General features: G+C 63.3%; 107 protein-coding genes and 2 tRNA genes (2 of these 109 running past the window's edge). 33 read left to right on the top strand and 76 right to left on the bottom strand.

Features of this window, described 5'->3' with window-relative positions:
• The 9 genes from FJV77_RS06660 to FJV77_RS06620 all read right to left on the bottom strand — a co-directional run.
• Nucleotides 1–650, bottom strand: the 5' portion of a protein-coding gene (locus tag FJV77_RS06660; RefSeq protein WP_142866047.1) for an ABC transporter ATP-binding protein. Its footprint begins 466 nt before the window's first position; the window shows 650 of its 1,116 coding nt (coding positions 1–650); the start codon lies at nt 648–650; the stop codon falls past the left edge of the window.
• Between the two features lie 18 nt (nt 651–668).
• Nucleotides 669–1,613, bottom strand: coding sequence for a carbohydrate ABC transporter permease (locus FJV77_RS06655; RefSeq protein WP_142866046.1), 945 nt, complete (start codon nt 1,611–1,613; stop codon nt 669–671).
• A complete protein-coding gene (locus tag FJV77_RS06650) occupies nt 1,610–2,560 on the bottom strand; it encodes a sugar ABC transporter permease (protein WP_142866045.1) in 951 nt (316 codons plus the stop codon). Before FJV77_RS06650 ends, FJV77_RS06655 begins: the two co-directional genes overlap by 4 nt.
• Before the next feature lie 147 nt (nt 2,561–2,707).
• Nucleotides 2,708–3,961 carry an ABC transporter substrate-binding protein gene (locus tag FJV77_RS06645; protein WP_142866044.1) on the bottom strand — a complete coding sequence of 418 codons (1,254 nt, stop codon included), beginning with the start codon at nt 3,959–3,961 and terminating at the stop codon, nt 2,708–2,710.
• 57 nt (nt 3,962–4,018) lie between these two features.
• Nucleotides 4,019–5,530: an aldehyde dehydrogenase family protein gene (locus FJV77_RS06640; protein ID WP_142866135.1), complete on the bottom strand. Its 1,512-nt coding sequence runs from the start codon at nt 5,528–5,530 to the stop codon at nt 4,019–4,021.
• A gap of 10 nt (nt 5,531–5,540) precedes the next feature.
• Nucleotides 5,541–6,317, bottom strand: a complete 777-nt coding sequence (locus tag FJV77_RS06635) for an enoyl-CoA hydratase/isomerase family protein (RefSeq protein WP_142866043.1) — start codon at nt 6,315–6,317, stop codon at nt 5,541–5,543.
• Entirely contained in the window at nt 6,310–7,911 is a 1,602-nt protein-coding gene (locus tag FJV77_RS06630) for an acyl CoA:acetate/3-ketoacid CoA transferase (protein ID WP_142866042.1), read from the bottom strand. The genes FJV77_RS06635 and FJV77_RS06630 overlap by 8 nt, the downstream gene beginning before the upstream one ends.
• Nucleotides 7,908–8,909 (bottom strand): Gfo/Idh/MocA family oxidoreductase, encoded by a 1,002-nt coding sequence (locus tag FJV77_RS06625; RefSeq protein WP_142866041.1) that lies wholly within the window; start codon nt 8,907–8,909, stop codon nt 7,908–7,910. Before FJV77_RS06625 ends, FJV77_RS06630 begins: the two co-directional genes overlap by 4 nt.
• Entirely contained in the window at nt 8,906–9,964 is a 1,059-nt protein-coding gene (locus FJV77_RS06620; RefSeq protein ID WP_142866040.1) for a LacI family DNA-binding transcriptional regulator, read from the bottom strand. The genes FJV77_RS06625 and FJV77_RS06620 overlap by 4 nt, the downstream gene beginning before the upstream one ends.
• Nucleotides 9,965–10,192: 228 nt before the next feature.
• Between FJV77_RS06620 and FJV77_RS06615 the strand changes: the two genes are divergently transcribed.
• The 4 genes from FJV77_RS06615 (at nt 10,193) to FJV77_RS06600 (ending at nt 14,927) form a co-directional block, all read left to right on the top strand.
• Complete coding sequence (locus tag FJV77_RS06615; RefSeq protein ID WP_142866039.1) at nt 10,193–11,347, top strand: dihydrodipicolinate synthase family protein; 1,155 nt, start codon at nt 10,193–10,195, stop codon at nt 11,345–11,347.
• 102 nt (nt 11,348–11,449) lie between these two features.
• Nucleotides 11,450–12,520 (top strand): GDP-mannose 4,6-dehydratase, encoded by a 1,071-nt coding sequence (gmd, locus tag FJV77_RS06610; RefSeq protein ID WP_142866038.1) that lies wholly within the window; start codon nt 11,450–11,452, stop codon nt 12,518–12,520.
• Nucleotides 12,521–12,529: 9 nt separating this feature from the next.
• Entirely contained in the window at nt 12,530–13,498 is a 969-nt protein-coding gene (locus FJV77_RS06605; RefSeq protein WP_142866037.1) for a GDP-L-fucose synthase, read from the top strand.
• A complete protein-coding gene (locus tag FJV77_RS06600) occupies nt 13,476–14,927 on the top strand; it encodes a hypothetical protein (RefSeq protein WP_246691159.1) in 1,452 nt (483 codons plus the stop codon). The genes FJV77_RS06605 and FJV77_RS06600 overlap by 23 nt, the downstream gene beginning before the upstream one ends.
• Before the next feature lie 104 nt (nt 14,928–15,031).
• On the opposite strand, the gene FJV77_RS06595 is transcribed toward FJV77_RS06600, so the two are convergent.
• Nucleotides 15,032–17,074 (bottom strand): alginate lyase family protein, encoded by a 2,043-nt coding sequence (locus tag FJV77_RS06595; protein WP_142866036.1) that lies wholly within the window; start codon nt 17,072–17,074, stop codon nt 15,032–15,034.
• Nucleotides 17,075–17,340: 266 nt separating this feature from the next.
• Here FJV77_RS06595 and FJV77_RS06590 point away from each other — a divergent pair, with 266 nt between their 5' ends.
• Nucleotides 17,341–17,547 carry a hypothetical protein gene (locus FJV77_RS06590; RefSeq protein WP_142866035.1) on the top strand — a complete coding sequence of 69 codons (207 nt, stop codon included), beginning with the start codon at nt 17,341–17,343 and terminating at the stop codon, nt 17,545–17,547.
• A 103-nt stretch (nt 17,548–17,650) separates the two neighbouring features.
• Nucleotides 17,651–18,403: a Stf0 family sulfotransferase gene (locus tag FJV77_RS06585; RefSeq protein ID WP_142866034.1), complete on the top strand. Its 753-nt coding sequence runs from the start codon at nt 17,651–17,653 to the stop codon at nt 18,401–18,403.
• 199 nt (nt 18,404–18,602) lie between these two features.
• Here the strand turns inward: FJV77_RS06585 and FJV77_RS06580 are convergent.
• Nucleotides 18,603–18,677, bottom strand: a tRNA-Val gene (locus FJV77_RS06580).
• 116 nt (nt 18,678–18,793) lie between these two features.
• A complete protein-coding gene (locus FJV77_RS06575) occupies nt 18,794–19,156 on the bottom strand; it encodes a response regulator (RefSeq protein ID WP_023671195.1) in 363 nt (120 codons plus the stop codon).
• Nucleotides 19,157–19,318: 162 nt separating this feature from the next.
• Here FJV77_RS06575 and FJV77_RS06570 point away from each other — a divergent pair, with 162 nt between their 5' ends.
• Nucleotides 19,319–20,260 (top strand): N-formylglutamate amidohydrolase, encoded by a 942-nt coding sequence (locus FJV77_RS06570; RefSeq protein WP_142866033.1) that lies wholly within the window; start codon nt 19,319–19,321, stop codon nt 20,258–20,260.
• 335 nt (nt 20,261–20,595) lie between these two features.
• A complete protein-coding gene (gene hisN, locus FJV77_RS06565) occupies nt 20,596–21,369 on the top strand; it encodes a histidinol-phosphatase (protein ID WP_142866032.1) in 774 nt (257 codons plus the stop codon).
• 6 nt (nt 21,370–21,375) lie between these two features.
• Here hisN and FJV77_RS06560 read toward each other — a convergent pair whose 3' ends face one another.
• The 4 genes from FJV77_RS06560 to FJV77_RS06550 form a co-directional block, all read right to left on the bottom strand.
• A complete protein-coding gene (locus tag FJV77_RS06560; RefSeq protein ID WP_142866031.1) occupies nt 21,376–22,206 on the bottom strand; it encodes an AraC family transcriptional regulator in 831 nt (276 codons plus the stop codon).
• Nucleotides 22,207–22,312: 106 nt separating this feature from the next.
• Nucleotides 22,313–22,552 (bottom strand): DUF1127 domain-containing protein, encoded by a 240-nt coding sequence (locus tag FJV77_RS06555; protein WP_142866030.1) that lies wholly within the window; start codon nt 22,550–22,552, stop codon nt 22,313–22,315.
• A 3-nt stretch (nt 22,553–22,555) separates the two neighbouring features.
• The gene (locus FJV77_RS32220; RefSeq protein ID WP_185970212.1) at nt 22,556–22,726 is read right to left on the bottom strand and encodes a hypothetical protein; all 171 of its coding nucleotides are present in this window, start codon (nt 22,724–22,726) and stop codon (nt 22,556–22,558) included.
• Nucleotides 22,727–22,900: 174 nt separating this feature from the next.
• The gene (locus FJV77_RS06550; protein WP_142866029.1) at nt 22,901–23,860 is read right to left on the bottom strand and encodes an alpha/beta hydrolase; all 960 of its coding nucleotides are present in this window, start codon (nt 23,858–23,860) and stop codon (nt 22,901–22,903) included.
• Nucleotides 23,861–24,321: 461 nt separating this feature from the next.
• On the opposite strand from FJV77_RS06550, the gene FJV77_RS06545 reads away from it, so the two are divergent.
• Nucleotides 24,322–24,789 carry an Hsp20 family protein gene (locus FJV77_RS06545; protein ID WP_112559269.1) on the top strand — a complete coding sequence of 156 codons (468 nt, stop codon included), beginning with the start codon at nt 24,322–24,324 and terminating at the stop codon, nt 24,787–24,789.
• Between the two features lie 175 nt (nt 24,790–24,964).
• Nucleotides 24,965–25,729: a sulfite exporter TauE/SafE family protein gene (locus FJV77_RS06540; protein ID WP_142866028.1), complete on the top strand. Its 765-nt coding sequence runs from the start codon at nt 24,965–24,967 to the stop codon at nt 25,727–25,729.
• A gap of 15 nt (nt 25,730–25,744) precedes the next feature.
• Here the strand turns inward: FJV77_RS06540 and FJV77_RS06535 are convergent, their stop codons facing one another.
• The 3 genes from FJV77_RS06535 to FJV77_RS06525 all read right to left on the bottom strand — a co-directional run bounded on the left by FJV77_RS06535 (nt 25,745) and on the right by FJV77_RS06525 (nt 28,051).
• Nucleotides 25,745–26,020 (bottom strand): hypothetical protein, encoded by a 276-nt coding sequence (locus tag FJV77_RS06535; RefSeq protein ID WP_142866027.1) that lies wholly within the window; start codon nt 26,018–26,020, stop codon nt 25,745–25,747.
• A 76-nt stretch (nt 26,021–26,096) separates the two neighbouring features.
• Nucleotides 26,097–26,993, bottom strand: coding sequence for an MBL fold metallo-hydrolase (locus FJV77_RS06530; RefSeq protein ID WP_142866026.1), 897 nt, complete (start codon nt 26,991–26,993; stop codon nt 26,097–26,099).
• A gap of 8 nt (nt 26,994–27,001) precedes the next feature.
• Nucleotides 27,002–28,051 (bottom strand): low specificity L-threonine aldolase, encoded by a 1,050-nt coding sequence (locus tag FJV77_RS06525; RefSeq protein ID WP_142866025.1) that lies wholly within the window; start codon nt 28,049–28,051, stop codon nt 27,002–27,004.
• A 497-nt stretch (nt 28,052–28,548) separates the two neighbouring features.
• Between FJV77_RS06525 and gltB the strand changes: the two genes are divergently transcribed.
• Nucleotides 28,549–33,300 (top strand): glutamate synthase large subunit, encoded by a 4,752-nt coding sequence (gene gltB / locus FJV77_RS06520; RefSeq protein WP_142866024.1) that lies wholly within the window; start codon nt 28,549–28,551, stop codon nt 33,298–33,300.
• A 144-nt stretch (nt 33,301–33,444) separates the two neighbouring features.
• Nucleotides 33,445–34,899 carry a glutamate synthase subunit beta gene (locus FJV77_RS06515; RefSeq protein WP_142866023.1) on the top strand — a complete coding sequence of 485 codons (1,455 nt, stop codon included), beginning with the start codon at nt 33,445–33,447 and terminating at the stop codon, nt 34,897–34,899.
• On the opposite strand, the gene FJV77_RS06510 is transcribed toward FJV77_RS06515, so the two are convergent.
• Nucleotides 34,896–36,113 carry a DUF459 domain-containing protein gene (locus FJV77_RS06510; protein ID WP_142866022.1) on the bottom strand — a complete coding sequence of 406 codons (1,218 nt, stop codon included), beginning with the start codon at nt 36,111–36,113 and terminating at the stop codon, nt 34,896–34,898. The two genes, FJV77_RS06515 and FJV77_RS06510, sit on opposite strands and share 4 nt — an antisense overlap.
• 103 nt (nt 36,114–36,216) lie before the next feature.
• The gene (locus FJV77_RS06505; RefSeq protein WP_142866021.1) at nt 36,217–37,440 is read right to left on the bottom strand and encodes a lytic murein transglycosylase; all 1,224 of its coding nucleotides are present in this window, start codon (nt 37,438–37,440) and stop codon (nt 36,217–36,219) included.
• A 208-nt stretch (nt 37,441–37,648) separates the two neighbouring features.
• On the opposite strand from FJV77_RS06505, the gene galU reads away from it, so the two are divergent.
• A complete protein-coding gene (galU, locus tag FJV77_RS06500; protein ID WP_142866020.1) occupies nt 37,649–38,554 on the top strand; it encodes a UTP--glucose-1-phosphate uridylyltransferase GalU in 906 nt (301 codons plus the stop codon).
• Here the strand turns inward: galU and FJV77_RS06495 are convergent, their stop codons facing one another.
• Nucleotides 38,555–40,336: an outer membrane beta-barrel protein gene (locus FJV77_RS06495; RefSeq protein WP_142866019.1), complete on the bottom strand. Its 1,782-nt coding sequence runs from the start codon at nt 40,334–40,336 to the stop codon at nt 38,555–38,557.
• A 150-nt stretch (nt 40,337–40,486) separates the two neighbouring features.
• Here FJV77_RS06495 and FJV77_RS06490 point away from each other — a divergent pair, with 150 nt between their 5' ends.
• The gene (locus tag FJV77_RS06490) at nt 40,487–41,488 is read left to right on the top strand and encodes a KpsF/GutQ family sugar-phosphate isomerase (RefSeq protein ID WP_142866018.1); all 1,002 of its coding nucleotides are present in this window, start codon (nt 40,487–40,489) and stop codon (nt 41,486–41,488) included.
• A gap of 85 nt (nt 41,489–41,573) precedes the next feature.
• On the opposite strand, the gene FJV77_RS06485 is transcribed toward FJV77_RS06490, so the two are convergent.
• From FJV77_RS06485 to FJV77_RS06435, 11 genes are all read right to left on the bottom strand, one after another.
• On the bottom strand, nt 41,574–42,038 hold the full coding sequence (locus FJV77_RS06485; protein WP_142866017.1) for an NfeD family protein: 465 nt from the start codon (nt 42,036–42,038) through the stop codon (nt 41,574–41,576).
• Between the two features lie 52 nt (nt 42,039–42,090).
• Complete coding sequence (locus FJV77_RS06480; RefSeq protein ID WP_112559280.1) at nt 42,091–43,041, bottom strand: SPFH domain-containing protein; 951 nt, start codon at nt 43,039–43,041, stop codon at nt 42,091–42,093.
• Between the two features lie 158 nt (nt 43,042–43,199).
• Entirely contained in the window at nt 43,200–44,252 is a 1,053-nt protein-coding gene (hemH, locus tag FJV77_RS06475; protein ID WP_142866016.1) for a ferrochelatase, read from the bottom strand.
• A gap of 131 nt (nt 44,253–44,383) precedes the next feature.
• Nucleotides 44,384–46,411, bottom strand: a complete 2,028-nt coding sequence (locus tag FJV77_RS06470) for a bifunctional UDP-sugar hydrolase/5'-nucleotidase (protein WP_142866015.1) — start codon at nt 46,409–46,411, stop codon at nt 44,384–44,386.
• Between the two features lie 203 nt (nt 46,412–46,614).
• Nucleotides 46,615–46,992 carry a hypothetical protein gene (locus FJV77_RS06465; protein ID WP_142866014.1) on the bottom strand — a complete coding sequence of 126 codons (378 nt, stop codon included), beginning with the start codon at nt 46,990–46,992 and terminating at the stop codon, nt 46,615–46,617.
• Nucleotides 46,993–47,171: 179 nt separating this feature from the next.
• Nucleotides 47,172–48,617, bottom strand: a complete 1,446-nt coding sequence (locus tag FJV77_RS06460; protein WP_142866013.1) for a homospermidine synthase — start codon at nt 48,615–48,617, stop codon at nt 47,172–47,174.
• Nucleotides 48,618–48,750: 133 nt separating this feature from the next.
• Complete coding sequence (locus FJV77_RS06455; RefSeq protein ID WP_142866012.1) at nt 48,751–49,677, bottom strand: DUF3445 domain-containing protein; 927 nt, start codon at nt 49,675–49,677, stop codon at nt 48,751–48,753.
• 51 nt (nt 49,678–49,728) lie between these two features.
• Entirely contained in the window at nt 49,729–50,391 is a 663-nt protein-coding gene (locus FJV77_RS06450; protein WP_142866011.1) for an aminotransferase class IV family protein, read from the bottom strand.
• The gene (locus FJV77_RS06445) at nt 50,340–51,482 is read right to left on the bottom strand and encodes an aminodeoxychorismate synthase component I (protein WP_142866010.1); all 1,143 of its coding nucleotides are present in this window, start codon (nt 51,480–51,482) and stop codon (nt 50,340–50,342) included. The genes FJV77_RS06450 and FJV77_RS06445 overlap by 52 nt, the downstream gene beginning before the upstream one ends.
• 165 nt (nt 51,483–51,647) lie before the next feature.
• On the bottom strand, nt 51,648–52,385 hold the full coding sequence (locus FJV77_RS06440) for a proton-conducting membrane transporter (protein ID WP_142866009.1): 738 nt from the start codon (nt 52,383–52,385) through the stop codon (nt 51,648–51,650).
• A gap of 416 nt (nt 52,386–52,801) precedes the next feature.
• Nucleotides 52,802–54,640 carry a M3 family oligoendopeptidase gene (locus FJV77_RS06435; RefSeq protein WP_142866008.1) on the bottom strand — a complete coding sequence of 613 codons (1,839 nt, stop codon included), beginning with the start codon at nt 54,638–54,640 and terminating at the stop codon, nt 52,802–52,804.
• A 146-nt stretch (nt 54,641–54,786) separates the two neighbouring features.
• Between FJV77_RS06435 and FJV77_RS06430 the strand changes: the two genes are divergently transcribed.
• From FJV77_RS06430 to FJV77_RS06415, 4 genes are all read left to right on the top strand, one after another.
• Nucleotides 54,787–56,325, top strand: coding sequence for a sigma-54 dependent transcriptional regulator (locus FJV77_RS06430; RefSeq protein ID WP_142866007.1), 1,539 nt, complete (start codon nt 54,787–54,789; stop codon nt 56,323–56,325).
• A 523-nt stretch (nt 56,326–56,848) separates the two neighbouring features.
• Nucleotides 56,849–58,639, top strand: a complete 1,791-nt coding sequence (locus FJV77_RS06425) for a DUF882 domain-containing protein (protein ID WP_246691158.1) — start codon at nt 56,849–56,851, stop codon at nt 58,637–58,639.
• Between the two features lie 115 nt (nt 58,640–58,754).
• A tRNA-Gln gene (locus tag FJV77_RS06420) sits at nt 58,755–58,828 on the top strand.
• Between the two features lie 133 nt (nt 58,829–58,961).
• Nucleotides 58,962–59,156, top strand: a complete 195-nt coding sequence (locus FJV77_RS06415; RefSeq protein ID WP_142866006.1) for a hypothetical protein — start codon at nt 58,962–58,964, stop codon at nt 59,154–59,156.
• A 64-nt stretch (nt 59,157–59,220) separates the two neighbouring features.
• Here the strand turns inward: FJV77_RS06415 and FJV77_RS06410 are convergent, their stop codons facing one another.
• Entirely contained in the window at nt 59,221–59,859 is a 639-nt protein-coding gene (locus FJV77_RS06410; RefSeq protein ID WP_142866005.1) for a 2-dehydro-3-deoxy-phosphogluconate aldolase, read from the bottom strand.
• Between the two features lie 168 nt (nt 59,860–60,027).
• Between FJV77_RS06410 and FJV77_RS06405 the strand changes: the two genes are divergently transcribed.
• Nucleotides 60,028–60,960, top strand: a complete 933-nt coding sequence (locus FJV77_RS06405; RefSeq protein WP_142866004.1) for a rhodanese-related sulfurtransferase — start codon at nt 60,028–60,030, stop codon at nt 60,958–60,960.
• Nucleotides 60,961–60,994: 34 nt separating this feature from the next.
• Here the strand turns inward: FJV77_RS06405 and FJV77_RS06400 are convergent, their stop codons facing one another.
• The gene (locus FJV77_RS06400; RefSeq protein WP_142866003.1) at nt 60,995–61,357 is read right to left on the bottom strand and encodes a nuclear transport factor 2 family protein; all 363 of its coding nucleotides are present in this window, start codon (nt 61,355–61,357) and stop codon (nt 60,995–60,997) included.
• 203 nt (nt 61,358–61,560) lie between these two features.
• Between FJV77_RS06400 and FJV77_RS06395 the strand changes: the two genes are divergently transcribed.
• Nucleotides 61,561–62,313 carry a tellurite resistance TerB family protein gene (locus tag FJV77_RS06395; RefSeq protein ID WP_142866002.1) on the top strand — a complete coding sequence of 251 codons (753 nt, stop codon included), beginning with the start codon at nt 61,561–61,563 and terminating at the stop codon, nt 62,311–62,313.
• Between the two features lie 256 nt (nt 62,314–62,569).
• Complete coding sequence (locus tag FJV77_RS06390; RefSeq protein ID WP_112559295.1) at nt 62,570–63,331, top strand: SDR family oxidoreductase; 762 nt, start codon at nt 62,570–62,572, stop codon at nt 63,329–63,331.
• A gap of 154 nt (nt 63,332–63,485) precedes the next feature.
• Here FJV77_RS06390 and FJV77_RS06385 read toward each other — a convergent pair whose 3' ends face one another.
• On the bottom strand, nt 63,486–64,670 hold the full coding sequence (locus FJV77_RS06385; RefSeq protein WP_142866001.1) for a pyridoxal phosphate-dependent aminotransferase: 1,185 nt from the start codon (nt 64,668–64,670) through the stop codon (nt 63,486–63,488).
• Nucleotides 64,671–64,753: 83 nt separating this feature from the next.
• Between FJV77_RS06385 and FJV77_RS06380 the strand changes: the two genes are divergently transcribed.
• The 4 genes from FJV77_RS06380 to denD are packed head-to-tail and all read left to right on the top strand — an operon-like array spanning nt 64,754 to nt 67,696.
• On the top strand, nt 64,754–65,440 hold the full coding sequence (locus FJV77_RS06380) for a GNAT family protein (protein ID WP_142866000.1): 687 nt from the start codon (nt 64,754–64,756) through the stop codon (nt 65,438–65,440).
• A gap of 10 nt (nt 65,441–65,450) precedes the next feature.
• Nucleotides 65,451–66,434, top strand: a complete 984-nt coding sequence (locus tag FJV77_RS06375; RefSeq protein ID WP_142865999.1) for a cation diffusion facilitator family transporter — start codon at nt 65,451–65,453, stop codon at nt 66,432–66,434.
• Nucleotides 66,435–66,492: 58 nt separating this feature from the next.
• Nucleotides 66,493–66,699 (top strand): hypothetical protein, encoded by a 207-nt coding sequence (locus tag FJV77_RS06370; protein ID WP_112559299.1) that lies wholly within the window; start codon nt 66,493–66,495, stop codon nt 66,697–66,699.
• 13 nt (nt 66,700–66,712) lie between these two features.
• On the top strand, nt 66,713–67,696 hold the full coding sequence (denD, locus tag FJV77_RS06365; protein ID WP_142865998.1) for a D-erythronate dehydrogenase: 984 nt from the start codon (nt 66,713–66,715) through the stop codon (nt 67,694–67,696).
• 10 nt (nt 67,697–67,706) lie between these two features.
• On the opposite strand, the gene FJV77_RS06360 is transcribed toward denD, so the two are convergent.
• From FJV77_RS06360 to FJV77_RS06345, 4 genes are all read right to left on the bottom strand, one after another.
• Nucleotides 67,707–68,894 carry a nickel/cobalt transporter gene (locus FJV77_RS06360; protein ID WP_142865997.1) on the bottom strand — a complete coding sequence of 396 codons (1,188 nt, stop codon included), beginning with the start codon at nt 68,892–68,894 and terminating at the stop codon, nt 67,707–67,709.
• Complete coding sequence (locus FJV77_RS06355; protein WP_142865996.1) at nt 68,891–69,559, bottom strand: DUF1007 family protein; 669 nt, start codon at nt 69,557–69,559, stop codon at nt 68,891–68,893. The genes FJV77_RS06360 and FJV77_RS06355 overlap by 4 nt, the downstream gene beginning before the upstream one ends.
• 89 nt (nt 69,560–69,648) lie before the next feature.
• Complete coding sequence (locus tag FJV77_RS06350; protein WP_112559302.1) at nt 69,649–70,548, bottom strand: LysR family transcriptional regulator; 900 nt, start codon at nt 70,546–70,548, stop codon at nt 69,649–69,651.
• A 3-nt stretch (nt 70,549–70,551) separates the two neighbouring features.
• Nucleotides 70,552–71,751 carry an amidase gene (locus tag FJV77_RS06345; RefSeq protein WP_142865995.1) on the bottom strand — a complete coding sequence of 400 codons (1,200 nt, stop codon included), beginning with the start codon at nt 71,749–71,751 and terminating at the stop codon, nt 70,552–70,554.
• 539 nt (nt 71,752–72,290) lie between these two features.
• Here FJV77_RS06345 and odc2 point away from each other — a divergent pair.
• Nucleotides 72,291–73,424 (top strand): ornithine/lysine decarboxylase, encoded by a 1,134-nt coding sequence (odc2, locus tag FJV77_RS06340; RefSeq protein ID WP_142865994.1) that lies wholly within the window; start codon nt 72,291–72,293, stop codon nt 73,422–73,424.
• 153 nt (nt 73,425–73,577) lie between these two features.
• Nucleotides 73,578–74,234: an N-acetyltransferase gene (locus FJV77_RS06335; RefSeq protein WP_246691157.1), complete on the top strand. Its 657-nt coding sequence runs from the start codon at nt 73,578–73,580 to the stop codon at nt 74,232–74,234.
• 147 nt (nt 74,235–74,381) lie between these two features.
• On the opposite strand, the gene FJV77_RS06330 is transcribed toward FJV77_RS06335, so the two are convergent.
• The 6 genes from FJV77_RS06330 to FJV77_RS06305 form a co-directional block, all read right to left on the bottom strand.
• Complete coding sequence (locus tag FJV77_RS06330) at nt 74,382–74,666, bottom strand: SCP2 sterol-binding domain-containing protein (RefSeq protein WP_142865993.1); 285 nt, start codon at nt 74,664–74,666, stop codon at nt 74,382–74,384.
• Between the two features lie 188 nt (nt 74,667–74,854).
• Nucleotides 74,855–75,403: a hypothetical protein gene (locus tag FJV77_RS06325; RefSeq protein ID WP_246691156.1), complete on the bottom strand. Its 549-nt coding sequence runs from the start codon at nt 75,401–75,403 to the stop codon at nt 74,855–74,857.
• Between the two features lie 28 nt (nt 75,404–75,431).
• On the bottom strand, nt 75,432–75,848 hold the full coding sequence (locus FJV77_RS06320; protein ID WP_142865992.1) for a hypothetical protein: 417 nt from the start codon (nt 75,846–75,848) through the stop codon (nt 75,432–75,434).
• A 13-nt stretch (nt 75,849–75,861) separates the two neighbouring features.
• Nucleotides 75,862–76,434 carry a rod-binding protein gene (locus tag FJV77_RS06315; RefSeq protein ID WP_185970211.1) on the bottom strand — a complete coding sequence of 191 codons (573 nt, stop codon included), beginning with the start codon at nt 76,432–76,434 and terminating at the stop codon, nt 75,862–75,864.
• A 246-nt stretch (nt 76,435–76,680) separates the two neighbouring features.
• Complete coding sequence (locus FJV77_RS06310; protein WP_142865991.1) at nt 76,681–77,067, bottom strand: hypothetical protein; 387 nt, start codon at nt 77,065–77,067, stop codon at nt 76,681–76,683.
• 33 nt (nt 77,068–77,100) lie between these two features.
• Nucleotides 77,101–77,430 (bottom strand): hypothetical protein, encoded by a 330-nt coding sequence (locus tag FJV77_RS06305; RefSeq protein ID WP_142865990.1) that lies wholly within the window; start codon nt 77,428–77,430, stop codon nt 77,101–77,103.
• A gap of 190 nt (nt 77,431–77,620) precedes the next feature.
• Between FJV77_RS06305 and FJV77_RS06300 the strand changes: the two genes are divergently transcribed.
• The gene (locus tag FJV77_RS06300; protein WP_185970210.1) at nt 77,621–78,661 is read left to right on the top strand and encodes a LacI family DNA-binding transcriptional regulator; all 1,041 of its coding nucleotides are present in this window, start codon (nt 77,621–77,623) and stop codon (nt 78,659–78,661) included.
• Between the two features lie 95 nt (nt 78,662–78,756).
• On the opposite strand, the gene FJV77_RS06295 is transcribed toward FJV77_RS06300, so the two are convergent.
• The gene (locus tag FJV77_RS06295) at nt 78,757–78,999 is read right to left on the bottom strand and encodes a DUF1127 domain-containing protein (protein ID WP_142865988.1); all 243 of its coding nucleotides are present in this window, start codon (nt 78,997–78,999) and stop codon (nt 78,757–78,759) included.
• 173 nt (nt 79,000–79,172) lie between these two features.
• On the opposite strand from FJV77_RS06295, the gene FJV77_RS06290 reads away from it, so the two are divergent.
• A complete protein-coding gene (locus FJV77_RS06290) occupies nt 79,173–81,158 on the top strand; it encodes a BTAD domain-containing putative transcriptional regulator (RefSeq protein ID WP_142865987.1) in 1,986 nt (661 codons plus the stop codon).
• 192 nt (nt 81,159–81,350) lie between these two features.
• On the opposite strand, the gene FJV77_RS06285 is transcribed toward FJV77_RS06290, so the two are convergent.
• From FJV77_RS06285 to flhA, 3 genes are read right to left on the bottom strand one after another with little or no spacing between them, the layout of a single operon-like run.
• The gene (locus tag FJV77_RS06285) at nt 81,351–81,734 is read right to left on the bottom strand and encodes a hypothetical protein (RefSeq protein WP_142865986.1); all 384 of its coding nucleotides are present in this window, start codon (nt 81,732–81,734) and stop codon (nt 81,351–81,353) included.
• 1 nt (nt 81,735) lies between these two features.
• A complete protein-coding gene (fliR, locus tag FJV77_RS06280; RefSeq protein ID WP_142865985.1) occupies nt 81,736–82,488 on the bottom strand; it encodes a flagellar biosynthetic protein FliR in 753 nt (250 codons plus the stop codon).
• Nucleotides 82,485–84,572, bottom strand: a complete 2,088-nt coding sequence (gene flhA / locus FJV77_RS06275; protein ID WP_142865984.1) for a flagellar biosynthesis protein FlhA — start codon at nt 84,570–84,572, stop codon at nt 82,485–82,487. Before flhA ends, fliR begins: the two co-directional genes overlap by 4 nt.
• A 120-nt stretch (nt 84,573–84,692) precedes the next feature.
• Here flhA and FJV77_RS06270 point away from each other — a divergent pair, with 120 nt between their 5' ends.
• Entirely contained in the window at nt 84,693–84,992 is a 300-nt protein-coding gene (locus FJV77_RS06270) for a putative quinol monooxygenase (protein ID WP_142865983.1), read from the top strand.
• 24 nt (nt 84,993–85,016) lie between these two features.
• Here FJV77_RS06270 and FJV77_RS06265 read toward each other — a convergent pair whose 3' ends face one another.
• Nucleotides 85,017–85,328, bottom strand: coding sequence for a hypothetical protein (locus tag FJV77_RS06265; RefSeq protein WP_142865982.1), 312 nt, complete (start codon nt 85,326–85,328; stop codon nt 85,017–85,019).
• A gap of 321 nt (nt 85,329–85,649) precedes the next feature.
• Here FJV77_RS06265 and FJV77_RS06260 point away from each other — a divergent pair, with 321 nt between their 5' ends.
• From FJV77_RS06260 to FJV77_RS06250, 3 genes are all read left to right on the top strand, one after another.
• Nucleotides 85,650–87,425, top strand: coding sequence for a chloride channel protein (locus FJV77_RS06260; RefSeq protein WP_246691155.1), 1,776 nt, complete (start codon nt 85,650–85,652; stop codon nt 87,423–87,425).
• A gap of 145 nt (nt 87,426–87,570) precedes the next feature.
• Nucleotides 87,571–88,956 carry an FAD-binding oxidoreductase gene (locus tag FJV77_RS06255; protein ID WP_142865980.1) on the top strand — a complete coding sequence of 462 codons (1,386 nt, stop codon included), beginning with the start codon at nt 87,571–87,573 and terminating at the stop codon, nt 88,954–88,956.
• Nucleotides 88,957–89,026: 70 nt separating this feature from the next.
• Nucleotides 89,027–89,365, top strand: coding sequence for a cupin domain-containing protein (locus tag FJV77_RS06250; protein WP_246691154.1), 339 nt, complete (start codon nt 89,027–89,029; stop codon nt 89,363–89,365).
• Nucleotides 89,366–89,406: 41 nt separating this feature from the next.
• On the opposite strand, the gene FJV77_RS06245 is transcribed toward FJV77_RS06250, so the two are convergent.
• From FJV77_RS06245 to flgA, 25 genes are all read right to left on the bottom strand, one after another.
• The gene (locus tag FJV77_RS06245; RefSeq protein WP_142865979.1) at nt 89,407–91,050 is read right to left on the bottom strand and encodes an MFS transporter; all 1,644 of its coding nucleotides are present in this window, start codon (nt 91,048–91,050) and stop codon (nt 89,407–89,409) included.
• 235 nt (nt 91,051–91,285) lie between these two features.
• Nucleotides 91,286–92,470 carry an asparagine synthase C-terminal domain-containing protein gene (locus tag FJV77_RS06240; protein WP_246691162.1) on the bottom strand — a complete coding sequence of 395 codons (1,185 nt, stop codon included), beginning with the start codon at nt 92,468–92,470 and terminating at the stop codon, nt 91,286–91,288.
• Nucleotides 92,424–93,155 (bottom strand): hypothetical protein, encoded by a 732-nt coding sequence (locus tag FJV77_RS32795; RefSeq protein ID WP_142865977.1) that lies wholly within the window; start codon nt 93,153–93,155, stop codon nt 92,424–92,426. The genes FJV77_RS06240 and FJV77_RS32795 overlap by 47 nt, the downstream gene beginning before the upstream one ends.
• Before the next feature lie 393 nt (nt 93,156–93,548).
• Nucleotides 93,549–93,815, bottom strand: a complete 267-nt coding sequence (gene fliQ, locus FJV77_RS06230) for a flagellar biosynthesis protein FliQ (protein ID WP_127853917.1) — start codon at nt 93,813–93,815, stop codon at nt 93,549–93,551.
• A gap of 25 nt (nt 93,816–93,840) precedes the next feature.
• A complete protein-coding gene (gene flgD / locus FJV77_RS06225; RefSeq protein ID WP_142865976.1) occupies nt 93,841–94,248 on the bottom strand; it encodes a flagellar hook assembly protein FlgD in 408 nt (135 codons plus the stop codon).
• The gene (gene flbT, locus FJV77_RS06220) at nt 94,248–94,691 is read right to left on the bottom strand and encodes a flagellar biosynthesis repressor FlbT (RefSeq protein ID WP_142865975.1); all 444 of its coding nucleotides are present in this window, start codon (nt 94,689–94,691) and stop codon (nt 94,248–94,250) included. Before flbT ends, flgD begins: the two co-directional genes overlap by 1 nt.
• The gene (gene flaF, locus FJV77_RS06215) at nt 94,688–95,035 is read right to left on the bottom strand and encodes a flagellar biosynthesis regulator FlaF (protein WP_142865974.1); all 348 of its coding nucleotides are present in this window, start codon (nt 95,033–95,035) and stop codon (nt 94,688–94,690) included. Before flaF ends, flbT begins: the two co-directional genes overlap by 4 nt.
• Nucleotides 95,036–95,065: 30 nt before the next feature.
• A complete protein-coding gene (locus FJV77_RS06210) occupies nt 95,066–96,109 on the bottom strand; it encodes a flagellar hook-associated family protein (protein WP_142865973.1) in 1,044 nt (347 codons plus the stop codon).
• Between the two features lie 3 nt (nt 96,110–96,112).
• Nucleotides 96,113–97,567: a flagellar hook-associated protein FlgK gene (gene flgK / locus FJV77_RS06205; RefSeq protein WP_142865972.1), complete on the bottom strand. Its 1,455-nt coding sequence runs from the start codon at nt 97,565–97,567 to the stop codon at nt 96,113–96,115.
• Nucleotides 97,568–97,743: 176 nt separating this feature from the next.
• Nucleotides 97,744–98,997: a flagellar hook protein FlgE gene (locus tag FJV77_RS06200; RefSeq protein ID WP_142865971.1), complete on the bottom strand. Its 1,254-nt coding sequence runs from the start codon at nt 98,995–98,997 to the stop codon at nt 97,744–97,746.
• A gap of 79 nt (nt 98,998–99,076) precedes the next feature.
• Nucleotides 99,077–99,745 carry a response regulator transcription factor gene (locus FJV77_RS06195; protein ID WP_112559323.1) on the bottom strand — a complete coding sequence of 223 codons (669 nt, stop codon included), beginning with the start codon at nt 99,743–99,745 and terminating at the stop codon, nt 99,077–99,079.
• A gap of 221 nt (nt 99,746–99,966) precedes the next feature.
• A complete protein-coding gene (locus FJV77_RS06190) occupies nt 99,967–100,482 on the bottom strand; it encodes a transglycosylase SLT domain-containing protein (RefSeq protein ID WP_185970209.1) in 516 nt (171 codons plus the stop codon).
• 4 nt (nt 100,483–100,486) lie between these two features.
• Complete coding sequence (locus FJV77_RS06185; protein WP_142865970.1) at nt 100,487–101,875, bottom strand: flagellar hook-length control protein FliK; 1,389 nt, start codon at nt 101,873–101,875, stop codon at nt 100,487–100,489.
• Entirely contained in the window at nt 101,872–103,299 is a 1,428-nt protein-coding gene (locus tag FJV77_RS06180; protein WP_142865969.1) for a chemotaxis protein MotC, read from the bottom strand. The genes FJV77_RS06185 and FJV77_RS06180 overlap by 4 nt, the downstream gene beginning before the upstream one ends.
• Nucleotides 103,296–104,657 (bottom strand): MotB family protein, encoded by a 1,362-nt coding sequence (locus FJV77_RS06175; protein WP_142865968.1) that lies wholly within the window; start codon nt 104,655–104,657, stop codon nt 103,296–103,298. The genes FJV77_RS06180 and FJV77_RS06175 overlap by 4 nt, the downstream gene beginning before the upstream one ends.
• Nucleotides 104,654–105,280 (bottom strand): hypothetical protein, encoded by a 627-nt coding sequence (locus FJV77_RS06170; protein ID WP_142865967.1) that lies wholly within the window; start codon nt 105,278–105,280, stop codon nt 104,654–104,656. Before FJV77_RS06170 ends, FJV77_RS06175 begins: the two co-directional genes overlap by 4 nt.
• Before the next feature lie 3 nt (nt 105,281–105,283).
• Complete coding sequence (fliF, locus tag FJV77_RS06165; protein ID WP_142865966.1) at nt 105,284–106,927, bottom strand: flagellar basal-body MS-ring/collar protein FliF; 1,644 nt, start codon at nt 106,925–106,927, stop codon at nt 105,284–105,286.
• A 188-nt stretch (nt 106,928–107,115) separates the two neighbouring features.
• The gene (locus FJV77_RS06160; RefSeq protein WP_142865965.1) at nt 107,116–108,000 is read right to left on the bottom strand and encodes a flagellin; all 885 of its coding nucleotides are present in this window, start codon (nt 107,998–108,000) and stop codon (nt 107,116–107,118) included.
• Nucleotides 108,001–108,280: 280 nt separating this feature from the next.
• Nucleotides 108,281–109,165: a flagellin gene (locus FJV77_RS06155; protein WP_142865964.1), complete on the bottom strand. Its 885-nt coding sequence runs from the start codon at nt 109,163–109,165 to the stop codon at nt 108,281–108,283.
• A 212-nt stretch (nt 109,166–109,377) separates the two neighbouring features.
• Entirely contained in the window at nt 109,378–110,109 is a 732-nt protein-coding gene (gene fliP, locus FJV77_RS06150; protein ID WP_142865963.1) for a flagellar type III secretion system pore protein FliP, read from the bottom strand.
• Complete coding sequence (locus FJV77_RS06145; protein WP_142865962.1) at nt 110,106–110,606, bottom strand: flagellar basal body-associated FliL family protein; 501 nt, start codon at nt 110,604–110,606, stop codon at nt 110,106–110,108. Before FJV77_RS06145 ends, fliP begins: the two co-directional genes overlap by 4 nt.
• 17 nt (nt 110,607–110,623) lie before the next feature.
• Nucleotides 110,624–111,328: a flagellar basal body L-ring protein FlgH gene (gene flgH, locus FJV77_RS06140; RefSeq protein ID WP_112559332.1), complete on the bottom strand. Its 705-nt coding sequence runs from the start codon at nt 111,326–111,328 to the stop codon at nt 110,624–110,626.
• A complete protein-coding gene (locus FJV77_RS06135) occupies nt 111,325–111,900 on the bottom strand; it encodes a MotE family protein (RefSeq protein ID WP_142865961.1) in 576 nt (191 codons plus the stop codon). Before FJV77_RS06135 ends, flgH begins: the two co-directional genes overlap by 4 nt.
• 3 nt (nt 111,901–111,903) lie before the next feature.
• Nucleotides 111,904–113,145 (bottom strand): flagellar basal body P-ring protein FlgI, encoded by a 1,242-nt coding sequence (locus FJV77_RS06130; RefSeq protein WP_142865960.1) that lies wholly within the window; start codon nt 113,143–113,145, stop codon nt 111,904–111,906.
• On the bottom strand, nt 113,142–113,458 hold the 3' portion of the coding sequence (flgA, locus tag FJV77_RS06125) for a flagellar basal body P-ring formation chaperone FlgA (protein ID WP_185970208.1). Its footprint extends 199 nt past the window's final position; only the last 317 of its 516 coding nucleotides appear in the window; its start codon lies beyond the right edge, outside the window; it ends in the stop codon at nt 113,142–113,144. Before flgA ends, FJV77_RS06130 begins: the two co-directional genes overlap by 4 nt.

The following is a 113,458-nucleotide window of genomic DNA, read 5'->3' as shown; positions in this document are numbered from 1 at the left end:
GTGCCGAACTGTTGCACCTCGCCGTCGCGCATGACGGCGATCTTGGTCGCCAGCGTCATGGCCTCGATCTGGTCGTGGGTGACGTAGACGATCGTGGTGCCGGTGGTGGCATGCAGTCGCTTGATCTCGATGCGCATGTCGACGCGCAGCTTGGCGTCGAGGTTGGACAAAGGCTCGTCGAACAGGAACAGTTTGGGGTCGCGCACCAGCGCCCGGCCCATGGCGACGCGCTGGCGCTGGCCGCCGGAAAGCTGGCTCGGCTTGCGCTGCAGGAGGTGGCCGATCTGCAGGACCTTGGCCACCTTGTCGATCGCCTTCTGGCGCTCGTCGGCCGGCACGCCGCGCATCTCCATGCCGAAGGAGATGTTCCCGGCCACCGTCATGTTCGGGTAGAGCGCATAGCTCTGGAACACCATGGCGATGTCACGCTTGGACGGGTGCAGATCGTTGATGGCGCGACCGTCGACACGGATCTCGCCCTCGGTGATCTGCTCCAGGCCGGCGATGGTGTTGAGCAAGGTGGACTTGCCGCAGCCGGACGGGCCGACCAGCACCAGGAAGCCACCCTTTTCGAGCTCGACATCGATGCCCTTCAGGATTTCAACATTTCCGAAGCGCTTCTTCAGCCCATCAATTTCCAGAAAAGCCATGGGTTATTCCTTCCTAGCTCAGCCTTTGACCGCGCCGGCCATCAGCCCGCGCACGAAATAGCGGCCGGCGACGATGTAGACGATTAGGGTGGGGAGCGCGGCGATCATCGCGGCCGCCATGTTGACGTTGTATTCGACGACGCCGGTCGAAGTGTTGACGACGTTGTTCAGCGCCACCGTCATCGGCATCACGTCGCCGGACCCGGCATAGGCGGAGGCGAACAGGAAGTCGTTCCAGATGTTGGTGAACTGGTAGATCACCGTCACGACGATGATCGGCAGCGAATTGGGCAGCATGATGCGCCGAAATATCTGGAAGAAGGAGGCGCCGTCGACCTGTGCCGCCTTGATCAACTCGGTGGGGAAGGCTTCGTAATAATTGCGGAAGAAGAGCGTGGTGAAGCCAAGGCCGTAGACCACGTGGACGAAGACCAGATTGACGGTCGAATTGCCGAGGCCGAAATTAAAGCCGGTGGCGTTCTGCAGGGTGACGCCGAAGCGGCCGAGGCTGCCGAGGATCGTCGCCATCGGCAACAGCACCGACTGGAACGGAATGAAGCAGGCAAACAGCATCATGGCGAAGACCAGCGTGTGGCCGCGGAAGCGCCATTTGGTCAGCACGTAACCGTTGAGCGCGCCGAGCAGCGTCGAGATCAGCACAGCCGGCACGACCATCTTGATGGAGTTCCAGAAGTAGCCCTTCATGCCGACGCAGGTCAGGCCCGAGCAGACTTCGCTCCACGCCTTTATCCATGGCGCGAAAGTCGGCGCATGGGGCAGCGACAGCATGTTGCCGTTCTGGATCTCGTCCATGGTCTTGAACGACGTGACCAGCATGACGAACAGCGGCATCAGGTAGAACAGCGCAAACAGCGCCAGCAGCCCGTAGATGACGACGCGGTTGAGGGTCTTGCTGCTGATGCCGCTAGAGGCCTGGCGGGCAGGGGTGGCGACAGCGCTCATCGCGGCTTCTCCCGCAGTTCCGAATAGAGATAGGGCACGATGATGGCGACGATGGTCATCAGCATGATCACGGCACTGGCCGAACCGACGGCCATTTCGTTGCGCTTGAAAGTGTACTCATACATGAAGTTGGACGGCAGCCAGGCCGAGCCGCCGGGGCCGCCGCTGGTCAGCGCAACGACAAGGTCGTACGACTTGATGGCGAGGTGGGCGAGCACGATGAAGGCCGACAGGAAGATCGGCCGCAGCAGCGGGATGACGATGCGGCGGTAGAGCTGAAAGGTGGTGGCGCCATCGATCTGCGCTGCCTTCATGATCTCGCCGTCTATGCCGCGAAGCCCGGCAAGGAACATCGCCATGATGAAGCCGGAGGCTTGCCAGACGCCGGCAATGACCACCGTGTAGATGACGAAATCCTTGTTCTTGATCCAGTCGAAATGGAAGCTCGTCCAGCCCCACTGATGCAGCGTCTGTTCGAGGCCAAGGCCCGGATCGAGGAACCATTTCCAGGCGACGCCGGTGACGATGAAGGACAGCGCCATCGGGTAGAGATAGATCGGCCGCAACACGCCTTCGCCGCGGATCTTCTGGTCGAGCAGGATGGCCAGGAACAGGCCGAGCGCCAGGCAGATGGCGATGTAGAGAAAGCCGAAAATGCCCATATTGGTGATCGACGTGTACCAGCTCGATGGCGGGTCGGTGTCGAAGGTCCAGCCCCACAGGCGCTGATAGGCGCGCGAGCCGGTGATGACATAGGACGGGAAGGTCTTGGAATTGGTGAAGGACAGATAGATCGTCCACAGGATGAAGCCGTAGACGAAGACGATGGTGATGGCGAAGCTCGGCGCCAGCACGAGCTTGGGCAGGGCGTCCTGCAGGCGGGAGCGCACCGAGGGGCGTGACCGCTCCGGCGTCAGCTTGATCTGGGTTGTCGCTACGCTGCTCATGAGGCTCCTCCCGTTTCGGGTCGTCCCAGCTCTGCCGTCAGGCGGCAAGGCGGCCCGTTCATACGGGTCCTTGGTCGGCACGAGCCGGCCAATCCTGAGGTGGAACCTTCCCCGCCTAGGCGGGGAAGGTGTTTTTAAGGCTAGTGCTTACTTGGCGTCGTCAATCGCCTTGACCAGTTCGGTCACGGCTTCGTCCGAGGTCTTGATCTGACCATGGACGAACTTCGACACGACGTCCTTGTAGGCATTGGCGACCGCCGGAGGCGCGCCATAACCCTGGGCGAGCGAGCCGAACAGCGTGCCGCGCTCGTTCGCAGCCTTCAGATCGGCGATGCCTTTCTTGCCGCAAGCGTCGAAGTCGGTGTCCGGAACGTCGGTACGCGCCGGAACCGAACCCTTGACGACGTTGAAGGCCGACTGAAAGCTCTTCGACAGGGTTGCGGTGGCCAACGCGACCTGGGCGGCCTTGCGGTCGTCCGGGACGTTGAACATGCCGAACATGTCGGAGTTGTAGACCACTGAGCCTTCCGTGCCCGGGAAGCGATAGCACAGGAAGTCCGTGCCCGGCGTTTTCTTGGCGGCGTTGAACTCGCCCTTGGCCCAGTCACCCATCACCTGGACAAGGGCATCGCCCTTGATGACCATGGCGGTGGCAAGGTTCCAGTCGCGGCCCGAGAAGTTCGGGTCGACATAGGTGACGAGCTTGGCGAGGTTGTCGAACGACTTCTTCATCGTGTCCGACTTGAGGGACGCGTCGTCGAGATCGTTGAAGGCCTTCTTGTAGAACTCTGGTCCACCGGTCGACAGCACGACCGAGTCGAACATGGTGGCTTCCTGCCAGTTCTGGCCGCCGAGAGCGAGCGGGATGACGCCAGCCGCCTTGGCCTTGTCGAGCAGGGCGATGAAGTCGTCGAAGGTCTTCGGCTCGGTGCCGCCGATCTTGTCCATCACCGCCTTGTTGATCCACAGCCAGTTGACGGAGTGGACGTTGACCGGAGCCGCGACCCACTTGCCGTCATAGACGGAGAACTTCTGCAGGGCTGCCGGAACCGACTTGTCCCAGCCTTCCTTCTTCGCCGTTTCGGTCAGGTCGCCCATGACGCCGGCCGCCGCATAATCGAGCACGGTGTAGCCGAGCATCTGCGAAGCGGTCGGGTAATTGCCGGCTGCGACCATCGCCTTCAGCGCGGTCATGGCGGCGTCGCCGCCACCGCCGGCCACGGGCACGTCTTTCCAGGCATAGCCTTCCTTGGCCAGATCGCCCTTGAGGACGTTGAGAGCAGCCGCTTCGCCGCCCGACGTCCACCAATGCAGCATCTGCACTTCCTTGACGTCCTCGGCATGCGCCGAGAAAGCAAAGGTCGTCGCCAGAGCCGTTCCGATAAGCAGTTTGCGCAACATGTACTACCTCCCTTGTTGCATTACACCACCGGTGGAAGCCCACCGGTTCTTCCAAACTCAGCCGACCCACCAACCGGTGCGCTGGCCGCGATGAAACTGGATTGTCTTTTCCTCGGTATAATCCTCGACAGCGCGTTTGCCGAGTTCGCGTCCGATGCCGGACTGCTTGTAGCCCCCGAATGGCAGCTCGGGGTAGCCTTCCATGAATGTGTTCACCCAAACCGTTCCCGAACGCACACCACGCGCCACCGACATACAGGTGTCGATGCTGGCGCTCCACACCCCTGCCGACAGACCATAAGGCGTGTTGTTGGCGATGTGCAACGCCTTTTCAATCGTTTCAAAAGTCAGCACCGAGAGCACCGGCCCGAACACTTCCTCACGCGCAATGGCCATGTCCTCGGTAACATCGCGGACAATGGTGGGATCAAGGTATTGGCCGGCATTGGAGGTCAACTGCTTGCCGCCGCTGTAGACGATGCTGCCCCCGCTCGCAGCTGCCGTGACGTAGCTCGCGACTTTATTCAGATGATCGGCGGAAATCATCGCGCCGACCTTGGTTTGGTCGTCGAGCGGGTCACCGACCCTCACCTTGGCGGTCAGGGCCTTGACAGTGGCGAGGAAATCATCGGCAATCGCCTCGTGCACGATGAGCCGGCTGCCGGCATTGCAGCATTCGCCGGCGTTGAAGAAGCCGCCGAAGACAGCGGCGTCGGCGGCCGCCTTGAGGTCGGCATCGGGGAAAACGATCTGGCCGTTCTTGCCGCCGAGTTCCATCGAGACTTTCTTCAGCGATTGCGCGGCTGAAGCCATGGTCATCTTGCCGACGCGGGTCGAACCGGTGAACGACACCATCTCGACCAAGGGATGGCTGACCATCGGCGCACCGACATCGGCGCCGAGACCGGCCAGAATGTTGACGACACCGGCGGGCAGGCCGGCCTGCATCAGGATATCGCCGAGCAGGAAGGTCGAGGCCGAGGTCATTTCTGAGGGCTTCACCACGGCCGTGCAGCCGGCGGCGAGCGCGAAAGGCAGTTTCTGGCTGACGATGAGGAAAGGGAAATTCCACGGCGTGATGATGGAGACGACGCCGATCGGTTCGCGCAGCACGACGCCCAGCATGGCGTCGCCGAGATTGGCGTAGCTCTCGCCATGCAGCGTGCGGGCAAGCGAGGCAGCATAGCGCCAGATGTCGACGGCGCCGCCGATTTCGCCGCGCGCCTGAGCGATCGGCTTGCCGGATTCCAGCGCATCGAGCCGGGCGATGTCTTCCAACCGGGTCTCGATCAGGTCGGCCGTCCTGAGCAGGATGGCGGCGCGCTCCGATGCCTTTATGCGCGGCCAGGGGCCGGTCTCGAAAGCTTTGTGCGCTGCCTGCATCGCCGCTTCCACCTCGGCCGCGCCGGCCTGTGCATAGCGCGAAACGGTGAAGCCGTGGCCGGGGCTGTTGCGCTCCAGCGTACGGCCGTCGCGGGCATCGACATGCTTGCCGTCGATCAGGAGCTTGTAAGCCTTTGGCGCCTTGGACGCCTCAGTCGGCATGGAAATGTTGAGCGGTGCGTTCATCATGCTTTCTCTAGGATCTCGAAAAGGCCGGCTTTTGCTTCGTCTTGAAGGCGCCGACGCCGGCTTTGAGGTCGCAGGTCAGCGCAATGAAGCCGCTGGCCAGCGCCTCGGTCGCGGCGGCGCTTTCCTCGCCTTCGGCGACGGCAGTCATCAACTTGGCGGCTTCGGTTGCTAGCGGCCCGCGCTCGGCGATTTTTTGCGCCCACGCCTTGGCTTCGGCGAAGGCCTGGCCGGTCTCGACCACACGGTCGACGATGCCGAGGGTGAGCGCGTCGGGCGCAGCAAAGACTTCGCCGCCGAGCGCCATGCGGCGCACGATCTGAGCACCGAAGCGGCGTACGGCGCGTTGCGTGCCGGACCAGCCGGGCACGACGCCGATCGATGTCTCGGGGAAGCCGAGCTTGATGTGGGTTTCGGCGACACGGAAGTCGCAGGCGACCGCCAGTTCCAACCCGCCGCCCAGCGCGTGGCCGGAAAGAACGGCGATGGTCGGCTGCCGGAGCCGCGCCAGCCGGTCGAAGACGCGGTGGCCGTAGCGCACCCATTGCACCTGGAAATCGGCTGCGCTCATCTGCGCCCAGGCCTCGACATCGCCGCCGGCGCAAAAGCCCTTGCCTTCGCCACGGATCAGAACGACGCGCACGCCTTCGGCGAGTTCCGCCTCGTCGAGCGCGGCTTCCAGCGCGCGCAGCATCGGGATGTCCAGCGCGTTGAATTTTTCCGGCCGGTGCAGCGTGACGATGCCGATGGCGCCGTCCTGCTCGAAGCTGACGAGGCGCTCAGCCATGTGCGCCTCCGAGCGAAGCGCTGCCATTGAGCGACAGGCCGATCGGCCGATCGTGGTAGAGGGCCGCCGGCGTCACCTTGAGATCGTTGGCGACGCCGAGCGGTGTCTCGGACTGCGCCAGCACATCGCGCTCGAGGTCGATGCCCGGCGCCAGTTCCGTCACCATCAGACCGTCCGGCGTCAGCTTCATCACGCAACGCTCGGTGACGTAAGTGATGTCCTGCCCCTGCGCGACGGCGCGTTTTCCCGAGAAGGAGATATGCTCGACCTCGTTGACCACCTTCTTGACCTTGCCTTCCGCGTCGATGCGGATGCCGCCGTCGGCCAGCGACAGTTTGGCGCCGGCATTGAAGAAGCCGGAGAAGACGATCTTCTTTGCCCGCGCGGTGATGTCGACGAAGCCACCTGCGCCGGCGGTGACATGCGGCCGTGCCGACAGCTTGGAGACATTGACCGAGCCGTGGCGGTCGATCTGCAGGAAGGACAGCAGCGAGGCGTCGAAGCCGCCGGCCTGGAAGTAGATAAACTGGTGGGGCGAGGGCATGATCGCCTCGGCGTTGGAGGCACAGCCGAACTTGAAGTCGAGCAGCGGCACGCCGCCGACAGCGCCCTGTTCGATCACCCAGGTGACCTTGCCGTGCTGGCCTTCCTCGAGGAGGATGCGCGGCACGTTGGCCGAGATGCCGAAGCCGATGTTGACGGCCATGCCGTCGCTGAGTTCCATCGCAACGCGGCGCGCGATCACCTTCTGGACGTTCATCTCGGCGTTGCGGAAGCTCGACAGCGGCCGGAAGATCTCGCCTGAAATCGCCGGATCATAAGGCGTCAGCGTCGTCTGCAACTGATCCGGCGCGACCACGATATGGTCGACCAGAACGCCGGGCACGCGCACATCATGCGGCTTCAGCGTGCCGTTCTCGACCACGCGCTTGACCTGCGCGATGACGATGCCGCCATTGTTGCGGGCAGCGAGCGCCTGTTCGAGACCGCCGAGATAGGCGCCTTCATGCTCATAGGTGAGGTTGCCGCGCTCGTCGGCGGTGGTGGCGCGGATGATCGAGATGTTGGGTACGATCGAGCGGAAATAGAGCCATTCCTCGCCGTCGAACTGCTGCACCGAGACGATCGGCTCGCTGGCGGCCGCGTTCATGGCGCAGCCCTGGTGGCGCGGATCGGCGAAAGTGTCGAGGCCGACCTTGGTCAGCACGCCCGGCCGCTTGGCGGCGGCCTCCCGATGCATGTCGAACAGGATGCCTGAGGGGACGTTGTAGGCGGCAACCGAATTGTCGCCGATCATCTTCCAGATCTGCGGCGGCTCGGACGAGGAGGGGCCTGAGGGATAGGAGCCGCACAGCGTGCGCTTCAACAGGCCGGGTTTGGCCAGATGGTCGATGCCCTTGATGCCGTACATGTCGCCGGCGGCGATCGGATGCAGCGTGGTGATATTTTTTGGATGACCTTCCGCATCGAAGCGCTCGCCGATGGCGGCCAGCACGGCATCCGGGCAACCGAGGCCGCTCGACGAGGACACGGATACGGTCATGCCGTCCTTGATCAGGCCGGCAGCTTGCGCCGCGGAGACAAGCTTGTTCACGCGGCACCCCCAAGCTTGGGATCGATGGCGACAGCCTTGCCGGATTTCTCCGACAGCAAGGCCGCTTCGGCTGACGCAACCGACCAGACGCCGTCCTCGCCGGTGGCGGAGGGTTGGCCTTTGCCGCTGATGGCGGCGTGGAATTGACGCAGCGACCGGACGTAGAGGTCTTCGTGGTCGAAACTCAGTTCCTCCTGGCCCTTGGCTGTGCGCAGCAGCACCGTGCCGACCGGCTTTTGCGTCATCACATTTTTGCCGATCAACGAGCCTTCCGAACCATGCACCTCGAAGCCGGTGTCGGCGAACTTTGTGGTGAAGCCTTCATGCGATTGGGCAATCACGCCGGACTTGAAGCGCCAGATGCACATGGCGCCGTCTTCCAGCCCGCTGCCGGCCATGCCGGCCGACTGGGTAAAGGCCGCTATCTCGATCGGATCGTCGCCAAGCACGAAACGCAGCGTGTCGGCATCGTGCACGGTGATGTCGAGGACCACCCCGCCGCCGGCCTCAGGTTTGGTGATGCGCCAACCCTGCAGGTTCTCCGGCAGGTAGACGGAATGGAAGACGCGCGCGGCGATCGGCTTGCCGATGCGGCCGGCTGATATGGCATCGCGCATGGCGCGGTGGGCGCCGGCATTGCGCAGATGATGGTTGGTGCCGAGGACGACCCCTGCTGCCTCCGCCGTTGCGACCATTGTGCGCGCATCGGCGCTGGTCAGCGCCAGCGGCTTCTCGCACAGAACATGCTTTCCCGCCTTCATGGCAGCCAGCGCCTGTTCAAGATGCAGTTCATTGGTGGCGTCGATGCCGGCGCCGAGCAGGTCGTCGAGCGTCGAGACGGCGAGCGGAATGTCGTTTTCCGCGGCATAGGCCTTGGCCCGCTCCGGGCTGGAGCTCATCACCGCTGATATCTCGCCATCTGCTTGCGCTCGGATGGCGTTGATCATGAATTGTTTGGCGATCGTGCTGGCGCCAATCAGTCCCCATCTGACGCTCATGCGGCGTCTCCCATTCCTGCAGGCCTGTTTTGGGTGCGGCGATCGGGACCGCAGCTTTCCCTGACGACCAGATTGACGGCGCCGATATGGTCCTCGGCACGTGTGGTGCGCGACTGGATCATCTTCAGCATGACGTGCGCGGCACGCTCGCCAAGGCCTGCCGTATCCACCGAAACACTGGTCAGCGCCGGCATGTAGTGCTCGGCCTCGACCACGTCGTCGAAACCGACAACGGCGAAATCCGCGCCGGGCTCCAGCCCGCGCTTACGCAGCGCCAGCATGACGCCGAAGGCAACGGCGTCGTTGAAACACAGCGCCGCCGTCGGCGGCTCGGGCATGGCAAGGGCGGTTTCCAGGCAGGCGATGCCGCCCCTGCGGCTGGTCTCGCCTTCGACGACGAGCACGTCGCGCCTGGCAATGCCAAGCGTTTCGCATGCCTCGCGAAAGCCGCCCAGGCGCTCCTGATAGACGACCAGATCGGAGGTGCCGCCGAAGAAGGCAAGCCGGCGATGGCCCTTGCCGATCAGATGGGCGGCGGCGAGGTACGCGCCGCGATGATTGTCGGGCGCGATCACCGGGATCCGGCTGTCCGGCAGCCGGCGCATGGCGAAGACGACCGGCACGCCCGCCGTCTCAAGACGGCGGAAGGCGCCCGGCGTGGTGCCGCGCGCCGGCGACACGATCAGCCCGGCGACGCCCTGTTCCATCAGCGATTTCAAGACTTCTTCCTGGCGCACCGGATTCTCCGCCGTGTTGGCGATGAACGGCACGATGCCGGCCGACTGGAAGACACGCTCCATGCCGACCGCCAGCTCGGCGAAAAAAGGGTTGGTGAGATCGTTAATGACCATGCCGATGACGTTGGAATGGGCCTTGCGCAGGTTGGCGGCGCCACGGTTGTAGACATAGCCGACATCCTCGATCGCCTTGCGAACTTTGAGCGCGGTTTCAGGCCGGATCAGCCCTGAGCCTTGCAGCACGAGCGACACGGTCGATTTGGACACACCGGCCTCGCGGGCGATGTCCAGGATCGTTGCCTTGGGCCGGCTGGCCATACGGTTGGCTTCCTCCGCCTGAATTGGAAAATCTATTGGAACGTTCTAATCACTGTGTCAAACGAGAGTCAATCGGGATTCTGGAGAGGATCGAAAAATTGATGAATGTGATGTTCAGCAAGGCTCTTGGCCTCTTTCGGCATTTGGACCGGTTCAATCTCAGGAATCATAAAGGTTCTTGATTTATTGGAACGTTCCATTTATAGGATGCCGGAAACGGAGGTTGCCATGGACATCACCCTGCCTGCGGAGAGTGGCGGCCGCGTCAGCTACAAGCTCGTGGGCGACCCGGTGGAGCCCAGAATAGGTGCTGCTTTCCCGCGCATTGCCTATGCCGCGGCGCATGTCGTCGCCGACCCGCTTGCGATGACCAATCCCTGGTCGCGACCGGTCGTCGACTGGGACAAGACCATGGCGTTTCGCCACCATCTGTGGCGGCTCGGCTTCCGCATCGCCGAAGCGATGGACACCTCGCAGCGCGGCATGGGCTTCGACTGGATAAATGCCAAGGAATTGATCCGGCGCTCGATCGCCGAGGCGCGCAGCGTCGAAGGCGCCGATCTGGCATCGGGCGCCGGCACCGATCATCTGATGCCGGCGGCTGCCAGGACGCTCGATGACGTGATCGCCGCCTATGAGCAGCAGTTCACCTTCATCGAAGGGCAGGGTGGCAAGGCAATCATGATGGCCAGCCGGGCGTTGGCGGCGGTCGCCAAAGGCCCGGATGATTATATCAGGGTCTACGACCGCATCCTCAATCAGGCCTCCGGCAAGGTCATCCTGCACTGGCTGGGCGACATGTTCGATCCGGCACTGAAGGGCTATTGGGGCAGTGAGAGTTTCGAGACTGCGCTCGACACCGTCGTCGCCATCATCGAGCGCCATGCCGGCAAGGTCGAGGGGATAAAGATTTCACTGCTCGATGCCGGCAAGGAAGTCGCCCTGCGCGACCGGTTGCCGGACGGCGTCGTCATGTTCACCGGCGACGACTTCAACTATCCCGAACTGATTGCCGGCGACGGGAAACGTCACTCGCATGCCTTGCTCGGCATCTTCGACGCCATCGCGCCGGTCGCCAATGCGGCCCTGGCGAAGTTGGCCGCCGGCGACCGCGCCGGCTATGACGCGCTGATGGCGCCGACAGTGCCGCTGTCGCGCAAGATCTTCGAGGCGCCGACCGAGTACTACAAGGCGGGCATTGTCTTCATGGCCTGGCTCAACGGCCATCAGGATCATTTCACAATGGTCGGCGGCATGCAGTCGGCGCGCGGCATCCTGCACTATGCCGACATCTTTCGCCTTGGCGACCAGGCAGGGCTGCTCGCCGATCCCGCGCTTGCGCTGGCCAGGATGAAGCATTTCTGCGCGGTCGTGGGTGCCTGAGAACAGCATAGCTGGCTGAAAAGCATCCGCCGTATGGGGGATTTGCGTTCTTGCGCCAAATCTGTATTCGGTTGCCGGGATTTAATGCGGACAAACGCGGCAATGACGGAAAAAGTGGCGCTCATCACCGGGGTAACCGGGCAGGACGGGGCCTATCTTGCAGAGCTGCTTCTGCGGAAGGGCTATATTGTCCATGGCGTCAAACGGCGCTCATCTTCGTTCAACACCGAGCGCGTCGACGACATCTATGTCGATCCGCATGAGCGCGGTGCGCGCTTTTTCCTGCATTATGGCGACCTGACCGACGCAACCAATCTTATTCGTCTCGTGCAGGAGACGCGGCCGAGCGAGATCTACAATCTCGGCGCCCAGAGCCATGTCCAGGTGAGTTTCGAGACGCCCGAATACACCGGCAATGCCGATGCGCTGGGCACGCTCAGGCTGCTGGAGGCGATCCGCATCCTCGGCATGGAAAAATCGGTGCGTTTTTACCAGGCCTCGACCTCGGAGCTTTACGGCAAGGCGCGCGAGGTCCCGCAAAGCGAGACGACGCCGTTCCATCCGCGCTCGCCCTATGCCGCGGCCAAGCTCTACGCCTACTGGATCACGGTCAATTACCGGGAAGCCTACGGCATGTTCGCCGCCAACGGCATCCTGTTCAACCACGAAAGCCCGACACGCGGCGAAACCTTCGTCACCCGCAAGATCACGCGAGCCGTCGCCTCGATTCAACACGGCCTGCAGGACACGCTCTATCTCGGCAATCTCGACGCCAGGCGTGACTGGGGCCATGCGCGCGACTACGTAGAAGGCATGTGGCGCATTCTGCAGCACAGCGAAGCCGACGATTTCGTGCTGGCGACCGGCGAGGCGCATTCGGTGCGCGAATTTGTCGAACTGGCATTTGCCGAGACCGGTCGCAGCATCCGCTGGCAGGGCGAGGGTGTCGACGAGGTTGGTGTCGATGCCGGCTCGGGCACGGTCCTGGTGCGTATCGATCCGCGCTATTTTCGGCCGACCGAGGTCGACTTTTTGCTCGGCGACCCCGCCAAGGCCAAGGCGAGACTTGGCTGGTCGCACACGACCGGGTTCAGGGATCTTGTGGCGGAAATGGTGCAGGCCGATCTGGCGCGTGCTGCCGGCGGCATGCGGCAGAACAGCCGCTCCGCGTGAGGCAGGCCGATGGACGTGACATTTGAGCTGAAAGGCAAGCGTGTCTTCGTCGCCGGGCATCGCGGCATGGTCGGTTCGGCCGTCGTGCGACGGCTGGCGAGCGAGGATTGCGAGGTGCTCACCGTATCCCGCGACAGGCTCGACCTGCTCGACCAGGCCGGCGTGCGGCGCTGGATGGCCGAGCACCGGCCGGACGCGGTGGTGATGGCGGCCGCCAAGGTCGGCGGCATCCTGGCCAATGACAGGTTCCCGGTCGATTTCCTGCATGAAAATCTTGTCGTGCAGAGCAATGTCATCGACAGCGCTTTTCGCAGCGAGGTCGGCAAACTGCTCTTTCTCGGCTCGTCCTGTATTTATCCGAGGCTGGCGCCGCAGCCGATACCCGAAGACGCCTTGCTGACCGGCCCGCTCGAGCCCACCAACGAATGGTATGCGATCGCCAAGATCGCCGGGCTGAAACTCTGCCAAGCCTATCAGCGCCAATACGGGGTCGACTACATCTCGGCGATGCCGACCAACCTTTACGGTCCTGGCGACAATTTCGATCTGCAGAGTAGCCATGTGGTGCCGGCGCTGATGCGAAAAGCGCATGCGCTCGCACTGAGCGGGGGCACCGGCCTCGAGGTGTGGGGGTCGGGCACGCCGCGGCGCGAATTCCTGCATGTCGACGACGCGGCCGATGCTCTGGTCTGGCTGTTGAAGAATTATGCCGGCGACAGCCACGTCAATGTCGGTTCGGGGGAGGATGTCACCATTGCCGAGCTCGCCCAAACCGTCGCCTCCGTCGCCGGCGTCGAGGCTACGATCGCCTTCGATACGACCAAGCCGGATGGCACGCCGCGCAAGCTGATGGATGTGTCGCGGCTGTTTGCAACGGGATGGCGCCCGCGCTACGCGCTTCGCAGTGGATTGGAACAGACATATGCGTGGTTTCTCAGCCATGTTGAGAAGGGCGATGTCCGCCTCGGCGCGGCCTGATCCCAATCCTCAGCACGCAAAGTTGATTGCCGCGACCAGGGATGACGGGCTGGGCGGCCGGCTTCTGGCCATGGTCAATGCAAAGGCGCTTGCCGATGCGACAGGCCACCGCTTCGGATTCACCTGGAAGAGAGCCGTCTCGGACAAGACGTTTCACATTGTCGATACGGTCGACAAAATATTCAATCCCGAATTCATCGAGAAACACTGGCTGGGCGAAAAGATCAGAGAGACGGATCTCGAGGTTCTCAAGAAAGGGAAATTCACCCGCGCAAGCCTGAATGCGTCAGCCCGCCGAAGCTTTTTTCGCGGCTGGCTCTGTAACGATTTCAACGTTCTGGAGTCTTTTCGCGACAAGGGAAAGCTGATCGCGACATCCGAAACGATCAGGACTCTCGGCTTTGCCGAGCCGGTGAACCATGCGCTGCGCACCGCCGAATCCCGCCGATTTCCAGGGCAGATGGCGGGCCTGCATCTTCGCAGCGGCGACATCGTTCGCGGCAAATACCGTTCGATGCTGAACTTTAACGGCAAGGTTATCCCCTCGACGCTGGCCAGGGCCATCGTGTCGGACCTGGCATCAAAGGGCATTGCGACGCTGCTGGTCGGACAGGACCGTGCGACGCTCGACTATCTGAGGTCGCAAACCGGCGCGTTGCTGACCGACGATTTCGGCGCCAACGAATTCGAGGATGAGACGCTGAGGGCATTTTTCGAGATGGGCCTTTTGGCGCGTTGTCAGCGGATTTACGCCGGCAGCAGCGTGTTCGCATCCGTGTCGTCGGTGATGAGCGGCGTTCCACGCACCAGGACCACGGCGCTGTTCAGCCCGCCCCTGGCGGCGCAACTCATGCTCGAAGAGCTGGAGCAGCATCAGTCCGACTATCATCCATTCGAAGCGGCGTTCGGCTATCTCTCGGCGTTCCTGAACATTGAGGACGACATCAGCCCGGCCAGGGCAAGGGACATTCTCGGCAAGGCCTACGCGCTCGACCCTGAAAGCGACGCCTATCCCCTCAAGATCGCGGCGGCTTATTTTCGCGAGAAGGACTACGCAGCCGGGGAAGCCATTTTGAAGTCGCGCATGACGGCGCAGTTCGAGGCGCGTCCCAAGGTGCCGCTGCCAATGCTTTTGGCTCTGTCGCGCAAGACAGTGCACGGCCACGCCATGGGCAAGGATTTCGCGTTCTATTTTGCCGCGGCGAAGGCCGGTCATCCCTATGCCATGGCATGTTCGGCCCATATTCTACATGACGGGTTTGGCGAACTGAAATCGGCGCTTGAGATGATCGCCAGATCGCAGGCTGCCGAACCGGCCAATGCATTGTTCAGGGCGATCAGGCGTTACATCCGGCCGATCGCGACGCGTGAATCCAGCCCGCTGTTGAAAGCGCGGCTGCGGCTCTGGAAAGCCGGGATCAGGATCTAAAGCGCGTCGCGCTGAAACGGATTCAAGCGACGCGCTTTAAGTCTTTGTTTTGATGCATGTCGTTGTCCCAGAACCGCAGCACACTTCTGGGCGACATGCATTAGTCACTGCCTTCGCCAGACCCAGAACGGCGCGATGCCCCGGTCGGGATGGAAAAGCGATCTCCCGGGGCTGACATCAAGCGCTGGCGTCGCGGGGTCGTGGCATGCGAGATCCAACAGCAGTGGCCGAGCCAGATCCCGATCGATGGTCTCAATATCTTGCCTGCCGATATCGGCTGCAAACCGGCGCAGCGCCGTGACCAGACCCTGTCCCTCGGCGGCCTGGTGCCGCCACAAATCGTCGCCGACCGCGGACAAGACCCGCGCCAGGGCTGTCCAGCCCTGCAAGGCGAGCATGGCGTCGCGTAGGTTGGACGTTTCGTTCAAAAGCGAGCCGTCGGGTGCGATCTCGTCTCCCAGCCTTTCGCGGGCGTAGAGGCGGACCCTGGCCAGCGTTGCGTCGTCGTTCAGAAACATTGCGATCGACGTACGCTGAAGATCGCTGAGGACACCGTGCTTTCCAAACTCTGTCGCCGGTGTCGTGGCCAGCCATTTGCCGTAGGTGCCAAGCCAGGTCCGGAAGTCCTCCCGTTCCCGCCCGGTCAGCATCCCAGCCCGTTCGACGAGGCGGACGGCGTCGAGGAAGAAGTGGAGATCACCGAGCTCGAAGACACCTTGCTTTGCGCGAGACGGGTTCATCCTTGTGTCAGGGTCGATGAAGCATGTGCGGATCCATTGCGCGGCATGGGCGGCAAAGCGCTGCTCACCGAGCACGGCCGCCGCCAGCGCCAGCACGGTGGCGTCGTGCAGGACATGGCGCAGGCGGGCAGGATCGCCTGCTCGATGGAGATCGGCGGCAGGAGCGCGGGCGAGCGCCTGCTCGGCGGCAGTTTCGAGATGGCGGCGAACCTCGACGTCATTGTCTTGGGATACTGCTGCAAGAACAGCGTCGTCGTAAAAAACCAGGCGCGACGGGTCGAGCCTGGCGGCGGTCGCCAGGGCATCGCAGCGGTCGATCATGTCGACGATCGCTTCGTCGCGGCTGCTCCAGCGGGCTACGAAACCGACCCTGCCGATTTCCAGATGCGCGCGCCCGGAATCCAGGCGCGCCACCCAGCCGGCATTCTGGAAAAGCCCGGCGTCGGGGGCCAGCGACGGACGTGGGAAATCCCACGGGTCGTCGCGGAAACGGTCCCATGGTCCGGGAACGCCGAGCCGCCACAGCATTTCGACCTTGGGCCGGCGGCCATAGGCATAGTTTTCGTCGAACAGCTCGGTCGTGTCGGTGCGAAAGATGATTTGGGGCTCTTCCCTGGCCGGCGGCTCGAAATTCTCGTCGAGCAGGCCCGAGTTTTCGACAATGCGCGCCATCGGCACGATGACATAGGGTAAATACGGCCTCGCCTCGATTGCCCCGCGTATCTGCCGGAATGCCTGCTCGGTCAGATAGCAGTTTCCATCCCACGGCATCAGCCACTTCGCCCGTGTGCGCGCGATCTCGAGCGCCTTGTTGCGGGCGCCGTTGTTGTTCATCAGATAACGGTTTTTGCTGCGCCTGATGAGCGTTTCGTAGCGCGCTGTGAGCTCAGCCGATTGGCTGCTTTTGCCGGAAAGCCGGAGCTCTTTTGCCGCCAGCCCGTCAATGTCCCACGCAATCTTGCCGTAGGCCTCGAGATCGAAAGGGATGCGCACAAAGCTCTGGCCGCGCCCCTCCAGCAGCCCGATGATGCGGGCCTCCTCATCCGGATCGGCTATCCGATTGACGATCCAGAACTTGTCGCAGTCGGGAAAGGCAGGCTCATTGTCCAGGATGAAGCTGGCATTGTCGAAGGACTGGCCTTTGCGGTGCCGCGGCTCGAGATCGTTGCCGATGATGCGGACGAGCATGAAGCTGTCCTTCGCCGCCGCAATCGGCAAGGCAGGGTATGCGTCACGCGCCGCCCTGATGCGAAGCCTGACATCGCGCCTGTGTTCGAGCGTTCGCTTTGCCGCAAGCAGCACGCCGCCAAGGCTCGCGTCTGGCGATTGGAGATATTTCCTCGCCCGCTTGAGTTCGAGGTAGATGCGTCGCCAGGTGGCCTTCCGCTCCGCCGGAGTTGACGTCATGGCCACCCGCCGGAGCGAGTGCGCCAATGGTCGGAGATCATCGACCATCCTGATGTCGTCATTCGCATTGTTCCCCCCGAACATCGCGTCTCTCCCCAGCCTTAAAGCCATCGCGCCCGATCGTCACGACTGAAAATTTTGCGCGCCTGGCCCGCCAAGTGCCTGGAAGGCTTTGCCGGCAATTTCAGTTTTTGCTCGTGAACCATTTCGTTGCCGCATGCGACCAAGCGCTGTGTAGCAAACGCGGTCCATCAAGGAGAACGTCCATGTTTATCACTTCAAGAAACGTCTTTCTCGCCGCCATCGCCGTTTCGGTGCTGGCCGGGTGTCAGACGGCACCGCCGAGGGAATGCGAGAAGACCAAGCCTGGTGTCACCTATAACGGCAAATGCTGCGGCATCGGCACCCCATGCCGTGAAGGCAGCAACACCCCTCATGACAAGCCCGACAGGCCCGATCCGCGGCCGCAATGATCCGGCCGAGAGACCGCGCCGTCCCGGCTCGCGCCGGGGCGGTTTTGCATTCCTTGAATTGGCAAGGTGGACTCGGCTGTGGTCCCCTTGGTATTTGACAGACATGCCGATCAGCCCGCCCACAAGTTGGAAACCTCCTGGCAAGACGCTCATTATCGCGACCTTGCAGCGATCCGGCAGCACGCTTCTTTGCGAAAAGATGCGCAGCACGGGCGTGCTGGGAAATCCGGAAGAGTACTTCAACCGGGAAGAGAAGACCCCGACCGTCGAGCGTTGCGCCCGTATTGCCGCCAGCGCTACGCCGAACGGAGTGGCCGCAACCAAACTGTTTCCGTCCCATTTCTATGAGCTAAGCAGGGATATCAGGCTTACCGAGTGGTTTCCTGAGCCGGTGTGGATATACCTTGAAAGACGCGATCGGCTGGGCCAGGCAATTTCCTGGGCGAAAGCATGGCAGGACGGCGCCTGGACCAGCAAGACTGCTGCCGTGAAGAAAGCCGAGTACTCGGCATATGGCATCGACTTCGCCCTCGCCCAGATTGCCACCGGCACCGGTCGCTGGAATTCGTTTTTTGCCAGGACCGGGATCGAACCGCTCCGCCTTTTCTACGAAGACACGCTTGACGATTTCGATAGCATCAGCCAGCGCATCGGCCTGCTGGCGGGGTTGGATGCTCTCGTGCCTCGCGAGGGCAAGGTGAATCTCGGGCCGCAGCGAAACGAGGAAAGCGACGAATGGCGGCGGCGGTTTCTTGCCGAGTCCGGCAACCCGGATGATTTCGACAGGCCGATCGTGCGGCTTCGCAAACGCAGAAGGTCCAAATGGATATTCTGGAGGAAATGGTTCCGCGACTAGAGCGTTTCACCGTTTAAACGGCGAAACACTCTATCTCCTTGTTTTGACGCAATTCCGGACGGAAACCGCTCACACTTTCCTGGAATTGCTCTAGCGACGCCATCCGTCTTGCGCCGTGGCTGCGCCAGGAACAGTGTCATCGAGTTCCGATCAACGCATGATGGCGTGCGGAACAAATCAAAAGCCGGATTGGTCTGGATGGTGGGCGTGACAGGGATTGAACCTGTGACCCCTGCAATGTCAATGCAGTGCTCTCCCGCTGAGCTACACGCCCATCCGAAGCCGCGCATACACCATTTTTGATCCAGCGCGTCAATAGCCGGAAAAGGGAAAGAACGGCTCGTTTTGTCGCGCCGCCAAGGCGAGCGGCGGCATCTCGCCCGAAGTGCTTCAGGCGGCCTGCAGCATTTTTTCGACCTCGTTGACGAGATCGCGCAGATGGAAGGGCTTCGACAGCACCTTGGCGTCTTTCGGCGCCTTGGAATCGGGGTTGAGCGCGACAGCCGCGAAACCGGTGATGAACATCACCTTGAGGTCGGGATCGATCTCGGTGGCGCGGCGGGCAAGCTCGATGCCGTCCATCTCCGGCATGACGATGTCGGTCAGCAGCAGGGAGAACGGTTCTTCTCGCAGCCGCTCATAGGCGCTGGCGCCGTTGTCGAAATCGCTGACATGGTAGCCGGCCCGCTCCAGTGCCTTGACCAGGAACCGGCGCATGTCGTCGTCGTCTTCCGCCAGCAGAATGCGTGCCATCTTATCCCGTCCGAATCGCCCACCCAAGCCTGCCGTCCGGCAAACCCGTTAACCATCCTGTATATGAGGAGGTGACGGTAAACATCAAGTGAACGCTGGCGGCATTAATCCTGATTTGACGGGGTCCTGACATGCCGAAATGCTGGACATGCGACCGATGAGGTGGCAGTTTCCCATCATGATGCATTGCTGTTTCCGGGTTCGTTCAAATTGACGACGGCAGCCGAGGATTTTTCGGTCGTTCCACCCTTCGAAATCCGATCGGGCGCCGAGCAGCGCGTTCCCTTCGTCTTCAACTCACCGCATAGCGGCCGCTATTATCCCGACCGCTTCCTGGCCATGGCCAGGCTCGACCGCAACGCCATCCGCCGTTCCGAGGATTGCTATGTCGACGAGTTGTTCGGCGGCGCGGTGGCGCTCGGCGCGCCGATGCTGGCGGCGAATTTTCCGCGCGCCTATCTCGACGTCAATCGCGAACCCTGGGAACTCGACCCGCGCATGTTCGCCGAGCCGGTGCCGTCCTTCTGCAACATCCGTTCTGCCCGCGTCGCCGGCGGGCTCGGCACCGTGCCCAAGCTGGTGGGCGAGGGGCTCGACATCTATTCCGGCCGGCTGCCGCTGGCGGAGGCCGTGCAGCGCATCGAGGCCGTCTACAAACCCTATCACGAGACGCTGAAGCGGCTCTTGACCAGAACCCATGCCAGGTTCGGCCATGCCGTGCTGATCGACTGCCATTCGATGCCCGCGAGCATCAGGGTGGGCGACAGCGGCCTGCGGCCGGACTTCATCGTCGGCGATCGTTTCGGCATCTCCGCCACCGCGGCGCTGACCGAGACGGCGATCGGGCTGCTGATCGGCATGGGCTACACCGTCGCCCACAACAAACCCTATGCGGGCGGCTTCATCACCGAGCATTACGGCCGACCGGCGCGCCATCTGCATGCGCTGCAGATCGAGGTCAATCGCGGGCTCTACATGAACGAGCGGACGTTCCAGAAGTCGGCTGGTTTCGATACGCTGGCCGACGATATTGCGCGCTTTTCGGCCGACCTGATGGCGATGCCCGACCACCATTTCATCGACCTGCCGCTGGCTGCCGAATGACGCCGGAGCGGCGGCTATCCATGAGATCCCGCGCCAGCCATGCGGCGGCGTAAAAAAAGACCGCATCGTTTGCACGACACGGTCGAAGTCTAGGGAGGAAACGCCCAAGGAGGGCATGGACAGGAAAACCTGTCCGAGAACAAATTTATTGTGCGATGCACAAATGTCAATCGAATTCAGGCTTATTTAATTCACTCTGATGTGGAAATTGCGTTTGAACAGCGCCGATGTGACATTTTGGCAACGGTTATCTCTACGATAAATCGATAAACCGGGTTGTTTTAGCGCGAAAGTGCCGGCAGACCGGTCAGGCACTCTGCATGCGGGAGAATCAGGTGGACATCAGCATCGATTTCATGCGCCGGATCGCGCAAGCGGCGGCGGCTGAAACCTTGCCGCGATTCCGCGCCCAGGGCGCGGTGGCCAACAAGGAAAAAGGCAGTTTCGATCCAGTCACGGAAGCCGACCGCGAGACCGAACGCGCCATCCGGGCGCTGATATCGGCGGAGTATCCCGATCACGGCATTTTGGGTGAAGAGCACGGCAGCGAAAACGTCTCCAGCCGGCATGTCTGGGTGATCGATCCCATCGACGGCACCCGCGCCTTCATTTCCGGCCTGCCTGTATGGGGGACGCTGGTCGGTCTCACGGTCGACGGTGACGCTGTCGCCGGCATGATGGCGCAGCCCTTCACCGGCGAGCTGTTCTACGCCAACGCTTCCGGCTCCCATTATGAGGGCCCGGGCGGCCCGCGGAAACTGTCGGCCCGCAAGACGACGAAGCTAGACGAGGCGACCTTGTTCACCACCACGCCGGCGCTGTTCAAGGGCGAGGCGCGCACGCGCTTCGACAAATTCGAAAAAGAGGTCCAGCTCGTCCGCTATGGCGCCGATTGCTATGCCTTCGCCATGATCGCGTCAGGCAGTGTCGACATCGTCGCCGATCCCGGATTGAAGCCCTATGACATCGTGGCGCTGATCCCGATTATCGAAAAGGCCGGCGGCGTCGTCACCACCTTCGACGGCGGCCCGGCGGAGAAGGGCGGCGACATACTGGCCGCGGCGACGCCGGAACTTCACGCGGCGGCGATGGCGGCCCTGCGCGGCTGATATCTGTCAGCGCGGCTTGATCGAGCGCTGGAATTCCGCCGGCGTTCGTCCATAGACCTGCCTGAACGCCGCGCTGAAATGGCTGTGGCTGGAGAAGCCGAGGTCCATGCCGAGCGTCGTCAGATTGTCGCAGCGACCCAAAAGGTCGAGCGCACGCGCCAGACGCAGGCGCAGATGATAGCGGTAGAGCGGCATCGCCTCGACCTGCTGGAAAACCTGCGTCAGATAAACCGGTGATACGCCGACTTCGGCGGCAATCTCGGCCAGCGTCCAGCGCCGCGACAGATCCGAGGACAGAACGAGCTTGGCGCGGTCGACCAGCTTCTGCCGGCCGGCGCTGGCGCCGGCGGCATGCGAGGTGCGCTCGCCGAGAGAGCGCCGCACCAGCGTCAGCGCCAAGGTTTCGGCCTCCAGCGTTTCGGCAATGTTGCGGCTCAGGCTGTGGCGCAGCACTGCCCCCAGCGCCTGGGTCCGCGGGTCGATGCGGCGGCGCTGGCGGCGAAACGACAGCGCACTGCCCGAGCGCAACTGCTCCTTCGGCGTCAGTTCCTCCAGTTGCGCCTCCTCGATGGCGAGATCGAGGCAGGAATCGCCACCCTCGACGGGATGGCTGATCCGGTAGGGCTCGGCCTCATTGAAGAACAGCAACTGGTTGGCTTCGGCGACCGCATCGTTGCGGCCGACATGGCGCACGAAGACACCGCGATAGGGAAACACCAGATGCGTGGCGGCGGTGCATTCCTCTTCGCTCTTGTGCCGGCATTCGCCGCTGCAGACGACGTCCCTTACCCTGACGGTGGCGGTGTCCAGGAGCGTCTGTACCGTGAATTGCGACATGGCCGCGTTTCCCTTTGCGCCGAAAGCGTTCCGGCACTTTAGGCGAGCGGCCTGCCCAGACCTGTCAGGACACTTCGCCTGTCAGAGTTTTCGCAAACAGCCTGGCTCAGTCCCATGAGCGGCGCATATATTCCGTGTGGGCCTCACCGCGCGACAGGCCGATGTCCTTGAGCTGTTCGTCGGTCATTTCGAGCAAGGCAAGGCGGCTTCGGCGCCTTTCCAGCTGACGGCCGATCCAGTTGGCCGCCGCGATGCATTGTGCTCGTAAGGAGCGCCCGAAGGTCGCGGTGTGAGTTGTCGGCTGATGTTGCAGGCATGGTGCCGTCGCTGCATGATCGGGGCGCATCGCTCAGGCCTCCCCGTGGCCGACCACTGAAGCGCCGGCCGCTGAGGCGCCGGCTTCGTTCAGCGCTATCGCGCATTCCTCGCAGCAGACCTCGACGGTCTTGCCGCCGACCTTGACTCGGATCGGATTGGCGTCCAGCTGGCAGTCGCAGGCAGCGCAGGTTTTCTCGGTCATGATGTCATCTCCTTGGCGTTCAGTTCGACGCGGAGAGATGATCATTCCTGCACGGCACCGGCTGTCAGAATCTTTAGCTGTTTGCTTGCGGCCGGCGCTACCAGGCGGTCCTGCTGACAGAAGGCTGTCAGCAGGCGTGAACTCAAGGCGCCGCACCCTGCGGCGCTAGCGGCATCAGGCAGTGGGGTCGTCCTGGCCTGGAATGAAGGCGTCGAAGGCGGCGAGCAACTGCTCGCGATAGACATCGGCCTCCTGCAGGATCTCATGCTTGGCGCCATCGATCATCAGCAGCGAGCCGACGCGCAGACGCCTGGTGTAGGCTTCCACGGCCTTGGTCGACACAACCTGATCGGCGCCGGCGGCGATCACCAGCAACGGCACCTGGATCCTGGCCATGAAGTCCGGCTCGCTGATGGCTTCGCTTGCCTTGATGGCGGCCCGCAGCCAGCGGATGGTCGGACCACCGAGTGCCAGTTGCGGATAGTCCTCGTAGATTTTCGTGTTGCGCTGATAGCGCTCAGGGTCCGATGTCACCTTGTTGACGGCAAAGGGCAGGGACTGCCTGGGTCTAGGCCCCCAGGCGGCATAGAGCCGGCCAAGGCCGAGAAAGCAGAAGAGCGAGCAGACGCGGCGCACCGTTTTTACAGACAGCGGAAAATCGGGCACCGTCAGGAATGGCGCGATCAGCACCATGCGGCGCACCCGGTTGACCATCGACGGCGCGGCGAGCAGCGCAATCACAGCTCCGGCCGAATGGGCGAGGATGTAGTAGGGGCCGCGGCAGTCGGGCAGCACGATATCCTCGAAAAACTGCTCGAGGTCGCCGGTGTAGTCGTAGAAGGAGCGGACATAGCCGCGTTGCGGGTCACGGATCAGCCGGTCCGAACCGCCCTGGCCGCGCCAGTCGAGCGTGGCGACGCCAAGGCCGCGATCGGCGAGGTTGCGGATGGTCTCGAAATATTTCTCGATGCACTCGTTGCGGCCGGGCAGCAGGACGACCGTGCCCTTCAGCGGTCGGGTGACCGCGGCAAACAGGCCGTAGCGGATCTGCTTACGATCGCGCGTGGTGAAGAAGCCGCCGGCGACATTTTGCGGCGGCGGGTTGCCTGGCGTGGGGTGGAAGAGGTCCGTCATTCGGCGCTTGCGTTTGGTGGTGTCTCGCCCGGCAGGGCGTCGGCATGGTGATAGACGCCAATGGATGAAAAGCAAAGGGAGGGGCGCCAAGGGGTGGACGAACAGCGGGTAAGGCCGGAAGCAGCCTGCGGCGGCGTGCTTCCGGCCTCTGTCGATCCGGGAGGAAGGGACGTTACACCCGGTTCGGCCTCGTCGCGGCACCTTCATCCGGCGCCGCCTGGTTCTTGATCCTGGCTGCACTCTAGCGCCGGCCGGCTGAACGGGCGCCGAAGCGACGGTTCATCTGCCGTTCATCGACGCCTCAATTCACAGCTCTTCAAAAATCCTTGAAATGCGCTTTTGCGCTCCCCAAATGTTGGATGCAGCCGCCGATGTCGGGGTTGCTGGTCCACCCGAAACGCCTTTTTCAGGGTTTCGTAGCGGCCATACGCAAACCATGTTGCTCAACAGGAGAACACCTCATGCGTCACGTTGATTTTTCCCCGCTCTATCGCTCGACCGTCGGCTTCGACCGCCTGTTCACCATGCTTGACTCGCTGGCCCAGCCCGATGGCGCGCAAACCTACCCGCCGTACAATATCGAGCGCACCGGCGAGAACGCCTACCGCATCTCGATGGCTGTTGCCGGCTTCTCCGATGAAGAGATCTCGATCGAAGCCCACCGCAACGTGCTGACCGTCAAGGGTGAGCGCAAGGAAGAGGGCAACGGCGAAGGCTCCGAGCTGCTCTATCGCGGCATTGCCTCGCGTTCGTTCGAGCGCCGCTTCCAGCTCGCCGATCATGTCGAGGTCGTGGGCGCCACGCTGAAGAACGGCCTGCTCTTCGTCGATCTCACGCGCAACATCCCCGAGGAGCTGAAGCCGCGCAAGATCGCGATTACCGCGAGCTCCGAGAAGGCCAAGCAGATCGAGGCCAAGAACGCCGCGTAATCAAGACGGCGGCGTCACGCCCAAGGGACCTAGTAACGCCCAGAAATAGAAGCGTCTCCTCCCGAGACGAAAGCGGCGCCGCGAGGCGCCGCTTTTTTGTTGCGAGGAATCTGTGTCACCCAGAACCGGGAGTTCTGGCTCTTTTGGAATAGGCGCCGCCTTCCCATGAAGGGCGATGTCTGATTTCTCGGTTGATTTCTCCTTGGCACTGACGGCCACCATTGCCATCACCTTCCTGCTCGCCGGCCTCGTCAAGGGCGTTACCGGCATGGGCCTGCCGACGCTGGCGATGGGGCTGCTCGGCACCATCATGCCGCCGGTCGCGGCGGCCTCGCTGCTGATCGTGCCGTCCTTCGTTACCAACTTCTGGCAGCTGTTCGCGGGACCGAGCTTCGCGTCGATCCTGAGACGGCTGTGGCTGATGATGGTCGGCATCGTCGCCGGCACGCTGGCCGGCTCGTGGCTCTTGGCCAGCGACAACGTCAAATGGACGACTGCCGGCCTCGGCGCGGCGCTGGTCGTCTATGCCGCCTATACGCTGCTGGCGCGGCAATTGACGGTTCCAGCGTCGGCCGAACGCTGGTCGTCACCTGTTATCGGTTTGCTCACCGGCCTCGTTACCGGCGGCACCGGCGTCTTCGTCGTCCCTGCCGTGCCCTACATCCAGGCATTGGGGTTGAGCCGCGACGACCTGATCCAGGCCCTCGGTCTTTCCTTCACCGTCTCGACCATCGCGCTTGCCGCCGGCCTTGCCTCGCATGGCGCATTCCAGGTCGAGCACATCGCCATGTCGTCGCTGGCGGTCCTGCCGGCGCTGCTCGGCATGTGGCTGGGACAGTTGCTGCGGCAGCGGATCAGCCCGGAGACTTTCCGGCGCTGGTTCCTCATCTTCCTGATCCTGCTTGGCCTGGAGCTGCTGGTGCGGCCGTTCCTGGCTTAGAATTCGAGTAATGGGTCAATTTGAAATCTCAGCAGCTGTCGAGCGAAACAGCACTGCTCCCTCTTCGGTTGCGATCTCGCGTACCTCAGACGCATGGAAAAAGTCACTTTCATGGTCTTCATGCGGGATCGCGATGTTCGTCGATATGTGGTCGAACTGCTCACCGGCGTCACGACTGGGAACAATGTTCAACACTCGAAGTACGGCACCATTGCTTAGCGTAACAATCGACTTGGTTCCATTTCGAGAGAGCAGCAGTTTGACGGCGTATTCCCCTTCAAGAGGCGTCATGTCGTTTCTCTTTTCTTGTGAGGTCCGTGCGCCGTCGGCTTTCCGCTTCCTGACGTACACTGAATTCGGCCATCTTTTATTGGCCGAAGCCGGTGCCGAGAACAGCCTCGACATTTTGCCGGTGAACGGCTTCGTATGGCTCGTAGTATTCTACCGCACCCGCGGCAAACATGTCGGCGCCGAACGTCTTCAAATCCTGCTTTGCCAGATCAGCGTCTTGCCGGCAGCGAAGCAGTTCGCGAACATAGTCCTGCGTCGCCGCGATGAAGCCTTTGCCATAGCCGCCTGCTTCTATTGCGGCCAGCGAGCCGTGGTTGGGCAGGATGCGGTTTATCGGCCAGCCGGCCATGCGTTCGAGATCGACCAGATGCTCGGCCAGCCGATCGGCCTCGCTGACATAAGTGATCGGGTCTTCCAGCGTGTCGCCCGCCAGCAGCAGGCCGGTGCCGGGCATGAACAGCACTGTGCCGTCATGACTATGGATTTCGACCTGACGCAGCTCGACCGCAATCGTTCCGACGGTGAGGTCGAGACTGCCTTCGAAGGTTTTGTTCGGCAATACGAGCGGTTTGATCGGCGGAATGCCGCCTTCTATCGCGGCTCGGTTCTGGGCCAGCGCTGCGGCCGTAAGTTTGTTGGCGATGATCTCGCAATCCTGAAACACCTCGTTGCCGGCAATATGATCGTCATGCCAGTGGCTGAGCACGACGCGGATCGAGCTTACCCCCATGTCTTCGAGCGTCTGCCTGATGAAGCGCGCGTGAGGCAGCGAAATATGCGTGTCGTAGACAAGCGCCTGCGGCCCGTCGACAACGGCATAGGTGCAGATGCCCAGCGCATAGGCGCCGTCGTCCAGCCAGTTCGGCTCGTCCGACCAGGCGCGGACGCCGTCGATGCGGCCATCGTAGAAGCCCAGCACGTTTGGCGCCGGGCGAACCAGCCGCATGGTCGAGCCGAGGGGAGGTCTGGTCATCGGAAAGCTCAGTCGATCATGTGGCCAAGGTGATCGACTTCTTCGGTGGTCGTCGCGAAACTGGCGACGAAGCGGTAGATCGCTTCATTGTCGCCGAGGTGGCCGTCGAAGCTTTGCGGCACGCCCCATTCAGCGAATTTAGCGCCGTCGCCTTGCATTTTTTCCGCCTTGCTGCGGTCGAGAATGGCGAACACTTCATTGGCCTGCGGCAGCCAGGCCAGCCGGCCCGACGGCGCATCCTCGATCGTCGCGGCCAGCCTTGCGGCCATCGTATTGGCGTGGCGCGCCATCCTCAGCCACAGATCGTCGGCAAAATAGGCCTCGAACTGAGCCGAGATGAAGCGCGCCTTGGAGAAGGTTTGCCCGGCGCGCTGGCGAAGCAGGCGCAGGTCGCCCGCCACGTCGGGATTGAGAACCACGACCGCGTCGGCCATCCAGCAGCCATTCTTGGTGCCGCCGAAGGAGATGATGTCGACACCGCTCTTCCAGGTCATTTCCGCTGGGCTGACTTCTGTCGCCGCAACGGCGTTGGCGAAGCGCGCGCCGTCCATGTGCAGCGGCAGCTTGTGACGGCGAGCCACCTCGGCGATCGCCTTGATATCGTCGACGGTGTAAACGGTGCCGACCTCGGTCGCCTGGGTGATCGTCACTGCCATCGGCTGGCCGGCGGGGACGAGGTCCCGCGAATAGCGCTTGATGGCCCGGTCGAGCGCCTGCGGATTGATGCGCCCCAGAGGTCCCGGGACGGGCGACATGCGCGCGCCGCCGGTGTAAAAACCCGCGGCGCCGAATTCATCAACGTTCATATGCGCCTCTGCATGGCAGAAGGCGACGCCGCCGATCCTGTTCAACGACGCCATCGACAGCGCGTTGGCCGCCGTGCCGGTGGCGACGAAGAAGACCGCGACCTCGCGCTCGAAAATCTCGTTGAAACGCTTGTAGAGAGCGCGGTCGAGGTCGCTATCGCCATAGGCGGTGGCGATGCCGGCGGCATGGCGGGTCAGGTTGGCAGAGATATCGGGATGGACGCCCGCCCAGTTGTCGGATGCAAAGAACATTCGGAAAGTCCATGGCTGTTTGCGAAAGGAGCGCGACCATGGCTGCTTCGGGGTTTGACGCGCAAGGGCCAAGGGCTGAAAAAGCGGTAAAGCCAGATGCTGATCACGAAGGCGGGCTGCGGACTGAAGTTTTCGTTTCGACTGCACGCGGCGTAATTTTCTGTCGCCAAACGCCTAAGATTTTTGTGAATCGGTCTTGTGTGTGCCGGGGAATTCTGCCATAAAAATTTAGGACAGTAGTACTGTCTTATTTTGTCGCACAAGTCAGGCTGGATTGGCGTATCATTTGGGCCACTCCGGCCGTTGCCGCGAGCGACGGGTAGACGGCTCGGCTGTGGCCTGTACGATACCGGATACGAGCCGGCGGCGCATCGCTCGGTTCGCCAAGGATTTCGCAAGACGTGCCGCAAGAATGAGAGCGGAAGCCAGTCGCTTCCCAAGGTAGACCAGCGCCCCAAACGCAAGAAGTGCCAGGGGCCGGAACGGAGGACAGGACGATGACGGAACTGACGCCATCTGCGATTATCGGCCAGGCCGCGCAGACGAAAGCGGCAGCCGTTAAAAATACCGTTCTGACCAATGGCGGCCGAACCACCAACGGCCTAACCACCAATGGTATGGCCGCGCAAGGTCTCTATGATGCGCGCAATGAGCATGACGCCTGTGGCGTCGGCTTCATCGTCAACATGAAGAATGTCAAGTCGCACCAGATCGTCAAGGACGGGCTGTTCGTGCTCGAAAACCTGACGCATCGCGGCGCCGTCGGCGCCGATCCGCTGATGGGCGACGGCGCCGGCGTGCTAGTGCAGATTCCGGACCGTTTCTTCCGCGAGGAGATGGCGGCCCAGGGCGTCGAACTGCCGGCGGTGGGCCAATACGGCGTCGGCCACTGGTTCATGCCGCAGGACGCGGCACTGCGCGCTCATGTCGAAGACATCATCGCCGAATCGGCGCAGTCCGAGGGGCTGCCGCTGCTCGGCTTCCGCGACGTTCCCGTCGACAATTCGTCGCTGTCGAGGGCGCCGGAGATCGTCGCATCCGAGCCGTTCCACCGGCAGGTCTTCATCGGCCGCACGTCCGACATTACCGACGACGAAGAGTATGAGGCCAGGCTCTATCTGCTGCGCAAGGTGATTTCGGGCCGCATCTATGCCGAGAACGACAACAAGGACATCGGCGCCTATTGCGTATCACTGTCGGCGCGTACCATCGTCTACAAGGGCATGTTCCTGGCCTATCAGGTCGGTGCCTATTACAAGGATCTCACTGATCCGCGCTTCGAAACCGCGCTGATCCTCGTCCATCAGCGTTTCTCTACCAACACCTTCCCGTCCTGGAAGCTGGCGCATCCCTACCGCATGGTCGCGCATAATGGCGAGATCAACACGGTGCGCGGCAACAACAACTGGATGGCGGCGCGCCAGGCCTCGGTCGATTCCGAACTGTTCGGCAACAACATCTCGAAGCTCTGGCCGATCTCCTATGACGGCCAGTCCGACACCGCGTGCTTCGACAATGCGCTCGAATTCCTGTTCCAGGGTGGCTACAGCCTCAGCCACGCCATGATGATGCTTATCCCGGAAGCCTGGGCAGGCAACAAGCTGATGGATGCCGACCGCAAGGCTTTCTACGAATACCATGCAGCGCTGATGGAGCCGTGGGACGGGCCGGCTGCGGTCGCCTTCACCGACGGCCGCCAGATCGGCGCCACGCTCGACCGCAACGGGCTTCGCCCGGCGCGTTACATCGTCACCGATGATGACCGCGTCATCATGGCCTCGGAAGCCGGCGTGCTGCCGGTGCCGGAGGAAAGGATCGTCAAGAAGTGGCGGCTGCAGCCCGGCCGCATGCTTCTGATCGACCTCGCCAAGGGCCGCATCATTTCCGACGAAGAGATCAAGTCGGAGATCGCAACCCGGCATCCCTACAAGACCTGGCTCAACAACACGCAGCTGATCCTCGAAGATCTGAAGCCTGTCGAGCCGCGCGCGCTGCGCAAGGATGTCAGCCTGCTCGATCGCCAGCAGGCATTCGGCTACAGCCAGGAAGACACCAAGCTGTTGATGTCGCCGATGGCGACCACCGGCCAGGAGGCCGTGGGCTCGATGGGCACCGATACGCCGATCTCGGCGATGTCGGACAAGTCGAAGCTGCTTTACACCTACTTCAAGCAGAACTTCGCCCAGGTCACCAACCCGCCGATCGACCCGATCCGCGAGGAGCTGGTGATGAGCCTGGTGTCCTTCATCGGGCCGCGGCCGAACATCTTCGATCTGGTCGGCAATTCCCGCCGCAAGCGGCTCGAAGTGCGCCAGCCGATCTTGACCAATGGCGATCTGGAAAAGATCCGCTCGATTGGTCATACGGAAGACCGTTTCGACACCAAGACGATCGACATCACCTATGGGTCGAGCGAGGGCGCTGCCGGCATGCAGGGCGCCGTCGAACGTCTGTGCGAGCGGGCGGAAGCAGCTGTCGCCGGCGGCTACAACATCATCATCCTGTCCGACCGCCAGGTCGGTCCTGACCGGATCGCCATTCCGGCGCTGCTGGCGACAGCCGCCGTGCACCACCACCTGATCCGCAAGGGACTGCGCACCGCGGTCGGCCTGGTCGTGGAATCCGGCGAGCCGCGCGAAGTGCATCATTTCTGCTGCCTCGCCGGCTATGGCGCCGAGGCGATCAACCCTTACCTCGCCTTCGACACGCTGCTCGACATGCACAAGCGCGGTGAGCTGCCGGCCGAGGTCGACGCCTACGAGGTCGTCTCGCGCTACATCAAGTCGATCGGCAAGGGCATCCTCAAGGTAATGTCCAAGATGGGCATCTCGACCTACCAGTCCTATTGCGGCGCGCAGATCTTCGACGCCATCGGGCTGAAGTCGGATTTCGTCGAGAAGTACTTTACCGGCACCGCGACGCTGATCGAAGGCGTGGGCCTGGACGAGGTCGCGGCCGAGACGCTCAGCCGCCACACCGACGGCTTCGGTAACGACCCGGTGCTGCGCAACAGTCTCGAGGTCGGTGGCGAATACATGTACCGCATGCGCGGCGAAGCCCATATGTGGTCGCCCGACGCCGTCGCCACCTTGCAGCACGCCGTGCGCCAGGGCTCGTGGGAGACGTTCAAGGAGTATTCCGCGCAGATCGACAGCGAGACCGCCCGCGCGCAGACCATTCGCGGCCTGTTCAGGATCAAGCTGGCGGAAGAGACCGGCCGCAAGAAGGTCGCGATAGAGGACGTGATGTCGGCGGCCGACATCGTCAAGCGCTTCTCGACCGGGGCGATGTCGTTCGGCTCGATCTCGCGGGAGGCGCACACCACGCTGGCGCGCGCCATGAACCAGATCGGCGGCAAGTCCAACACCGGCGAGGGCGGCGAAGAGGCCGACCGTTATCTGCCGCTGCCCGGCGGCGGCAAGAACCCGGAACGCTCGGCGATCAAGCAGGTCGCTTCGGGGCGGTTCGGCGTGACGGCCGAATATCTCGTCAATTCCGACGTCATGCAGATCAAGGTCGCGCAGGGCGCCAAGCCAGGCGAGGGCGGCCAGCTGCCCGGCCACAAGGTCGACGCGACCATCGCCAAGGTCAGGCACTCGACGCCTGGCGTCGGCCTGATCTCGCCGCCGCCGCACCACGACATCTATTCGATCGAGGATCTGGCGCAGCTGATCTACGATCTGAAGAACGTCAATCCGGCGGCCGACGTGTCGGTCAAGCTGGTGTCGGAAGTCGGTGTCGGCACGGTTGCGGCAGGCGTCGCCAAGGCGCGCGCCGACCACATCACCATCTCGGGCTATGATGGCGGCACCGGCGCGTCACCGCTGACCTCGCTCAAGCATGCCGGCAGCCCGTGGGAAATGGGTCTTGCCGAAACGCATCAGACGCTGGTGCTGAACGGCTTGCGTTCACGTGTTGCGCTACAGGTCGATGGCGGCCTGCGCACCGGGCGCGACGTCATCATCGGCGCGCTGCTCGGCGCCGACGAGTTCGGCTTCTCGACCGCACCTCTGATCGCGGCCGGATGCATCATGATGCGCAAGTGCCACCTCAACACTTGCCCGGTCGGCGTTGCGACGCAGGACCCGGTGCTGCGCAAGCGCTTCAAGGGCACGCCCGAGCATGTCATCAACTTCTTCTTCTATGTGGCGGAAGAGGTGAGGGGGCTGCTCGCCGAAATGGGCTACACCCATATCGACCAGATCGTCGGCGACAGCGACCTTCTCGAAAAGCGCGAGATGATCCAGCACTGGAAGGCGCGCGGGCTCGATTTCGGCAAGATGTTCTTCAAGCCGGACGCGCCGCATGACGCGATACACTGGACCGAGCGGCAGAAGCACCCGATCGACGACGTGCTCGACCGCAAGCTGATCGAACTGGCGAAGCCCGCACTCGAAACCAAGCAGCCGGTCAAGATCGAGGTCGACATCCGCAATGTCGATCGTTCGACCGGCGCCATGCTGTCGGGCGAAGTCGCCAAGCGCTTCAGGCACAAGGGCCTGCGCGAGGACACGATCCAGGTGAAGCTGACCGGCACCGCCGGCCAATCCTTCGGCGCCTTCCTGGCGCGCGGCATCTCGTTCGATCTCGTCGGCGCCGCCAACGACTATGTCGGCAAGGGTCTGTCGGGCGGACGCATCGTCATCCGGCCGCCTGAAGAATCCAAGATCGTCGCGGCTGAATCGATCATCGTCGGCAATACGGTGCTCTACGGCGCTACCGAGGGTGAGGCCTATTTCGGCGGTGTCGCCGGCGAACGCTTCGCGGTGCGCAATTCGGGCGTGGCCGCCGTCGTCGAAGGCGTTGGCGATCATGGCTGCGAGTACATGACCGGCGGCATCGTCGTCGTCATCGGCCAGACCGGCCGCAACTTCGCCGCCGGCATGTCGGGCGGGGTCGCCTATGTGCTGGACGAGGCCGGCGATTTCGCCGCGCGCTGCAACATGGCGATGGTCGAGCTGGAGCCAGTGCCGGAAGAAGACGATCTGATGGAAAGGCTGCTGCATCATGGCGGCGACCTCGACCACAAGGGTCGCGTCGACGTCTCCGGCGACATGACCAGCCATGACGAGGAGCGGCTCTACCAGCTGATCTCGAACCACGTCCATTTCACGGGTTCGGTGCGCGGCCGCGAGATCCTCGACGATTGGACGACATTCCGGCCGAAATTCCGCAAGATCATGCCGGTCGAATACCGCCGCGCCCTGATCGAGATGGAGCGCATGCGCATGGGCGTGGCGGCGGAATAGGTTTTTGAGACTTGCCGGGGAGCGCAGGCTTCCCGGCGGAACTTTCAGCGACAGTTTGACCTCTGACGCAAGGTTGCCATGGCTGCCTCAAGGGGTTAACGGGTGCGGCGAACCCCGCACCATCTGGACAGCAGGAACTGGACTATGGGCAAGGTAACAGGCTTTCTCGAAATCGACCGGCAGGTGCACAAGTACCAGCCGGCCTCCGACCGCATCCGGCATTTCCGCGAGTTCACGCTGCCGATGTCGGACAAGGAGGTCGAGAAACAGGCCGCGCGCTGCATGGACTGCGGCATTCCGTTCTGCCATGGGCCAACGGGTTGCCCGATCCACAACCAGATCCCCGACTGGAACGACCTCGTCTATAATGGCGACTGGGACAATGCGATCCGCAACCTGCATTCGACCAACAATTTCCCCGAATTCACCGGCCGCATCTGCCCCGCGCCTTGCGAGGAAGCCTGCACGCTGAACCTCGAGGACATTCCGGTCGCCATCAAGACGGTCGAACAGGCGATCGCCGACAAGGCTTATGAGACCGGCCATATCCGGCCCTATCCGCCAGAGAAGAAGACCGGCAAGCGGGTCGCCGTCATCGGCTCCGGCCCGGCAGGAATGGCGGCTGCCCAACAGCTTGGCCGCGCCGGGCATGAGGTCAGTGTCTACGAGCGCGAAAGCCGGCCTGGCGGGCTGATGCGCTACGGCATTCCCGACTTCAAGATCGAGAAGCACTATATCGACCGTCGCATCGAGCAGATGCAGGGCGAGGGCGTGACCTTCCATTGCGGCATCAACGTCGGTGTCGACAAACCCGTGGCAGAGCTGCTCGCCGAATACGATGCGGTGCTCTATTGCGGCGGTTCGGAATCGCCGCGTCCAGCCAACATTCCGGGCGACGATCTCGGCGGCGTCTATGATGCCATGCCGTATCTGGTGCAGCAGAACCGTCGCGTCGGCGGCGAGCCCATCCAGTCGGTGGCGTGGCCGTCGCATCCGATCATCGCCGGCGGCCAGCATGTCGTCGTCGTCGGCGGCGGCGATACTGCTTCCGACTGCGTTGGCACGGCCTTTCGCCAGGGCGCGGTGCGCGTCACCCAGCTCGACATCCGCCCACAGCCGCCGGAGAAGGAAGACAAGCTTGCGGTCTGGCCCTACTGGGCGACCAAGATGCGGACATCGTCGTCGCAGGCCGAAGGTGCCGAGCGCGAATTCCAGGTGGCGACGCTCGAATTCATCGGCGAAGACGGCCAGCTGACCGGGGTGAAGTGCTGCGAGGTCGACGAGAAGCGCAAGCCGATCGCCGGCACCGAATTCGTTATCCGCGCCGATCTCGCCTTTATCGCCATCGGCTTTGCTGGACCGGCCGCCGCTGGCGTGGCGAAGGAGCTGGACGGTCAGATGAAAATCACGACCGACAGCCGGCGTTCCAGGAATGTCGAAGCCAATGACCGCGACTACAGGACCAGCGTCGACAAGCTTTTTGCCGCCGGCGACGTGCGCCGCGGCCAGTCATTGGTGGTGTGGGCGATCCGGGAGGGCCGCCAGGCGGCGCGCTCGATCGACGAAGCGCTGATGGGGACGACCGTGCTGCCGCGTTAACGGTTGATCGCCGTCGTCGTATCCGTCGTGGCAGCGGCCGTGGCGGGTGCCTTGGGCGGCCAGGAGAAATCGTCGGCGCGGCCGGGCGACGCCTCGGGGGCCTTGCCTTCGCGGATGAGTTTTTCGCCCGGCAGATCCGGATTGGCCTTTGGCGCAGCCGCCGCACCGAGAAGCTCGGTACCGCCGTCGAGCGCCGGATCGTTGAGCAGCATCGGAACGGTGCGGTCGACCACGATGGGGGCGGCGGGCAGCGACGGCGCCTCAACCGGGGCACCGGCGGGTGCGGCAGCCGTCACCACGCTTCCCGGCGCTGCCAGGCCGAGTATCTTGGCCAGCGGTTTTTCGGTGTAGAAGGCGAGCTTGCGCTTGCCGGCCTTCGACACGTTGATACCGTCGTCGGAGCGCAGCCGCACGGCTTGGCCGTTAATATCGGGGCCGGTCGAGACAAAGGCGCCGTTCTCGTCGACGAACCCGTCCCAGACATCGACGAATTCGCCGCCATTCTTCTCGGCGGCCGAGTGGTAGATGTCGTTGAAGGCCAGCATGTCGGAGGTCATCTTCGACGTCTTGAAGGCCGGCATGCCGACCCACAGATACGGCACTTTGGTCGACGCCAGCGCCTTGCCAAACGCCTCGGTCCGGCGTTCGTATTCCTTGGTCCAGTTCTCGGAGCGCGGCTGCTCGCGCACGTCGTTGACGCGCATCTGCTGGCGGTCGTTGGAGCCGAGCATGACGACGACCGCTGCCGGTTTCTCCGTCTCGATCAGCGATTTGACCTGTTCGGGCCAGTTGTAGACGTCATCGCGCACGAAGCCTGACGAGCCGTTGGCGCGCTCGACGATCCTGATAGCGGGGTTGGCGGCAAAGGCGGTTTCGAGGCCCTCGGCAAGGCCGCTCGCCATGAAATCGCCGATCACCAGGATGATGCGGGAATCCGGCGCCTTCTCGACAATCGGAACGGCAGGTTCAACGGGCGCACGGGGCTTTTTCTTGACCTTCGGCTTTGCCTTGCGGATGTCGAGCGGCGGCTCGATGCGCTCGCTGCGGCGCGGAAACAGAAGGTCGCGCAGCGACCAGCCGCGGTTCTGCGGCTGTTCCTGCGCCAAAGCCGGTGTGTGGAAAGTGCCGGCTATTCCCATCGCCAGGACAACGATGGCCAGAATGAGGATCGGCAAGCGGAATACGGTCACACGGATACGCGCTGCCGAAACCAAGCACCCTCTCCATCCCTTGGTGCATGACCCTCGCAGGGATCATGCACAGATCGATGCTACAGCGTCCCTTGCGCGTCGCAAATGCGCTGCACTGCTGCTGGCCCTATTTCTTTCTGAGCCATTTGAGCACTTCCATGCTCGGATACCCGTCCTGGGTCAAGCCGACCTTTGCCTGATAGGTCATGATGGCGGTTTTCGTGCCGTCACCGATCTTGCCGTCGAACTTGCCGTCGTAAAGCCCGTGCTGCGAGAGCCGCTTCTGCAACTCCTGCCTTTCCTCGAAGGACAGTTTTGTGAAAGGCCGCTGCCAGTCCTGCACCAGACCACTAGAGCCGGCGATTTCGTCGGCAAGAAGGCCGACGGCAAGGGCATATTTGTCGGCGTTGTTGTAGGCCTTGATAACGGAGAAGTTCTTGATCATCAGGAAGGCCGGTCCGCCGCGGCCGTCCGGCACTTTCAGCGTCGCCTTGTCGGTTGCGTTCCTGAACGGCTTGCCATTGGCCCTGGCGACGCCGAGCGTCTGCCACTGCGCCAGCGTCTTCGAGCCAGCGGGTAGTTTGCCGGCCGGAATGGTGACCTCATAGCCCCAGGTCTTGCCACCTTGCCAGCCATTCTTCTTCAGCAGATTGGCTGATGTCGCCAGCGCATCGGGGATCGAATTCCAGATGTCGCGCTTGCCGTTGCCATCCATGTCGACGGCATAATGCTGGTAGCTGGTCGGGATGAACTGGGTCTGGCCCATGGCGCCGGCCCAGGAGCCCATCAAGTGGCTTTCGTCGATGTCGCCGGTCTGCAGGATCTTCAGCGCCGCAACCAATTGGGTGCGGGCGAATTTCGACCGCTTCGGGTCGCCATAGGCGAGCGTCGCCAGCGAGCGGATGACATTGCGCATAATGTCGTCGCGCTTGAGGATCTCGCCATAGTTCGATTCCATCGACCAGATGGCGAGCAGGATGTAGCGGTCGACGCCGAACCGCGCTTCGATCCGGTCCAGCCACGGCTTCCATTTCTTCGCCATCTGCTGGCCGACGGCAACGGACTGGTCATGGACGCGGTTGTCGAAATAGTCCCAGGCGGGCGCGCTGAACTCAGGCTGCGTGCGGGCCTTTTCCAGCACCACCGGGTCGGGTTCGTTGATGCCGCGGAACGCCTGGTCGTAGACCGCGACGGAAACACCGCCCGCCACGGCGGTGGCGCGGAAGCCGGCGACCCATTGCCGGAAACCGGCATCGGCAAAGGCAGGGCCGGTCGGCATCAGCAAGGCGAGCGAGAGGCTGGCCGCCGTCAGGACGCTGGTAAAGAGTTTTGCGGCACTGCGAACGGTCATCTTTTCCTCCTTCACTATCTCAGGAAAGACCATTCATCGCCGAACCGGGTTAGGAATTAGTTTACCATAGGTGGCGCCTGGAACGAAAAGACAGCAGGATGCTTTACCGGTTGATGTTTCCCTCAATCGCCCGATAATCCTCAATTCCGGCGTGAAAATGTCGCGGGCCGGGGATTGCGGAGCAGGCTCTCAAACGGATAATTGACGCATGAAGCGAGTTCGCAAGGCAGTTTTCCCGGTCGCCGGTCTCGGCACGCGGTTCCTCCCGGCCACCAAGGCCATCCCGAAGGAAATGCTGACCGTCGTCGACCGGCCGGTCATCCAGTATGTCGTCGATGAGGCGCGCGAGGCCGGCATCGAACATTTCATCTTCGTCACCGGCCGCAACAAGGCGGTCATCGAGGACCATTTCGATATCCAGTTCGAGCTCTACGACACGCTCGCCCAGCGTGGCAAGGACGAGCAGCTGGCCCGCCTGCAACGGCTGCAGCCGGCACCGGGGCAGACCTCGTTCACCCGCCAACAGGTGCCGATGGGGCTCGGCCACGCCGTCTGGTGCGCGCGCGAACTGGTCGGGGATGAGCCCTTCGCGCTCTTGCTGCCCGACATGATCATGCAGTCGGAAAAGAGCTGCATGAAGGCCATGGTCGAACTCTATGAGGAGACCGGCAACAACATCATCGCCGTGCAGGAATGCGATCCGGCCGAAACCCACAAATATGGCATTGTCGGGCGCGGCGAGGACACCCATCACGGCTTCCGGATCACCGAGATGGTGGAGAAGCCGAATGCCGGCACCGCGCCGTCCAATCTCTACATCAACGGCCGTTACATCCTGCAGCCCGAGATCTTCACGATCCTCGAAAGCCAGGAAAAGGGCGCCGGCAACGAGATCCAGCTCACCGACGCGATGCTGAAGCTGGAAAAGCAGCAGCGTTTCTTCGGCTACCACTATCAGGGCCGTACCTTCGACTGCGGGTCGCCGGAAGGATTCGTCGAGGCCAATGTCGCCTTCGCGCTGTGGCGCAGCGACATGAACGAGAACATGGCCGGCGTCATCCGCACGCTGCTCGACGAGATGAAGCCCTCCGAGCGCCGCGGCGCTGCCTTCTAGCTACCGCTGCAATTTCAGCCCGAGGTAGACGCTGTTGGCGGTGTAGTTGCGCCCGGGCAGATTGCTGGTCAGCTTCTCGGTGCGGGCGCGGCTGGTGAGACCGACATAGCGGTTCAGCCACCATGTCAGCCCGGCCTCGGCGCTCAATGTCAGGTCGTGCCCGTCGGAACCGGTGTAGTCGCGCCAGTCGAGGCCAAGGGCGGCGTTGCCGGTCAGGTCGGCGCGGATCTGCCGCTCGCCGGTCAGGCGGCCTGAATAGAGGAGGTCGCCGCTCTCATTGGCGGTCGTCGTGCCTTCGATCATGGTCTGCGCGGTCAGGCCGATGATGGTGCCGCGTTCGGGCGACCATTTGAGGTCGGCATTCACCGACGCCCCCGAATTCGCCTCCAGCCGGTTGTCGTCGATCGCTTCCCGGAGCCAGCCGGCCGAGAATTCGCCAGCCAATTTCTCGCCCATGTCCACTTCGACACCGGCGCGCGCGCCAAGCCGTGTCGACGACCGTTCAAAGCCGCTTGAATCGACGCGCAGATCATAGGCGCGTCGGCCGACTTCGACTTCGGCGAAAGGCGTGATGGCGGGCGAGATCTCGTAGCCGGTGCGCAAGGTCGCGGTGTAAAGCGTGGAATCGCGATCCTTCTGCGACAACACGGTGCCGTTGGTCAGCTTGGCGTCGCCATAGATATCGTGGGAGACCGCGCCGGTCAGCGCGAAGCGCAGCTTGCCGACGTCCTTCTTGACGGCGAGGCTGCCGTCGACGGTCTGGCGGATCGGCTGTGAGGTGACGCCGGCAATGGCGTCGGGCGAGGAGGCCGATTCCGGCGCAATCTCGTAGCCGAGTTTGGCGATGGCGCGCAGCTCATTGTCGAGGTCGACATTGAGCGTGCCTTCGATACGGCCACGCCCCTCATTGATCTTCTGGCCCGAAATGCTGTTGCGGAAGTTGCCGTAACCGTCGATGACGGCCGAATTCTCGCGCCAGTCGGAGGCGGCGGAGAAACGCAGCGCCGTTTCGGACAGCACCGCCGACTTGCCGCCGGAGCTGGAATCGGCGTTCGACGTGACGGTAACGCCCTGCTCCAGCGTCGGCCGCAGCAGGAAGGAGCCGACCTTGATGCCGGTTGCCGCGTACGGGTCGTCCTCGGGCTTCTTCTTCTGACCCTCGATGGCATCGGTGCGCTCGGCGCCAGGGTCGAGCTTCTGCCGGTCGACGCTGTCAATGGTGAGGGCACGGCGGTTGGCCGTATCCTGCTCGGTTTCGTCTGCTGCCGTACCGTCCGAAGTCGTTCCGGTGGTGGTCGGGTCCGTGGTTCGACCGGGCTTCTTCTTGTCGACAGCCTTGGTTTTGTCCTTGGTCTTGTCCGCATCGGCGGCGCGTTGTTTTGCCGTCGATGGCCGGCGTGGCTGGACGGTTGGCGGCTGATCGGCGAACGAGTCGTCGGTGGCTGCCGGCGGATCGAAAATGCTGTTTGCACCGGCCTGTGACGGGTCGGTTTCATCAGGCAAGGCGCCATCGCTGGCCGGCACATAGGCGGTTGGCGTGTTTTCCGCGGGGGTGGTGTCGGCAGGCGCCGGCTTGACCTGCGTGTTGGCCTTGCTCAATTGCCTGGCCCGGCGCTGCTGGTCGGACAGAATCGCCGATTCCGAGACTTCACCGCGCAGCTCGGTTTCCTGGGCATGAAGCGCGGTTGGCCGCAGCAGAGCGAGCACGCTTATTGCCAGAATCAGAGCGCAAAAGGCTCCGCCCGTTCGACCTTTTTTCTTTTGAGGCTGGGCCCGCGACATCGTCACCACTGCTTGCGCGGCGCAAGCGCGCCATACTTACCGAACCGTAAACGGGGATGGTTAACGGAGGGTTGAAGGGGTGCCTGTCAGACCTGGCCGGACGGCAATTCTGTTGGACAGGCGAACGGCAACGCGCTAAGCGCATCAGCCATGCATGCGGGATCTCCAGAAAAGAAGCCTTTGGACAGCCAGGCTTCGATCGCCTCGGCGCTGAGAACGGTAGCCACGGAACAGGCCGGCGTGGCGGCGTTGGCTGCCGCGCTGGAAAACGGACTGGCCGAACCCTTCGCCCACGCCGTCGACATTATCTCGCGCATCGATGGCCGGGTCATCGTCACCGGCGTCGGCAAGAGCGGCCATATCGGCTCCAAGATCGCGGCTACGCTGGCCTCGACCGGCACGCCCGCCTTCTTTGTCCATCCGGCGGAAGCCAATCATGGCGACCTCGGCATGATTGCCAGGGATGATGCCATCATCGCCATGTCATGGTCAGGCGAGAGCAAGGAATTGATGGGCATCGTCGCCTATTCCAGGCGCTTCTCGATCCCCCTGATTGCCATTACCTCCGGCGCGACTTCGGCGCTGGCACGCGCGGCTGACGTGGTGCTGCTTCTGCCGCAGGTGCCGGAAGCCTGCCCGCACGGCCTGGCGCCGACGACATCGACGCTGCTGCAACTGGTGGCCGGCGATGCGCTGGCCATCGCGCTGCTGGAAGCGCGCGGCTTCACCCCCGACCATTTCCGCACTTTCCACCCCGGCGGCCAGCTCGGCGCCAATCTGACTCTCGTCTCCGAGATCATGCGGGTCGGCGACCAGATTCCGCTAGCCGTGCTTGGCACCAAGATGCCTGAAGCGGTCATGACGCTGTCGAACAAGAAAGTCGGCTGTGTCTGCGTCGTCGACGCGAAGGGCGAACTGGTCGGGATCATCACCGACGGCGATGTCGCGCGCAATTTGCATCGCAACTTGGCCGATATCGCCGTGGACGACATCATGACCCGCACACCGAAGACGGTCGATCCTCAGACTCTGGCCGGCACGGCGATCGCGCTTCTCAACGAATACAATATCGGTGCGCTGGTGGTGACCGAAAACAGGATGCCCGTGGGGGTGATTCACTTCCACGATTTGCTGCGCATCGGCGCGGCCTGAGGAAGCTCAAAGCGCGTCGCATTGGGGTGACCTACGCGACGCGCTTCGATTTTTTGCCAAAAATGCGCAGCGCGCTTTTGGGTGTTCAGACAGCCTCGACCGTCAGTTCCAGATCGGTGTCGGCCGAACTGACGACGCGCACCTGCGTGCCGGCCGGCAGGTCAGGGCCGGAGACGCGCCACAGCGTGTCACCGAGCTTTATGCGGCCTCGGCCATCCTTGATCGGTTCGGCAAGGGTAGCCATCTTGCCGACCATCTGCGCGCCGCGGCGGTTGAGCAGCGGCTGGTCGGTCGCGTCATGACGCCCGCCAACCAGCTTCTTGCCGGCGAAGGCCGAGACCAGCGACAGCGCCAGGAAGGCGAGGACCTGGACTTCCCAAGTCCAGAAGCTTGCGTCCCAGATGAGCAGGCAAATCAAGCCGATCACCAATGCGGCGATGCCGATCCACAGCATGAAGATGCCTGGCGCTATGACCTCCATCACCAGGAGGACGAACCCCAGAACCATCCAGTTCCAAGGGCCAAGTTCGGAAATAATGCGGTCGAACATGGGAGTGTGCTCCTATGATCTCAGTTCGCTCGATCTCAATTCTCGCCAGGTCTCAGTTCTCGCTTGGGCGAACCACCGGAGGGCGGGCAGCCTGCCGCGCGGCGCCGGCGGTGCCTTCGCTGCGGAACACCTCTTTGGCGATCTCGCTAATGCCGCCGAGCGTGCCGATCAGCGCCGAGGCTTCCATCGGCATCAGCACGACCTTGCTGTTGTTGGCGGTGCCGATCTTGCCCATCGCTTCGGTGTATTTCAGCGCCACGAAGTAGTTGAGCGCCTGCACGTCACCCTTGGAGATGGCCTCCGACACAACCTGGGTAGCGCGGGCTTCGGCCTCGGCTGAGCGTTCGCGCGCCTCGGCGTCGCGGAAGGCGGCTTCCTTGCGGCCTTCGGCCTCGAGGATCTGCGACTGCTTGAGACCTTCGGCGGCAAGGATCTGCGCACGCTTGTTACGTTCGGCCGTCATCTGCCGGCCCATCGATTCGATGAGGTTGGCCGGCGGATTGATGTCCTTGATCTCGACGCGGGTGATCTTGATGCCCCACGGATGCGCCGCCTCGTCAACGACGCGCAGCAGCCGCTCGTTGATGGCGTCGCGGTTGGACAAGAGTTCGTCGAGGTCCATAGAGCCCATCACGGTACGGATGTTGGTCATCGTCAGGTTGAGGATGGCGTTCTCCAGGCCGGCGACCTGATAGGCGGCCTGCGCGGCATTGAGGATCTGGTAGAAGGCGATGCCGTCGACACCGACTATGGCGTTGTCGCGGGTGATGATTTCCTGGCTCGGAACGTCGAGCACCTGTTCCATCATGTTCATCTTGGCGCCGATACGGTCGACGAACGGCACGATGAGGTTGAGGCCGGGGCTTAGTGTTTTGGTGTAACGACCAAAGCGCTCCACCGTATAATTGTAACCTTGCGGGATTGTCCGGATGCCTTTGATAAGAAGCACCAACACCAGAAAGGCAAGCGCACCAATCGCAATACCGAAACCACTGAAGTCCATTTAAATCTCCCTCAGATGCCGGCCATGGCGTTGATTCCATGCAACCGACTTCACCAAACACTTAGTTGTGTTTCAATAATGTTACAATTAGGTGATCGCTGATTATTAGTGCGTAGAATACCGCAACAGTGGCGATCGATCGCTACAACGCAGCGGGCTCAGGCCCAGCCCGACAGTTCGCGCCGCACCATCGCCTCGATCACCGCCATGCCTTCTGCGCTGTCGTTGAGGCATGGGATGTGGGCGAATTTCTCGCCGCCGGCGTGATGGAAGGTCTCGGCCGCCTCGCGGCCGATTTCGTCCAGCGTCTCGATGCAGTCGACGGAAAAGCCGGGATTGACGATGGCAATCGATTTCACGCCGTCCCTGGCCAGTTTCTCGACCGTCTTGTCGGTATAGGGCTGCAGCCATTCCTGTGCGCCAAAGCGCGACTGGAAGGTGATGATCAGCTTCTGTTCGCTCCAGCCGAGCTTTTCGCGCAGCAGTCGCGTCGTCTCCAGGCAATGCGCCTGATAGGGATCGCCCTTGTCGGAATAGGGTTTGGGGATGCCGTGATAGGAGGTGATGACCACCTCCGGCTGAAAGTCGAGCGTCGCCAGATGCCGCTCGATCGAACGGGCAAGCGCCTCGATATAGACCGGCTCAGCATAGTAGGGCGGCACGCTGCGGACCGCCGGTGCCGCCCGCATCTTCATCAGAGCGCGAAACAGCTGGTCGTTGGCGGTCGCGGTGGTGGTCGCCGAATATTGCGGATAGAGCGGGAAGGACAGGATGCGGTCACAGCCTTGCGCGACCAGCCTTTGCGCGACGCTCTCGGTCGACGGGTTGCCGTAGCGCATCGCCCAGTCGACGACGACATCGGGCAGGTCGCGAAGCGCCGCCGCCAGCTTCTCGCTCTGGGCTCGCGTGTAGGTGCGCAGCGGCGACTCGTTCTTCTCGCGGTTCCAGATCCTGGCATAATTGGCGCCGGACTTCTTCGGTCGCGTGGTCAGCACCAGGCCATAGAGGATCGGGTACCAGATCGCCTTGTTGAGCTCGATGACGCGCGGATCGGACAGGAATTCCCGGAGATAGCGCCACATCGGCTTGAAATCGGTGCCGCCGGGCGTGCCGAGATTGACCAGCATGACGCCGATCTTGCCTGCCTTTACCGGCGGATGTCCGGCCGGCAGCGGGCCGAGCGCTTTCGCTGCTTTGGGATCAATCGTCATGGCAATTCTCCGGACACGGCGCGAAACTAACGGCGCCGCGCCGGTTTTCAATGCCACGTCTGGCCGCACCTTGTCCGAAAAAGCAACACCCGCCCGGCGGACCGGGCGGGTGTTGCGGATTTCTACCGGCTCTAATTAGCAGCCGGCGGTATGGTCAGGGTTGCGCCGACCGGCAGCCGGCGTGGCTCGTAGCCCTTGTTGGCCTCGGAGATCACCTTCCATTTGGCGCCGTCGCCATAGGCCTTCTTGGCCAGGTCCCAATAGGTATCGCCGGCGACGATGACGTGGCTGGCCTCGGCCGGCTTTGCCGGCGCGGCGGGGGCAGGCGTTGCGGGAGCAGAGGCTGCTTCAGCCGGTTTGGCCGGTTCGGTAGGCGCTGCCGGGGCCGTTTCCGCCGGCACACTCGGCGGGGTGGCGGATATGTCGCCGGAGCCTGCCGGCAACGCTGGCATCGCCGGCTCCGCCTCGGCCGGTTTTGCCGGCTCGGCCGGAGCAGGTGCCGGTTCGGCAGGCTTAGCCGCCTCTGCGGCGGGCGCCGCTGCTACGGTCGCGGCGATTTCGGTGATGCGGCCGTCGAGCTTCGGCGTATAGGGCCGGTGCGCGGCGAGATAGTCAGCGACCACCTGTTCGAGGCCAGGGCCGTAGTCATAGGCGTTCTTGGCCTTCTCGGCGAAGACCTTGTAGCCGTCGCCGCCCTGGCGGACATAATTGTTGGTGGCGACCAGATAGTCCTTGTCCGGATTGATCGGCGCCCAGGCGCCGCCTTCCATCACCTCGACCGACTTGACGCGGCCGGCATTGGGCGCGACCGACTTGTCGAAGGCGTATTTGAGACCTGCCACCTGCGGGAAGCGGCCGGCGCCGTCCTCGACCTGGCTGACGCCGTTTTCCAGCCCGGCAACCAGATCCTTGCCGGAAATCTGGAAGGTCGCCAGCGTGTTCTGGAACGGCAGCACGGTCAGCACCTCGCCCATGGTCACGGTGCCCTTGTCGATCGAGGCACGCAGGCCGCCGCCATTGGAGACAACGATCTCGACGCCCTGTCCCTTGACGCGGTCGAGGATGGCGTCGGAAACGAGGTTGCCCATCGCGCATTCCTTGGTGCGGCAATTCTCACGGCTGCCGTCGACGGCCTCGGTGGTCTCGGCGACTTCCTTGTTCTTCAGCGCCTCGATCGGCGCGCCGAGTTCCTTGATACGGGCAAGCACGGCGGGATCAGGCGTGATCGACTTGTCGAGGAAGATCGGGTCGCCGCTGGCTTCCTTGACGTTGCCATTGGCGTCGAACACGACCTTGAACTCGCCGAGATATTTCGAATAGGAGGCCGCCTGCACCACCGGCACCTTTGAGCCGTCGGGGTTGTCGACCATGGTCGGGTAGGGGCCTTCCGCCTTCGGATCGCTGTTGGACAGAAGCGAGTGGCTGTGGCCGCCGACCACCACGTCGATGCCGGGGATTTTTGCGATAACATCGCGCTCGCGCCTGTAGCCGATATGGGTGACGGCGATGATCTTGTTGACGCCTTGCGCCTTCAGCTTCTCGACCTCCGCCGTGATCGACTTGACGTCGTCGGCGATGGTGATGTTGGGGCCTGGCGAGGCGAGTTCCGGCGTGTCATTGGTCACCGCGCCGATGATGCCGATCTTCTGGCCGCCGACCTCAAGCACGATCGACGGCTTGATCTTGCCAGCGGCGCCGGACTTGTCGTTGGGCAGGACATTGGCGCTGACGACCGGGAATTTCGCCTTGTCGAGGTAAGGCACCAGCGCACTCTCGCCATCGTCAAACTCATGATTGCCGAGCGTCACCGCGTCGGGCTTGATCTGATTAAGAAATTCCTCCTCCGCGGCGCCCTTGTAGGTGATGTAGAACAGCGATCCCTGGAAGCTGTCGCCGGCATTGAGCAGCAGCACGTTCTGGCCTTCGAGCTTCTTGCGCTCCTGCGCGATGGCGGTGACCAGCCGGCCAGCGCCGCCAATGCACTCACCCTTGGTCTCCTCATCAGCCGAGCACGTCGACTCATATTTGTTGTTGCCTTCGATGCGGCTGTGCCAATCGTTGAAATGCAGGATGTTCAACGTGTAGTCGGCAAAGGATGGCACGGCCGACAGGCCGAGCGTCGAGGCAGAAAGGGCGGCAATCGCGGCGAGCTTCTTCATCTTCGTCTCCCGGATGGATCTGATCAAAGCCGTTTAACGCTCTTGCTTGACTGCAGGATAACAGCCAGCTTTCGGTCATGTTCCCATCGCGGTTATGGCGATGCAAGAAGAATCAGGGCGGGCGAAATCGGCATCGGTTTGCCGGCATAAGAAAGGCGGCGGCATCGCGCCGCCGCCTTCTCGCAAGGCCATATGAGATATGCTCAGCTGCGCCTGGTCAGCACGAAGTTCTGGCCAGCGGAGCTTGTGCAATTCAGCTGGTTGATCGACACCAACAGGCAGTTGAAAGCGATCGGCTGCTGCCGGATCAGCGAAGTGCCGTTGATCTCAACCGAGGTGGCGCCAGTCTTGGTATAGCTGCCATCAGCGAATTTTTCGCCGGTCTCTGCCGAAACGGTGGTGAAGACGCCGCCGTTCAATGTCGAGACCGCCTTGCCTTCGGCGTTCAGCCAGGACCCTTCGACGCCTCGCGCCTGCGATGAGATCGGTGGCCCGTCGGAACCGCCGGTGGTGCAGGCGGCAAGCATCGTCGCAAGAGCGCCCGCCGCGCCTGCTGAAAGAATTTTGCGCGCAATCGTCATGTGAAATCCTCTCCCTGGCGCATCGGCCCCAATCGCAGTGGAAGGCACGATGTGCGTGGCCTCAAGTTTCCCGAGCGTTCCCACGTGCCCCAAATGGGCGCACGCTGCTCTCGTCCGCATCCCTTCAATCACCCGATTTCCGGGCGATTGCAAGGCAGTGAGGCAGGGGTATGGAACCGCTATCGGACGAGGATGTTGCGGAATTGCCACGGGTCGTTTTTGTCGAGGTCTTCTGGGAAGAGACCCGGACGGTTATCGAGCGGCGTCCAGTCGGTGTAATAGCCTTTGACCGGACCGAGATACTGGGACTGCACTTCCAGGCACCGCTTGTAGTCCATCTCGTCGGCCTCGACGATACCGGCCTCCGGGTTTTCCAGCGCCCAGACCATGCCGGCGAGAACGGCCGAGGTGACCTGCATGCCGGTGGCGTTCTGGTAGGGGGCCAGCTTGCGGGCTTCGGCCAGCGACAGCTGCGAGCCGTACCAGTAGGCGTTCTTGTCGTGGCCGTAGAGCAGCACGCCGAGTTCGTCGACACCATCGACCAGCTCGTTTTCGTCAAGCACATGGTGGACCGGCTGCGGCTTGCCGGCGGCGCCGAACATTTCGTCCAGCGACAGCAGCGCGTCGTTGCAGGGATGATAGGCATAGTTGCAGGTCGGGCGGTATTGGACCTTGCCCTTCTTGCCGCGCACGGTGAAGAAGTCGGCGATCGAAATCGCCTCGTTGTGGGTTACCAGCAAGCCGTATTGCGCGCCCGGCGTCGGGCACCATGAACGCACGCGGGTGTTGGCGCCAGGCTGTTCCAGGTAGATCGCAGCCTTGGAGCCATCCTTGTGCTCCTTGCCGTTCTTCGGCATCCATTTCTCATGCGTGCCCCAGCCAAGCTCGGCCGGCTGCAGCCCTTCCGAAATGAAGCCCTCGACCGACCAGGTGTTCCAGAACACGTTCATCGGCTTCGGCTTCTTGGTGCGCTGGGTGTCGCGCTCAGCGATGTGGATGCCCTTGACCCCGGCCTTTTTCATCAGCCTCGCCCAGCAGTCGCGGTCGTCCTGCGCCGGTTCGGAAAATTCGAGGCCGAGGTCGCCGGCGAGGTTCAAGAGCGCCTGCTTGACGAACCACGAGACCATGCCCGGATTGGCGCCGCAGGTCGAAACCGCAGTCGCGCCGCCTGGCTTGTCATGCTTCTCCTTGATCATCGCTTCGCGCAGCGCGTAGTTGGTGCGGCTGGCATTGTCGGCCTTGGCGTCGAAGTAGAAACCGAGCCACGGCTCGACGACGGTGTCGATGTAGAGCACGCCGAGCTTGCGGCAGAGCCGCATCAGGTCGACCGAGCCGGTATCGACCGACAGATTGACGCAAAAGCCCTGGCCGCCGCCATTGGTCAGAAGCGGGGTCAAAAGCTTCTTGTAGTTCTTCTCGGTCACGTGCTCCTGGACGAAGGCGATGCCGCGCTCGTCGAGCAGCTTGCGGTCGGGGTCGAGCGGGTCGACGACCGTCATGCGCGACTTGTCGAACTTGAAATGGCGCTCGATCAGAGGCAGCGTTCCCCGTCCGATCGAACCGAAGCCGATCATCACGACAGGGCCGGTGATTTCACCGTAAACGGGCCAGTTTTCATTCGCCATTTTATCGAGCACTCCTTCAAAAAACCGGGGAAACTGGGGCAAAACACGCGCAAAAACCGGGCATTTTTGCCCGGTGGATATGCGCTACATCACAGATCATTGTCACAAACCAGTGAAAAGCGCCAACCGCCCGCTAGGCAGCATTGGCCATGTGGTTAAGGAGGACGACCAGCCGGTCGCGGTCCGATGTCATGCCCTTGTAGTCGAGTTGAGCCTCATCCAGGGCCAGCAATTGCGCCGCGAAAGATGCGGCAAGCGTTGCCCGATCAGGATGCCGCGCCAGCACCTTCAGCGGGTCGAGATGGATGCGGATGGTGAACAGGATATCGCGCGACACGGGCAGTTTGCGCAGCGTTTGGCGCTCGACGCGGATGAAGGCGTGCGCGTTGACGTCGCCATCCGGAAAGCGCGACGAGCGGCTGGTGGCTCGGTCGATGCGCTCGACATTGGAGAGCGGATGATAGAGCGCGTCGTCGGCCTGGATCGACCAGTTGAAGCGCTCGACGGCCTGGCCCTGCAGGCCGTCGAACATGCGGTTGATGAGCTCGGCCGGCCTGGTGCCCGGACCGAAGCCCGGCACCGGTGCGTGGATCTGCTGAAGAGGCAGCCCGAATTTTTCGAGCAGTGACCAGGATGATGGGAAGCACAACGAGCCGGCGGCGAGCCGCCAGCCGCTGTCATCGCGGCGCATCAGGATCAGGTCTTCCTGGACGAGCAGCGAGGTTGCGACCAACGGGGCGTCGCTGAAGACATCGGCTCTGTTGCCTTCGGCGCCGATAACCTCGATGCCGGCACTGGTTTGCCGGTACGTTCCAGGAAATGTCGACAGCAGATGGGCTTCTATGAGGTCGCGCACTTCGCGCTGGGCGTCGCGCGTGCCGTTCTCCTCGACGAACACCTTGCCGGGAATTTCGGCATAGAGCCGGCGCTTTTCGGCGAGATGGTCGATGAGGTGCCCGTCGACCTCGATCCATTTGTCGAGCTCAAGCGGCTTCAGCCCGATGGTGAAGAGCTTTGAGGAGCCATCATAGGGCGTGTGAGTGGGCAGGCGAGAATTCATGCTTGGGTGAGGGTCCAGTCCGGTGGCGGTCATTCTCGCAGCAACTTCGTATCAGGCCAATGTTGCCGGGATCAATCCGCGCAGCGAATTGCCGACGAAGATCGCCTTCGCCGACTTTAACTCGTCATAGCTGTAGATCGCTTCCTGGACGCGGCCTTCATCCAGAAGCTCGGCGCGCAATACGCCAGGCAGCAGGCCGCAATCGAGCCGGGGCGTCATCAGCACGCCGTCACCGAAATCGGCGAAGACATTGGTGATCGTGCCTTCGCATATTTCGCCGCGCTCATTGGCGAGCAACACCTCGTCGGCCTGGGTGACAAGATATTCAGACCGAGCATGGGTGTAGCGCTGACGCCGGCTGGTCTTGTGGCGCAGCAGCGTGTCGGTGGAGGAGAGCCGCACCCGCGCCAGCTGCAGCCGCCAGACCTTGTCGGCGGCGAGCGGCTCGTAAGGCTGGCCCGAGGCGGTCACCTCGCCGTTGCGCTGCAGGACAAGACGGGTGCGCAGCGCCGTCTGCTGCGCCCCGACAGTGTTCGCCAACACCTGGCCGACTCGCTGCGGATCGCAGGCAAAGCCCAGTTCTTCCGCCGAGCCGTAGAGGCGCGCGAGGTGGCGCTCGAAACGCAGGAAGCCCTGGCCGGGCTGCCAGCGCATGGTCTCGATCAATTCGAAGTCGGCGGTGTTCCCGTCGCGAAGCGCGCCTTCAGCAGACACTCCTGATACTCCTCCTCAGCCGTCGAATCGAAGACGACGCCGCCGCCGACATTGTAGATGGCTTCGCCACTGGAAAAGAGCGAGATGGTGCGGATCGCCACCGAAAAGCGCATCGTGCCGCCGGGCGCGATCCAGCCGATGGCGCCACAATAGACGTCACGAGGCGTGGCTTCCAGATCGTGCAGGATTTCCATGGCGCGGATTTTTGGCGCGCCGGTGATCGAGCCGCAGGGAAACAGAGCGGCGAAGATCTGGCGGATGCCGAGATCGGGCAACAGCTTTGCCCTGACGCGGCTCACCATTTGGTGGACGGACGGGTAGCTCTCGATGCGGAACAGTTCCGGCACCTCCAGCGTGCCGACCTCGCTGATCAGCGAGATGTCGTTGCGCAGGAGATCGACGATCATCCGGTTTTCGGCCTGGTTCTTTTCGTCATTGCGCAGGAAGGATTTCAGCCGCGCGTCCTCGGCCTTGGTCGCGCCGCGTGGCGCGGTGCCCTTCATCGGATGGGTTTCGATCATGCCTTCGGTGTCGATCTCGAAGAACAGTTCGGGCGAGCGCGACAGTACGATTGGATCGCCGAGCGAAATAAGCGCGCCATACTTTACCGGCTGGCGTCCGGTCAGCGCGTCGAAGGCGGCCAGCGGGTCGCCGGACCACTGCGCATGGACTGGAAAGGTCAGATTGCCCTGGTAGCAATCGCCCTTGCGGATGTGGTCGTGAAGGCGCGTGAAGCGGTCAGCATATTCCTTCTGCGACCATGACGCTCTTGCATCGAAGATCGGACCATTGGTCGCCACGCCACCCTGCGGTACCGCCTGTTCATCCGGGGCGTCGAAGACACCGAGGCAGACCAGCGGCGCGCGCCGGCCCTCGGGCAGCAACGGCACCAGCTTCGGCTCGAGCAAATAACCCGCTTCATAGGAGAAATAGCCGGCCAGCCATTTGCCGGCGTCCGATGCCGCCTGCGCGGCCGCGAGCGCCGGCAGAAAATCCTCGACCTCATGGGCGACGATGATGTCGGCCGGGCGGTCGAAGACCAGCTGGCGGCCGCTTTCATCGTTGCGGAAAATGGCGGAGGGCAGGGGCATGGGGCTCGGATGCTGCGGTCGATGACGCCAGAACCGCTCTATATGGGGGGCGCGCGGCGTGCAATCGAGGGAGCGGCGTCGCAGGGCGCAAAGACGGTGGCGCTTGCGAAAACAAAAGCGGCGCCCGGAGGCGCCGCTCTGTCGGGCTTATTGCCGATGATCAGATCAGGTGTTGTTGGCGGTCCCGGCGGTCGGGAACTGGCGCGCGAATTCCTTCTCGTCGCCGGCAGCAAGCAGCTTGGCCTGCTCGATCCACTTTTCGCGCGCGATGCGGCCGTCGAAATTCAGCGTGTCCTCAATGCGCTTGACGTCGGCCGCCGTCCAGGCGGCGATCTGGGCGTAGGTCGTGACGCCAAGGCCCTTGAGCAGTTTGTCGTTGACCGGTCCGATGCCGATCAGGCGACGCAGATTGTCGGCCTTCCCGGCTGCCGGGGTGGCCTTCTTCGGGGCTGCAGCCGGCTTTGAAGCGGCGGGCTTCGGAGCGGCGCTCGCCTTGGCAGCCGCCGGTTTGCTGGCAGCCGGTTTGGCGGCGGCGGATTTGGCCGAAGCTGGCTTGGCGGCGGGCTTTGCCGCGGCGGGTTTGGCGGGCGCGGCCGGCTTGGCCGCCGGAGCGGACTTGGTCGTTGCGGGTGTCGAGACCAATGCGGCCGGCGCCGAGCTGGAAGGTTTGGCCGATGGAGTAGACGTTTCACGCAGCCGGCGTTCGAGATCGGCGCGGGTCTTGCCGCAGGCGTCGAGTTCGCCGGTCAGGCGATCGGAATCGGCGCGCAGCCTGTCGCGCTCGCTGCGGGTGCGGTCGAGGTCGCCGCGCAGGCTGTCAAGCTCACCGCGCAGCCGGCCCCAGATAAACCAACCAACCAACAAACCTACAAGGAACGCCAGGACAATGTAGAAGAAGGTCATCGTCTCTCTCCAGTCGGATCCGTCCGCCGCCGTCTCAAGTCATGACCTTGGCAGATCGGATCATCCATTGGTGGTTCGGCGGTTCATGGAACAGCCGGTCTGTCGTCGACTGCCGGCGTTCGGCTTTCCCGCCCATTGCCAACCGTCGCTGTCGCATTCGCCGGACCGCTGCCATGGGCCGGGATGCTGTCCGGCCTGAGCCGCGCGCCCGGCTGAGCTTCAGTCGGAAAGGCTATCATACGGATTCTGGAAAGCTAACGGAAAATTTCGCCCGAGAGTTCTTCAAGAACAGATATTTAGAACAAGAACAGAGCTACCATCACATGCATTCCGGCTAAACTGTTCTTCAATTTCGTAAAGTCGAGGCCGCCGCCGAACCTGTCGCTTTGCGCCGCTCGCTCACGGGGTGCGCGGCGTCAACTGTCGAGAGCTTCCAACTCGTCGATCAGGCCGCCGATTACGCCAAGGCCGATCTGCCAGAAGGCAGGGTCGGTGGCGTCGAGGCCGAAGGGAGCGAGAAGCTCGGAGTGATGCTTGGTGCCACCGGCACGCAGCATCTCGAAATACTTGTCCTGGAAGCCGTGCTCGGCATTCTGGTAGACCGCGTAGAGCGAGTTCACCAGGCAGTCGCCGAAGGCATAGGCGTAGACGTAGAAGGGCGAATGGATGAAGTGCGGGATGTAGGTCCAGAAGACCTCATAGCCCTCGCGCAGCTTGATCGCCGGCCCCAGGCTCTCCGCCTGTACCTCGAGCCAGAACTGGCCAAGCTTGTCGGAAGTCAGTTCGCCGTTCTTGCGCTCGGCATGCACCTTGCGCTCGAACTCATAGAAGGCGATCTGGCGCACGACCGTGTTGATCATGTCCTCGACCTTCTGGGCGAGCATGGCCTTGCGCTCGCGCTTGTCGCTGGTCTGGTCGAGCAGCGAACGGAAGGTCAGCATCTCGCCGAACACCGAGGCCGTCTCGGCCAAAGTCAGCGGCGTCGAGGCCATCAGCGCACCCTGGCCGCCGGCCAGCACCTGGTGCACGCCGTGGCCGAGTTCATGCGCCAGCGTCATCACATCGCGCGGCTTGCCCATGTAGTTGAGCAGCACGTAAGGGTGCGCCGAAGGCACGGTCGGATGGGCAAAGGCGCCGGGTGACTTGCCGGGCCGCACCGGCGCGTCGATCCAGTTGCGGTCGAAGAAGACGCGGGCGATCTCCGCCATGTCGGGGGAAAAGCGCTGATAGGCCGACAGCACCGTGTTCCTGGCGTCATCCCAGCGGATCACCGCCTGCGGGGTCTCGGGTAATGGCGCGTTGCGGTCCCAGTGGTTCATCACCTCCATGCCGAGCCAGCGCGCCTTCATCGCGTAATAGCGGTGTGACAGGCGCGGATAGGCCTCGCGCACGGCGGAGGCCAGCGCATCGACCACACTGCGCTCGACACGGTTGGCGAGATGGCGTGAATCGGCGATGTCCTCGAAGCCGCGCCAACGGTCGGAAATCTCTTTGTCCTTGGCCAGCGTGTTGGTAATCAGCGTGAAGGTGCGCAGGCTCTTGCGGAAGGTGGTGGCCAGCGCCTCGGCGGCGCGGCGACGGACTTCGCCATCGGCGTCCTGCAGGCGGTTCAGCGCCGGCTCCAGCGTCAGCTCCTCGCCGTCTATGTCGAAACGCAGATCGGTCATCGTCTCGTCGAACAGGCGGTTCCAGGCGCCGCGCCCGGTGATCGACTTTTCATGGAAAAGCTGCTCGACCCGATCCTCGAGCTGGTATGGCTTGTCCATTCTGAGATCGAGCACCCAGGGCCGGTAGTGGGCAAAGCCGGCATCGGCGGCGAGGGCCGCTTCGAGCGCTTTGTCGTCGATCAGGTTCAGCTCCAGCGCAAAGAACAACAGATGCGCGCTGGCGTCGGTCATCTTCTCCTGGATGTCGCCATAGAGCTTGGCGCGCTGCGGATCGGCGGTGTTGCCGGCATAGATCAGGCCGGCATAGGAGACGATGCGGCCGATCAGCTCCTCCAGCGCCTCATAGGCTGCCAGCGCTTCACCCAGCTTGCCGGCGCTGCCGCGCTCAGCCTCCGCGGCCAGCGTGCCCTTCCAGCGGTTCTCGAAGGCGACGGCGTCGTCCGTCGCCTTGGCGATGTCGCGCTTCAGCTCGGGCGCCTCCATCCCGGAATAGAGGTCGGCGAGGTTCCATTCCGGCAGGTCGCCGAGCTCCGCCGCGCCCTGACCGGACGCTGCCGCCGCAAGCTGCCGACCGAGAATCCTGCGCATCAACAATTACCTTCTGGAATCAAGGGGAAAGGGCAAGCCGGTCAAATCCTAAGGAATTCATTCACCGGGTTTTTTGAAACCTTGTTTAGAACCCTGTGCCAGGATGATCCATGGGGATTTCCCAGGCGGGCAACTCAAATTAAGTCATGACAGGTTCCATTCTCATAGTCGATGACGATCCCGTGCAGCGCAGGCTGCTCGAGGCGGCGGTGACGAAATTCGGCCACAGCGCCATCGTTGCCGATGGCGGCGAGGCCGGCCTCGAAGCTCTCGACGGACCCGGCGCGCGCGATGTGTCGGCGGTCATCCTTGACCTTGTCATGCCCGGCCTCGACGGCATTGGCGTGCTGAAGGCGATGCGCGAACGCGGCATCACGGTTCCCGTCATCGTGCAGACCGCGCAGGGCGGCATCGAGACCGTGGTTTCGGCGATGCGCCACGGCGCCTTCGATTTTGTCGTCAAGCCGGCGTCTCCCGACCGGCTGCAGACCGCGATCGGCAACGCGCTCAAGGTCGAGGCGGTCGAGGATGAGGTCAAGCGCACATCGCGGCGGCGTGGCGGCCACCTGACCTTCAAGGACATGATCACGCACAGCCCGGCGATGGACCGGGTGATCCGCCTCGGCCAGAAGGCGGCGGCATCCAACATCCCGATCCTGATCGAGGGCGAATCGGGCGTCGGCAAGGAACTTGTGGCGCGCGCCATCCAGGGCACCGGGGACCGTCGTTCAAAACCCTTCGTCACCGTCAATTGCGGCGCCATCCCCGACAATCTGGTCGAATCGATCCTGTTCGGCCATGAGAAGGGCTCGTTCACCGGCGCCACCGACAAACACACCGGCAAGTTCGTCGAGGCGCATTCAGGCACGTTGTTCCTGGATGAAATCGGCGACCTGCCGCTCGACGTGCAGGTCAAGCTGTTGCGCGCGGTGCAGGATGGCGAGGTCGATCCGGTCGGCGGTCGCGCCACGGTCAGGGTCGACATCAGGTTGATCTCGGCGACGCACCGCAACCTTCTGCAGCAGGTCAAGGACGGCAAGTTCCGCGAGGATTTGTTCTATCGGCTGAACGTCTACCCGATCTTCGTGCCGCCGCTGCGCGACCGGCGCGACGACATCCCCTATCTGGTCAAGCATTTCATGGACAAGGTGGCGCCGGCGGGTCATCGCCTGCACGGCATTTCGGAAGCCGCATTGGTCATGCTGCAGGCCTATGACTGGCCGGGAAACATCAGGCAGCTGGAAAACGCCGTGTTCCGGGCCTCGGTGCTTGCCGAGGGCGACGTGCTGACAGCAGACGAATTCCCGCAGATCCGGGCACAAGTCGAGGGCACCGTCAATCTCGATACCGACGCGTCCCTGTCGGACCCCGTCATGGTCTGGAGCAGCGAATCGCAAGGCGATAGCGTCCAGACTGATGGCGTCGGTCCCGTCGCGGCGGAGATTGAACCTCCGGCCAGGCTGCTTCAGCGTTTCGGCACGCTGAGGGCGTTGGACGAGCGCGGCAATGTGCGCGCGCTGGCCGATGTCGAGCTCGAAATGATCAAGCTCGCCATCGACCACTATAACGGCCAGATGAGCGAAGTCGCCCGCCGACTCGGCATCGGCCGCTCGACGCTCTACCGCAAGCTTAAAGAATACGGCATCGACCCGGAAACCGGCCGCCTCGACCGTCTTGCCTCCTAAAGCGCGTCGCGCTTGAACGGAATCAGGCGACGCGCTTTAGGTCTTTGCATTATGCATGTCGTTCTCTCAAAACCGGGACCACTTTTGTGCGACATGCATTGGAAACCCGATTTCCACAGCTTGCTGGCGCAAGGCCGGTACTAGGTTGCGAGGCGATATCCAGCGCTGCATAAGGGGTTGGGGCGGGAATATGGCGATGCGGAACGGCGCTGTTCACGCATTAAGGCTAACGGTAACAGATCGTGTAGCGGCAAAAGGCTGAATCTTGATCTAAACCAGCAGTTTACCAAGAAATCCTGTGTATTATTTTTGACGGGATATCGCCACGGTGTTACCGCATTTCGGCTTCAATAAGCGATGATTAACCATTAGGATCGATATTCGGATGTGAGAACCACGCATCCGTTTGGGCAAATCCGGGGACAAACGGCAGCCTGCAAGGCCTTTTGATTTGAACAAAGTCGAACGACACAGCAACGGGCGGCATTATCACATTGGCGTCTGGCCGAGATGGCTGGCAGCGGTGATTGTTGCGTTTGGTTTCCTTGCCGCAACTGCTGCCGGCGCAAGCGCCGAAACGCGCTCGCTGAAACTCTATCACCTCCACACGCATGAAAAGGCCGAGATCGTCTACAAGCGCAATGGCCGCTACGATCCGGAAGGCCTCAGGAAGATCAACATCATTCTGCGCGACTGGCGTCGCAACGAACCGACCAAGATGGATCCGCGCCTGCTCGACCTGGTGTGGGAAGCCTACCGGCAGGCCGGCGCCACCGACTACATCCAGGTCGTCTGTGGCTATCGCTCGCCTGCGACCAACTCGATGCTGCGCAGCCGCAGCCGCGGTGTCGCCAAGGAAAGCCAGCACATGCTGGGCAAGGCGATGGACTTCTACATTCCGGGCGTGCCGCTGAAAAAGCTGCGCAATATCGGCCTCAAGATGCAGGGCGGCGGCGTCGGCTATTATCCGTCATCCGGTTCGCCCTTCGTCCACATGGACGTCGGCAATGTGCGCCATTGGCCCGGCATCAGCCGCCAGGAACTGGTCAGCCTGTTCCCCAACGGCAAGACGCTGCATGTGCCGAGCGACGGCAAGCCGCTGCCGGGCTATGACCAGGCACTCGCCGCCTACAAGGCGCGCAAGGGCGCCGGTTCTCCGGCCATCATGATGGCCAGCGCTGGCGGCAGCACCAAGAAATCCGGTGGCTTCCTTTCCGCTTTCTTTGGCGGTGGCGGCGAAGACGAAGCCGATGACAGCGCCGATGTCGCGACCGCTGCGCCGTCGCCGAGAAGCGTCAAGCCGGTCCTGGCTGCCAGGAGCAACAACGACAGCAACCTGCCCGGTATCGCGATCGTGTCGCCGCAGAATGCGAAGCGCGCCAATATCCCGCAGCTTGCCGACGACAGCGCGGACGATTCCGAGCCGCAACAGGATACACCAGAGACGATCATCGCGGCGCTACCGGCCAAGGAAGTGCCGCTGCCAGATTTCGCGCCGCGGCCGAAAGCCGATGTCGGCGCGCAGCAGCCTGAGACGGTACCGTTCGGCATGGCCGACGCCACCACCGAACAGACAGTGGCGACGGCGCAGGCGCCTGCTAATGTGCCGTTCGGCATGGCCGATGTGAGCAGTCCCGACCAAGGGGCTGCCGCTCCGGCGCAGGTTGCCGTCAACGTCCCGTTGCCGACCTGGCGTCCCGACCGCTCTTCGCCGCCGGCTGAGCTTTCGCCGCAGGATAAGGGCGTGCTGCTGGCGCTGGCCGATACGGCCGCCCACAAGCAGACCGCAACGGATGCCTTCTCGGTGCTGCCGTCGCAGCGTCCGGATGAGGTCAAGGCAGTTCTCGAACAGGCCGATGCCGCCGAGACCGCCGGTGTTACCGACGACTATCATGTTGCCTCGCTCGAGCCGCGCTCGGCGTTCAACGATCCGTCAGGCGTCGATGCCGCAACACCGCGCGGCGCGATTGCTGCCCGTCCCGCCGGTACCGATCCGGCCTCCGTGATCGGCGCCGGTGTGAAGACGACGCGCAAGGAAGCGAGAGCCTCGGCCCGCGACCTGAAGCCAGGGCCGAAGGCCGTGGTGGTGGCGGCCGAACCGCAGGCGGCGCGCTGGGCGCTGAGCAGCGGCGACAACATCGCCACCGTTTCCAGCCCGACGACTGCGCCGCGCTATGCCTACAACATCGTGCATACGCCGCCGAGCGAGGTCTACACCGCAGGCTTCCAGGCGGACAACCAGATGGCCGATGCCAACCGCTTCACCGGCAATGCCGTGAAATTCCTGTCGGTGGCCCGCTTCCAGACGAAGTAAGGGTCGCGCCCGAACAGATATCAAAGCCGCGCTGGGCAACCTGCGCGGCTTTTTGCGATTGGCGAATCTCCGGCACTGGCTTCCCGCGGCCCGGAATGCTAACCACGGGCAGCATTCCCGCTTCGTCTAATGGTAGGACAGCGCCCTTTGAAGGCGTGAATCGTGGTTCGAGCCCATGAGCGGGAACCAATCCCTGGACTTCAACCGCTGACGATTGGCACCGGGCAAGCCCAGGCGATCACGCGCGGCTGAACTTCTCTTGAGGCCGGAACGACTCACCTTTTTGCGGGTTAGGCTGGGTTCGTTCCAACCGGGGGTATCAATGAAAAACATTCTTTTGGCGTCGGCCATCGCATTGGCAACGGCTTCGGTAGCAATCGCTCCGACACAGGCCGCGACCGTTGTCATCAAGACCCACGACCATATGCGTATGCATCACAATCACTGCCGGACCAAGTGGGTCACGACCTGGCGGCATCACCAGAAGATCGTGAAGAAGGTTACGGCCTGCAACTGACCGTATTTTTGCAAGCAGCAAACCCGGTCGGCTCAGGCCGGCCGGGTTTTTGTGCTTGGGGAGGTTACTTTCCGAGCTTGCTCGCCGCGCGGGCGAGCGCCTCGATCTCATCCCACTTGCCGGCCTTGACCAGCTCGTCCGGCGCCACCCAGGAGCCACCGACGCAGATGACATTGGGCAGGCTGAGATAGTCGGCGGCGTTCTTGGCCGAGATGCCGCCGGTCGGGCAGAACTTCACATCGGCCAGCGGCGAGGCGAAGGCCTTCAGCGAAGCGATGCCGCCGGACTGTTCGGCCGGGAAGAATTTCAGGAAGCGCAGGCCGGCTTCGCGCGCGGCCATGATCTCGCCGGGCGTGATGGCGCCGGGCAGCAGCGGAACGTCGCTGTCCTTGGCCGCGGCGAGCAGTTCGCGGGTGATGCCGGGGCTGACGATGAATTTCGAGCCGGCCGCCGCCGCCGCCTCGAACTGCCTGGCATCGAGAATGGTGCCGGAGCCGACAATGGCGCCCTCGACCTCACCGGCGACGCGGCGGATCGCTTCCAGCGCATCAGCGGTTCTCAGCGTGATCTCGATTGCCGGCAGGCCGCCAGCGGCGAGCGCCCGGGCGAGCGGCACTGCGTCTGCGACATTGGCGATCTTCAACACCGGGATGACCGGCTGGCCGTTGAGCAGCGACAGGAGCTTTTCGGTCTTGCTGGGCATTGGCTTGTCTCTCCGTAGGTGATTTCAACCGATTAGCAGAAGGCAGATTCCGAGTCCACGAAGCTTGGCCTGCCGCGATGTCACATCTGTCGACCGCCGGGCTGAAGGGAGGACGGCTTCTTCAGCGCTGCCTTGAATCCGCTTTGACCACGGTTTAGTGGCTTGGCGATGACAACGTCCAATCATGAACCCGTCCGCGTCGCCGCGCTCTATAAATTTGCCCGTCTGGGCGACTTCGAGGCGCTGCGAGCCTTGCGGATGCCGCTCGCCGCTTTCTGCTGCGGCCGCGGCATCAAGGGCACGCTGCTCCTGGCGCAGGAAGGCATCAACGGCACGGTCGCCGGCTCGGAGGCCGATATCGCCGACCTGATCGCTTATCTCGAGTCCGTCGAAGGCCTCGCCGATCTTGAGGTCAAATACAGCAATGCCGCCGAGATGCCGTTCCATCGCATGAAGGTGCGGCTGAAGCGCGAGATCGTCACCATGGGCGTCGAAGACCTCGACCCGGCGACAGGCGCCGGCACCTATGTCACGCCGGCCGACTGGAACGCACTGATCTCGGATGCCGACACCATCGTCATCGACACCCGCAACACCTACGAGGTCTCGATCGGCACCTTCGAGGGCGCCATCGATCCGCGCACGTCGAGCTTTCGCGAATTCCCGGCCTGGGTGGAAAAGCATCGCGACGCGCTCGATGGCCGCAAGGTCGCGATGTTCTGCACTGGCGGCATACGCTGCGAGAAGGCGACGGCCTATGTTAAGTCGCTCGGCTTTGAAGATGTCTTCCATCTCAAGGGCGGCATCCTGAGATATCTCGAAGAGGTGCCGGCCGAAGACAGCCTGTGGCAAGGCGAATGCTTTGTCTTCGACGAGCGGGTCTCGGTGTCGCATGGGCTCAGTGAAGGCGAAGCCGAACTCTGCCGCGCCTGCCGGCATCCGCTGACGCCAGAGGACCGGCTGTCGCCGCACCATACCACCGGCGTGTCATGCCCGCATTGCTATGAGGCCCGCTCGGACGAGGACCGCGCCCGCTACGCCGAGCGCCAGCGCCAGGTCGAACTGGCGCAAGCGCAGGGCAGGGGACATATCGGCAGCTAGCGCCGCGCCAAGCGGGTGTTTGTTACTGGTTGCATCACCACGCGACGGAATAGCGGTCAATCACCCATAGCCACGTGCCATCGGCCTGCCAGCGCGCGACCTCTGAGGTCACCGAGCCATCGGCAAGCCGGGTCGAGGTCAATGCGAGGTCGCCGTTGATGGCCGCCGGGCGCTGTTCGCCGCGCTGGAATTTTTGCCCGCTGGCGGCAAAGGCTTCGAACAGAGTACGGATCGCCTCTTGGCCGCGGATCAGTTCCGCCTCACCGCTGTCGATGACCGCATCGGGTTCGAACAGCGCCACCATGCCGTCAATGTCTCCTACCCATTGCCGGTCAATCAGCAGGCGCTCGAGATCCTGCGGATCGCGCGCCGGCTGGCGTTCTGTCTCGTCGGTCACGGCGAAGCTCCTCCCTCGTCATGAAGGGCGCGACACTAGCGCAAGCTGCTACCCATTTCGACACATCGCAATCCAGTTTTCGAAAAGCCGCGTTGCTGGCAAAGCGGCCGTCCGTCATTGTAATGTCAACAAGCGGGACCTACGTCAGCAACGTCCAAAACCTGCTCGTTCCTATCAGGCACGAGCCCTTTTCTGGAGGCACCATGTTCGACCCCAAGAAGCTTCTCGACGACCTGCTCGGCTCGCAAGTCCCCGGCACCACCGGCACCGTCCGTGACAAGGCCGGGCAGGCCGTGCAGATGGCCAAGGACAATCCGCTGGCCGCCGGTGCGCTGGCCGCGGTGCTGCTTGGGACCGGTACCGGACGCCAGGTCACCGGCACCGCCATCAAGCTCGGCGGACTGGCCGCGATCGGCGGTCTCGCCTACAAGGCCTACCAGAACTACAAGGCCGGCAATGCGCCCGAGCAGGCGCCGGCCGCCGGGACGTCAGGGGCAGGCGGGCCGGAATTGCTGCCGCCGCCCGCCGACACCGCCTTCCACCCTTCGCAGGCGCCCCAGGGCGAGGACGAGTTCACGCTGACGCTGGTGCGGGCGATGATCTCGGCGGCGAAGGCCGACGGCCATGTCGACGACGAGGAGCGCGAAAAGATCGCCGGCAAGCTCAAGCTCGCCGGCATCGGTTCCGATGCCGAAAAATTCCTGCTGGCCGAGCTGGACAGCCCGCTCGACCTCGACACGCTGGTCGCCGGCGCCAAGACCGATGAGCAGAGGCTCGAGCTCTATACGGCGTCGCGGCTAGCCATCGATCCCGATACGCGCGCCGAACGCGGCTATCTCGACCTGCTCGCCGGCCGGCTTGGCCTGCCGGATGCGCTGGTCGACCATGTCGAGGCGACTGTATCGGCGGCCAAGGTGCCGGCCCCGGCGGGGACCGCGCCGAACCCGCGCTGGTAGGTAGAGCCGCGCGCCCCGAGGCCGGAAAATGCGTTAACGTCTCGTTTACCGAGGAAGCGCATGATTCTAGCAGTCGGATCGGCTTTTCCTCCTCCCAAGTCCGGTTCAGATCAGGGCGGTCGCCAATGACCGCCCTTTTTGTTCGGCCGATCACCGAGTGTTCGGCTTGCCATGATCCCCGTCATTTGCGATGCCTCGGTGCATTCGGATGCATCCCGATCTGTGCCGGGGATGCGCGGTGCGCAGGAGCAAAATCATGACAGCCCTCACAGAGAAAACCGCCATCGTCACCGGCGCCGGCACCGGCATCGGCAAGAGCGTCGCCACGGCGCTGCTCAAGGCGGGCTGGAACACCGTGTTCTGCGGCCGCCGCAAACAGGTGCTCGACGCCGCGATCGCCGAAGCCGGCAAGACGGACGCCAAGGCGCTGGCAGTCGCCTGCGACATCAGCAAGGCCGGCCAGGTCGATGATTTGTTCGAGACCGTGGCGGCGGCTTTCGGGCGCGTCGACCTGCTCTTCAACAATGCCGGCATGAGCTACAAGTCGACACCGATCGACGAGATCCCGGTCGAGGTCTGGAACGACATTGTCGGCGTCAATCTCACCGGATCGTTCCTGTGCGCCCGCGCCGCCTTCGGCGCCATGCGCAGACAAAAGCCGATGGGCGGCCGCATCATCAACAACGGTTCGGTCTCGGCCTATGCGCCACGGCCGGGCTCGGTGCCCTACACTGCGACCAAGCACGCGATAACAGGGCTGACCAAGACGCTGGCGCTCGACGGCCGGCCCTATGACATCGCCTGCGGCCAGATCGACATCGGCAACGCGCTGACCGACATGGCGCAGGCCATGACCGTCGGCGTGCCGCAGGCCAACGGCTCGATCGCCGCCGAAGCGGTGATGGACGTCCAGCGCGTCGCCGACGCCGTCGTCCACATGGCCAGCCTGCCGCTCGACGCCAATGTGCTGTTCATGACGGTGATGGCGACGAAGATGCCGTTTGTGGGTAGAGGGTAAGGGCAGGCCCTCACCCGGATTGCCAGCCGAATTGCGAAGGGCAATTCCGGGTAATCCGACCTCTCCCCGAGGGGAGAGGAGTGCGCCGGCGCCGGTGCTCGTCTCTTCTCCCAAGCAGGGAGAAGGTGGCCGCGAAGCGGCCGGATGAGGGGGGTCACTTCTTCAAAAACGCCTCGATCCGCTCCAGCGCGCGCAAGATGTTCTCTTCGGAATTGGCATAGGAGAGCCTGATATAGCCTTCGCCGAGAATGCCGAAATCGGGGCCGCCGATCAGCGCGACACCGGCGTCCTCAAGCAGCGCCGAAGCGAGCTTCTTTGCCTTCCAGCCGGTCTTCGAGACATTGGGGAAGGCATAGAAGGCGCCCTTCGGCGTGATGCAGGAAACGCCGGGCAAAGCGTTCAGCCCCTCGACCACGATCTTCCTGCGGTTGTCGAAGGCGCGCATCATCTTGTCGACATCGTCCTGCGGCCCATCGATGGCAGCGATCCCGGCGAACTGGCTGGGGGCGTTGACGCAGGACCAGCAATTGACGGCCAGCTTGCGCACCTTGTCGTAGAGGTGGGCGCCCTTGTCGCCGTTCGGCCAGATCGACCAGCCCATGCGCCAGCCGGTCATCGCCCAGGTCTTCGACCAGCCATTGAGCACGATCAACCGGTCGCGGATTTCGGGGAAATTGAGCAGCGAAAAATGCGTCTCGCCGTCGTAGGTCATGACGTCGTAGATCTCGTCGGAGAGGATGGCGACCTGCGGGTGCTTCTCCAATCCCTTGACCAGCTTCTCGATCTCGGCGCGCGGGGTCACGCCGCCGGTCGGGTTGGCCGGTGAGTTGAGGATCAGGAGCCTGGTCTTCGAGGTGAGCAGCGCCAGCGTCTCCTCAGCCGAGAAGGCAAAGCCGTTCTCCTCGCGGATCGGCACTGGGATCGGGGCGGCGCCGGTGAATTCGATCATCGAGCGGTAGATCGGGAAGCCGGGATCGGGATAGAGAATCTCGGCGCCCGGTTCGCCGAACATCAGGATGGCCGCGAACATGGTCGGCTTGCCGCCGGGCAGGATCATCACATTCTCGGCCGAGACCTCAACGCCGGTCGTGGTCAGCGTGCGCCGGACCACCGCCTCACGGGTGGCGAGCAGGCCGTTCGCCGGGGTATAGCCGTGGTGGCCGTCGCGCAGCGCCTTGATCGCTGCTTCGACAATGTGTTGCGGGGTTTTGAAGTCGGGCTGGCCGATGCCGAGATTGACGATGTCGCGACCTTGTTGCACCAGCGCCGTCGCCCTCGCGAGCACCGCAAAGGCGTTTTCCTCGCCGAGGCGGTCGAAGGCCGAAATCGTGTGGAGCATTTTTCCCGTCCGTGTGGTTCTTGCTGTTGGGTTGCGTTTTTGTGAGCGTCCAACCGCAAATGTCAAACGGATTGGAGTCTTCGGTGTCGGAAAATCTTGCGAATTGGCAGCCCCGCCCGCGCCCGGAACGAAAAGTTCTGGACGGACGCTATGTCCGTCTTGAGCCGCTGAGTGCTGAAAAGCATGGCGACGGCCTGTACGAGGCGTCGGCTGTCGCCGATGGCGATACGCGGTTTCGCTGGCTCTTCGACACCGTGCCCGAGAGCCGCGCCGCCTTGCAGCCATGGCTGGAAAAATCCGCTGCGAGCGAAGATCCGCTGTTCTTCGCCGTCATCGACAAGGCCAGCGGCAAGATCGCCGGGCGGCAAACGCTGATGCGCATCGATCCCGCCCATGGCGTCATCGAGATCGGCAACATCTATTGGGGTCCGCTGGTCTCGCGCAAGCCGGCGGCGACCGAGGCGCAGTTCCTCTTCATGAAATACATTTTCGACGAGCTCGGCTATCGCCGCTATGAATGGAAATGCAACAACCGCAACGAACCCTCGAAGCGCGCGGCGGAGCGGTTCGGCTTCAAGTTCGAGGGCATTTTCCGCCAGCATCTTGTGGTCAAGGGTGAAAACCGCGATACCGCGTGGTACTCGATCATCGACAAGGAATGGCCGTCCTTGCGCAAAGCCTATGAGGCCTGGCTCGATCCGGCCAATTTCGATGGCGAAGGCGGGCAGAAGCGGCGGCTTGAGGATTTCCGCGCCGAGTTCGGCGCGTAGGAGAAAACATATGGCGCACAGCCATGATCACGGTTCGCACGCTGGCCACAGCCACGGCGCCGGTCACGTGCATGGCTCGACCGACAAGAAGCGCGTGCTGATCGCAGCCTGCCTGACCGCCGGCTTCATGGTTGCCGAAGCGCTGGGCGGCCTGCTGACGGGATCGCTGGCGCTGCTGGCGGATGCCGGACACATGCTCGCCGACGCCATCGCGCTCGGTCTTGCCTGGTATGCCTTCCATCTGGGCGGACGGCCGGCGACCGTGCGCCTCACCTATGGCTTCGGCCGGGTCAAGACGCTGGTCGCCTACACCAACGGCATCGCCATCTTCGCCATCGCGCTGTGGATCGTCTACGAGGCTTGGGGCCGCCTGATGACGCCGGCGCCGGTGCTGGGCGGGCCGATGCTGGTGGTGGCGATCGCCGGCCTTCTGGTCAACATCGCGTCGTTCTTCGTGCTGCACGGCGGCGACCGCGACAGCCTCAATATGCGCGGCGCCATCCTGCATGTGCTGGGCGACCTGCTCGGCTCGGCGGCGGCGATCGTGGCGGCGCTGGTCATCCTGGCGACAGGCTGGACGCCGATCGATCCGATCCTGTCGGTGCTGGTCTCTGTGCTGATCCTCTCCACCGCCTGGTCGCTGATGCGCGAAGCCGCCCACGTCCTGCTCGAAGGCGTGCCGGCCAGCCTCGACCGTGATCTCATCGCCAAGGATATTGCCGGTACGGTCAAAGGCGTGCGCGAGGTGCACCACATGCATGTCTGGTCGCTGGATGGCTCGAGCAACATGGCGACGCTACATGCCTGCCTCAACGATGGCGTCGACCCGCATCAGGCGGTCAGCGCCATCAAGAAGCGGCTCGCCGCAGAGCACGGCATCAGCCACGCCACCGTCGAGCCGGAATTCGGCCAGTGCGCCGACAGCCATGACGAGCACGACCACGATCATGACCACGGCCATGGTGCGCCACCGCATCACGGCCATTATCACTGACAGGGAACTTCATGGCATTGGCATCCAAGTTGACGAGCACCCGTGACGGCGGGACGGCATGATGGATCGCGACAACAGAAACGCGCTGATTGCCGCAGCCTGGATCATGCTGCTGTTCGGCATCGCGGCGTTCTACCTGCCGACGGTGATGCTGGCGCTCGGCAATGTTTCGACCGTTCTTGCCGGCATCGTCGGCATCGGCTTCGTGCTGGCATTCTTTCTGGTGTTCTGGCTGCGCGGGCGCAGCCAGAACAAAGGCAAATAAGAGGCTTTTACAAATGCGCATCCTGATCACTGGCGCGGCCGGCATGGTCGGCCGCAAACTCATCGCCCGGCTGGCCAAGGACGGCACGCTCAATGGCCGCAAGATCACGGCGCTCGACCTGCACGATATCGTGCCGCCGCAGGCGCCGGCGATGGAGGGTGTGGGCATCGCCACGCATACCGGCGACCTTGCCGACGCCGGTGCCGCCGAGAGCCTGGTCGCTTCACGCCCCGACGTGATGTTCCATCTCGCCGGCATCGTGTCGGGCGAGGCGGAAGCCAATTTCGATCTCGGCTATCGCGTCAACCTCGATGGCACCAGGGCGCTGTTCGACGCCGTGCGGCTGGCAGGCTTTGCACCGCGCCTCGTCTTCACCTCATCGATCGCCGTGTTCGGCGCGCCGTTCCCGGATGTCATCCCTGATGACTTCCACCCGACGCCGCTGACCTCCTACGGCACCCAGAAGCAGATGAGCGAGGCGCTGCTGGCCGACTATTCCAGGCGCGGCTTCTTCGACGGCATCGGCATCCGGCTGCCGACCATCTGCGTCCGGCCCGGCAAGCCGAACAAGGCGGCTTCGGGCTTCTTCTCCGGCATCATCCGCGAACCGCTCAGCGGCCAGGAGGCGATCCTGCCGGTACCGCGTTCGGTGCTGCACACCCATGCCAGCCCGCGCTCGGCGGTGAATTTCCTGATCCATGCGGCAGGGATCGACAGCGCCGCCGTCGGGCCGCGCCGCAACCTCACCATGCCCGGCGTTGCCGTGACAGTCGGCGAGCAGATCGAGGCGCTGGAACGTATTGCCGGCGCCGAAGTCGTGAAGCTGATCCGCGAACAGCCCGACGAGACGATCTGGGCAATCGTCAAGGGCTGGCCGACGCGCTTCGAGGCGCGCCGCTCAAGAGACCTCGGCTTCAGCGCCGAAAAGAGCTTTGATGAAATTATCCGTGCCCATATCGAGGATGAATTGGGCGGCAAGATAGCGGGTCAGGGCTGACCCGTTAGCGTCAAACGCTGCCAGTCAGGCTCGCCGACAGGAGCAATAGTCCGAACAGGAAGACGAAGGCGGCGCCGCCGATTTCGACGAACGTGTGGATGCGATTGCCCATGCGGCCGTCGCCGGCGAAATAGACCGCCCAGTTCTTGGCGGTGACCGCGATCGTCGCCAGCGCCGAGACGGTGATCGCGGTGCCGAGCGACATCGCCAGCACCGACAGCAGGCCGCCGAGCCAAAGGCCGTTGAGCAGCGCGAAGCTGAGCACGATCAGCGCGCCGGAACAGGGGCGAATGCCGACCGCGGCCACAGCCGACCACGCCGTGCGCCAGTCGAAGCGGTCGCCAGACAGCAGCGCCGGATCGGGCGCATGCGAATGGCCGCACGTGTCACAGACCTCGCCCGCTGCGTGATCATGATGAGCGTGGTTGTGTTGGGCATGATCGTGTGTGGCGTGATCGTGCGCAGCGTGATCGTGATGATTGTGGTCATGGTCGTCATGCACATGCAGGGCATGCGAATGCGCCGCATGGCTGTGAGGAGCATGCGAGTGACCGGCGTGAGAATGGCCGGCATGGCCGCCAAGAGAATGACCGGCATGGGCCGCCGACAGGCTGTAGGCGGGTGCCTTGCCGAACCAGCCCAGGACCGTTGGCCCGAGCTTGCGCCACAGCAGCCAGGCGCCGAACAGAGTGACGAAGACATAGCTCATGATCTCCATGAACCAGGCCGCGTCGGTCATCGAAATGGCGGTGCCGCGCAGGACGAAATAGGCAAGCAGCATCACCACCACCGCGGTCAGGCCTTGCAGCAGCGCCGAGACGAAGGACAACAGGATGCCGCGCCTGAGCGCCACTTCGTTGGCCACCATGTAGGACGAGATCACCGCCTTGCCGTGGCCGGGGCCGGCGGCGTGGAAAATGCCGTAGGCGAAGGACAGGCCGATCAGCAGCCACATCTTGCTGCCGTCCTCGCGCATCGCCTTCATCGCTGTCGCCAGCGCGCGATAAAATTCCTGCTGCCTGAGATTGATCCACATCAGGATGTGGGCGAACAGTCCGGTGGTTGGCGCCATGCCGTCATTGACGCCGATACCCAGTGAGCTCTGGGCGTGGGCCTGCCCGAGAAAGTGCGTCATCACCAGGGCAGCGGCCACGAGGCCGAATGCCAAACGCAGGGACGGTTTCATCACCGGATCTATCCTTCTGGCGGGCAGTTCAGTTCGAGCTTGGTGGCGAAGATCTTGCTCATGTCGGTGCCTGTGGGGTCGTTGAAGAAGGCTTCCGTCAAAGTCTTCTGGTTTTCCTTGATCGCCTCATCCGGATCGGGCCGGATGACCTTGCTGGTGCAGTTCGAGGGCAGGCCCTCGACGGTGATGTTGGAATCCTCGGTGAAATCGATGGCCGTATAGAAGGTCGGATCGTAGACGCCGAAATCGATCTTGCCAGCGAGCTTGATCGGCTGTTTCGGTTCGGATTCGAACAGGATGATCAATTGGTCGTTGTCGAAATTGGCCATCAGATGCGGTGGCGGCGTCATCGGCACGTCCTTGCCGTCAACCGTGACGAGCTGGAAATAATTGAACTCGGCCAGTGAAGCATGGACGGTGTCGGCGACATCCTTCAGCTCCTTGTCGTCAAGCTTCAGGTCGGAGTTCTTGTCGAACTCCATCATCACCGTACTCGAAAACAAATCGTCGAAGCGCCAGAGATGGCGCAGCGCTTTCACACTTTGGTGATCCGGCGACAGGATCACGTCGAGGCGGGCCTCGGCGAAGACATGAGGATGGGCGCCAGCCGCTCCGACGGCGGCAAAAGGCGCCGCCAAGGCCGAAGCCAGCATGATTGCGTGCCGTTTCAAGTGCATTCTCGGTCGCTGTTCCATCGGCCTCGGAGAGATTTCGAGAGGTTACCAGAAAGCGGGCGAAATTGGGACCGCCACACGGCTAAGACAGGTCAGGCCCCCTCGCGGTTCTTGAACCACTGCACCAGGAAATCGACGAAAACGCGGACCTTGGCCGGCAGATAGCGGCGGTGGGGGTAGACGGCGAAAATGCCGCTGCCCGACTGGATGCGGTCGTCGAGCAAAGAAACCAGCCGGCCGGAGGCGAGGTCAGGGGCGGCGATGAAATCGGGCAGGATGGTGAAGCCCAGGCCTGACACGGCGGCAGCGCGTGCGGCCATCGGACTGTTGACCTCGATCGGCCCCGACACATTGACGCTGACCGACTCCTCGCCCTCGCCCTTGAAGCGCCAGTTGGCGAGCGAACGACCATTGGTGTCGACGATGCAGGGCATGTTGGCGAGATCCTGCGGGCGCGTCGGCTTGCCGTGCTTGGCGATCAGTTCCGGCGATGCGCACAGCCTGACCGAAAATGGTCCAAGGCGCCGAGCGATCAGCGAGGAGTTTTCGAGCCGCGAGATGCGTACCGCAAGATCGAAACCCTCCTCGACCAGATCGACAAAACGGTCGTCGAGATGGATGTCGAGCACAATGTCGGGATGCTGCTTGGCAAAGTCGATCAGCGACTGGCCGATCGGCGCATCGGCAAAGGTGCGTGCCGCCGACAGCTTGATCCGGCCGCGCACGTCGCCGGAGGATTCGCGCACGGCGTCGGCCAGGCTGTCGACCTCACGCACGATTTCCGAAGCGCGGCTGTAATAGGTGTGTCCGGCCTCGGTCATCGAGAACTGGCGTGTGGTGCGGTTGAGCAGCAGCGCGCCGAGTTCGTCCTCGAGTTCGCGCACATATTTCGACAGCAGCGCCTTGGAACGGCCGATCTTGCGCGCAGCGGCAGAAAAGCCTTCGGCCTCGACGACGTCGATGAAGGCGCGCATGCGGGTCAGTGTGTCCATGGATCAGGCCTTTCGTGCCGTATCGAGAAGCCGCCGGCCGAGCCGTATCAGGGCAATGTCGCTGCCGGGAGGGCCGAGAAGGGAGAGGCCGAAAGGGGCGCCGTCGACCGAGCCCAGCGGCAGGGTGATTTGCGGAAAGCCTGAAAGACCCGAAAGACACAAAAGATGCAAGGCCCTTTCGCGGTAGGCCTGGAGCTGCTGCGGCTCGCTTTTGACGAGAGGCGCGGGGCCTGGAACCGTCGGCAGGACCAGAAATCCGTCCTGGCCGAGCAGGGCGGCAAGCTCGGAGCGGAAGGTCAGGCGGCGCACCGCCTCGGCCTGCGCCGTCTTGGCGTCGATCGTCCGGCCAAAGCCGAAGCGTTCCTCGACGCCCGGGCCGAGGCGGCGCTCGCCCGACACGATCCAGGCGCCGTGCTGGTTCCAGGCTTCGGCCGCTTGGAGCCGGCGAAAGCACCAGTAGAGCTCGTCGGGGAAGGAAGCGAAGACGTATTCCACCGGCTTTGGTTCACCGACGACAATGGCCGCCAGCGCTCTCATCCTGGCATATTCGGCTGCCTCAGCCGCGCCTGCCACGAAGGCGTCCAGCCAGCGGATCGAAAGCGGCCGGTTGAGCGGGTACTGATGCGGATCGCGGCCGAGCAGCAATTTGCCGATCGTCTCATAGGTTTCGATGTCGTCGGCGAACCAGCCGAACGTGTCGAAGCTCGGCGCCAGCTTCATCGTGCCTTCGAGCGAAATGCGGCCATGCGTGGTGCGCAGCCCGATCAGCCCGCAAAAGCTCGCCGGCGCGCGGATCGAGCCGCCGGTGTCGGAGCCGGTGGCGATGTCGGCAAGCTTGCCCGCCACTGCCGCCGCCGACCCGGAGGACGATCCGCCGGTGACGCGGTCGACTGCTGCCGGGTTCACCGGAAAGGGAAAATGCGCGTTCTGGCCCATCAGCGAGAAGGCGAGCTCGTCGGTCTGCGTCTTGCCGATGAAGCGCGCGCCGGCATCGAGAATCATCTGCACGGCGGGCGCGGTGCTGGAGGCTGCGTGCGCCTCGTTAAACTTCACGAGATTGCCGCAACCGGTGCGATAGCCGGCGACGTCGTAGATGTCCTTCACGGCCAGCCTGAGCCCGGCCAGGGGACCCAGTTCCGCATGGGCGACCGGCATTCGACGCAGATCGAGAAAGGCGTTGAGCGGGCCGTGCGTGCCTGTCATCGTTCGATATCCGGATACAGTTGGCGCAGCATTGTTCGATGCCAGAAATTTTACAACCTGGGATACGATTTTTATTGATTGTGAAATCTTTCGATCTTATATCGCGCTTGCCCAAAGTCGCACGTGCCTGTGGGTGTCCGCCGATCCTCGAATGGTGAGGGAAATCGGTAAGGTAACTGGAGCCAACCCCTCCAGTCGGTCTAGCGGCCAACCGCCAGCCCGAGGACACCTTGAAGCAACGACGGTGCGGGCCTTTCTGGTTCTCTTCCGGTTGTCCAAAGACCGGGGTTACTAAAGAGGCACACCTTCATTGCCGGCAGTGCGGACGGGTCTCCCATCCAAGCCAAGGCAGACAAAGCGAACCGAGGCCGGGCAAGGCCAAGGTTCATCGCCGCGAGACGGTGTTTCATGGTTCCGGGGTCTCCACCGGCTGGTTCCATGAATTTACGTCCCGCCTTTGTTTGACCGCGTGTTCGCGAGGCCGAAAGCCCGCGTTCGCAGCCTTATTGCGCGCCGCAAGGCGTGATGGAGAGACCCCGATGGCCACCCAGCGCATCCTTGATTTCCTCGCCACCCGACGTCCGTCCGGCCCCTGCCTCGTCGTCGACCTCGATGTCGTGCGCGACAATTTCCGCACCTTCGAGAAGGCGCTGCCCGATTCCAAGATCTACTATGCGGTGAAAGCAAACCCGGCGCCGGAAATCCTGCGCCTCCTTGCTGCGATGGGCTCGTCCTTCGACACCGCTTCCGTTGCAGAAGTCGAGATGGCGATGGACGCCGGTGCGCCGGCGGACCGCATCTCCTTCGGCAACACCATCAAGAAGGAGCGTGACATTGCACGCGCCTACCAGCTCGGCATCCGGCTGTTCGCAGTCGACTGCGTCGAGGAAGTCGACAAGATCGCTCGCGTCGCTCCCGGCGCCCGCGTGTTCTGCCGCGTGCTGACCGATGGCGAGGGTGCCGAATGGCCGCTATCGCGCAAGTTCGGTTGCGTGCCGGCGATGGCCGTCGACGTGCTGCGCCACGCCAAGACGCTCGGCCTTGACGCCCATGGCGTGTCGTTCCATGTCGGCTCGCAGCAGACCGACCTGACGGCCTGGGACCGTGCGCTGGCCGACGCCAAGAAGGTGTTCGCGACGCTCGCCGACGAAGGCATCGTGTTGAAGATGGTCAATATGGGCGGCGGTTTCCCGACGCGCTATCTGCGTGACGTGCCGGCGGCGCAGGCCTATGGCCAGGCGATCTTCTCGGCGCTGCGCAAGCATTTCGGCAATGCCATTCCGGAGACCATCATCGAGCCGGGCCGCGGCATGGTCGGCAATGCCGGCGTCATCAAGTCGGAAGTCGTGCTGATCTCCAAGAAGGCCGACAACGACAATGTGCGCTGGGTGTTCCTCGACATCGGCAAGTTCGGCGGTCTGGCCGAGACGATGGACGAGGCGATCCGCTATCCCCTCGTCACCCGCCATGACGGTTCGGAGACAGCACCTTGCGTGCTCGCCGGCCCGACCTGCGATTCGGCCGACGTGATGTACGAAAAGACGCCGTATCCGCTGCCGCTGTCGCTGACCATCGGCGACGAGGTGCTGATCGAAGGCACCGGCGCCTACACGACCACCTATTCGGCGGTCGCCTTCAACGGGTTCGAGCCTCTCCGATCCTACGTGATCTGACGGTTCGAAAGAACCGATCAGATCATCCCAGGTGGGCGTCAGTCGCCCACTTGGGCCCGCCTGTGGAACAAGCTCCGCTCGTGAAGGATCGCGGAAATGGACGTTGCAAATTACATTGACGGTGCCGTGGGGATCTCCCCCCTTGAGGGGGAGATGGCCGGCAGACCAGAGGGGGTCGGTTCGGCTGCCTCGACTTCTTTTGCGATAAGGGGCGTTGGCGCTTCACGCGCGGCGACCCCCTCTGTCGCCTTCGGCGACATCTCCCCCTCAAGGGGGGAGATTAGCGTCGTCGCTGAAACCGCGGCCGATGTCGCGGCGCGTGAAGCGTTGCTCGATCGCGCCATGGGCCCGAAGCGGCGCAAGAAATCGTCGGAGAAGCTGCGGCGTGGCCGCCGGCCTTCCGAAGGCCTCGCCTTTGTCGTGCGCGATGCGGCGGGCGTCGTTGCCGGCACGGTGCGGCTGTGGGATGTGAGGCTGGGCGAGGGCGGCCCGGCGGCACTTCTGCTCGGCCCGCTTGCCGTTGACCCGGCACTGAAGAACGCCGGCATTGGCTCGGCGCTGATGCGCCATGCACTGGCGGAAGCCGCGCGTCTCGGCCATGCCGCGATCTTGCTGGTCGGCGATGCGCCCTATTATGGCCGCTTCGGCTTTTCGGCTGACAAAACCGGCGCGCTGGCGATGCCTGGTCCGTACGAGCGGCACCGTCTGCTGGCGCTGGAGCTGGTCGAGGGCGCGCTCGACGGCGCGCATGGCACGCTGAAGGCGGCCGGGCGCAAGCTCAAGGCGCTGCCGCTGACTTTCGCGGCCTGAAAGGGTTCAGGTCGATAGAATGCAAAACGCCGCCCGATGGGCGGCGTTTTGTTTTTTGCATAGTGACGCCGGCCCTTCGCAGGCTCAGGGCGTTCGAAGCTCGAAAAGCCAAGAAATTGGCTTTTCGTCCGCCGTGCGGACCGCTTCTCACCCAAGCAGCTGGCTGAGCGCCATGGCAACTGTCATGTCGCCTTCGACCTTTATCTTGCCGGACATGAACGCCATGGTCGGGTTGAGGTCGCCGGCGATCAGCGACTCCAGATCGTCGAGCGACAGCTTGACGGTGCAGTCGGTCGGCGCGTCGGTGGTCGAAACGCTGGCGCCGTCGATGACGATGACGCCATCGCTGCCGGTATCGAACTTTACCGAATGTTCGAAGCCGGCGCTTGCCACGCGCGACTTCATCTTCTCGGCAATCTCCTGAACGCTCATGACTGTTCTCCTCGTCTCGTTGCGTTTTGCCGCGCGTCAGTGACCGGCGTTTGCCGAAATCGCTGTCTCGCGCATGCCGCGATCCTGGTCGCTGGGCGCATATAGCTTCGAGTTGACGTAAACGTCAACGCGGTGGCGATGCGTCATCTCGTTTCAGTCGGAAGGAGAGAGATACGCCCGGCAGCGGGTCAGTGTTCGGTGGCCGGCTTGGCCGGCTCGCCGTGGGCCGCTTCCGCCGGGGCCGGTTCGGTCGGCGTGGCGGGGTCCTTGCGGCGGCGCATGGCGTTGTCGCGGATCTCGTCCTTGGTCAGGAAGTTGACCTGGTCGATCAGCACTTCGTGCACCAGGTCGGCGCCGACACGGACATTGACGGTGTCGCGTATGGCCTTGCGGAAGGCGTCGAGATCGATGGTTTCCTTCTTGGTGAAGTCGATCTGCGGGTTGGAGTAGAGATAGGAATAGACCTGATCGGTCATCAGCGCTTCGGCCGGGATCGACATCTTCTTTATCTCGGCCGGCTCGACCGTGTAGACGAGCTTGGTGAGGAAATAGCCGTCGATCTTGGAATTGCGGATCAGCGGCACCGAGATGATGTCGGTCTTGACGTAGTCGAGACCGCCCAGCATCGGCTTCGGCGTCTCGCCGACACCGCGCTCGCCGGCCGCCTGGAACGAATAGAACACGGCGCCCAGCGTGGCGGCGCAAATCCAGATCGCGGCGGCGATGAATTTGATCACCGGCTTTTCCCGCCTGTTGCCGAGATCATCAGCTCGCCCATCCGAATTCGCCGGCCGAGTAGGTGCCGTCGGCTTCGGCGCGCTGGATGGCGTTCTTCAACAGCGTAGCGACCTCGTTGACCGCGTTGAGGTGCGCAAGGATCGCGGCCTCGTTCTTCGCCAGTTTCTGGCGCAGCCGCGCCAGGCTGTCGCGATGCTGCTCCAGGAATTCGATCTCGTTGGCGCCCTTCATGGCGCGGGTCAGCTCATAGAGGTAGCGGCTCTTGCGGGCGTTCGAGGCCTTGAGGTCATAGCTTGTGTCGTTCTTCAGACCCGCCGTCTCTTCCTCGACCGCCTCCTCGATGCGGCCGATGATGGCGGCAAGGTTGCCCGGCCGTGCAAAGGGGATCGGCGCCTCGGAAGTACGTGCCGGCAGGTTGGAAGAGAATTTTGAAAAATCGGCCATTGAAAATCCTGGTCTAGATCTTGATGTCGGTTTTGATGGTCGTCTCGTCGCCGGTCATCGACCGTGCGGCCTTGCGCTGCAATTCCTCGACCAGCGAGGTGGACAGCCGGGTCTGCTGGTCGATCTCGGTCTTTTGCGGCCCGGTTGACACTGGGCCGATCGGCACGGTGCGCTTGCCGTCCTTGTAATGGTCGGCGAGCAGCGATTTGGCGATGCCGATGCCGCCGCGTTCGGCCATGACGTCGGCGACGCGCTCTGCCAGCTGCGATTTCCACATGTCGCCGGCCAGCCCCTTGCCGTAAACGCCCTCGGTATCCTTGGGCAGCATGTTCTGGATGAAGGTCTGCAAGACCATCGCCTCGAACTTCTTGAACTTGTTGGCGGGATCGGCGCCTGCTGCGGCCTTCTCGGCCGTGCCGCGCGACAGGATCGAACCGGCGTCGACGGAAGCCGCCATGTCGACAGAGAAGGCGCCGGCAACGCCGTTGGCCCGCTTGGTGAGCGCGGCACGGGCAGCCTCGATATCCGTCGGGTCGACGGCTCGGGCAACATCGAGAACGATGTCACTGGGTGGAGAAATCGCCAAGAAGTCCGCCTCTTTGCCGGGTTTCCTGAGCGACCATGCCGCAACAAGCTTGTGGCAGGCTTGCCAAGAGAGAGGAGAGGCGGAATGCAGGCGGTGTGGATCGGTTGTCTGCTTCACGCTCGAAATCTACCGTCGTTTCTCGAATGACAGCAGTTGGGCCGACAGCGGACTGGCGGCTTTAAGGCTTGAATCGTCAGAAGTGGACGTTCAGCGTGCGCGAGTTCCGGTGGCCAGGATCACGTCTGCTTATGACTTCATCTCGACACGGATACCATGCAGGGTCTTGCTCGAAGCGTTGAGCACGCGGCCCGCTGGTTGGGGGGCCATATGCACCACGAGACAGCCTTGACCGTCCCATGCCTGAACCGCCTGGATGACATCTCGATTGGGCGGCATCATGGTCCCATCCGGTGCGAAGTCGTGGATAGGGCCTTCTACCTGATCGAACACGAATACTGAAGGCCAGCGGTGGTGATGTGTCGGCTCTTCCTCGTCGGGCTTGAGGATCACCTCAAGCACGCGTAGCCGGTCATTCTCAAACAATACCTTGTGGTTTGCGGGCGCCGCGATCACGGCGTCAAGCTTTGGGTCCCACTGCCTAGGGTCGGTCTGGTCGATCATGTTGGTGGTCATGGCATAATCTCCTCTCAGATACGCAGGCGGCCCTCACGCCGTCGTCACTGGTTGAATTGTGCCTTGCGCGCAGAACTGCTGCCCGTCCGCCAGTCGCGCATAGTTATGAACGATCTGGTTCTCGTGATCTTGAATCTGCACGACGAAGTTGCCGCCTTGCTCGGTCCAACTCATGATGAAAAGTCCGGGTCGAACGCCGGTCAGATTGCTCTGAACCACCTCATCGATCTCGGTAGCGCCGATCGTCGCCTGCACCCGCAATTCGGTCGGCGACAGGACCGTCAGCCTCGGAACGAACTGTCCGAATGAGCAATCAAAAGTCTTTCCGACGAGCGAGGTCGGAGCACCATTGGTCGTAGCCATCCTAATCCTCCTGATGATCTTGCGAAATGAGGCACGCTGGGCCGATGTTCGGCATAGATGCCGAAACCTTGCAAGTTTTCAATCTTTGGAGCGCTCCAAGTGCAAATTCCAACATTTAAGGCTTGGCGTCAATAAAAAACTTGGAGCGCTCCAAAAAATTGTCTAACTGAGGGAAATGAATGTTTCCAAAATGCCTACGCTCGCCGATGTCGGCCGGGTAGCGGGAGTCTCCCGCGGTACTGTCTCCAATGTATTCAACCATCCGGACCTGGTCCGGTCCGATCTGCGTCAGCGCGTCGAGGCCGCGGCGCGCCAGCTTGGTTACGATGGCCCCGACCCGAGAGGACGCGTGCTGCGCGACGGCAAGTTCCACGCCATCGGTCTTATCCCCCCGGGTGCATACGCCATTGCTGACATGATCAGGAGCCCATATCTGCGGGAGCTGGTGCTTGGCGTTTCGCTTGCCTGTGACGAGGCTGGAGCGACGCTGAGTTTGGTCAACGGTACGGACGAAACGCGCATCTCCACCATTCGCGAGGCCTTGGTTGACGGCTTCATCCTGGGCCACAGCGCGGACATCGAGTTGATCGCTTCTTTACGGCGCCGGCGGCTGCCCTTCGTCATCCTCGAAAGCGATGCCGGTCCTGACGTCAATTCGATCCGGATCGACGGCAGGAGCGGGGCTCTGGCGGCCATCAGGCATCTGGCTGCTCTTGGACATCAGCGTTTTGCAATCTTGTCCATTCGGCGCACATCGGGGCCGCCCATCGTCCATTTGCCGGGGAATGCCCCGCGCGCTATCTCTGCCGGTTTTCAACTTGATCACGAGAGACTCTTCGGCTTCGCCCAGGGTTTGGCTGAGCTCGGTCTGTCAATCGACAATGTCCCGATCATCGAGACGACTCCAGGTGAGCCTTCGGCAGGAGCGGTCGTATTCGACCGGGCTCCGCAAGCAACGGCGATCTTGACTATGTCGGACTGGCAGGCGATCACCGTCCTGGACGAAGCGCGTCGGCGGAATATCAAGATACCCGAACACATGTCTGTCGTCGGCTTCGATGGCACCGCGGAGTCTTCGCGCACCACGCCTCCGCTCACGACAGTGGCTCAAGACATTGTCGGGAAGGGGAGACTTGCCGCCACGATGGTGTTTGCAAACGGCGCCCCGAACCAGGTGATCATACCGGTCGAGCTCTTGGTCCGCGGCTCGACCACTCGACCGCGGGGTTAGGCCGGGCTATCTCTTACATCGTCGTGACGCACAGTGCGCAACCGCGACCTCCAGCGTGGTCGCCGTCAGTTGCGCCCCTTGGATCATCGCCGACCTTATCTCATCGACATCAGATCCGTCATGAGGCCGACCCTGACGAAGAACTTTGGCGCAGGGGACTCCGAATAGCCGATGTCCTTCAACTGATCAGGGGTCAGGTCTTTTATCGCCCTGCGCGCTGCAATGGTTCGCCGCCACGCGATGAAGGCGGCGACCGCCGTTGCCACGCTTTTCGAGGTTACGCCAGGCAGCTGACGTTTCGATGTGCGGGTCTCGGCGCGAGCTTGCGTGTGAGTCATCTTGCTCTCCCGTTTCAGATTGCGATCGAAGCTTGTCACACTGGCGCTTTGCGGCTGTTCAGCCGGGCGTGAACCACGGAGGAAAGCCCGGCGGGCCGCCGTTAAATCCGCGTTAAATCGGCTGCCGAAGATGCTATTCTGCTGCTAGCGCGTTCGAAATTTGAAGAGGGCTTGTGCGGATCCGGTTGCTTGGCGGTCTTGAGGTGACTTCCGGAGGGGGCCAGCTCGTCCGCTTCGCAACGCGCAAATCCGCACTTCTTTTTGCCGCTCTGGTCCTGGCGGGTCGTCGCGGCCGCCATCGCGAGCAACTTTCCGAAGGGCTTTGGCCAGGAAGAGGCGACGCGCAGGCGCGCAACAGTCTGCGCCAGGCCCTGGCTGACATCAGGCGATGGTTTCCCGCCGGCGGCGACGCGGCCATTTATATCGAGGGGGATCAGGAGACGGTGGCGCTGACGGCCGGTCCGGACGAGGCGGATATTTGGCTCTTTGAGCGGAAGCTCGCCGAAAGCGGTACGGCGGACCTCGCCGTCGCCGCCGACCTCTACCGTGGTGATGTCCTGTCGGGTGAGGCCATTCCGGACGGTCTAGATGAATGGTTCAGCCCGTATCAGATCAGATACCGACAGAAAGCGATGCAGTTGGTGGAACACCTGAGCTTGGCGCAGTCCGAAGCCGGATCTGCGGACGAAGCAGCTTGTGAGCGGCTCGCGGAAAGGCTGCTCGCTTCGGATCCGACCGCGGAGGCAGCGCATCGAGCGCTGATGCGCATCCACGCTGTGAGGGGCCAGGAGAACGCGGCCTTGCGACAGTTCGCGTCCTGCCGTGCGCTGCTGAAGAAGCATCTGGGCGTAGAACCCGAGGCACAGACGCAGTCACTGGCGGTGTTGCTACAATCGCGGACTGGAAATCGCCAGACCGCGGCGGTGCACGACACTGAGCCGTCTCAGATTGTGTCTGCCAGATCGCATGACCAGCCGTCGGTGGCGGTGATGCCCTTCGACAATCTCGGTGGAGCGGACGACGAGTATTTTGCCGACGGCGTTGTCGAGGAGATCACTGCTGCGCTTTCCCGCATCCGGGACTTTTTCGTAATCGCACGTCAATCCGCCTTCACCTACAAGGGACGCTTCGTCGACGTGCGCGAGGTCGGCAGAGAACTCGGCGTCGCTTACATGGTCGAAGGCACTGTTCGGCGGGGCGGCGACCGGCTGCGCATTTCCGTGCAACTGGTCGATGCCGAGACGCGGGCGCAACTGTGGTCCGAGCGCTACGAGGGTGCGACCGAGGACGTTTTCGAGTTCCAGGACAGGATCGCGGCGCAGGTGGCCGGCGCCATCCATCCGGCCATCCGTGGCGCCGAGATCGAGCTGGCCAAGCGCAAGCCGCCGACCAGCCTGCGGGCCTATGATCTCGTCATGCGCGCCTATCCGAACCTTTGGGGCCGCCGCAAGGACACCAACAACCAGGCGATAGAGATGCTGCAAAAGGCGATAACGATCGATCCGGCCTATGGTCGCGCGCATGCGCTTTTGGCATGGTGCCACGCCTCGAAGGCCGCGTATCTTTGGACCGACCAGCCGGAGAGGGAGCTGGAAAAGGCGCGCGCGGCGGTTGAGGCTGCGGGTTCGATCAGCGATGATCCAACCGCGTTGACCGCCGCCGGCTCAGCCTTGAGCATGTGCGGCGACCAGGAGCGTGCCACCACCTTTATCGAGAAGGCTCTCAAGCTTGATCCAAACAATGCGTGGGCATGGGCCCGCCATGGCTGGATCGCGATCTACAAGGGCGAAGTCGCTCGCTCTCTCGAACGATTCCAGCAGGCGATGACACTGAGCCCAATGGATCCGCTCACATTCAACATGAGGCTGGGCATGGCCACCGCCATGGCCAAGACAGGTTCTCTTTCCCAGGCTGTCGCGATCGCCCGTGAGGTCATCACCGCCCATCCAGACATCATCATGTCCTATCGATACCTCGCCGCCTGGTCGGCAATGGACGGAGACCTGGAGACCGCCCGCTGGGCCGCTCGGAAGCTCCTGGCTGCCCAGCCGGGCTTCACGATCGACCAATATCGGTCGCTGCCCTTCTTTAGACACATGCCGGAATGGGCAGATGAGGTGGCCGAAGCTCTGAGGCTGGCGGGATTGCCCGAACGCTGACCAATGCAGATCGCGGGGTTCGCTTTCGCATAGTGTGCTCCTGGCGCACGACGACCTCCAGCGCGGTCGCTTACGACGTCAGCTTTCAGGAAGCCGCAAAGCTGACTTATACGGCCGAGATCAGGCGCAAAGCTGCCGGTCGCCTCGTCGAAAAAGTGTACCTTGGCTTCGAGTCACAAGCAGAATCCCCGCCTACTCCTGTCCACGCTTCTGCGCGATCAAATCGAGCCGGTCGCGGTCGGAGCGTTCGCGCTCGTCGCGGCTGCGCACGTCCTTGTAGGCGCGCTCGACCATGTTGGTGCGCGCCGTCGCGGTGGCGATCAGGCCGACCTCTTGCCTGGCGCTCTCGAGGCTCGCTTCCTGCCGGACCAGAGCATTGGCGATACGGCGATGATAAAGGTCGGGAAACAGAACCGCCATCGACTGGTCGGTGTCGAAGTGCTGGACAAGTTCCTTGGCCTCGGTCTCGGCCGTTGCCGCCGCCGCCAGGAAGGTCGCATGGCGGGTCTCGTGCAGGGCCTTCAGCTGCTCCTGCACCTTGACCAGTTTCTTCAGCCGTTCCTTGCGCGTGGTCATCTCACCTTGCCAGCGTCAGGTCGACGAAGCCGTCGACGAACAGCGACAGCATGGTGCCGACGGCGAAATAGAAGATGATCATGCCGCCGGCGATGACGAAGGGCAGCGAGATGAAATAGACCGGAATCTGCGGCGTCAGCTTGTTGACGAAGCCGATCGTCAGATTGACCAGAATGGCATAGGCGATGAACGGGCTACCGAGCCGGATGACCAGGAAGAAGGCGTCCGACACGGTGTCGGTGAGATCGACGAGTGCGGCCTGCGGGTTGAAGAAGACATTGAGCGGCGCCACCGTATAGGAGGCGACCAGCGCGCGGATGATCTCGTGGTCGAAATCGAAGACGAAGAGCAGCAGCAGCGCCGAAAACGAGATGATGGCGGCGAGCGCCGCCTGCGGCTCCGGCTCTTCGATGGCCGGCCCGCCGGTGCCACCATAGCCGATCAGCATGGCGATGGCCGAGCCCATGAAGCGCAGCGCCTCCATGTAGAGCCTGGTCATGGCGCCGATCAGCCCGCCGACGAGCAGTTCCGAAATGATCATCGGCGCCAGCACTTGCGGACGCGCATCGACGAAGGGAAAGATCTTGTCCCACAGGAAAGCGAGCAGGCCGCCGGTGGCGGCGATCGACACGAACAGCCGGACCTGGACCGGTACGCGCGCGCTGGACAGGCCCGGCATCAGCATGAAGCAGGCGCCGATGCGGCAGAAGGCGAGGAAGGCGGCGATGACGACGCCTTGCGACAGTATGTTCACGAGATCGTCCCGAGCACCTTGATCTCGACGCCCTTGGCGATTTCGACATGGGAGAGCACCGGCAGGGTGGTGAACAGGCGCTCGATGATCATGCGCACATAGGGCCGGGCATCGGGCGCGGTGACGAGGACAAAACGCTCGCCGGCCTCGAGATGTTTGCGGATCGCCTTGGTCGCGTCCTGGCCGAATTCCTCGAGCTGGCGCGGGTCGATGTCGAATTCGCGCACCTCGCCCTTGGCGTCGCGCTTGAGGCTTTGGTGGAAGGCGAGGTCCCAGCGGTTGCCGAGCCGCAGCACCTTGAGCATGCCGCCTTCAGAGAGATCGCCACAGATCTGCTGGGCCATGCGGATGCGGACATGCTCGACGATCTGCTCGGTGCGGCGCACATGCGGCGCGATCTCGGCGATGGCCTCGATGATCAGGTGCAGATTGCGGATCGAGACGCGCTCGGCGAGCAGCAGTTTCAGCACCGCCTGCAGGCCGGGATAGGAGATGTGCGAGGTGCAGATCTCGTCGGCGAGCTTGCGGTATTCCGGATCCTGGCGTTCGAGCAGCGCCTTCATGTCCTTGTAGGAGAGAAGCTGCGGCAGGTTGTTGCGGATCACCTCGGAGAGATGGGTGAGCAGCACCGACATGTTGTCGGCAAAAGTGTAGTTCTCGCGCTTCAGATCCTCGGCGAAGGTTTCGAGCACCGAGAAGGCGCGCATGCCGAAGGCCGGCTCGCGGATTTCCTCGCCGGGAACGTCGGGCAAGTCGCGGGTGCCGAGCAGCACCATGATCTCGCCGACGCGCATCTGGTATTCGGCGACGACGGTGCCATGGACCTTGATCTGGTAGCTCTTCGGCGGGATGCCGAAATCGTCGGCGACGCGCACCTCCGGCACGACGAAACCGTATTGCGTGGCGAATTTCTTGCGCATCTTGGCCATGCGGAAGACCAGTTCCTGGTGCGACACCAGCAGCCGCGTCGACAGCTGCTTGCCGATCAGCAGTTCGATCTCGGCGGTGGTGAGCGAAGCCTTGACCGAGTTCTTCTCCTCCTCGACCTTGTTGGCCTTTTCCTGGTCCTTGAGCGCTTCGACGGCGGCAGCCTCGCGGTTGGCGCGCATCGGGATGACGTAGCCGAGGCCGGCCATGCCGGCGGCGAGCGTGAAGAACGGGAAGAATGGCAGGCCGGGCATCAGGCCAAGCAGGACCAGCAGCGAGGCCGCGACGTAGAGCGCGCGCGGATGCGCACCGAGCTGGCCGAACACCGCCTGGTTGGTCGAGCCGCGCGTGCCGCCCTTGGACACAAGCAGGCCGGCGGCGAGCGAGACGATGAGGGCCGGGATCTGGGTGACCAGGCCGTCGCCGACCGACAGTTTGATGAAGACATCGGCGGCTTCGCCCATGCCCATGCCGTGCCTGATATAGCCGATGGCGATGCCGCCGACGATATTGATGGCGGTGATGATGAGGCCGGCGATGGCGTCGCCACGCACGAATTTCGAGGCGCCATCCATCGAGCCGAAGAAGGACGATTCTTCCTCCAGTTCGCGGCGGCGCAGCTGCGCCGTCTTGTCGTCGATCATGCCGGCGGACAGGTCGGCGTCGATCGACATCTGCTTGCCGGGGATGGCGTCGAGGGTGAAGCGGGCGCCGACTTCGGCGATACGCGTGGCGCCCTTGGTGATGACGATGAAGTTGACCACGATCAGGATCATGAAGACGATCAGGCCGATGACGAAGTCGCTGGCCATCACCAGCCTGGAGAAGCCGGCGATGACATAGCCGGCGGCATGCGTACCCTCATTGCCATGCGACAGGATCATGCGCGTGGTGGCGATGTTGAGCGATAGCCTGAGCATCGTGGCGATGAGCAGCACGGTTGGGAAGGACGAGAAGTCGAGTGGCCGCTGGATCCACAGCGCCACCATCAGGATCAGCACCGACAGCGCGATCGAGAAGGCGAGGCCGATGTCGATGAGGAAGGCCGGGATCGGCAGGAACAGTACGGCCAGGATGATGACGATGCCGATGGCGAAGAAGACATCGCGGCCGTTCTTGGCCACTGTTCCCGTCGCTAAGCTTTCGCTGATCGCCATATCGTCCCCGAGCCATGGACTGCCCGAACATGAGGGCAGCCCTTCGAGCCTAACCGGCCAAGCTTGCGCGAGGGTGGGAGAGCGGCTAGGCAGGCGGCACGAGCCTTGAGGAGAAAGATCATGCTGGTGATCATCGGCACCATCCGCCTGCCGGCGGAACGGCTCGACGAGGCAAGGCCGGCCATGCAGCGCATGATCTCGGGCAGCCGCACTGAACCCGGCTGCATCGACTATTCTTACGCGCAGGATGTGCTCGACGCCGGGCTCATCCATGTCACGGAGGTGTGGAGTGACAGGGCCGCACTCGATGCGCATTTTCGCTCGCCACACATCGCCGACTGGCGGGCGAGCTGGGCAGCGCTCGGCATCGGCGAGCGCAACCTCATGCTTTATGAGGCCGGCGAGCCCAAGCCGACCTGAGGACCAGGCAACAGCCAGGAAGGTCTAGCAGGCGTTGACCTGTCTGCAGGACCAACCCCCGCCATCTGTGTCGTGGCAATCTTCATAGCTGCCGTAGCAGGTGTTTGTCGAATTGCGATACCAAGGATAACCGCCGGGACAGCAGACATCCTGCTGTGCAGTTTGAATAAACTCTGTTATTGGCCGGCTTTGTTTTTCCGGATTGCCTCCCGGCAAAAGAGACACTGGATGTGAAATACCAGACTTGATCGGGATACCGACGGTTGAGTTACTCATTGCAGACGAACTTAAGAAAATCACGCAAGCAGCTACTGAAAAAAATCCCCGCGCACTCATCTTTTCCTCCGTGAGGGAAATAGAGACTGGCAAAAATACCATGTTTCATACGTTGCGTCGATTGCATAAGCGACCGCTCACATAGTCGGACAAGGCTCGCAAGGGATTGAATGGAGCGGCGAGCCTGGCTGATCGGCAGGATGATCACGATCGGCGGGCACGCGGATTTCCGCTTGCCCCCTGCGCGAAGGACCTGCCGTCTTTCGCGGCTCGCCGCACCAAATTGGCGCCACAAGCAGTCGGCATTGCGATTGCCACGCGATGCCGCCGGGCGTAACAGGCACGGCAGCTTTCATCCCTCGCACCCGGCGAGCCGCTCCGTTGCCTAACGAACCCCAGGTCTATGCCCGTCGCCTGCGCGCGGTGCTGATCCGATCGATCCCTCTGCTTGAAGCGCGCGGCATCGTCCTCGTTGGCCTGGCCGGTATCGTCGGCGTGATCTCGGCGGTGCTGGTCACCGGCATGAGCGAGGCGGTGCAAGGCCTGCATTTCCTGCTGTTCGGCGTCCAGCCCGGCGGTCGGCTGTCGGGGATGTTTTCGCTGCAAAGCCCGTTCCAGGCGCTCATTCCGGCGATTGGCGGCATCCTGCTCGGCCTGACGGTGACCTGGCTGCGGAAGCGGAAATTCCGCACCCCGGTCGATCCGATCGAGGCCAATGCGCTTTACGGCGGACGCATGTCGCTCACCGATACGTTCATCATCGCCGGGCAGACGATGATCTCCAGCGGCTTCGGCGCTTCGGTCGGCCTGGAGGCCGGCTACACGCAGGTCGGCTCCGGCCTGGCGTCGCGGCTGGCGCGTGCGCTGCGGCTGCGCCGCAACGATGTCCGCATCCTGGTCGGCTGTGGCGCCGCCGGCGCCATCGCCGCTGCCTTCGACGCGCCGCTGACCGGCGCTTTTTATGGCTTCGAGCTGATCATCGGCATCTATTCGGTCGCCAATGTCGCGCCGGTGATGACTGCCGCGATCTGCGCCTCGCTGACCGCCGAGATGTTCGGCGTCGTGCCGTTTCCGATGGAACTCTCCGGCCTGCCGGAGCTGACCGCCAGCCAGTATCTGCCGTTCCTGCTGCTCGGGCTGCTCGGCGGTGCGGCCTCGATCGCCATCATGCATCTGGTCAGCCTGGTCGAGCGCGGCTTCGCGCGTCTGTCGATCGACGCTTCGCTGCGCCCGGTCATCGGCGGCGTCGCCGTCGGGATGCTCGGGCTGATCACACCGCAGGTGCTGTCCTCAGGGCATGGCGCGCTGCATCGCGAATTCGCGATGAATTACGGCCTCGCCGTCGTCGCCAGCGTCTTCGTGCTCAAGCTCGCGGCGTCGGCGATCTCGCTCGGCTCCGGCTTTCGCGGCGGCCTGTTCTTTGCCTCGCTGTTCCTCGGCGCGCTGCTCGGCAAGGCCTTCGCGGCCGTTATGGCGATCATTTCGCCGGCAACCGGCATCGATCCTTCCGTCGCTGCCGTCGTGGGCATGACATCGCTTGCCGTCGGCGTCGTCGGCGGGCCACTGACGATGACCTTCCTGGCGCTGGAATCGACCCGCGACCTGACGTTGACCGGCGTCGTGCTGGCGGCCTCGCTGATGGCGGCGATCCTGGTGCGCGAAACCTTCGGCTACTCCTTCTCGACCTGGCGTTTTCACCTGCGCGGCGAGACCATCCGCAGCGCTCATGATGTCGGCTGGATGCGCAATCTGACGGTCGGGAAAATGATGCGCCAGGATGTCCGCACCGTCGATGCCGCAAAGACGCTTGCGGCGTTTCGCAAGGACGTGCCGCTGGGGTCGGCGCAGCGCGTCATCGCCGTCGATGAAGACCAACACTATGTCGGCGTGCTGATCGTCGCCGAACTGCACAGCGACCCGTCCGACGGCGAGACGCCGGTGCTGGCGCTGGCCAAATTCACGGATGCGGTGCTGGTGCCCGCCATGAACGTCCAGTCCGCCGCCGAAACCTTTCAGCGCGCCGGCGCCGAGGAACTGGCCGTGGTCGAGGATTTCGACAACCGCGTCGTGCTCGGCCTGCTCACCGAAAGCCATCTGATGCGACGCTATGCTGAGGAACTCGACAAGGCGCGGCGCGACCTGTCGGGCGAAGGCTAGTTCTCGGCACGGGAATTCTGGCGGCTCGCAAGCCCGGATGTTAGCAAAACGCCAATCGCTTCGCCATCCTAGGGCGTAGCGACCCTACCCATCAAACGCCGGGACTAAACACACGCCGACACCACGCTCACCTGAGAGTCATCCCATGCAAGTCAAGCGCAACGGCGACATATCGTTCTGGTATGCGGATCTGGGGGCGGTTCCCGTCCCTCGGTCGCCCATGCCCGGCGACACCGAGGCCGATGTCGCCATCGTCGGCGCCGGCTATACCGGCCTGTGGACGGCCTACTATCTGAAGAAGGCGAAGCCCTCGCTGCGCGTCGTGGTGAGCGAGCGTGAATTTGCCGGCTTCGGCGCTTCGGGCCGCAATGGCGGCTGGCTGTCGGGCGGCTTCAGCTGGTCGCGCGAAAAGTACCTCAAGACATCGAGCCGGCAAGGCGTGATGGCAATGCAGGCGGCGATGGCAGGCTGCGTCGATGAGGTGATCCGGGTGGCGACCGAGGAAGGCATCGACGCCGACATTCGCCGCGTCGACAATCTGACGGTGGCCACCAATCCGGCACAGCTCGAGCGCGTGCGCGAGGAGTGCGAGACGATCCGCTCGTGGGATGTCGATCCGAACCGCGTCGAGATGCTGGATGCGGCCGAAACGCACGCGCGCATCAACATCCGCAATGTCATGGGCGGCTTTGTCGTTCACGGCCAGGCGCGGGTGCAGCCGGCCAAGCTGGTGCGCGGCCTGGCCGATGCCGTCGAGCGGCTGGGCGTGCCGATCTATGAGAAGACGACGGTGACCACCATCGCCAAGGGCAGTGTGATGACGGACCGCGGCACGGTGCGAGCCGAAACGATCATCCGCGCGACCGAAGGGTTCACCGCCGGCATCCCCGGCGAGGAGCGGACCTGGCTGGCGCTCAACAGCGCCCAGATCGTGACCGAGCCGCTGCCGCCGGAACTGTGGCGCGACATCGGCTGGGAAGGGCACGAACTGCTCGGCAATGCGGCGCATGCTTATTGCTATGCGCAGCGCACGCGCGAGGGCCGCATCACCATGGGCGCGCGCGGCGTGCCTTACCGCTACGGTTCGCGCACCGACTTCAACGGGCAGACGCAGCAGGCGACAATCGACCAGTTGCACACGATCCTGACGACGCTCTTGCCGCAGACCAAGGGCTGCCGCATCGATCACGCTTGGTGCGGCGTGCTCGGCGTGCCGCGCGACTGGTGCACCACGGTCGGCCTCGATCCCGCCACCCGCATCGGCTGGGCCGGCGGTTATGTCGGGCTCGGCGTGTCAAGCTCCAACCTTTCGGGGCGCACGCTGGCCGATCTTGTTCTCGGCCAAAACACCGAGCTGACGCAGCTGCCATGGGTCAATCGCAAGGTCAGGCCATGGGAGCCGGAGCCCTTCCGCTGGCTCGGCGTGCACTCGATGTACCAGCTTTACCGCATCGCCGACGGCCGCGAAGCGGCAGGGCTTGCGCACACCTCGAAGCTGGCCGCGATCGCTGACAGCATCACAGGCCACTAGAGCTATTTGTTTTCACGCAATTCCTAGGCGGAACCGCTTCCTGGAATTGCTCTGATTGATGGAGCCCGACTTGATCGACCTTTCCACCTTCCACGATCTCGCCAAGGCCGAGATCGGCGCGTTCTCGCCCAAGCCGACCTCCATTGAGGGCGATCAGGTCGAGGCCGCACGCTCGTTCTTCCAGTCGCCGTACGGAACCGTCGATATCGGCATCTGGGAATGCACGCCCGGCCGCTTCACCGCCGATCGCTCGGACTCGTCGGAGATCTGCCACATTATTTCGGGACGCGTCGAGCTCAGCCGCATCGACGGCGAGGTGCGCGAACTCGGTCCGGGCGACCTGCTGGTCCTGCCGCAGGGCTGGAAGGCGAGTGGCGGGTACGCGAGACCACGCGCAAGCCCTACATGATCCAGAGCGCCGGCTGACCGGCGCTCACCCGGCTGCCGACATCAATGCTCGATCGGCCCCTTCGCCATCACCAGTGCGGTGCCGGCGGTTGTCGGGCGCTCGATCAGGCGGCGTACGCGCGGCGGTTCGTCGCCGCTGTGCAGCGCCCGCACCCGCTCGCTGACGACGGCGTCGGCATGGGTGGCGCGCCTGTTGTGGCGGATATACTCCAGCCATGTCGGCGTATGGTAGTGCTCGATCCAGATCGCCGGGTTCTCCAGGTCTCGCGCGAGCGTCCAGTTGCGGGCGCCGTCGCGGCGGCGGATACGCCCGCGCTCGGCCATGGTGGCGAGGAATTCGGGCACGTCCTCGTCGCGAATGACATACTCGATCATGATGGCGATCGGGCCGCTGCGTGGCTTTAGGTCGAGGCCGAGATGCGGCTCCTTGAAGCGGTTGAGCGGATCGAGGTTGAGCGCCGCCTGCTGCGGCAAGGGCAGGAGCAGTCCGATGGCGCCGCCGATGAGCATCGCGATGGCGGCTGCAATCAGCGCGGTTTCGGCGCCATGCGCATCGGCGACGACACCCCAGACCCAGCTGCCCAGCGCGATGCCGCCGAAGGTCGCCGTCTGGTAGACCGACAGCACCCGGCCGACGACCCAGCGCGGCGTCGACATCTGCACCGTGACGTTGAAATGCGACAGCGCGATCACCCAACAGGCGCCGCCAATGAGGAGGCCCGCTGATGTCTGCCAGGCATTGTGGCTGATTGCGGCGTTGAGGGCGCAGACGGCGAAGCCGGCGAAGGCCATGCGCACCATCGTCTCGCTGGACAGCAATTGCCGCAGACGCACGCTGATCAGCGCACCGCCGACAGCGCCGATGCCGAAGGCGCCGAGCATGATGCCGTAGGTCAAGGCATCGCCTTTGACGACGTCACGCGCCACCAGCGGCAGCAGCGCCAGCACAGCGCCGGCGCTGAAGCCGAAGGCCGAGCCCCGGACCAGCACCTTGCCGATATTGGGCGACATGGCGACATAGCGCAGGCCGGCGCCCATCGCAGCGCCCAGCGTCTCGCGCGGCAGGGTCGAGACCGGCAGTTCCGGCTTCCAGCGGAAGAGCACGACAATGAGGCCGATATAGCTCAGCGCATTGGCGGCAAAGGCAGCGGCCGCACCTGCGGCGGCAACGATGATGCCGCCGATCGCCGGACCGACGCTGCGCGTCAGATTGAAGCCGAGGGAATTCAGCGCAACAGCCGCCGGCAGCTTGTTGCGCGGCACCATGTCGCCGACCGATGCCTGCCAGGACGGATTGTTGAGCGCCGTGCCGCTGTCGATCAGGAAGGTGAAGGCAAGCAGCGTCCACGGCGTCATCCAGCCGTTCCAGGTGAACAGCGTCAGAAGCGCTGAAACAACCAGCATGAAGACCTGGGCGATCAGCATCACCTTGCGCCGGTTGAAGCTGTCGGCAATGGCGCCGGCGACGAGCGCAAACAGCATGATCGGCAGTGTGGTCGAGGCTTGCACCAGCGCCACCTGATAGGGCGAGGTAGCGATGGTGGTCATCATCCAGGCGGCGCCGACGCCCTGGATCAGGCCACCGAAATTCGACACCAGGCTGGCCGACCAGACGGCGCGAAAAATACCATGCCGGAACGGCGCCAGCGCCGAGACGCGTTCGCTGTCCGGCTCGTCATCGATCATCAGAACTGTCCCACCTTCATGCGCTGGTTTCGTCCGCCGGGACGACAATCATGGCATGCGTTTGAAATAGAGCACGACATTCAAAAGGGCGAACGCCTCTTCGAAAAAGATCATGGTCCAACAACAGGGTAGCAAGGCGAAAATACGTCAGCCGGCAAGGCTTCGCTGCCCAGGGCGATGTTCTCGTTGGTCCACCGCGCCGAGTATCGGCAGGGGGTATCGACCGGGGGCGAAGTCAGCTTCTGTCGCGGGCGGCGGCATGCAGAGCTTCGGTCAGCGTACCCGTCGTCTCGCCGCCGGCGTGAAGGCGCAGGAAAAGCTCCATGCCGACAAGCCGCAGCCTGGACGGTTCCTCGCGCCGCGCGAACTGGATCATGTCCTCCACGCTGGCTGTGGGCCACTTCATGGCATCGCGCAGGAAACCCCCGCGCAGCAAAGTCTCCGTGCCGGCCGAAAATTCGGACGATATCTCGAAGCCGATCTTGCGCGCCTGGACGTTCTGGCGCGGAATATGCTTTTGCGCGACCTTCCGCAAAAGCCATTTTCCTGTTTTGTCGCGATATTTCTGCCGCCTCGGCAAATGGATCGCGAAGTCGATCAGCCGGTTCTCCAGGAACGGGACCCGCAGCTCCACGGACGCGGCCATGCTCAGCCGGTCGTGCCGGTGCAGGATGTCCTGCAGATGGGAATAGAGGTCATAGAGGCAATGTCCGAGGAAGGCGCGATCGGCGGGCGGTGCTACCGGCTGCAAGCGGTCGAAAATCTCTGTCTGCAGGAAGTTCAGCTCCGGCGACAGGGCGCGCAGGACCATGTTGCGCTCCATTTGTGAGTGGTTTCCAGCCGAGACCTTGTAGGGCGCACGGCGCTGATGCTCGAATCTTCGGTCGAGCGAGCGCTTCGAATGCAACAGACGCCGGGGCCACGACCAGGAGCGCCACATCTTCAGGCTCAAGGCCTGTAGTGGGTAACCGCCGAACAATTCGTCGGCGCCTTCACCGGTCAGCAACACCTTGACGCCGTCCACCCGGCATTGTTCGGCAAGCGCCAGCAGCCCGACATGGCTGGCGTGCCAGCCATCGCTTTCCAGATGCCAGATTACCCTTGGCCAAAGGTCGAAAAAACGATCCCTGTCGACTGGCACCCGGCGCAAGGGCACACCGACATGGCGACCGGTGCGCCCGGCGTCTTCGGCCTCGCTGCGGCCGAGCTGCGGGTCGACGACATAACCATGGACCTCTGGCCTGAACCGCTTTGCAAGCGCCGTTATCAGGCCGGAATCGACGCCGCTGCTGCAGGCCGTGGCGACGCCGGTATCGGCGATGCAGTGAAGCCCGACGCTGTCCTCGAGCAGCGCCTCGAGCGTCGCCGTGTGCTCAGCGTCGGAGGATACGTCGCCAGTGATGCGCGCGGTCTCCAGCACGTCCAGCACATGCCAGAAGCGGCGCTTTTCGATACCGTTGTCGGTGATCTTCCACAGGCCGGCGGGCGGCAAGCGCTCGATGCGGTCGAACAGGCTGTAGCTGGAATCGCGGCTCTGCCAGGCCAGCCGCAAAGGTCATCTCGCGGCTGTCGATGTCGCGCGGAAAACCATCGCAAGCGAGGATTGCCTTGTCCTCGGAGGCAAACAGGAATCGATCCGGCATGTCGGCCACCGACATCGGCTTGATGCCGAGACGGTCACGAGCAAGCCACAGCGCACTGTTGCGGGCGTCGAAATAGGCGAAGGAAAACATGCCGTCGAACAGCGGCACGGCCTTTTCGGGACCCCAGTGATGCAGGGCTTCGAGCACCACTTCGGCATCGCTGACGGTTCGGAAGACCAGGCCTTGCGCCTGAAGCGTCTCGCGCAGCGACCGGTAATTGTAGACCTCGCCATTGTACACGAGCACGCCCTGGCCCGATGCGGTCAGCATCGGTTCGCGGGCGGCGGGCGAGGGGTCGATGATTGTCAGCCGGCGGTGCCCGAGGGCCAGCCGGTTGTTGCTCCAGCTGTCATGATCGTCGGGGCCGCGATGCACCAGCGCCTGCATCATGCGGATGACATCCGACAGGTCACTGGCGTCGATCGGGTTTCGCTTGCGCCAGACGCCGGCTATTCCGCACATGGCCTGCCGGTCGTTGTTGCCTGGGTCATGGGGTTCCGTGGTTCATCAAGGCGAAGATTCCCGCAGGCCTGAGCCCGTAGGGTCGATTGCCAATCTAGCCGGAACATAGACGCCTACAAGCGGTTGTCGCTATTTGTTTGGCCACGGCTTATCGCAGGTCGTCATCCTAGGGCGAAGCAAGGAGCGGAGCGACGCGGCGCAGACCCTAGGATCCATGCCGCGAGGCTAAGGCGTTGCAGCGGCTAGAGATTCTGCGCTGTCGCGCCCGACGTCGAAGGTCACGGCATGGATCCTCGGGTCAGGCCCGAGGATGACGAAGGGATGGGCCTTCAGGCCAATCTCAAACGCTGCGAGCGCCAATTGGGAGCGGGGAGAACTGTTGACGCTTTCTCTTCAAAATCCGTTTTCGATGCGCTCGAAGATGACGTTGGTGAAGGCCGAGATCTGGCTGCCGATGAACGGGCCGGTCAGCGCTACGACCAGCATGATGGCGACGATCTTGGGCACGAAGGTGAGGGTGATTTCCTGAATCTGGGTCAGGGCCTGGATCAGCGCGATGCCGATGCCGACCGCCATGGCGACCAGCACCACCGGCGCGGAAGCAGTGAGCACTGTCCACACCGCGTACTGGACGATGTCGAGCGCGTCGGCCTCGTTCATGTGAGTGCGCCTCTACGAAACCGGTCTAGCTGGCCGGCTTTATCGAAACGCCCGCCCCGACCGGCACTTCGGTGCCGTTCTGGAGTACCGCGATCAGGCCGTTGCTGGCAAGCTTGACGGAGGCCACGACGCCCGTCGTCTTGCCGTCGGCGGAGGTGATCGAACGGCCGATCAGGGCGTCCGCCTGCGACAGCGCCGAGGACTGCATGATCTGTTCGAGCTTGGTGTTGGTCTGCACCGATTGCTCGACCTGCGAGAAGGTGGCGAGCTGGGCGACATACTGCGTCGAATCCATCGGTTTCGTCGGATCCTGGTTCTTCATCTCGGCGATCAGCAGCTTCAGGAACGACTGGTAGTCGACCGCTGTCTTCGACGTCTGCTGGGTGCCCTGGTTGGCGCCCGTCGGGATTGTCGTCGTCATGTCCACATTCATCAGTATTGTGCTCCCACGGCCAGCGGGCGCTTCGCGCCCTGAACATCGTCATTGCCGCCAAGCGCGCGGCGCTCGAGCGGATAAAGCGCACGGATCGCCTTCAGCGCTTCATAGATATGGTCTTCGCCGACCATGCGGTCGATCTGCTTCAGCGCGCTGCCGATCTGCTCGTCCTCGAAGCTTGCCAAAAGCAGAGGGAGCGAGCGACGGAACATGGCGCGCGCCTCGACGGCGCCGGCCGGGTTCATCAGCATGACCTGCAGGATGAAGTAGAGCTGCTTCAGCGGTGTCGAGGCCTCTTCGGCCTGGATGACATGGTTCTCGAGCAAAAACTGCACGTCGTTCATCAGCTCGACGGTGACCTTGCGGTCGACGCGGATGACGGCGCCGTTGATGTAGATCTTCTCGTTCGGCTTCAGCGATATCTTCAGCGTGTTGGTCATTGAATGCCGTCCCGGATGATCTGGGACACTTCGATCAGGCCCTCGAAATTTTCGGTGCGGCCCTGGCGGATGTCCTCGGCTTCGCGCAGCAGCCACAGGCCGATGGAGATGAGGTTGGCGCGCAGTTCCTTGGGCAGGACATTGTCGCTGGAGCCGAGATCCTCGACGAAGGTGGTCCAGACCCGGTTGGTGAAGTGCAGTGCCTCGACCGCTTCCATCGAAGTGTGGCCGACAGCCGCCGCCGCCGACAGCATTTCGATCGAGCGGGTCAAAAGCTGCCGCTCGCGATCCTTGGCGTCGGTGACGGAGTCGGTCTGGATATCGGCGTAGGAGAATTGGTACATCGTTTGGCTCTACCGTTGCGGTTGAGATTGTCAGGTCAGGTAGTTCAGCAGGCTCATCTGCTGCAGGCGCGCGGTCAGCGCGAAGGACGTTTCGATATGCTGCGTCAGATCCGCGACGCGGGTGGCGGCCTCGGCCGGATCGACGCCTTCCAGATCGAGGATATGCCGTTCGAAGAGATCGACCTGCGTCTTCATGCGATCGCTGGCGTCGGACACACGTTTTTCGGCAAGGCCGGTCTCGGCCTGCAGCTGGCCTAGCCCGCCCAGCGCCTCGCCGACCATCGCCTGGGCGCGGCCGACAACGGTGGTCTTCGCGGCCTGGCTGATGTTGCCGGAGAGCAGGCTTGTGACCATGGCGGAAGCCATGGCAAGTTTGCGGATGCTGTCGTCATTGGCGCTGGCCGAGGTCTGGGTGGTCTCGCCCAGCGAAATGCGGCTGACGATCTGCTGGTCGGTGGCGTTCGACCAGTTGGCCTGCCAGCCCGCACCCATGAATTGCGGCACGACATTGCTGGTGATGAAGCTGTCCATCTGGGCGGCGGTGATGTTGGCGGCGAGCGGATCGTTCTGGGTAAAGCCGAAATAGGACAAGAAGGAAGCGTCGAACGCCGCCTTGGCGGGTGAGCCGGTGGCGGTGAAATCGTCGATCGGCTTGACGTCGGTATTGGTGCCGGCAAACAGATATTCGCCGTTGACGCTGGCGTTGAGGATCGAGGTCATCTGCTGCACGGCGGCCTTGCCGGCTTGCTGTGTGATGGTGCTCGAGGAATTGCCGGCGGCGGTCAACGCGGTCAGCAAATTCTGTGCCGTGTCGGAAAGCTGGCCAAGCGCATCCTGCGTCGAGGACAGCCGGGCGGTGACCAGCGAATTGGAATCGATGATGACGTTCAACCGGTCGAGATCGCGCGAGAAGGTCACCGCCTGCGAGGTGCGCGCGCCGAGCGCCAGGCCGACATCGGCGACGGTGCCGGTCGTCGATTCCTTGGTGGCTTTGACCAGTTCGGCCTGCATGCGCATCTGCTGATAGCGCGCGGCGTTGGAGAGGGCGGCTGAGGAGACGGATGTGGCTTTCATGGCTTATCCCACGGCATCGAGCAGGGACGACAGCATGTCGTCGACGGTTTTCATCATGCGCGCCGAGGCCTGATAGGTGTGTTCGAGGTCGAGCAGCAGCGACATTTCCTGGTCGACATTGACGCCGGTGTCGTTGGACAAAGCCTCGGCGGTGCGCGATGCCAGCGCTTCCTTGGCGTCGGCGTTGGTCGAGGCCTGCTGGCGCTGGCCTTCGAACCAGCCAATGGCATTGGCGGCGTAGTCGGACACGCTGGAGGTGACGGTGATGCCGGCCGAAGGGTCGAAAGGCATCGGCTTGTCGAGCTTGTCGCCATAGCCGATCAAAAGCTGCGAATAGGAGGCGTTGCCGGCCGTGTTGGCGACATAGGCGGCGCCATTGGCGCCACCGTCGCGCAGCAGAACCGGATTGCCGCCGACGCTCGGATCCATTGCGGCGTTGACTTTGATCGATCCGGCAAGGCCGTCGATCAGCGTGCCGGCTGCCGGGATGGCGGGCGCGCCGGACCAGGTGAACAGGCCGGTTCGGTCGGGCTGCGAAGGAGCTGTCTCGGCAAAGGCGGTGATGAGCCCGCGCGCGACCTCGTCGAGCTGGCTCTGCATGGTCGCGGCGACGCCGTCACGCAAGGTGATCAAGCCTGCGAGCTTGCCGTCGGCGCTGGCGTTGCCGCCGGTGCCGGCGCTGACAGGCACATTGTCGATATAGATGGTGTTGCCGGGCGTGCCGGCGGTGTAGCCCGCCGACGGCGTGAAACTGACCGAGCGCGGAATGGTCTCGAACAGCGTCGTGCCGTCCTTGGTGGTGATGACCATGTCGTTGTCGCCGCGTGTGAACGTCGACACCGGCACATAGTCAGCGATCTTCTTCAGCAGGGCGTCGCGCTGGTCGAGCGCGTCGGACGCGTCAGTGCCCGAACGGGTTGCGGAGATGACCGCCTTGTTGGCGTCCTGGAATTGGCTGAGCAGCGATTTGAGATCGTCGACGGCCGTTGATATCTCCCCATCGGCCTGGGTGCGGAAATCCTGGATCGCGTCGGTGCCGTCGTTCAGCGCGCGCACCACCTGCTGGGCCGCGTCGATGACGCTGGAACCGAGGTTCTGATTGGATGGAGTGGAGGCGTAAAGCTGCAGCGCGTTCTGCAGATTGCCGATCGCGGTCGAGGCAGAGGAGGCGTTGTCGACGCCGTTGACGGCAACGGCGAGGCGGTCAATGCCGCTGTAAAGCGTGCTCTGGCCGCTCCAGGCCGATTGCGCGCTGAGGTTCTGGCGAAACAGCAGGGCGTTGGCGGCGCGCTGGATTTCCACCGAACGGGCGCCGGGCGCGCTGCTGACGACGACCGCCGTGCGGCGGGCGTAGTCGGGGTTGCTAGCGTCGGCAATGTTACGGGAAAGGACGCTGGTCTGCTTCGACGTGGTCTGAAGCGACTGTTGGGCTATGGTCAATGCGGAAGTCAGCGACATGCGGGTCTTTCACGAGGCCAGTGGGGAGGGGATGACGTTTCTGCCCTGTCGGCGGCGTCAGCGTTCGGAAACCTCCAATTCCAAACCACACCAGCCGGTTTGCCGGTGTGGCCTTGAATTCGAAATCCGCGCACCGCGCTGCTCCGGTTTGGGTTCATCCCACTAGCGCCCGTCGTTTATCTCTTCAGGTTGACAAGGACGTCCATGAGGTCGGAACCGGTCTGGAATACTTTCGAGTTTGCGGTGTAGCTGCGCTGCGCCGCGATCATGTTGGTCAGTTCCTCGGCGATATCGACGTTGGAATTTTCCAGCGCGCCGGAGATGATGCTGCCGAGCTTGCCTTCATTGGCAAAGCCGATGCGCACGGTGCCGGAGTCGGTGGATTGCGCATAGACGTTGCCAGGCAGTGCGGTGAGGTTGTCGGCGCTCTGGACGTCGGCCAACGGGATCTTGAACAGCGGCTTGGTCGAACCGTCCTGATACTGGGCGTAGATGACGCCGTCCTCGCCGATCTGGATCTTTTCGATCGTGCTTGGAGCGTTGCCGTTGACCTTCGCTTCGGAGACAGTGAAGCCAGTGCCGAGCTGGGTCAGCTTGGACAGATCGAGATCGAGCGACGCACCGCCCGGTACGGGTATCGTAATTGAGTCGACGGCGCCGGTGAGTTTGCCGGTGGTGGTGTCGAACGTCAGGTTGGCCGAGGCCAGCGCACCGCCCGTATAGGGGAAGGACGTGCCGGGCGTCGCCTTGGACTGGTCGAACACCGAAACCGACCAGGTGCCGGTGCCGGTGTTGGTGAAATAGACGTCGAGCAGCTTCTTGTTGCCGAGATTGTCATAGGTGACGATCGAGGATTTCGACGTGTACTCTGCCGTCGCGCTGTTGGTGGACGGCAGCGGACCGGCGGGCGGGGTGGCGCCCGCGGGCAGATTGGCGTTGAAGTTACCCGTGGTGCTGGGCGTCGCCGTCATTTCCTGGTCGGAAATCTCGACAGGAACCAGCCCTTCGAAACCGTTGGCGGTGGCGGCAGGTGTGCCGTTGGCGTAGCTGTAGGCCATCAACTGGTAGCCGGCGGCGTTGACCAGCCTGCCCTGGGCGTCGGGAACGAAAGCGCCGGCGCGGGTGAGGAAAGGCGTTCCGCTGGGGTCCTGGACGACGAAGAAGCCATTGCCGTTGACCGCAAGGTCGGAAACCGAGGTCGTGTACTGCAGCACGCCCTGGGCGCTGACCGCCGAGCGGATCGTGGTGTTGACGCCGCCGGAATTATAGGCGCCGCCGACCTGCGGCATGATCAGCGTCGAAAACTCGGCCGAGGATCGCTTGTAGCCGGTGGTGTCGGAATTGGCGATGTTGTCGGCTGTCGTCGACAGGCGGTTGGCCTGTGCGTTCATCCCGGAAACGCCGGTCCGCATCATTCCGTAAAGGCTCATCGAAACGTCTCCTCAATGCCCATGTCTGTGGTCGCGAGGGTATGATTTCTGTCTTGCGCGAGGCTGGCGCAGACCGCCATCAGAACACCAGCCGGTAGCCGAGGAAGCGCTTGGAATCGATCGGATCCTGGCCGAGCTTCTCGCGCAGTTTCTTGCGCAACTTGCTGATGTGGCTCTCGACCACATTCTCCTCGACCTCTTCGTCGAAGATGCCGTAGATGGCGTTGAAGACCTGGGTCTTGGTGACACGGCGTCCGCGGTTGCTCGCCAGATATTCGAGGATGCGGCGTTCGCGGCGCGGCAGAGGCAGCGGCTGGCCATCGATCTCGGGATCGCGCCCGTCCATGAAGATGCGCATGGCGCCGATCTCGGTGTAGCTGACGTCCTCATGGGCGCGGCGGCGGATGGCGGTGATACGGGCCAGGATCTCTCTGATGTGGACCGGCTTGCGGATGACGTCGTCGACGCCGCTTTCGAACAGCCGCAGCGTATTTTCGAGCGAGTGCTGTTCGCTGAGCGCGATGACCGGAGCGCCGGTGCGGTCGCGGATCTGGCGTGGCGAGATGGCGCCTTCGCGGCAGTCGCCGATGAGGAAGGCGCGGACCGACTTCAAATCGGTGTCGGCAGCCGATGTCACCCACTCGCCGAATTCGCCAGGTGCGAAGCCCGCACAGGCGACCCCCTCGCGATCGAAAAGTGAATTATACCCCTCAGTTACGAGCTCACGCTCGTCAACGATTACAATCATCGGCCCCGCCTCCGAATCAGATCATCTGCCCCGTGGGAAGAGGCGTAGCCGGTGCCGGGAATCCTGAACAACCATCATTTCTTGTAGCTATTTTCTTGGGAGTTATTTCGGGTTTCGAAATAACGGCAACCACGAAGTCGTATCGTTGGCCGCCGACACCGTGACGTGCCGGGCCATCCGCGGGCTCGCGGCTTGCACATATTTCCGAAAGGCGGATGCGTCTATGGGTTGCAGAAGGTGCGGGCGTTCGGCGTCCATTTGCCGAAGCCGGTGGCGACCATGTTGGCGATGACGCGGCAGACATAGAACTTCTGCGCGGGATCGTTGTCGGGGCCGGCGTGATAGCGGGCGACAGCCATCGACCAACTGACATGACGGGCATGCAGGCTGGCCAGGAAGCGCGCCGCGTAGTCGACATTCTGGCGCGGGTCGAGCATGTCGTCGACGCTGCGAAAATGCGATGCGTGATAGTGATGGTTGATTTGCATGCAGCCGAGGTCGATGAGCGTCTTGCCCTCGCCCCGGGCTGCTTCGAAGGTCGCCAAAGCCTCGCTACGGCTTCTCGGAAATACCGCTTTTCCTTCTATATTCAAGGCATTAGGCTGAAGGCTGCCCTTCTTGCCGGTCTCGGTCAGTCCTACGGCATAGAGGATGCCGGCCGGCACGCCATAGCGATCGGCGGCGCGCAGGATCTCGGGCTCGCAAGGGTTGGTGGCGGCGTTGGCCGGGCCGATCATGAGGCTAGATGAACATATCGTCGCCAGCGCGCTCGCGAGCAGGCACGCCAGGGCGGCCGAATTCCTGGGCATCGTCATTGCGGTTTCTTCCCGACTGTTGGCCGCCCGAACCCGCATTGTTGCCGCTCGAGTTCCCAGGCTGAAAAGCAGACTGATCGCGGCCTTGCGGCATCGGCTGGGAGTTCGCTGCATCGCTGCGCGCCGGAGCGTTGACTGCGACCGAGGGTTGCAGAATGGTGACCTTGTCGACATCGAAGCCGAGCCCACGCAACGACTTGACGATGGCATCGCTGTCGGTGGCGAGGCGGCGGTAAGCCTCGTGGGTTTCGGGCTTCAATTCTATCGAAAGTTGTTCCCCGGCGAGCCTGAGACTGGCAGTGACCATGCCGAGTTCGGCGGGGTGAAGCTCGATCTTCAATATATGTGTCGGAACGGCAACAGAACCGGCCGTCTGGGCGGTCGTCGACGGCGTCGAAACCGCTTGCCGCAGGCCGTTGTCCGAAGCGAGCGCGTCGATCAGAGCCGACGTCGTCTGGTTCATCGGGCTTTGCGCCGGTGCCGGGAAACTCTGCTCGGCGACAATGTCGACGCGCCCGGCGGACGGCGCCTGTTTTCCGGATGTGGACGTCGCGGTTGACTGGGCTCCATCGACGCCCTTTGTCGACATCGCCGACCGCTTTGCGGCGGTCGCGGAACTCTCGCTTGCCGGCCCGTCCGCCGGCAGAGTTGGCGTCGCGCTATCCTGGTGCGGCAGCTTGCCGGACTGGGGTCCGATCGCATCCAGCTTTTGCCTCGGATCCTGTTCGGAAATGTCGGCGCCGGCCTTTGCCCGTTCGGGCCGCGGCGTCGTGTCGAGGCTGTTGTCGGGGCCGGATGCCGTGCGGAATTTCTTCAACGACAGAGGCGGCGTCTGCGCAGAAGCGGTCTCGCCGTCGAGCGCCGGTTGTTCAGTCTGTTCATTCGTAGCAGGCCCGTTCCCGCTCGCTCTGGCCGCCGAGAAACGGCTGATATCATGCAACGCTATCAGCAATGGCAGATGGTCCTGCAGCGGTACCGTGCCTGCCTCTTGTCCATCCGCCTCGGCGTCAGCGGATGTCTTGTCCGGGCCGCCGTCGACATGGTCCTTTGCGACTTTCCCGACGGGAGCCATCTTGCCCGTCTCCGCGTGTGCACTCTCGCCCTTGACGGGACCGGCCGCGCTGCGTCGTGTCCAGCGTGGCTCGTGCGGCGCGGCCTCAGTTGCACCCTGGCCTTTCTGCGTCGGCGCATCGTCCCCGTCGCGCACCAGTTCACCGAAGCTTTTGTCGTCGCCCTTGGCGTTCGGCGCGGTCTGCTTCGATCCAGCGTGCACGGCCGCAAACCCCGGCAGGGCCTGGCCAACATTGGTGGTCATTTCGGGGCTGCTCCAAGCATCTGGTCGATCAAATCGAGCTGGTGACGCGTCCTCGCCATGGCGGCGTCGGTGGGATCGGCGGGCTCGGCGCCGGCTGCAGGGGCAGATGCCGGCAAGACAGGAGCCGCATCGCCAGCGGTGGCGACAGAAGGTGCTTGCGGCGCCTTTGTCCGAGGCGTGCTCTGTGCCTGCGCAGCTGGCTCGCCTGGCGCCTTCGGCTTGTCGGTTGCGGCCGGTTCGCCCGATGCTGCTGCGGCTGGCTGCTCCGGCATTGCGCCTTCGACCGGCGGCAGCTCGGGCTCATCGGGGTTTGCCGCAGCCGCCGTCTTGACCGGTTCCTGTTTGACCGCGGCAGGCGCAGGCTTGCCGGCAGGCAGCGGCGTCGGCGGCGCGATCACTTCGCCGGCCACGGCCTGCGCGGCGTCGAGCAGGTCGCGGTCGCTTTGCGAAAGCTGGCTGCGATCGATCTTGTCAAGCTTGGCGCGGACCTCGTCGATGGTGCCCGACGTCACCGTGGACAGGCTGGAATAGAGCTGGGCGCGCGGGTCGTCCTGACTATGGATGCCGTCGCGGCCCTGTTCGGCCCTGGCCGAGGCAAAGGCGGAAAGGTCGGCGAGGCCGTCGATCGCGGCGCGGCGGGCGATGCGCAGGTAGATCACCTTCTCGCGTTCGGGATCCATCATTGCGGTGATGTCGGCGAGCTTGTCCTGGCTGATTGCCATGTGGAGCGTGATGACGCCGGACACGAAGGCATCGGCAAACTGGCTGGCATAGGGCGAATAGAGATAGTCCTCGACATACTGCGTCGAGGCGAGCGCGAAGCGCGCGCCATCGCCTCGCGCGGCGGCGATACCGACAGAGCGGCGCAGCGCTGCTTCCTCGACCAGCGTGCCGGGGCTGAGCAGGCGAGCATCGTCGAGCAGCGCAAGTGCTGCGGCCGGTTCCTCGGTGGCGAGCAGCGAGCCCTTGACCAGTGCCAGGAAGGCACCGAGATCGGCGGGCAGCATCATCGGATCGATCGGCTTCAGCGCTTCGATCGCGGCCGCCGGGCGGCCGTTCAGATAGTCGATAATGCCCTTGGCGATGGCCAGGCTTTGCGGGTCGGTCTTGGCGCGCGACACCGCCACCTCGACGGTGACGGGATTGCCGCCGCTCATGCCATAGACCAGCAGAGCGCGAAAATTCTTCGGGTCGCTGAAGTCCTGCGCGTCCGCCGCGCGAAGCCTCCTGTCGGTCATTTCGAGCAGCTTGGCCTGCATCGGCAGCGCGGCGTGGTCGCCCGCGGCGATGCGGTCCTGCACCAGCTGCAGCGAGCGCACCAGCTGATAGGGCTGCAAGCCGTCCTCGGCAAAAGCTGCGGGCGAATGGACGGCGCTCAGCAGCAGCAGGCCGATGGCGCGGCCGATGATGGCTGAGCGCCTCATCCGTCGGTCGCCATCAGGATCTCGATGCGGCGGTTGGCGGCAGCCATCGGGTCGGCCGCAACCTTCGGCTCGCGGTCGGCGAAGCCGGCGACCTCGGTGATGCGGCGCTCCTCGACGCCGCCGCGCACCAGCATGTAATAGGCGGAATGGGCGCGCGCCGTGGACAGCCGCCAGTTGTCGTAAGTGTCGCTGCGGAACGGCCGCGCATCGGTGTGGCCGTTGATGCTGATCGTGCCCTTCTGCTCGTTGACGATGCGGCCGATCTTTTCCATCGCCAGCACCAGTTCACGGCGCGGCACTGCCGAGCCGATCTCGAACATGCCGAAATCGAACTGGTCGGTGATCGAGATGACGACGCCCTTGTCGGTCGCCTCGACGGAGACGCCGTCGTGCAATTTGTCGCCAGGCTTGAAGGCCTCGGCCAGTTCCTGCTTGACCTGTGCCGCGGCCTTGACGGCGGCGGCACTCGGCGCCTTTTCCGCGGCTTCGGGCTTGGGTGCGGTTTGTGCTTCGGCGGTTTCGGCCTTTGCAATCCCTGCCTTTTCAGCTGCATCCTTTGCTGCTTCAGCCTTGGCCTCTGCCTTGGCTTCAGCTTTGGTCAGTGGCTTGTCAGATGCCGGCTTTGCCAGCGGCTCGAGCGGCGCTGCCGTCACCGGCGGCGCCGGCGGCACGGCCTTCACTTCCGCCACTTGCGTCTGTGCAGCCTTGTCGCCGGGCTTTAGCGGATCGCCTTCGATCTTGCTGCGTTCGGCGGTGGCTTCGGCGCCGGGTGCCGCCACCTGCTGCGACCAGAAATCCGGCGCGAACGGGTCGCGGTAGGATTGGCCGCCCGATGCGCCGGTGGCGGGGCCGGACGCCTGCGCGCCGCCATCGCCCTTCTCGCTGACATTCTGCATGACGCCGGTGTCGGTGGCGATTTCCGACAGCACCGCATAGGGGTCGGCAAACAGATTCTCGTCGGAAAGATCGGTCTTCGGCGCCGATTCCTTCGGCTGCTTCTTATCCGAGGTGCCGGCGCCGCCGATGCCGTCCTGTCCGGCTTTGCTGGTCTTGTCCTTCGGGTCGTCAGCCGTCAGCCCAACCTTGCTCGGGCCATCGCCGAGGTCTTCGAGGCCCTTGCGGCTGGCGTTGCGGTCGACCAGCTTGACCGGGTTGAAATAGCTGGCGACGGCGGCCTTGGTCTGCTCGTTGGCGGCATTGATCAGCCACATGACGAGGAAGAAGCACATCATGGCGGTCATGAAATCGGCAAAGGCGATCTTCCAGACGCCGCCATGATGGGCGTCATCGTGATCGTCATTGTGGCGCTTGACGATGATGATCTCATGCGGGCGGTCAACGGCGTCGGCGGCGCTCATGACAAAGCCTCGGACAAGGCGGAAGACCATTCGGCGATGCGGGTTTCGAACACCGCCTCGTCAATGGCGACGGTGAGGTCGAAGCCGGGCGCCTCGACGAAATCGAGATTGGCCGCGCGTGGGCCAAGCGATGCCTTCAGCGTCTCGAACACTGACAGCGGCCCGCGCACGGCGATGCGCACCGCCTCGCTGTCGCCGACGGCTTCGCGGATCGTGCCGGCGAGGGCTTCCAGCGAGCGCTTCTGCAGCTCGTCGCTGACAATGCCGCCGATGATGCGGGCAACGGTGGCGCCGACGAGGTCGCTGACCTTCGCCTCCATGGCGTCGATACGGGCAGCGACGGCTAGACCGACATCGCTGCCGAAGCTTTCCAGAAAAGCCTTTGCTTCATCGGCGTTGGCCTGGTTCTGCGCCTCGAGCGCTGCCTGGTGGGCGATGGCAAGGCGAGCTTCAAGGGCGGCTTCGGCATCGATGACCGCTTCGGCGATCAGCGCGCCGATGTCGGCCTGCGGCACCGGCGTTTCCGGCCGTGGCTCGGCCTTGGTCGTGAGCGGCGGCTGGCCGGCGCGCTGGGTGCGTGCGCCGAAATCCGGCAAAAGGTCGAAAAGCGCTGCCGAGGCCATGGTCTACACCGCTGCTTCCTGAGCCGCCCATTTGCGCAGGATCTGCGCGGTGCGCTCCTCATTGAGATCGACCATGCGGGCGAGCCGGTCTTGCGGCGCGGGCCTGATCTTCTGGCGAAGGTCGTCGAGTGGGGTGGCGGCAGGCCGGCCACTGGGCAAGGCCACCGGCGGCGGCTCGACTGCGGCGGTGGTCTCAGGTGTCGGCAGCGACCGCTGGACATCATCGAAGCTCGGACCGGCAAGTGCGGGCGTCGGCCGCGCGGTCAGCGCGGTGGCCATCGGCCTCAGGCCGAAGAAGGCGACCAGGAACACCACGACGATGAAGGCGCCGGCATTGATCAGCGTGCCGGTATAAGTGCCGATCGACGCCAGCATACCCGGCTGTTCGATCACCTCGCCATCCAGCCCGTCGATGAACTCGACCGCCGAGACATCGATGATATCGCCACGCTTGTCGTCGAAGCCGGTGGCCGAGGCCACCATCTTCTGGATGTCGGCGACGCGCTTGGCGATCTGCTCGGGGGTGGCGTCCTTGCCGAGGATGGTCATCAGCCGCTGCTGGTTGACGACGACGGCGATCGACATCTTGGTGACGGAATAGCCGTTGGAGACGGTAGCGATCTTCTTGGAGTTGATCTCGTAATTGGTGATCTCCTCCTTGCGGTCGTTCGCCGATGTCGTTTGCGGGCCGTCGGTGCTGGTCGCCTGGGTCTCGGGCAGGTTCTGCTCGACGCTGGCCGGGGTCGAGGCCTGCCTCTGGTTGCTGTTTTCGTTGGCGCGCACTGACTGCACCGAGCGCTCGACGCGCGACTCCGGATCGAAGATCGTCTCTTCGGTCTGACGGGTGTCGGTGTTGACATCGGCCTTGACGCTGGCGCGAAAATTGTCTGGTCCGAGATAGGGTGTCAGCGCGCGGCGGATGTTGTCGCCGATCTGCGCCTCGACGGTCTGCTCGACGCCGAGCGTGCGGGCAGCACTGGTGTTGGAGGGGTCGTCGCCGGCGGCCAGCAGATTGCCGTTGGAATCGAGCACGGTGACCTTGTCGGCCGACAGGCCGGGGACGGCGGCGGCAACGAGATGGCGGATCGACATGGCACTCTTTTCGGCGTCGATGCCGGAATAACGGATGACCACCGAGGCCGAGGGCTGCTGCTCGTCGCGGCGGAAATTGGCGCGCTCGGACATGACGATGTGGACGCGTGCCGCCTTGATGCCGGCGATCGACTGGATGGTACGGGCGATCTCGCCTTCCAGCGCACGCACGCGGGTAATCTGCTGCATGAACGAGGTCAGGCCCATCGCGCCGACATTGTCGAACAGTTCGTAGCCGGCATTGGCGCTGGTCGGCAGGCCCTTTTCGGCAAGCAGCATGCGCGCCTGCGCGGTGGTGCCGGCCGGCACCAGCACGGACGTGCCGTCGGAGCCGACGTCGAAGCCGATGCCGGCTTCGCCGAGCACCAGGCCGATCTGGTTCACGTCGGAACGATCGAGCCCGACATAGAGCGTCTCATAGGCGGGGCGGTTGAGATAGACCGAGCCAATGCCGATAACGGCCATGACCAGCGCGGCAATGCCGGCCAGCATGGCAAGGCGCCGGACGCCAAATGCCCTGAGATTCGAGATGATGCTCTGGATCTGTTGCGGCACGATTCAAGCGCTCCCAGCATGATATTCCGTGGGAACACTAGACCGCGAAGCTTGTGCGAAGATGATAGAGCATGTCGCCCGGAAGTGTGCAGCGGTTCCGGGCCAACGACATGCATCAAAACACGGCCGCAAACGAAAGGGCCGCGCTGGTGGCGCGGCCCTTCATTCAAGGGGAAAGCTAAATCCGCTTACTGCTTGAACAGCGCAAGGATCGACTGCGAGTTGCCGTTGGCGATCGACAGCGACTGGATACCGAGCTGCTGCTGGACCTGGAGTGCCTGCAGCCGCGTCGATTCCTTGTTCATGTCCGCGTCGACCAGAGCGCCGACGCCCTTGTCAATGGAGTCCGACAGGTTCGACAGGAAGCTCTTCTGGGTGTCGATGCGCGACTTGGCGGCGCCGAGATAGGCGGCACCCGTGGACAGTTTGGCCAGCGCCGTTTCAACGGCGCCGAGTGCCGTGTCGATCGCTGCCGGCAGGACCTGGGTGGTGCTTGGATCGAAGAAGGTCGTGGCGAGCAAGCCGCCGACGATGCCGCCGGTGCCCGGGAGGTCGAGAACCTGCGTATCGGAAGCCTTGACGTCGATGGTGTCAATGGCGACAGTCGTGCCGGTGCGGTTGTAGGAAGCGACGATCTTGAGGTCGGATGCTGCGGTAGCATCGTTCTGCAGCAAGTTCGAGCCGGCATAGGAAGCGTTGGTGACCGACGACTTGATCTGGTCCTGGATGGCCTTGATTTCGGTCGCGATCTTCTGCTGGTCGTCCTTCGAGGCGCTGCGCGCGGTAACCAGCTTGGCCTTGATCAGGTCGACCTGGTCCTTGATGTCGGTGATGGCGGTGTAGGCGGTGTCGACCTTGCCGGCGCCGAGGCCGAGCGCGTCCTGAACGGCCGAAAGCGCCTTGTTGTCGGACTTCATCGTGGTGGCGATCGACCAGTAGGCGGCGTTGTCGCTGGCGGTGGCGACGCGGTAGCCGGTCGAAATGCGCGACTGGGTCATTTCGAGCTGCTTGTTGGTGTTGTTCAAGCTCTGCAGCGCGGTCAGCGCCGAGGCGTTCGTCATGATGCTTGCCAAGATATTTACCCCTTCTCAAAACTGGCGTGTCATGCACACGCCGGATCAACTTCATCAGGGGGTAGGCATAAGCTCATCGACCGTCTGGTCTGCCCGCCATGGTATGGTTAACCATGACTACCGGGATATGGTTAATGGCCTGTTAAAACAAGCCAATCCGGGCGCTGGCCAAAAGCAAAATCAGCCGCCATTCAAAGAGAAAATCAGCAGCCACAAAAAGAAATCGGGCCGCGCTCTTGGCGCGGCCCGATCGGATCTTGTCAGTCGTAAAGTCGAGAGATCAGCCGCGGAAGAGCGACAGGATCGACTGCGAGTTGCCGTTGGCGATCGACAGCGCCTGGATGCCGAGCTGCTGCTGGACCTGGAGGGCCTGCAGACGGGTCGATTCCTTGTTCATGTCGGCGTCGACCAGAGCGCCGACGCCCTTGTCGATCGAGTCCGACAGGTTCGACAGGAAGCTCTTCTGGGTGTCGATGCGCGACTTGGCGGCGCCAAGCGAGGCAGCGCCGGTGGACAGCTTGGCAAGCGCCGTTTCAACGGTGCCGAGCGCCGTGTCGATCGCGGTGGCGGTAACCGCCGTGGTGCTCGGATCGAAGAAGGCCGTGGCGAGCAGGCCGCCAACGATGCCACCCGTGCCGGCGACATCAAGGACCTGCGTATCGGAAGCCTTGACGTCGATGGTGTCGATGGTGACGGTCGCGCCGGTACGGTTGTAGGAAGCGACGATCTTCAGGTCGGAGGCGGCGGCGCCGTCGGTCTGCAGCAGGTTCGAGCCGGCGAAGTTGGCGTTGGTCACCGAGGACTTGATCTGCGCCTGGATGGCGTTGATTTCGGTCGCGATCTTCTGCTGGTCTTCCTTCGAGGCGCCGCGAGCGGTGACGAGCTTGGACTTGATCAGGTCGACCTGGTCCTTGATGTCGTTGATGGCGGTGTAGGCGGTGTCGACCTTGCCGGCGCCGAGGCCGAGTGAATCCTGAACCGACGAAAGCGCCTTGTTGTCGGACTTCATCGAGGTCGCGATCGACCAGTAGGCGGCGTTGTCGCTGGCGGTGGCGACGCGGTAGCCCGTGGAAATACGGGCCTGGGTCATTTCGAGCTGCTTGTTGGTGCTGTTGAGGCTCTGCAGCGCGGTCAGCGCCGCGGCGTTGGTCATGATACTGGACATGGCTACTCGTACCTTGATTTTTACAGGGTTTTTTTTGCATACCGGCTTTTCCGGTATGACGGAGCGGCATCATGCCAATGATCGTGAGACCCGATCACCCGCCATCTGCGAGCAATATGCGGGCAAGTCCCTACCAAAGGGCTAAACGGGACGGTTAACCGGAAATATATTGCGTGAAGTTCTAGCCGGGCGCCACGCAGGATCGCGGGCGGTCAGGTGAAGGAGCGCACCAGGCTGCCGACCAGCAGGTTCCAGCCGTCGATGAGGACGAAGAACAGGATCTTGAAGGGCAGCGACACGACGGTCGGCGGCAGCATCATCATGCCCATGGCCATGGTGATGGTGGCGACGATCAGGTCGATGACGAGGAAGGGCAGCACGATCAGGAAACCGATCTCGAAACCGCGGCGGATTTCGGAGATCATGAAGGCCGGCACCAGGATGCGCAGGTCGACGGTTTCCTTGGCAACCACCTGGCCGCGTTCGCGGGCGAGATCGGCGAACAGGTCGAAATCCTTGTCGCGGACATTGTGCAGCATGAAGGTGCGGAACGGGTCCGAAATCTTTTCGAACGCCGCGGTCTGGCTGATCTGGTTGTCCATCAGCGGCTTGACGCCGGTGTTCCAGGCCTGGTCGAAGGTCGGCGCCATGACATAGAAGGTCATGAACAGCGACAGCGAGATCAGGATCAGATTGGCCGGTGTCGACTGCAGGCCGATGCCGGCGCGCAGGATCGAGAAGGCGATGACGAAGCGGGTGAAGCTCGTCACCATGATCAACAGGCCCGGCGCCACCGACAGCACGGTGAGCAGACCGAACATCTGGATGATATAACCGACGGTGGCGCCGTCGGCCTTGCCGATACCGCCGAGATCCAGCTGCTGGGCAGCGGCGACAGAAGTGGCGGCGACGACGATCGCGGCGGCGAGGATGAGTTTTCTCATTCGAGCAGCAATGTCCTGATCAGAACCTGTTTGGCATGGCCACCGCTGCGGATCGCGGCGCGCTCCTCGAGGTCGGCTTTCAAATGCTGGTAGCCGCTGGCGCCTTCGATCTGATGCATCTTCAGGGTGCGGACCATGGCCAGCAGGTCCTGGTGAATGCTCTCGGTGAGCTCCGGCGGTTGCGGCGCGTCGTAGACCACCGAGGCTTCCAGCCTTATCCAGATATCGGCCGGCGCGGCCAGATTGGTGGTGATCGGCGCCAGCTGCACGAGCGTCGGCCCGGTGCCCGGCGCATGTTCGGCGGCCGGGCTCGGCTGCTCGGCGTTGGACTGGTTCTCGGGTGCGGCCGGCACCGGTACCGGTCCGCCGACGCCCTTCAGATAGCCGCCGGAGACCCAGCCCATACCGACGGCAGCGCCCGTCACCGCCAAAAGCATCGCGAGCTGGATGACAAGCGATGGGCCCTTTTTGGGCTGGACCTGTTCGACATTTGCCACGGCGCCGTTCTCCGGACCTAGAAGGGGAGGACTTGGTCGAGGATCTGCTGACCATAAGCGGGCTGCTGGACTTCGCTGACGCGGCCGCGGCCGCCATAGGAGATGCGCGCCTCGGCGATGCGTTCGTAGGAGATTGTGTTTTCGGCGCCGATATCTGAGGGGCGCACCATGCCGGCAATGGTCAGCACCCTGAGCTCGTAGTTGACGCGCACCTCCTGCGAGCCCCTGATCATGAGGTTGCCGTTGGGCAGCACTTCGGTGACGACGGCGGCGACATTGAGCTCGAGGTTTTCCGAACGCTTGATCTCGCCGTCGGCATTGGTTTCGGTGCTGGAGCTCAAGCCGGCGTCGCCCTTGCCGCTGGTGCTGGCATCTTCCCATCCGAGCTTGACGTCATAGCCGAGCTTACGCGCGGCGGTGCGGCTGCGGTCGTTCTGGTTCTTGAAGTTGGCCTTGTCGTTGAGCTTGATCCTGACGGTCAGGATGTCGCCATCGCGTAGCGCGCGGGGATCGGTGAACAACCGGCTCTGGCGATCGTCCCACAGCGAGAATTTCTTCACCGGCGCCCGCGGCTCTTCCGGGTATGAATAGGGTGCATTGACGCTGCCGGTGATACCGGTGCCGACCGGCGACAGCGCCGGCTCCCTGCCGATCTCCTTCGGGTCGACGGCGCAGCCAGACAGTGCTGCGGCGGCGACCAGGACAAGCAACTGCAACTTCATGACGGATCTACCCTTCGGGCCGCGCTGGCCATGATGCCGGTGAGCGTGGCCGCCGCCTTCTGGTCCATTTCGTTGAGAATGACGCCGGCCTTGCGCGAATCGAGCTTCATCAGGATGGCGGCGGCGAGATCGGGGGTGACCATCGCCAGGCGCTCGGCCGCGGCGTCCGGTTTCATGCCGGCATAAATCTTGACGACGCCGTCTTCGGCGCGGGCCAGGAACACTTCGCGCCGCTTCAGCCATTGCTCGTATTCGGCGCGCTTGTCATCCAGCGCCTTCATGCGCTGGTCGATGCCGGCCTGCAGCTGCTTCAGCTCTTCGGCCTGCAGCGAGTAGCGCCGGTCGCGGGCGGCGTCGGCGATGTTGGAGCAGAAGCGCTGGATTTCGCTTTCGTCGGGCGCCTTCTCGCGGACCAGTTGCTGAGGTGCAGCCGGCGCCTGTGCGCCGGGCAAAACCTGCCGCACCGCTTCTTCAGCGCGAACCGGGAAGCCTGCGAGAAGCGTGGTGATGGCGCAGGCCGCTAGCGCTGCGTTGCGGCGATGCTGTCGGGAAAGGAAGTCGATCATCGGCATGGCCTATTGGAGAACCAGATCGGCCTGCAAAGCGCCGGCCGACTTGATGCCTTGCAGGATGGCAATGATGCCGTCCGGCTTGACGCCGAGACGATTGAGGCCGGACACCAGCGTTTCGAGATTGGGTCCATCGAGCACAGCGACACGGGCGTCGGGCCGGGTGGCCTCGATGGTGGTGAAGGGTTCCTCCGCGGTCACGCCCTTGGAGAAGGGTTCGGGCTGGACGATTTTCGGCTGCTCAGTAATGCGGACGGTCAGCGTGCCGTGGCTGATCGCCACGCGCGAGATCTTGACCTCGTTGCCGATGACGATGGTGCCGGTGCGCTCGTCGATGACGACCCGCGCCGGCGTGTCGGATTCGACCACCAGGTTTTCGATCTCGGCATAGAAGCGCGCCGCCGAAACATTCTTCGGCCGCCTGATCTGCACGGTGCGCGCATCGCGTTCGGCCGCCACGCGCATGCCGAAGCGCTGCGAGGTGTAGCCGTTGATGGCGTCGGCGATGCGGACGGCGGTCGAGAAATCGGGATTGCGCAGTTGCAATGTGAGCAGCGACTGGTCCTCGAACTCGGCGCGAACCGTGCGCTCGACAATGGCGCCGTTGGGCACGCGGCCGGCCGTCGGCACGCCCTGCGTCAGCTTTTCTGCGTCGCCCTGGGCGGTGAAGCCGGAAACGATCACCGAGCCCTGTCCGACAGCGTAGATTTCGCCGTCGGCCGCCTTCAGGGGCGTCATCACCAGCGTGCCGCCGGCAAGCGAGGTGGCGTCGCCCATCGAGGAGACGTCGATATCGATGCGCGCGCCCGACTGCACATAGGGCGGCATGTTGGCGGTGACGATGACGGCGGCGACGTTCTTTGCCCGCGCGCTGCCGCCTTCGGTGGCGATGCCGAGATTTTCGAGCATTGCGCGGATCGACTGTTCGGTGAAGGGCGAATTGCGCAGGCTGTCGCCCGATCCGGCGAGACCGATAACGAGGCCGTAGCCGACGAGCTGGTTGTCGCGCGAGGCCTGCAGTTGCGCGATGTCCTTGATGCGCGAGGCGACCTGGCCGGGCGGCAGCGAGCTAGGGCCGTTGGAGACCCTGAACATGCGGCTGGTGGTGGCCGGGTCGTATTCGGGGTCGACAAAGGCGCCGCCATTCTGGCCGGCAAGATCGCGCTTTTGCTTGGGCGTAAGACCGTCGGCCAGCGCCGGCTGCAGGCCGAGAATGGCCGCGAGCAGAAGGGCAGGTCCGCGTCTCATGAAGCGCTGACCCGGATGGTGCCGTCGGCCATTACCGTCCCGGAAAAGATCTTGCCGCTGTCGGTGTTGCGGACCTTGATCAGGTCGCCCGCGGCGCCCGGCTGCAGCGACACCGCCGTGGCCGAAATGGTGAGGTCTCCGGCGATGAAATAGACCTGTACGGCGGCGCCCTGTTCGACCAGCCAGGCATCGCGGATGGCGGCGACCGGGATGTAGCGGCCGGGCAGCAGCGTGCGCTTGGCGACCTTGCCCTGGAGTTCCTCGGCCTGCGTGGCGACCGCATCCGGCCTATGCTTGCCGGGGAGTAGCGTCA

The sequence above is a fragment of the Mesorhizobium sp. WSM4306 genome, from assembly GCF_007003975.1.
Classification (GTDB): domain Bacteria; phylum Pseudomonadota; class Alphaproteobacteria; order Rhizobiales; family Rhizobiaceae; genus Mesorhizobium.
The sequence above is the reverse complement of the archived record's forward strand: the minus strand, read 5'-3'. Positions and strand labels throughout refer to the sequence as shown.

What these genes read in the sequence shown, in the direction of transcription:
- FJV77_RS06495 (WP_142866019.1), bottom strand. Translation starts at nt 40,336, where the DNA reads ATGTCGCGGGCCCAGCCTCAAAAGAAAAAAGGTCGAACGGGCGGAGCC.
- FJV77_RS06440 (WP_142866009.1), bottom strand. Translation starts at nt 52,385, where the DNA reads ATGACCTTCTTCTACATTGTCCTGGCGTTCCTTGTAGGTTTGTTGGTT.
- odc2 (WP_142865994.1), top strand. Translation starts at nt 72,291, where the DNA reads ATGGCCACCCAGCGCATCCTTGATTTCCTCGCCACCCGACGTCCGTCC.
- FJV77_RS06625 (WP_142866041.1), bottom strand. Translation starts at nt 8,909, where the DNA reads ATGAGCGTCAGATGGGGACTGATTGGCGCCAGCACGATCGCCAAACAA.
- flgK (WP_142865972.1), bottom strand. Translation starts at nt 97,567, where the DNA reads ATGTCGCTGACTTCCGCATTGACCATAGCCCAACAGTCGCTTCAGACC.
- FJV77_RS06285 (WP_142865986.1), bottom strand. Translation starts at nt 81,734, where the DNA reads ATGACCACGCGCAAGGAACGGCTGAAGAAACTGGTCAAGGTGCAGGAG.
- galU (WP_142866020.1), top strand. Translation starts at nt 37,649, where the DNA reads ATGAAGCGAGTTCGCAAGGCAGTTTTCCCGGTCGCCGGTCTCGGCACG.
- gltB (WP_142866024.1), top strand. Translation starts at nt 28,549, where the DNA reads ATGACGGAACTGACGCCATCTGCGATTATCGGCCAGGCCGCGCAGACG.
- FJV77_RS06535 (WP_142866027.1), bottom strand. Translation starts at nt 26,020, where the DNA reads ATGACGCCTCTTGAAGGGGAATACGCCGTCAAACTGCTGCTCTCTCGA.
- FJV77_RS06305 (WP_142865990.1), bottom strand. Translation starts at nt 77,430, where the DNA reads ATGGCTACGACCAATGGTGCTCCGACCTCGCTCGTCGGAAAGACTTTT.
- FJV77_RS06555 (WP_142866030.1), bottom strand. Translation starts at nt 22,552, where the DNA reads ATGCGCCCCGATCATGCAGCGACGGCACCATGCCTGCAACATCAGCCG.
- FJV77_RS06255 (WP_142865980.1), top strand. Translation starts at nt 87,571, where the DNA reads ATGCAAGTCAAGCGCAACGGCGACATATCGTTCTGGTATGCGGATCTG.
- FJV77_RS06600 (WP_246691159.1), top strand. Translation starts at nt 13,476, where the DNA reads ATGTCCGCCTCGGCGCGGCCTGATCCCAATCCTCAGCACGCAAAGTTG.
- FJV77_RS32795 (WP_142865977.1), bottom strand. Translation starts at nt 93,155, where the DNA reads ATGTGCGGAATAGCCGGCGTCTGGCGCAAGCGAAACCCGATCGACGCC.
- FJV77_RS06515 (WP_142866023.1), top strand. Translation starts at nt 33,445, where the DNA reads ATGGGCAAGGTAACAGGCTTTCTCGAAATCGACCGGCAGGTGCACAAG.
- FJV77_RS06650 (WP_142866045.1), bottom strand. Translation starts at nt 2,560, where the DNA reads ATGAGCAGCGTAGCGACAACCCAGATCAAGCTGACGCCGGAGCGGTCA.
- FJV77_RS06590 (WP_142866035.1), top strand. Translation starts at nt 17,341, where the DNA reads ATGTTTATCACTTCAAGAAACGTCTTTCTCGCCGCCATCGCCGTTTCG.
- FJV77_RS06210 (WP_142865973.1), bottom strand. Translation starts at nt 96,109, where the DNA reads ATGAAAGCCACATCCGTCTCCTCAGCCGCCCTCTCCAACGCCGCGCGC.
- FJV77_RS06395 (WP_142866002.1), top strand. Translation starts at nt 61,561, where the DNA reads ATGTTCGACCCCAAGAAGCTTCTCGACGACCTGCTCGGCTCGCAAGTC.
- FJV77_RS06345 (WP_142865995.1), bottom strand. Translation starts at nt 71,751, where the DNA reads ATGACAGGCACGCACGGCCCGCTCAACGCCTTTCTCGATCTGCGTCGA.
- FJV77_RS06605 (WP_142866037.1), top strand. Translation starts at nt 12,530, where the DNA reads ATGGACGTGACATTTGAGCTGAAAGGCAAGCGTGTCTTCGTCGCCGGG.
- FJV77_RS06390 (WP_112559295.1), top strand. Translation starts at nt 62,570, where the DNA reads ATGACAGCCCTCACAGAGAAAACCGCCATCGTCACCGGCGCCGGCACC.
- FJV77_RS06195 (WP_112559323.1), bottom strand. Translation starts at nt 99,745, where the DNA reads ATGATTGTAATCGTTGACGAGCGTGAGCTCGTAACTGAGGGGTATAAT.
- FJV77_RS06530 (WP_142866026.1), bottom strand. Translation starts at nt 26,993, where the DNA reads ATGACCAGACCTCCCCTCGGCTCGACCATGCGGCTGGTTCGCCCGGCG.
- FJV77_RS06430 (WP_142866007.1), top strand. Translation starts at nt 54,787, where the DNA reads ATGACAGGTTCCATTCTCATAGTCGATGACGATCCCGTGCAGCGCAGG.
- FJV77_RS06375 (WP_142865999.1), top strand. Translation starts at nt 65,451, where the DNA reads ATGGCGCACAGCCATGATCACGGTTCGCACGCTGGCCACAGCCACGGC.
- FJV77_RS06200 (WP_142865971.1), bottom strand. Translation starts at nt 98,997, where the DNA reads ATGAGCCTTTACGGAATGATGCGGACCGGCGTTTCCGGGATGAACGCA.
- flgD (WP_142865976.1), bottom strand. Translation starts at nt 94,248, where the DNA reads ATGAATGTGGACATGACGACGACAATCCCGACGGGCGCCAACCAGGGC.
- fliP (WP_142865963.1), bottom strand. Translation starts at nt 110,109, where the DNA reads ATGAGAAAACTCATCCTCGCCGCCGCGATCGTCGTCGCCGCCACTTCT.
- FJV77_RS06640 (WP_142866135.1), bottom strand. Translation starts at nt 5,530, where the DNA reads ATGAACGCACCGCTCAACATTTCCATGCCGACTGAGGCGTCCAAGGCG.
- FJV77_RS06270 (WP_142865983.1), top strand. Translation starts at nt 84,693, where the DNA reads ATGCTGGTGATCATCGGCACCATCCGCCTGCCGGCGGAACGGCTCGAC.
- FJV77_RS06460 (WP_142866013.1), bottom strand. Translation starts at nt 48,617, where the DNA reads ATGGCGAATGAAAACTGGCCCGTTTACGGTGAAATCACCGGCCCTGTC.
- FJV77_RS06130 (WP_142865960.1), bottom strand. Translation starts at nt 113,145, where the DNA reads ATGAGACGCGGACCTGCCCTTCTGCTCGCGGCCATTCTCGGCCTGCAG.
- FJV77_RS06655 (WP_142866046.1), bottom strand. Translation starts at nt 1,613, where the DNA reads ATGAGCGCTGTCGCCACCCCTGCCCGCCAGGCCTCTAGCGGCATCAGC.
- FJV77_RS06525 (WP_142866025.1), bottom strand. Translation starts at nt 28,051, where the DNA reads ATGTTCTTTGCATCCGACAACTGGGCGGGCGTCCATCCCGATATCTCT.
- FJV77_RS06445 (WP_142866010.1), bottom strand. Translation starts at nt 51,482, where the DNA reads ATGCCCCTGCCCTCCGCCATTTTCCGCAACGATGAAAGCGGCCGCCAG.
- FJV77_RS06540 (WP_142866028.1), top strand. Translation starts at nt 24,965, where the DNA reads ATGTCTGATTTCTCGGTTGATTTCTCCTTGGCACTGACGGCCACCATT.
- FJV77_RS06620 (WP_142866040.1), bottom strand. Translation starts at nt 9,964, where the DNA reads ATGGCCAGCCGGCCCAAGGCAACGATCCTGGACATCGCCCGCGAGGCC.
- FJV77_RS06435 (WP_142866008.1), bottom strand. Translation starts at nt 54,640, where the DNA reads ATGCGCAGGATTCTCGGTCGGCAGCTTGCGGCGGCAGCGTCCGGTCAG.
- FJV77_RS06320 (WP_142865992.1), bottom strand. Translation starts at nt 75,848, where the DNA reads ATGGCCGATTTTTCAAAATTCTCTTCCAACCTGCCGGCACGTACTTCC.
- flgH (WP_112559332.1), bottom strand. Translation starts at nt 111,328, where the DNA reads ATGAAGTTGCAGTTGCTTGTCCTGGTCGCCGCCGCAGCACTGTCTGGC.
- FJV77_RS06135 (WP_142865961.1), bottom strand. Translation starts at nt 111,900, where the DNA reads ATGCCGATGATCGACTTCCTTTCCCGACAGCATCGCCGCAACGCAGCG.
- FJV77_RS06265 (WP_142865982.1), bottom strand. Translation starts at nt 85,328, where the DNA reads ATGAGTGCGCGGGGATTTTTTTCAGTAGCTGCTTGCGTGATTTTCTTA.
- FJV77_RS06410 (WP_142866005.1), bottom strand. Translation starts at nt 59,859, where the DNA reads ATGCCCAGCAAGACCGAAAAGCTCCTGTCGCTGCTCAACGGCCAGCCG.
- FJV77_RS06635 (WP_142866043.1), bottom strand. Translation starts at nt 6,317, where the DNA reads ATGGCTGAGCGCCTCGTCAGCTTCGAGCAGGACGGCGCCATCGGCATC.
- FJV77_RS06330 (WP_142865993.1), bottom strand. Translation starts at nt 74,666, where the DNA reads ATGAGCGTTCAGGAGATTGCCGAGAAGATGAAGTCGCGCGTGGCAAGC.
- FJV77_RS06350 (WP_112559302.1), bottom strand. Translation starts at nt 70,548, where the DNA reads ATGGACACACTGACCCGCATGCGCGCCTTCATCGACGTCGTCGAGGCC.
- FJV77_RS06335 (WP_246691157.1), top strand. Translation starts at nt 73,578, where the DNA reads ATGGCCGGCAGACCAGAGGGGGTCGGTTCGGCTGCCTCGACTTCTTTT.
- FJV77_RS06385 (WP_142866001.1), bottom strand. Translation starts at nt 64,670, where the DNA reads ATGCTCCACACGATTTCGGCCTTCGACCGCCTCGGCGAGGAAAACGCC.
- FJV77_RS06355 (WP_142865996.1), bottom strand. Translation starts at nt 69,559, where the DNA reads ATGCACTTGAAACGGCACGCAATCATGCTGGCTTCGGCCTTGGCGGCG.
- FJV77_RS06170 (WP_142865967.1), bottom strand. Translation starts at nt 105,280, where the DNA reads ATGGCCTCGGCAGCGCTTTTCGACCTTTTGCCGGATTTCGGCGCACGC.
- FJV77_RS06485 (WP_142866017.1), bottom strand. Translation starts at nt 42,038, where the DNA reads ATGTTCGACCGCATTATTTCCGAACTTGGCCCTTGGAACTGGATGGTT.
- FJV77_RS06245 (WP_142865979.1), bottom strand. Translation starts at nt 91,050, where the DNA reads ATGATCGATGACGAGCCGGACAGCGAACGCGTCTCGGCGCTGGCGCCG.
- FJV77_RS06575 (WP_023671195.1), bottom strand. Translation starts at nt 19,156, where the DNA reads ATGGCACGCATTCTGCTGGCGGAAGACGACGACGACATGCGCCGGTTC.
- FJV77_RS06480 (WP_112559280.1), bottom strand. Translation starts at nt 43,041, where the DNA reads ATGGACTTCAGTGGTTTCGGTATTGCGATTGGTGCGCTTGCCTTTCTG.
- FJV77_RS06310 (WP_142865991.1), bottom strand. Translation starts at nt 77,067, where the DNA reads ATGACCACCAACATGATCGACCAGACCGACCCTAGGCAGTGGGACCCA.
- FJV77_RS06295 (WP_142865988.1), bottom strand. Translation starts at nt 78,999, where the DNA reads ATGACTCACACGCAAGCTCGCGCCGAGACCCGCACATCGAAACGTCAG.
- FJV77_RS06615 (WP_142866039.1), top strand. Translation starts at nt 10,193, where the DNA reads ATGGACATCACCCTGCCTGCGGAGAGTGGCGGCCGCGTCAGCTACAAG.
- FJV77_RS06465 (WP_142866014.1), bottom strand. Translation starts at nt 46,992, where the DNA reads ATGACGATTGCGCGCAAAATTCTTTCAGCAGGCGCGGCGGGCGCTCTT.
- FJV77_RS06560 (WP_142866031.1), bottom strand. Translation starts at nt 22,206, where the DNA reads ATGTCGCAATTCACGGTACAGACGCTCCTGGACACCGCCACCGTCAGG.
- FJV77_RS06405 (WP_142866004.1), top strand. Translation starts at nt 60,028, where the DNA reads ATGACAACGTCCAATCATGAACCCGTCCGCGTCGCCGCGCTCTATAAA.
- flhA (WP_142865984.1), bottom strand. Translation starts at nt 84,572, where the DNA reads ATGGCGATCAGCGAAAGCTTAGCGACGGGAACAGTGGCCAAGAACGGC.
- FJV77_RS06550 (WP_142866029.1), bottom strand. Translation starts at nt 23,860, where the DNA reads ATGACGGACCTCTTCCACCCCACGCCAGGCAACCCGCCGCCGCAAAAT.
- hemH (WP_142866016.1), bottom strand. Translation starts at nt 44,252, where the DNA reads ATGACGATTGATCCCAAAGCAGCGAAAGCGCTCGGCCCGCTGCCGGCC.
- FJV77_RS06180 (WP_142865969.1), bottom strand. Translation starts at nt 103,299, where the DNA reads ATGAGGCGCTCAGCCATCATCGGCCGCGCCATCGGCCTGCTGCTGCTG.
- FJV77_RS06185 (WP_142865970.1), bottom strand. Translation starts at nt 101,875, where the DNA reads ATGACCACCAATGTTGGCCAGGCCCTGCCGGGGTTTGCGGCCGTGCAC.
- FJV77_RS06645 (WP_142866044.1), bottom strand. Translation starts at nt 3,961, where the DNA reads ATGTTGCGCAAACTGCTTATCGGAACGGCTCTGGCGACGACCTTTGCT.
- FJV77_RS06415 (WP_142866006.1), top strand. Translation starts at nt 58,962, where the DNA reads ATGAAAAACATTCTTTTGGCGTCGGCCATCGCATTGGCAACGGCTTCG.
- flbT (WP_142865975.1), bottom strand. Translation starts at nt 94,691, where the DNA reads ATGACCAACACGCTGAAGATATCGCTGAAGCCGAACGAGAAGATCTAC.
- FJV77_RS06490 (WP_142866018.1), top strand. Translation starts at nt 40,487, where the DNA reads ATGCATGCGGGATCTCCAGAAAAGAAGCCTTTGGACAGCCAGGCTTCG.
- FJV77_RS06595 (WP_142866036.1), bottom strand. Translation starts at nt 17,074, where the DNA reads ATGACGTCAACTCCGGCGGAGCGGAAGGCCACCTGGCGACGCATCTAC.
- FJV77_RS06370 (WP_112559299.1), top strand. Translation starts at nt 66,493, where the DNA reads ATGATGGATCGCGACAACAGAAACGCGCTGATTGCCGCAGCCTGGATC.
- FJV77_RS06470 (WP_142866015.1), bottom strand. Translation starts at nt 46,411, where the DNA reads ATGAAGAAGCTCGCCGCGATTGCCGCCCTTTCTGCCTCGACGCTCGGC.
- FJV77_RS06585 (WP_142866034.1), top strand. Translation starts at nt 17,651, where the DNA reads ATGCCGATCAGCCCGCCCACAAGTTGGAAACCTCCTGGCAAGACGCTC.
- flaF (WP_142865974.1), bottom strand. Translation starts at nt 95,035, where the DNA reads ATGTACCAATTCTCCTACGCCGATATCCAGACCGACTCCGTCACCGAC.
- FJV77_RS06190 (WP_185970209.1), bottom strand. Translation starts at nt 100,482, where the DNA reads ATGATCGGCCCGGCCAACGCCGCCACCAACCCTTGCGAGCCCGAGATC.
- FJV77_RS06155 (WP_142865964.1), bottom strand. Translation starts at nt 109,165, where the DNA reads ATGTCCAGTATCATGACCAACGCCGCGGCGCTGACCGCGCTGCAGAGC.
- FJV77_RS06505 (WP_142866021.1), bottom strand. Translation starts at nt 37,440, where the DNA reads ATGACCGTTCGCAGTGCCGCAAAACTCTTTACCAGCGTCCTGACGGCG.
- FJV77_RS06545 (WP_112559269.1), top strand. Translation starts at nt 24,322, where the DNA reads ATGCGTCACGTTGATTTTTCCCCGCTCTATCGCTCGACCGTCGGCTTC.
- FJV77_RS06175 (WP_142865968.1), bottom strand. Translation starts at nt 104,657, where the DNA reads ATGAGCGCCGCCGACGCCGTTGACCGCCCGCATGAGATCATCATCGTC.
- fliQ (WP_127853917.1), bottom strand. Translation starts at nt 93,815, where the DNA reads ATGAACGAGGCCGACGCGCTCGACATCGTCCAGTACGCGGTGTGGACA.
- FJV77_RS32220 (WP_185970212.1), bottom strand. Translation starts at nt 22,726, where the DNA reads ATGACCGAGAAAACCTGCGCTGCCTGCGACTGCCAGCTGGACGCCAAT.
- FJV77_RS06300 (WP_185970210.1), top strand. Translation starts at nt 77,621, where the DNA reads ATGCCTACGCTCGCCGATGTCGGCCGGGTAGCGGGAGTCTCCCGCGGT.
- FJV77_RS06455 (WP_142866012.1), bottom strand. Translation starts at nt 49,677, where the DNA reads ATGAATTCTCGCCTGCCCACTCACACGCCCTATGATGGCTCCTCAAAG.
- gmd (WP_142866038.1), top strand. Translation starts at nt 11,450, where the DNA reads ATGACGGAAAAAGTGGCGCTCATCACCGGGGTAACCGGGCAGGACGGG.
- denD (WP_142865998.1), top strand. Translation starts at nt 66,713, where the DNA reads ATGCGCATCCTGATCACTGGCGCGGCCGGCATGGTCGGCCGCAAACTC.